Source organism: Mycolicibacterium confluentis (assembly GCF_010729895.1).
Classification (GTDB): domain Bacteria; phylum Actinomycetota; class Actinomycetes; order Mycobacteriales; family Mycobacteriaceae; genus Mycobacterium; species Mycobacterium confluentis.
On sequence record NZ_AP022612.1, the window covers coordinates 3,716,479 to 3,829,605 of the forward strand.

At 68.2% G+C, this 113,127-nt stretch carries 106 protein-coding genes, 1 pseudogene and 1 riboswitch (2 of these 108 cut by a window edge); of the genes and pseudogenes, 52 read left to right on the forward strand and 55 right to left on the reverse strand.

Translation table 11 applies throughout. From position 1 onward, the window contains the following. The 3 genes from G6N34_RS17495 to G6N34_RS17505 form a co-directional block, all read right to left on the reverse strand. A protein-coding gene (locus G6N34_RS17495) for a tyrosine-protein kinase domain-containing protein (RefSeq protein WP_085148995.1) crosses the window boundary here: on the reverse strand, window positions 1-157 show its 5' portion. 1,235 nt of this gene lie to the left of the window's left edge; 157 of the gene's 1,392 nt are visible here — the first part of the coding sequence; the start codon lies at window positions 155-157; its stop codon lies beyond the left edge, outside the window. Window positions 158-289: 132 nt separating this feature from the next. Beyond that, window positions 290-2,155, reverse strand: coding sequence for a DUF4012 domain-containing protein (locus G6N34_RS17500; RefSeq protein WP_109788296.1), 1,866 nt, complete (start codon window positions 2,153-2,155; stop codon window positions 290-292). An 88-nt stretch (window positions 2,156-2,243) separates the two neighbouring features. Continuing rightward, entirely contained in the window at window positions 2,244-2,606 is a 363-nt protein-coding gene (locus G6N34_RS17505) for a hypothetical protein (protein WP_234812732.1), read from the reverse strand. A 717-nt stretch (window positions 2,607-3,323) separates the two neighbouring features. Between G6N34_RS17505 and G6N34_RS17510 the strand changes: the two genes are divergently transcribed. From G6N34_RS17510 to G6N34_RS17520, 3 genes are read left to right on the forward strand one after another with little or no spacing between them, the layout of a single operon-like run. Further along, the gene (locus G6N34_RS17510; RefSeq protein WP_085149001.1) at window positions 3,324-4,949 is read left to right on the forward strand and encodes an acyl-CoA carboxylase subunit beta; all 1,626 of its coding nucleotides are present in this window, start codon (window positions 3,324-3,326) and stop codon (window positions 4,947-4,949) included. Window positions 4,950-4,995: 46 nt separating this feature from the next. Next, window positions 4,996-5,274, forward strand: a complete 279-nt coding sequence (locus tag G6N34_RS17515; protein WP_085149004.1) for an acyl-CoA carboxylase epsilon subunit — start codon at window positions 4,996-4,998, stop codon at window positions 5,272-5,274. Next, window positions 5,271-5,903, forward strand: coding sequence for a Maf family protein (locus tag G6N34_RS17520; protein WP_085149007.1), 633 nt, complete (start codon window positions 5,271-5,273; stop codon window positions 5,901-5,903). The genes G6N34_RS17515 and G6N34_RS17520 overlap by 4 nt, the downstream gene beginning before the upstream one ends. Before the next feature lie 5 nt (window positions 5,904-5,908). On the opposite strand, the gene G6N34_RS17525 is transcribed toward G6N34_RS17520, so the two are convergent. Next, complete coding sequence (locus G6N34_RS17525; protein ID WP_085149010.1) at window positions 5,909-6,871, reverse strand: endonuclease/exonuclease/phosphatase family protein; 963 nt, start codon at window positions 6,869-6,871, stop codon at window positions 5,909-5,911. An 83-nt stretch (window positions 6,872-6,954) separates the two neighbouring features. Between G6N34_RS17525 and G6N34_RS17530 the strand changes: the two genes are divergently transcribed. From G6N34_RS17530 to G6N34_RS17540, 3 genes are all read left to right on the forward strand, one after another. Then, window positions 6,955-7,857, forward strand: a complete 903-nt coding sequence (locus tag G6N34_RS17530; RefSeq protein WP_085149013.1) for a sulfurtransferase — start codon at window positions 6,955-6,957, stop codon at window positions 7,855-7,857. Next, complete coding sequence (locus G6N34_RS17535; RefSeq protein ID WP_085149016.1) at window positions 7,854-8,270, forward strand: SufE family protein; 417 nt, start codon at window positions 7,854-7,856, stop codon at window positions 8,268-8,270. Before G6N34_RS17530 ends, G6N34_RS17535 begins: the two co-directional genes overlap by 4 nt. A 288-nt stretch (window positions 8,271-8,558) precedes the next feature. Next, on the forward strand, window positions 8,559-10,355 hold the full coding sequence (locus G6N34_RS17540; protein WP_085149019.1) for an acetyl/propionyl/methylcrotonyl-CoA carboxylase subunit alpha: 1,797 nt from the start codon (window positions 8,559-8,561) through the stop codon (window positions 10,353-10,355). Window positions 10,356-10,410: 55 nt separating this feature from the next. Here G6N34_RS17540 and G6N34_RS17545 read toward each other — a convergent pair whose 3' ends face one another. After that, entirely contained in the window at window positions 10,411-11,136 is a 726-nt protein-coding gene (locus G6N34_RS17545; protein ID WP_085149022.1) for an SDR family oxidoreductase, read from the reverse strand. A 76-nt stretch (window positions 11,137-11,212) separates the two neighbouring features. Between G6N34_RS17545 and G6N34_RS17550 the strand changes: the two genes are divergently transcribed. Together G6N34_RS17550 and G6N34_RS17555 are read left to right on the forward strand one after the other, a co-directional pair. After that, window positions 11,213-11,533: a hypothetical protein gene (locus G6N34_RS17550; RefSeq protein ID WP_085149025.1), complete on the forward strand. Its 321-nt coding sequence runs from the start codon at window positions 11,213-11,215 to the stop codon at window positions 11,531-11,533. 5 nt (window positions 11,534-11,538) lie between these two features. Further along, on the forward strand, window positions 11,539-12,534 hold the full coding sequence (locus tag G6N34_RS17555; protein ID WP_085149028.1) for a malate dehydrogenase: 996 nt from the start codon (window positions 11,539-11,541) through the stop codon (window positions 12,532-12,534). On the opposite strand, the gene G6N34_RS17560 is transcribed toward G6N34_RS17555, so the two are convergent. The 5 genes from G6N34_RS17560 to G6N34_RS17580 all read right to left on the reverse strand — a co-directional run bounded on the left by G6N34_RS17560 (window position 12,535) and on the right by G6N34_RS17580 (window position 15,583). Next, on the reverse strand, window positions 12,535-13,068 hold the full coding sequence (locus G6N34_RS17560; protein WP_264016595.1) for a nucleotidyltransferase family protein: 534 nt from the start codon (window positions 13,066-13,068) through the stop codon (window positions 12,535-12,537). Further along, a complete protein-coding gene (locus tag G6N34_RS17565; protein ID WP_276061467.1) occupies window positions 13,065-13,790 on the reverse strand; it encodes a SigB/SigF/SigG family RNA polymerase sigma factor in 726 nt (241 codons plus the stop codon). The genes G6N34_RS17560 and G6N34_RS17565 overlap by 4 nt, the downstream gene beginning before the upstream one ends. A gap of 62 nt (window positions 13,791-13,852) precedes the next feature. After that, window positions 13,853-14,305 (reverse strand): ATP-binding protein, encoded by a 453-nt coding sequence (locus G6N34_RS17570; protein ID WP_085149034.1) that lies wholly within the window; start codon window positions 14,303-14,305, stop codon window positions 13,853-13,855. Between the two features lie 190 nt (window positions 14,306-14,495). Then, entirely contained in the window at window positions 14,496-14,885 is a 390-nt protein-coding gene (locus tag G6N34_RS17575; protein ID WP_085149037.1) for a hypothetical protein, read from the reverse strand. A 74-nt stretch (window positions 14,886-14,959) separates the two neighbouring features. Then, entirely contained in the window at window positions 14,960-15,583 is a 624-nt protein-coding gene (locus G6N34_RS17580) for a TIGR03085 family metal-binding protein (RefSeq protein WP_085149040.1), read from the reverse strand. Between the two features lie 35 nt (window positions 15,584-15,618). On the opposite strand from G6N34_RS17580, the gene G6N34_RS17585 reads away from it, so the two are divergent. Continuing rightward, complete coding sequence (locus tag G6N34_RS17585) at window positions 15,619-16,194, forward strand: restriction endonuclease (protein ID WP_085149043.1); 576 nt, start codon at window positions 15,619-15,621, stop codon at window positions 16,192-16,194. On the opposite strand, the gene lat is transcribed toward G6N34_RS17585, so the two are convergent. Further along, window positions 16,186-17,556 (reverse strand): L-lysine 6-transaminase, encoded by a 1,371-nt coding sequence (gene lat / locus G6N34_RS17590; protein WP_085149045.1) that lies wholly within the window; start codon window positions 17,554-17,556, stop codon window positions 16,186-16,188. The genes G6N34_RS17585 and lat overlap by 9 nt on opposite strands. Before the next feature lie 51 nt (window positions 17,557-17,607). Continuing rightward, complete coding sequence (locus G6N34_RS17595) at window positions 17,608-18,063, reverse strand: Lrp/AsnC family transcriptional regulator (RefSeq protein ID WP_085149048.1); 456 nt, start codon at window positions 18,061-18,063, stop codon at window positions 17,608-17,610. 30 nt (window positions 18,064-18,093) lie between these two features. Here G6N34_RS17595 and hglS point away from each other — a divergent pair, with 30 nt between their 5' ends. Beyond that, window positions 18,094-19,329, forward strand: coding sequence for a 2-oxoadipate dioxygenase/decarboxylase (hglS, locus tag G6N34_RS17600; RefSeq protein WP_085149051.1), 1,236 nt, complete (start codon window positions 18,094-18,096; stop codon window positions 19,327-19,329). Beyond that, window positions 19,326-20,873, forward strand: coding sequence for an L-piperidine-6-carboxylate dehydrogenase (amaB, locus tag G6N34_RS17605; RefSeq protein ID WP_085149054.1), 1,548 nt, complete (start codon window positions 19,326-19,328; stop codon window positions 20,871-20,873). Before hglS ends, amaB begins: the two co-directional genes overlap by 4 nt. A 90-nt stretch (window positions 20,874-20,963) precedes the next feature. Here amaB and G6N34_RS17610 read toward each other — a convergent pair whose 3' ends face one another. Further along, window positions 20,964-21,299, reverse strand: coding sequence for a heme-binding protein (locus tag G6N34_RS17610; RefSeq protein WP_085149999.1), 336 nt, complete (start codon window positions 21,297-21,299; stop codon window positions 20,964-20,966). A gap of 22 nt (window positions 21,300-21,321) precedes the next feature. Beyond that, on the reverse strand, window positions 21,322-21,672 hold the full coding sequence (locus G6N34_RS17615; RefSeq protein ID WP_085150001.1) for a hypothetical protein: 351 nt from the start codon (window positions 21,670-21,672) through the stop codon (window positions 21,322-21,324). Between the two features lie 572 nt (window positions 21,673-22,244). On the opposite strand from G6N34_RS17615, the gene G6N34_RS17620 reads away from it, so the two are divergent. The 4 genes from G6N34_RS17620 (at window position 22,245) to G6N34_RS17635 (ending at window position 26,568) form a co-directional block, all read left to right on the forward strand. Further along, window positions 22,245-22,805: a hypothetical protein gene (locus G6N34_RS17620; protein WP_085149060.1), complete on the forward strand. Its 561-nt coding sequence runs from the start codon at window positions 22,245-22,247 to the stop codon at window positions 22,803-22,805. Next, window positions 22,802-24,127 carry a Dyp-type peroxidase gene (locus G6N34_RS17625; RefSeq protein WP_085149063.1) on the forward strand — a complete coding sequence of 442 codons (1,326 nt, stop codon included), beginning with the start codon at window positions 22,802-22,804 and terminating at the stop codon, window positions 24,125-24,127. The genes G6N34_RS17620 and G6N34_RS17625 overlap by 4 nt, the downstream gene beginning before the upstream one ends. Further along, window positions 24,124-25,140 (forward strand): hypothetical protein, encoded by a 1,017-nt coding sequence (locus tag G6N34_RS17630; protein WP_085149067.1) that lies wholly within the window; start codon window positions 24,124-24,126, stop codon window positions 25,138-25,140. The genes G6N34_RS17625 and G6N34_RS17630 overlap by 4 nt, the downstream gene beginning before the upstream one ends. A gap of 120 nt (window positions 25,141-25,260) precedes the next feature. Continuing rightward, window positions 25,261-26,568 carry an HNH endonuclease signature motif containing protein gene (locus tag G6N34_RS17635; RefSeq protein WP_085149070.1) on the forward strand — a complete coding sequence of 436 codons (1,308 nt, stop codon included), beginning with the start codon at window positions 25,261-25,263 and terminating at the stop codon, window positions 26,566-26,568. 84 nt (window positions 26,569-26,652) lie between these two features. Here the strand turns inward: G6N34_RS17635 and G6N34_RS17640 are convergent, their stop codons facing one another. Then, the gene (locus G6N34_RS17640; protein WP_085149073.1) at window positions 26,653-28,752 is read right to left on the reverse strand and encodes a winged helix-turn-helix domain-containing protein; all 2,100 of its coding nucleotides are present in this window, start codon (window positions 28,750-28,752) and stop codon (window positions 26,653-26,655) included. A gap of 83 nt (window positions 28,753-28,835) precedes the next feature. On the opposite strand from G6N34_RS17640, the gene G6N34_RS17645 reads away from it, so the two are divergent. Genes G6N34_RS17645 through G6N34_RS17655 form a run of 3 tightly spaced genes read left to right on the forward strand, consistent with a single transcriptional unit; the run spans window position 28,836 to window position 34,829 of the window. Then, entirely contained in the window at window positions 28,836-33,383 is a 4,548-nt protein-coding gene (locus tag G6N34_RS17645) for an ATP-dependent helicase (protein WP_085150003.1), read from the forward strand. Next, a complete protein-coding gene (gene nei2, locus G6N34_RS17650) occupies window positions 33,383-34,135 on the forward strand; it encodes an endonuclease VIII Nei2 (protein WP_085149076.1) in 753 nt (250 codons plus the stop codon). The genes G6N34_RS17645 and nei2 overlap by 1 nt, the downstream gene beginning before the upstream one ends. Before the next feature lie 37 nt (window positions 34,136-34,172). Beyond that, window positions 34,173-34,829, forward strand: a complete 657-nt coding sequence (locus G6N34_RS17655; protein WP_165763629.1) for a zf-HC2 domain-containing protein — start codon at window positions 34,173-34,175, stop codon at window positions 34,827-34,829. A gap of 4 nt (window positions 34,830-34,833) precedes the next feature. On the opposite strand, the gene G6N34_RS17660 is transcribed toward G6N34_RS17655, so the two are convergent. Further along, on the reverse strand, window positions 34,834-35,412 hold the full coding sequence (locus G6N34_RS17660) for a DUF5134 domain-containing protein (RefSeq protein WP_085150005.1): 579 nt from the start codon (window positions 35,410-35,412) through the stop codon (window positions 34,834-34,836). Beyond that, entirely contained in the window at window positions 35,409-36,797 is a 1,389-nt protein-coding gene (locus G6N34_RS17665; protein WP_234812733.1) for a PepSY-associated TM helix domain-containing protein, read from the reverse strand. Before G6N34_RS17665 ends, G6N34_RS17660 begins: the two co-directional genes overlap by 4 nt. Window positions 36,798-36,938: 141 nt before the next feature. On the opposite strand from G6N34_RS17665, the gene G6N34_RS17670 reads away from it, so the two are divergent. Beyond that, window positions 36,939-38,867, forward strand: coding sequence for a cytochrome c oxidase assembly protein (locus G6N34_RS17670; RefSeq protein WP_085150007.1), 1,929 nt, complete (start codon window positions 36,939-36,941; stop codon window positions 38,865-38,867). A gap of 28 nt (window positions 38,868-38,895) precedes the next feature. Here G6N34_RS17670 and G6N34_RS17675 read toward each other — a convergent pair whose 3' ends face one another. Both G6N34_RS17675 and G6N34_RS17680 read right to left on the reverse strand, forming a co-directional pair. Then, window positions 38,896-39,108 (reverse strand): heavy-metal-associated domain-containing protein, encoded by a 213-nt coding sequence (locus tag G6N34_RS17675; protein WP_085149085.1) that lies wholly within the window; start codon window positions 39,106-39,108, stop codon window positions 38,896-38,898. Then, on the reverse strand, window positions 39,105-41,366 hold the full coding sequence (locus tag G6N34_RS17680) for a heavy metal translocating P-type ATPase (RefSeq protein ID WP_407663237.1): 2,262 nt from the start codon (window positions 41,364-41,366) through the stop codon (window positions 39,105-39,107). Before G6N34_RS17680 ends, G6N34_RS17675 begins: the two co-directional genes overlap by 4 nt. 97 nt (window positions 41,367-41,463) lie before the next feature. Between G6N34_RS17680 and sigC the strand changes: the two genes are divergently transcribed. Next, the gene (sigC, locus tag G6N34_RS17685) at window positions 41,464-42,015 is read left to right on the forward strand and encodes an RNA polymerase sigma factor SigC (RefSeq protein ID WP_234812734.1); all 552 of its coding nucleotides are present in this window, start codon (window positions 41,464-41,466) and stop codon (window positions 42,013-42,015) included. A 4-nt stretch (window positions 42,016-42,019) separates the two neighbouring features. Here the strand turns inward: sigC and G6N34_RS17690 are convergent, their stop codons facing one another. Beyond that, the gene (locus G6N34_RS17690; protein WP_085150011.1) at window positions 42,020-42,451 is read right to left on the reverse strand and encodes an MTB12 C-terminal domain-containing protein; all 432 of its coding nucleotides are present in this window, start codon (window positions 42,449-42,451) and stop codon (window positions 42,020-42,022) included. A gap of 124 nt (window positions 42,452-42,575) precedes the next feature. On the opposite strand from G6N34_RS17690, the gene G6N34_RS17695 reads away from it, so the two are divergent. After that, the gene (locus tag G6N34_RS17695) at window positions 42,576-43,064 is read left to right on the forward strand and encodes a DUF2834 domain-containing protein (RefSeq protein ID WP_085149091.1); all 489 of its coding nucleotides are present in this window, start codon (window positions 42,576-42,578) and stop codon (window positions 43,062-43,064) included. Between the two features lie 12 nt (window positions 43,065-43,076). On the opposite strand, the gene G6N34_RS17700 is transcribed toward G6N34_RS17695, so the two are convergent. Together G6N34_RS17700 and G6N34_RS17705 are read right to left on the reverse strand one after the other, a co-directional pair. Next, entirely contained in the window at window positions 43,077-44,174 is a 1,098-nt protein-coding gene (locus G6N34_RS17700; protein WP_085149094.1) for a fatty acid desaturase family protein, read from the reverse strand. 19 nt (window positions 44,175-44,193) lie between these two features. Continuing rightward, window positions 44,194-45,282, reverse strand: a complete 1,089-nt coding sequence (locus tag G6N34_RS17705; RefSeq protein WP_085149097.1) for a flavin reductase family protein — start codon at window positions 45,280-45,282, stop codon at window positions 44,194-44,196. 72 nt (window positions 45,283-45,354) lie between these two features. Here G6N34_RS17705 and G6N34_RS17710 point away from each other — a divergent pair, with 72 nt between their 5' ends. Next, window positions 45,355-46,047 carry a TetR family transcriptional regulator gene (locus tag G6N34_RS17710; protein WP_085149099.1) on the forward strand — a complete coding sequence of 231 codons (693 nt, stop codon included), beginning with the start codon at window positions 45,355-45,357 and terminating at the stop codon, window positions 46,045-46,047. Here the strand turns inward: G6N34_RS17710 and G6N34_RS17715 are convergent. From G6N34_RS17715 to G6N34_RS17725, 3 genes are all read right to left on the reverse strand, one after another. Then, the gene (locus G6N34_RS17715; RefSeq protein WP_234812780.1) at window positions 46,001-46,861 is read right to left on the reverse strand and encodes a pseudouridine synthase; all 861 of its coding nucleotides are present in this window, start codon (window positions 46,859-46,861) and stop codon (window positions 46,001-46,003) included. The genes G6N34_RS17710 and G6N34_RS17715 overlap by 47 nt on opposite strands. 31 nt (window positions 46,862-46,892) lie before the next feature. Further along, window positions 46,893-48,623 carry a glycerol-3-phosphate dehydrogenase/oxidase gene (locus G6N34_RS17720; protein ID WP_234812735.1) on the reverse strand — a complete coding sequence of 577 codons (1,731 nt, stop codon included), beginning with the start codon at window positions 48,621-48,623 and terminating at the stop codon, window positions 46,893-46,895. Between the two features lie 75 nt (window positions 48,624-48,698). Continuing rightward, window positions 48,699-50,114, reverse strand: coding sequence for an NAD(P)H-quinone dehydrogenase (locus G6N34_RS17725; protein WP_085149107.1), 1,416 nt, complete (start codon window positions 50,112-50,114; stop codon window positions 48,699-48,701). A 75-nt stretch (window positions 50,115-50,189) separates the two neighbouring features. Here G6N34_RS17725 and G6N34_RS17730 point away from each other — a divergent pair, with 75 nt between their 5' ends. Further along, complete coding sequence (locus tag G6N34_RS17730; protein WP_085149109.1) at window positions 50,190-50,663, forward strand: gamma-glutamylcyclotransferase family protein; 474 nt, start codon at window positions 50,190-50,192, stop codon at window positions 50,661-50,663. Window positions 50,664-51,218: 555 nt separating this feature from the next. Here G6N34_RS17730 and G6N34_RS17735 read toward each other — a convergent pair. Continuing rightward, window positions 51,219-52,388, reverse strand: a complete 1,170-nt coding sequence (locus tag G6N34_RS17735) for an amidohydrolase (RefSeq protein ID WP_085149112.1) — start codon at window positions 52,386-52,388, stop codon at window positions 51,219-51,221. After that, window positions 52,385-53,572, reverse strand: a complete 1,188-nt coding sequence (locus G6N34_RS17740; protein WP_276061368.1) for an amidohydrolase — start codon at window positions 53,570-53,572, stop codon at window positions 52,385-52,387. Before G6N34_RS17740 ends, G6N34_RS17735 begins: the two co-directional genes overlap by 4 nt. 62 nt (window positions 53,573-53,634) lie before the next feature. Here G6N34_RS17740 and G6N34_RS17745 point away from each other — a divergent pair, with 62 nt between their 5' ends. Further along, window positions 53,635-54,429 carry a purine-nucleoside phosphorylase gene (locus tag G6N34_RS17745; protein ID WP_085149115.1) on the forward strand — a complete coding sequence of 265 codons (795 nt, stop codon included), beginning with the start codon at window positions 53,635-53,637 and terminating at the stop codon, window positions 54,427-54,429. Here the strand turns inward: G6N34_RS17745 and G6N34_RS17750 are convergent. Beyond that, the gene (locus tag G6N34_RS17750; RefSeq protein WP_085150015.1) at window positions 54,375-55,502 is read right to left on the reverse strand and encodes an AbrB family protein; all 1,128 of its coding nucleotides are present in this window, start codon (window positions 55,500-55,502) and stop codon (window positions 54,375-54,377) included. The genes G6N34_RS17745 and G6N34_RS17750 overlap by 55 nt on opposite strands. A gap of 137 nt (window positions 55,503-55,639) precedes the next feature. Here G6N34_RS17750 and G6N34_RS17755 point away from each other — a divergent pair, with 137 nt between their 5' ends. Both G6N34_RS17755 and G6N34_RS17760 read left to right on the forward strand, forming a co-directional pair. Continuing rightward, entirely contained in the window at window positions 55,640-56,044 is a 405-nt protein-coding gene (locus G6N34_RS17755) for a MarR family winged helix-turn-helix transcriptional regulator (RefSeq protein ID WP_234812781.1), read from the forward strand. After that, entirely contained in the window at window positions 56,038-57,564 is a 1,527-nt protein-coding gene (locus tag G6N34_RS17760) for a phospho-sugar mutase (RefSeq protein WP_085149121.1), read from the forward strand. Before G6N34_RS17755 ends, G6N34_RS17760 begins: the two co-directional genes overlap by 7 nt. A gap of 3 nt (window positions 57,565-57,567) precedes the next feature. Here G6N34_RS17760 and upp read toward each other — a convergent pair whose 3' ends face one another. Continuing rightward, a complete protein-coding gene (gene upp / locus G6N34_RS17765; RefSeq protein WP_085149124.1) occupies window positions 57,568-58,191 on the reverse strand; it encodes a uracil phosphoribosyltransferase in 624 nt (207 codons plus the stop codon). An 11-nt stretch (window positions 58,192-58,202) separates the two neighbouring features. Next, entirely contained in the window at window positions 58,203-58,610 is a 408-nt protein-coding gene (locus tag G6N34_RS17770) for a hypothetical protein (protein ID WP_133057712.1), read from the reverse strand. 94 nt (window positions 58,611-58,704) lie between these two features. Here G6N34_RS17770 and satS point away from each other — a divergent pair, with 94 nt between their 5' ends. After that, a complete protein-coding gene (satS, locus tag G6N34_RS17775; RefSeq protein ID WP_085149130.1) occupies window positions 58,705-59,964 on the forward strand; it encodes a protein export chaperone SatS in 1,260 nt (419 codons plus the stop codon). Window position 59,965: 1 nt separating this feature from the next. Here the strand turns inward: satS and G6N34_RS17780 are convergent, their stop codons facing one another. Genes G6N34_RS17780 through G6N34_RS17790 form a run of 3 tightly spaced genes read right to left on the reverse strand, consistent with a single transcriptional unit; the run spans window position 59,966 to window position 62,771 of the window. After that, window positions 59,966-61,072 (reverse strand): adenosine deaminase, encoded by a 1,107-nt coding sequence (locus G6N34_RS17780; RefSeq protein ID WP_085149132.1) that lies wholly within the window; start codon window positions 61,070-61,072, stop codon window positions 59,966-59,968. Further along, window positions 61,069-62,370: a thymidine phosphorylase gene (locus G6N34_RS17785; protein ID WP_085149135.1), complete on the reverse strand. Its 1,302-nt coding sequence runs from the start codon at window positions 62,368-62,370 to the stop codon at window positions 61,069-61,071. Before G6N34_RS17785 ends, G6N34_RS17780 begins: the two co-directional genes overlap by 4 nt. After that, window positions 62,367-62,771 carry a cytidine deaminase gene (locus G6N34_RS17790; RefSeq protein ID WP_085149138.1) on the reverse strand — a complete coding sequence of 135 codons (405 nt, stop codon included), beginning with the start codon at window positions 62,769-62,771 and terminating at the stop codon, window positions 62,367-62,369. Before G6N34_RS17790 ends, G6N34_RS17785 begins: the two co-directional genes overlap by 4 nt. A 225-nt stretch (window positions 62,772-62,996) precedes the next feature. Here G6N34_RS17790 and sdhC point away from each other — a divergent pair, with 225 nt between their 5' ends. The 8 genes from sdhC (at window position 62,997) to G6N34_RS17830 (ending at window position 70,545) form a co-directional block, all read left to right on the forward strand. Then, on the forward strand, window positions 62,997-63,413 hold the full coding sequence (sdhC, locus tag G6N34_RS17795) for a succinate dehydrogenase, cytochrome b556 subunit (RefSeq protein WP_085149141.1): 417 nt from the start codon (window positions 62,997-62,999) through the stop codon (window positions 63,411-63,413). Beyond that, window positions 63,410-63,862 (forward strand): succinate dehydrogenase hydrophobic membrane anchor subunit, encoded by a 453-nt coding sequence (locus tag G6N34_RS17800; protein ID WP_085149144.1) that lies wholly within the window; start codon window positions 63,410-63,412, stop codon window positions 63,860-63,862. The genes sdhC and G6N34_RS17800 overlap by 4 nt, the downstream gene beginning before the upstream one ends. A gap of 22 nt (window positions 63,863-63,884) precedes the next feature. Beyond that, window positions 63,885-65,639: a succinate dehydrogenase flavoprotein subunit gene (gene sdhA / locus G6N34_RS17805; RefSeq protein ID WP_085149146.1), complete on the forward strand. Its 1,755-nt coding sequence runs from the start codon at window positions 63,885-63,887 to the stop codon at window positions 65,637-65,639. Continuing rightward, entirely contained in the window at window positions 65,639-66,415 is a 777-nt protein-coding gene (locus G6N34_RS17810; protein ID WP_085149149.1) for a succinate dehydrogenase iron-sulfur subunit, read from the forward strand. Before sdhA ends, G6N34_RS17810 begins: the two co-directional genes overlap by 1 nt. Window positions 66,416-66,633: 218 nt before the next feature. Further along, window positions 66,634-67,542: a type IV toxin-antitoxin system AbiEi family antitoxin gene (locus G6N34_RS17815; protein WP_085149152.1), complete on the forward strand. Its 909-nt coding sequence runs from the start codon at window positions 66,634-66,636 to the stop codon at window positions 67,540-67,542. 21 nt (window positions 67,543-67,563) lie between these two features. After that, window positions 67,564-68,337, forward strand: coding sequence for a PTS sugar transporter subunit IIAB (locus G6N34_RS17820; protein ID WP_085149155.1), 774 nt, complete (start codon window positions 67,564-67,566; stop codon window positions 68,335-68,337). Between the two features lie 10 nt (window positions 68,338-68,347). Next, window positions 68,348-69,901 carry a PTS ascorbate transporter subunit IIC gene (locus tag G6N34_RS17825; protein ID WP_085149158.1) on the forward strand — a complete coding sequence of 518 codons (1,554 nt, stop codon included), beginning with the start codon at window positions 68,348-68,350 and terminating at the stop codon, window positions 69,899-69,901. 38 nt (window positions 69,902-69,939) lie between these two features. Continuing rightward, a complete protein-coding gene (locus tag G6N34_RS17830; RefSeq protein ID WP_085149161.1) occupies window positions 69,940-70,545 on the forward strand; it encodes a carboxymuconolactone decarboxylase family protein in 606 nt (201 codons plus the stop codon). Here the strand turns inward: G6N34_RS17830 and G6N34_RS17835 are convergent. Continuing rightward, window positions 70,475-71,431, reverse strand: a complete 957-nt coding sequence (locus G6N34_RS17835; RefSeq protein WP_085149164.1) for a sigma-70 family RNA polymerase sigma factor — start codon at window positions 71,429-71,431, stop codon at window positions 70,475-70,477. The genes G6N34_RS17830 and G6N34_RS17835 overlap by 71 nt on opposite strands. Window positions 71,432-71,521: 90 nt before the next feature. Here G6N34_RS17835 and G6N34_RS17840 point away from each other — a divergent pair, with 90 nt between their 5' ends. Both G6N34_RS17840 and G6N34_RS17845 read left to right on the forward strand, forming a co-directional pair. Then, a complete protein-coding gene (locus tag G6N34_RS17840) occupies window positions 71,522-73,030 on the forward strand; it encodes an APC family permease (protein ID WP_085149167.1) in 1,509 nt (502 codons plus the stop codon). Between the two features lie 21 nt (window positions 73,031-73,051). Then, the gene (locus G6N34_RS17845) at window positions 73,052-73,909 is read left to right on the forward strand and encodes a universal stress protein (RefSeq protein ID WP_085149170.1); all 858 of its coding nucleotides are present in this window, start codon (window positions 73,052-73,054) and stop codon (window positions 73,907-73,909) included. Here G6N34_RS17845 and G6N34_RS17850 read toward each other — a convergent pair. Then, entirely contained in the window at window positions 73,906-75,402 is a 1,497-nt protein-coding gene (locus G6N34_RS17850; RefSeq protein ID WP_085149173.1) for a gamma-aminobutyraldehyde dehydrogenase, read from the reverse strand. The two genes, G6N34_RS17845 and G6N34_RS17850, sit on opposite strands and share 4 nt — an antisense overlap. A gap of 203 nt (window positions 75,403-75,605) precedes the next feature. On the opposite strand from G6N34_RS17850, the gene G6N34_RS17855 reads away from it, so the two are divergent. The 4 genes from G6N34_RS17855 (at window position 75,606) to G6N34_RS17870 (ending at window position 79,724) form a co-directional block, all read left to right on the forward strand. Further along, entirely contained in the window at window positions 75,606-76,052 is a 447-nt protein-coding gene (locus tag G6N34_RS17855) for an Lrp/AsnC family transcriptional regulator (RefSeq protein WP_109788335.1), read from the forward strand. After that, window positions 76,049-77,434, forward strand: a complete 1,386-nt coding sequence (locus tag G6N34_RS17860; protein ID WP_085149180.1) for an aspartate aminotransferase family protein — start codon at window positions 76,049-76,051, stop codon at window positions 77,432-77,434. The genes G6N34_RS17855 and G6N34_RS17860 overlap by 4 nt, the downstream gene beginning before the upstream one ends. Before the next feature lie 2 nt (window positions 77,435-77,436). Next, window positions 77,437-78,426: an SMP-30/gluconolactonase/LRE family protein gene (locus tag G6N34_RS17865; RefSeq protein WP_085149183.1), complete on the forward strand. Its 990-nt coding sequence runs from the start codon at window positions 77,437-77,439 to the stop codon at window positions 78,424-78,426. 77 nt (window positions 78,427-78,503) lie between these two features. Continuing rightward, window positions 78,504-79,724: a D-alanyl-D-alanine carboxypeptidase family protein gene (locus G6N34_RS17870; protein WP_085149186.1), complete on the forward strand. Its 1,221-nt coding sequence runs from the start codon at window positions 78,504-78,506 to the stop codon at window positions 79,722-79,724. Window positions 79,725-79,750: 26 nt separating this feature from the next. Here G6N34_RS17870 and G6N34_RS17875 read toward each other — a convergent pair whose 3' ends face one another. The 3 genes from G6N34_RS17875 to trpS are packed head-to-tail and all read right to left on the reverse strand — an operon-like array spanning window position 79,751 to window position 82,725. Further along, window positions 79,751-80,620: a nitronate monooxygenase gene (locus G6N34_RS17875; RefSeq protein ID WP_085149189.1), complete on the reverse strand. Its 870-nt coding sequence runs from the start codon at window positions 80,618-80,620 to the stop codon at window positions 79,751-79,753. After that, window positions 80,617-81,678, reverse strand: coding sequence for an inner membrane protein YhjD (yhjD, locus tag G6N34_RS17880; RefSeq protein WP_085149192.1), 1,062 nt, complete (start codon window positions 81,676-81,678; stop codon window positions 80,617-80,619). Before yhjD ends, G6N34_RS17875 begins: the two co-directional genes overlap by 4 nt. An 18-nt stretch (window positions 81,679-81,696) precedes the next feature. Beyond that, window positions 81,697-82,725 carry a tryptophan--tRNA ligase gene (gene trpS, locus G6N34_RS17885; RefSeq protein ID WP_085149195.1) on the reverse strand — a complete coding sequence of 343 codons (1,029 nt, stop codon included), beginning with the start codon at window positions 82,723-82,725 and terminating at the stop codon, window positions 81,697-81,699. A gap of 110 nt (window positions 82,726-82,835) precedes the next feature. On the opposite strand from trpS, the gene G6N34_RS17890 reads away from it, so the two are divergent. Continuing rightward, entirely contained in the window at window positions 82,836-83,789 is a 954-nt protein-coding gene (locus tag G6N34_RS17890) for an alpha/beta hydrolase (RefSeq protein WP_179965840.1), read from the forward strand. Here G6N34_RS17890 and G6N34_RS17895 read toward each other — a convergent pair. Then, window positions 83,782-84,582, reverse strand: a complete 801-nt coding sequence (locus tag G6N34_RS17895) for an exodeoxyribonuclease III (protein WP_234812737.1) — start codon at window positions 84,580-84,582, stop codon at window positions 83,782-83,784. The two genes, G6N34_RS17890 and G6N34_RS17895, sit on opposite strands and share 8 nt — an antisense overlap. Window positions 84,583-84,677: 95 nt before the next feature. Here G6N34_RS17895 and G6N34_RS17900 point away from each other — a divergent pair, with 95 nt between their 5' ends. From G6N34_RS17900 to G6N34_RS17915, 4 genes are all read left to right on the forward strand, one after another. After that, window positions 84,678-85,523, forward strand: a complete 846-nt coding sequence (locus tag G6N34_RS17900; RefSeq protein ID WP_085149201.1) for an epoxide hydrolase EphH — start codon at window positions 84,678-84,680, stop codon at window positions 85,521-85,523. Between the two features lie 48 nt (window positions 85,524-85,571). Then, window positions 85,572-85,690, forward strand: a riboswitch (SAM riboswitch). Between the two features lie 154 nt (window positions 85,691-85,844). Further along, window positions 85,845-87,194, forward strand: a complete 1,350-nt coding sequence (locus G6N34_RS17905) for a bifunctional o-acetylhomoserine/o-acetylserine sulfhydrylase (protein ID WP_085149204.1) — start codon at window positions 85,845-85,847, stop codon at window positions 87,192-87,194. 11 nt (window positions 87,195-87,205) lie between these two features. Continuing rightward, complete coding sequence (gene metX, locus G6N34_RS17910; protein ID WP_085149207.1) at window positions 87,206-88,336, forward strand: homoserine O-acetyltransferase MetX; 1,131 nt, start codon at window positions 87,206-87,208, stop codon at window positions 88,334-88,336. After that, window positions 88,333-89,067 (forward strand): class I SAM-dependent methyltransferase, encoded by a 735-nt coding sequence (locus G6N34_RS17915; protein WP_085149210.1) that lies wholly within the window; start codon window positions 88,333-88,335, stop codon window positions 89,065-89,067. Before metX ends, G6N34_RS17915 begins: the two co-directional genes overlap by 4 nt. On the opposite strand, the gene G6N34_RS17920 is transcribed toward G6N34_RS17915, so the two are convergent. Genes G6N34_RS17920 through G6N34_RS17930 form a run of 3 tightly spaced genes read right to left on the reverse strand, consistent with a single transcriptional unit; the run spans window position 89,064 to window position 90,528 of the window. After that, window positions 89,064-89,273: a hypothetical protein gene (locus G6N34_RS17920; protein ID WP_085149213.1), complete on the reverse strand. Its 210-nt coding sequence runs from the start codon at window positions 89,271-89,273 to the stop codon at window positions 89,064-89,066. The two genes, G6N34_RS17915 and G6N34_RS17920, sit on opposite strands and share 4 nt — an antisense overlap. 47 nt (window positions 89,274-89,320) lie before the next feature. After that, on the reverse strand, window positions 89,321-89,638 hold the full coding sequence (locus G6N34_RS17925; RefSeq protein ID WP_085150019.1) for a DUF3017 domain-containing protein: 318 nt from the start codon (window positions 89,636-89,638) through the stop codon (window positions 89,321-89,323). Window positions 89,639-89,679: 41 nt separating this feature from the next. Then, a complete protein-coding gene (locus tag G6N34_RS17930; RefSeq protein WP_085150021.1) occupies window positions 89,680-90,528 on the reverse strand; it encodes a bifunctional methylenetetrahydrofolate dehydrogenase/methenyltetrahydrofolate cyclohydrolase in 849 nt (282 codons plus the stop codon). A gap of 68 nt (window positions 90,529-90,596) precedes the next feature. Here G6N34_RS17930 and G6N34_RS17935 point away from each other — a divergent pair, with 68 nt between their 5' ends. Together G6N34_RS17935 and G6N34_RS17940 are read left to right on the forward strand one after the other, a co-directional pair. Beyond that, complete coding sequence (locus G6N34_RS17935) at window positions 90,597-91,778, forward strand: NADH:flavin oxidoreductase (RefSeq protein ID WP_085149216.1); 1,182 nt, start codon at window positions 90,597-90,599, stop codon at window positions 91,776-91,778. Between the two features lie 19 nt (window positions 91,779-91,797). Then, window positions 91,798-94,413: an ATP-binding cassette domain-containing protein gene (locus G6N34_RS17940; protein ID WP_085149219.1), complete on the forward strand. Its 2,616-nt coding sequence runs from the start codon at window positions 91,798-91,800 to the stop codon at window positions 94,411-94,413. A gap of 116 nt (window positions 94,414-94,529) precedes the next feature. On the opposite strand, the pseudogene G6N34_RS17945 reads toward G6N34_RS17940, so the two are convergent. The 6 genes and pseudogenes from G6N34_RS17945 to G6N34_RS17970 form a co-directional block, all read right to left on the reverse strand. Further along, a pseudogene (locus G6N34_RS17945) lies at window positions 94,530-95,367 on the reverse strand (endonuclease domain-containing protein). Between the two features lie 129 nt (window positions 95,368-95,496). Continuing rightward, the gene (locus tag G6N34_RS17950) at window positions 95,497-96,045 is read right to left on the reverse strand and encodes a pentapeptide repeat-containing protein (RefSeq protein WP_109788299.1); all 549 of its coding nucleotides are present in this window, start codon (window positions 96,043-96,045) and stop codon (window positions 95,497-95,499) included. After that, complete coding sequence (locus G6N34_RS17955) at window positions 96,042-96,620, reverse strand: GTP-binding protein (RefSeq protein ID WP_085149222.1); 579 nt, start codon at window positions 96,618-96,620, stop codon at window positions 96,042-96,044. Before G6N34_RS17955 ends, G6N34_RS17950 begins: the two co-directional genes overlap by 4 nt. Continuing rightward, window positions 96,601-96,969: a DUF742 domain-containing protein gene (locus G6N34_RS17960; protein ID WP_085150025.1), complete on the reverse strand. Its 369-nt coding sequence runs from the start codon at window positions 96,967-96,969 to the stop codon at window positions 96,601-96,603. Before G6N34_RS17960 ends, G6N34_RS17955 begins: the two co-directional genes overlap by 20 nt. Before the next feature lie 16 nt (window positions 96,970-96,985). Further along, window positions 96,986-97,405 carry a roadblock/LC7 domain-containing protein gene (locus G6N34_RS17965; protein ID WP_068253610.1) on the reverse strand — a complete coding sequence of 140 codons (420 nt, stop codon included), beginning with the start codon at window positions 97,403-97,405 and terminating at the stop codon, window positions 96,986-96,988. Further along, a complete protein-coding gene (locus G6N34_RS17970) occupies window positions 97,402-100,422 on the reverse strand; it encodes a sensor histidine kinase (RefSeq protein ID WP_085149225.1) in 3,021 nt (1,006 codons plus the stop codon). Before G6N34_RS17970 ends, G6N34_RS17965 begins: the two co-directional genes overlap by 4 nt. 275 nt (window positions 100,423-100,697) lie before the next feature. Between G6N34_RS17970 and G6N34_RS17975 the strand changes: the two genes are divergently transcribed. Continuing rightward, window positions 100,698-101,162 carry a tRNA (cytidine(34)-2'-O)-methyltransferase gene (locus G6N34_RS17975; RefSeq protein ID WP_085149228.1) on the forward strand — a complete coding sequence of 155 codons (465 nt, stop codon included), beginning with the start codon at window positions 100,698-100,700 and terminating at the stop codon, window positions 101,160-101,162. A 9-nt stretch (window positions 101,163-101,171) separates the two neighbouring features. Here G6N34_RS17975 and G6N34_RS17980 read toward each other — a convergent pair whose 3' ends face one another. The 5 genes from G6N34_RS17980 to G6N34_RS18000 form a co-directional block, all read right to left on the reverse strand. Further along, window positions 101,172-101,819, reverse strand: a complete 648-nt coding sequence (locus G6N34_RS17980) for a nitroreductase family protein (protein ID WP_085149230.1) — start codon at window positions 101,817-101,819, stop codon at window positions 101,172-101,174. Between the two features lie 29 nt (window positions 101,820-101,848). After that, the gene (locus G6N34_RS17985) at window positions 101,849-103,246 is read right to left on the reverse strand and encodes a neutral zinc metallopeptidase (protein ID WP_234812738.1); all 1,398 of its coding nucleotides are present in this window, start codon (window positions 103,244-103,246) and stop codon (window positions 101,849-101,851) included. A gap of 88 nt (window positions 103,247-103,334) precedes the next feature. Next, window positions 103,335-106,631 (reverse strand): error-prone DNA polymerase, encoded by a 3,297-nt coding sequence (locus tag G6N34_RS17990; protein ID WP_085149236.1) that lies wholly within the window; start codon window positions 106,629-106,631, stop codon window positions 103,335-103,337. Window positions 106,632-106,675: 44 nt separating this feature from the next. After that, on the reverse strand, window positions 106,676-107,548 hold the full coding sequence (locus G6N34_RS17995) for a universal stress protein (RefSeq protein WP_085149239.1): 873 nt from the start codon (window positions 107,546-107,548) through the stop codon (window positions 106,676-106,678). A 116-nt stretch (window positions 107,549-107,664) separates the two neighbouring features. Next, window positions 107,665-109,131, reverse strand: a complete 1,467-nt coding sequence (locus G6N34_RS18000) for a bifunctional aminoglycoside phosphotransferase/ATP-binding protein (protein WP_085149242.1) — start codon at window positions 109,129-109,131, stop codon at window positions 107,665-107,667. Between the two features lie 128 nt (window positions 109,132-109,259). Between G6N34_RS18000 and G6N34_RS18005 the strand changes: the two genes are divergently transcribed. Then, complete coding sequence (locus G6N34_RS18005) at window positions 109,260-110,240, forward strand: Acg family FMN-binding oxidoreductase (RefSeq protein ID WP_085150027.1); 981 nt, start codon at window positions 109,260-109,262, stop codon at window positions 110,238-110,240. Here G6N34_RS18005 and G6N34_RS18010 read toward each other — a convergent pair. Together G6N34_RS18010 and G6N34_RS18015 are read right to left on the reverse strand one after the other, a co-directional pair. Further along, a complete protein-coding gene (locus G6N34_RS18010; RefSeq protein WP_085149244.1) occupies window positions 110,237-111,775 on the reverse strand; it encodes an APC family permease in 1,539 nt (512 codons plus the stop codon). The two genes, G6N34_RS18005 and G6N34_RS18010, sit on opposite strands and share 4 nt — an antisense overlap. Then, the gene (locus tag G6N34_RS18015) at window positions 111,772-112,659 is read right to left on the reverse strand and encodes a universal stress protein (RefSeq protein WP_085149247.1); all 888 of its coding nucleotides are present in this window, start codon (window positions 112,657-112,659) and stop codon (window positions 111,772-111,774) included. The genes G6N34_RS18010 and G6N34_RS18015 overlap by 4 nt, the downstream gene beginning before the upstream one ends. A 132-nt stretch (window positions 112,660-112,791) precedes the next feature. Between G6N34_RS18015 and G6N34_RS18020 the strand changes: the two genes are divergently transcribed. Beyond that, window positions 112,792-113,040, forward strand: coding sequence for a hypothetical protein (locus G6N34_RS18020; protein WP_085150030.1), 249 nt, complete (start codon window positions 112,792-112,794; stop codon window positions 113,038-113,040). Between the two features lie 42 nt (window positions 113,041-113,082). After that, window positions 113,083-113,127: the start of an acyl-CoA thioesterase gene (locus G6N34_RS18025; RefSeq protein WP_085149250.1), read on the forward strand. It continues 855 nt past the right edge of the window; the window shows 45 of its 900 coding nt (coding positions 1-45); the start codon lies at window positions 113,083-113,085; its stop codon lies beyond the right edge, outside the window.

Sequence of the window (113,127 nt, forward strand, 5' to 3'; positions counted from 1 at the left end):
ATCCCGTGGACGTCGACACGAACAATCTGGTCGTTGCCTGGTAGATGGGTGTAGTCGTCAGAATGATGATGACAGCCGTCAGAACGCCGATGAGAGCCACCGAACACACTGTGATCCACCGCATTCGGACCACTTTGAGAAAATATTCAAGAGTCATCGGTCAACGACCTCTCCACTTAATCTGTTGGGCATCACTTCTCAGGCTGACCGGTGCCGCATAATTGACGGCAACGCCCGAATCGCCTGCCACCCAACACCACAACTACGTTTCCGACCGTCGGGATCCGAGTTATCGCGAACATTCTGGAACGGAAATTCTTGGGGAGACTTCATCAACCAGTGGTTGAACCGGTACTCGCGGCGATCCCGCTGCTGTCGGCTCGGACAGTCGGAACTGGAGTTCGCCTGACTGGTTCGGCGGAATCGCGACCTGGACTTCAAATCCGGGATGCCCACGCTCCGAGCTCGTGAGAACCGGCGTCCTGTCTCCGTTTGCCGTGGCGCCCACGAGTTCGGCACCCTGAGTCGCAAGCAGGCGCACAGAGGTCAGCATGGTCCCATTTGGGAGTGTGACAGGAATGTCCTGCCGAAGCCCCATGGATCCGGCGACGTACTCCGGAAGAGAGGGGTTCTCGCCCAGGGTATTCGTGAGACGCACGGTGACGGTGGACATCCTGGTGTCGCCCACACACTGATCGGCGACGTATTCGATATCGCGCGTCAGGTGGTAATCGAGCTTGTTGCCGGCCAGGTTGTTGACAATCACCTCGGCATACGGCGCGGCATCGTCCGGGACGATGTGGGCCAGCGGAGTCTTCTCCAGCAGCGTCTGATCCTCCGCGTCAGCACTCCAGACGGCGATACGACCCTCGCTGACTGCCCGCCCCAGCGCGTCAAGCAACTTCCGCGGAGACTCCACCGGCTTGGACATCTTCTTCACCACTTCGTTGGCGATGTCCTGCAGATAGCGCTTGCGTGCGGTCTGATCGTCGGGGAATCGCTGGTAGGCAGTCGATTCCGTCAGTTCCACGACATTGTCCTTGGTGATCTTCTCCCCGTCCGGCATGGTGATGGAGCCGACGGCGCCCAAGATGTAGCTCAGGGCAACGGGGTCGATCGCGACGACGCCGTCCACGGTCATACCGGTCTGCTGCTTCCACATCGACCGCCAGATCTGGGCGGCGTAGGGGAAGTGAGAACTCTGGTTGCTGTTGCGGAAGTCCGTCGTCGGGTTGGTGAACCCGTACTGCTCGTTGTATTCGGGACCGAGGTCGATGGGAGTGAACGGTTTGTCGAGTTCCGTGTTGGCGCCCAGGTCATCGACGGTGAACCTGCCGTCATTGAATCGCAGGACACCGAATCCACCGAGCAGTCCGCCTGTCCCGCGGGCCTCGGCATTGGTCTGAAATCCCATGAAGTAGGTGCGCGGCCCGTCGGCCCCCATCATCGAGGGCGCCAGTTGGGCGGCCAGAGCGGTGTTTTCGAGCATCTCAGCCACGTCTGACGTCTGGTCCTGCAGCGCCGCGCGTGCATCACCGACCGGCCCCAGGTACGCGGGCTCAGATATTGCTGCGGCGTCCATATCCAGTCGGGCCGCACTGTCGGCGATCGCACTCAGTGCGGGTTGCTTGGCGCGAAGGACTCCCACGTCCAGGCGTCCGTCTTGGAACAGGCTGTTCGGTGACATCACCGTTCCCACCTGCGCGGCGGGTTTCAGCACGTCAGCAGCCAAGTTCAGCACGACGTCAGAGATCTCCTGAGTCGTCTTGAGCGGACTGCCGAGCCATGGCACGGACGCGGCAACGTTCCACGGCAACGAGTGCGCAGCACTGCGCGCGGCCGAGGCTTGCGCATAGGTGCGCTCGGCGGCCTCCACAGCGGCGTCGGTGTCACCCTGCATCAGCGCTTCTTTCACCTGCTGTGCACCGCTGCGGGCGTGCTCGAGCGCGGATTTGGCCTCGACAGCGCGGATTCCCAGCCAGCAGACAAAACCGGTGGAGACCAGCACCGTCGCCAACGCGGCGATTCTCACCTCGCGGCGCTGCCACAATCCTGCGCCCTCGTCCGTGTCACGGACGGCGTCATCTGCTCCGTCCGCATCATGCCCGGACGGGCGTCGTGAAAAGATATGCACGAGAAGGCTTTCCAATTGCATCGGCTGCGCATGCCCCCAAGGAGCGCAGCGTTGGGCACGGTAGGGGCCCGCGTGAGCCCCTACCGTCGAGTTCCGCGAGGGATCGCCGCTAGCAGCCCCTGCCCACCGAGACTGTCACCGTCCCGTACGGGCCGACCTTCACGCCGGCGCCCAGGAAGCAGACCTGGAAGTTCCAGTTCGCGGTCCACTGCTTCCACGCGTCCTCAAGGAACCCGGGAATCAGTGCCAGCGGACGAAACTCCAGCAGCACAATGTGTTTCGGCGGAGTGGGATTCGCCTGGCCAACCCACCACCAGTTGAAATCCTGCGCGAAGCCCGCATCCAGAACCTGGGTCACGGGGGCCAGGGGGGCCGGCACCGCGACATCGGCTTGCGCGGCGACCGCTGGCGTGAACATCGCGGCTGCGGCAACCGCCGCCGCCCCTGCTCCCACCTGAAACTTCGTTGTCACAGAGGGCAGTTTTCCAGCAACTGCAGAAGACATTATTTTCACCCCTTTCTCGTTGGATGTTGTCAATCAGGTTTCCAGACACCATCCCGGCTGTCAACTCGAAACGCGCAGGTCAGAGGGCATTTTTGGTGGCGCAGAGATCGTCAGTTTCAGCAAATTCGGGGTCTCATGGGGACTTCGTCGCCAAGTTATCGAGTTTGCCGAGCTAACGATATTTGCCGTCTGCACGGCCACAGCCGGCCTCCGATGGGAGGTCAGGCGTTGCCGAAACTCCGTCGACTGAACGCACCACGGCGTAGAAACAGGCTGGAGGTGGGGAAAGTTCGCGGCGGCAGGAGATGCCGCACGTTTGCGAGATCACCACCCGAATGCACCGAATGTCCCGGAATGCCGCCTCCCCCAACGATGTCCGCGAATCCGCCCCAGGTTGTCCAGGTTCCCGCCTGTGCAGACCCAGCAAAGCGATGGGTGCCGCCCGCGCGGCCCCCTGACCGTCTGGCCATCGCTGCGCACCCTCCCAGACGTCCGACATCGGAAGACGCCGATCGACGGCCCCGCGCCCCGGCTCGGCGCCGCGCGGACACCTCGCGGGCCCCTGCGGACCCCCGGCGGGACGGCCACAGGACCCAGATGCGGCGGAGCCCGGGGCCGCATTTCTAAGGGAGCAATAAGGGCCAACCGCGACGCGCGATCACCGCCCCGATAGCATCAACGCCTATGACGAGCGTTACCGAGCCTGAAAACGACACGGTCGATATCCACACCACGGCGGGCAAGCTCGCCGAACTGCGCAAACGCGCCGAGCAGGCGCAGCACCCCGTGGGTGAAGCCGCAGTCGAGAAGGTGCACGCCAAGGGCAAGCTGACCGCGCGCGAGCGCGTGCTCGCGCTGCTCGACGAGGGCTCGTTCGTCGAACTCGACGCGCTGGCCAGGCATCGCAGCACCAACTTCGGGCTCGAGAAGAACCGCCCCGTCGGCGACGGCGTCGTGACCGGCTACGGCACGATCGACGGGCGCGACGTCTGCATCTTCAGCCAGGACGCCACGGTGTTCGGCGGCAGCCTCGGCGAGGTCTACGGCGAGAAGATCGTCAAGGTCCAGGAGCTGGCCATCAAGACGGGCCGCCCGCTGATCGGCATCAACGACGGCGCCGGCGCCCGCATCCAGGAGGGTGTGGTCTCGCTCGGCCTGTACAGCCGGATCTTCCACAACAACATCAAGGCCTCGGGCGTCATCCCGCAGATCTCGTTGATCATGGGTGCCGCGGCCGGTGGCCACGTCTACTCCCCCGCGCTCACCGACTTCGTCATCATGGTCGACCAGACCAGCCAGATGTTCATCACCGGCCCGGACGTCATCAAGACCGTGACCGGCGAGGACGTCACCATGGAGGACCTCGGTGGCGCACACACGCACATGTCCAAGTCGGGCACGGTGCACTACGTCGCCTCCGGCGAGCAGGACGCGCTGGACTACGTCCGCGACCTGCTGGGCTACCTGCCGCCCAACAACTACGCCGAGCCGCCGCGTTACCCGGCGCCTCCGCACCTCGGTGCCGTCGAGGACAACCTCACCGACGAGGACCTCGAGTTGGACACCCTGATCCCGGACTCGCCGAACCAGCCGTATGACATGCACGAGGTCATCGCTCGGATGCTCGACGACGACGAGTTCCTGGAGGTCCAGGCCGGCTACGCGCAGAACATCATCATCGGCTTCGGCCGGGTGGACGGTCGTCCGGTCGGCATCGTGGCCAATCAGCCCACGCAGTTCGCCGGCTGCCTCGACATCAACGCCTCGGAGAAGGCCGCGCGGTTCATCCGCACCTGCGACGCCTTCAACATCCCCATCCTGCTGCTGGTCGACGTTCCCGGCTTCCTGCCGGGCACCGATCAGGAGTACAACGGCATCATCCGCCGCGGCGCGAAGCTGCTCTACGCCTACGGTGAGGCCACGGTCCCGAAGATCACCGTCATCACCCGCAAGTCCTACGGCGGCGCGTACTGCGTCATGGGCTCGAAGGACATGGGCGCGGACGTCGTGGTGGCCTGGCCCACCGCGCAGATCGCGGTGATGGGCGCCTCGGGTGCCGTCGGCTTCGTGTACCGCCAGGAGTTGAAGAAGGCCGCGGCCGAGGGCGAGGACGTGGACGCACTGCGCCTTCAGCTGCAGCAGGACTACGAGGACACGCTGGTCAACCCGTATGTCGCGGCCGAGCGCGGATACGTCGACGCGGTCATCCCGCCGTCGCACACCCGCGGCTACGTCTCCACGGCGCTGCGCCTGCTGGAGCGCAAGATCGTCCAGACCCCGCCGAAGAAGCACGGCAACATCCCGCTGTGATGCGGAATGCTGCACCCTGACCGCTTGCGAGGCAAGGACTTTCACCATGGACCATGACGCCGACATCACCGAGGTCAGCGACGCCCGCGATCTGACGATCGACGATCCGACACCTCCGGTGCCCGAGCTCAGGATCCTCAAGGGCAACCCGACCGACGAGGAGGTGGCCGCACTGGCCACCGTGCTGGCGGCGGCCTCCGGCGGTCAGCACGAGCTCGGACCGCAGGAACTCAACCTCTGGGGCCACCCGGTGGACAAGCTGCGGTACGGGTTCACCAGTTGGCAGCGGCTCACGCTGATGGAACGGACGCACATGCGCCGATGACCCGGGTCGTCCTGGGTTCGGCCTCCAGCGGGCGACTGTCGGTGTTGCGCAACGCCGGCGTCGACCCGCTGGTCATCGTGTCCGGCGTCGACGAGGACGCCGTCATCGCGGCGCTCCCCGACGCCACTCCGGCCGCCGTGGTGGGCGCGCTCGCCGACGCCAAGGCCGACGAGGTGGTCACGCGACTGCCCGAGGAGGTCGCGGCGGACTGTGTCGTGATCGGCTGCGATTCGATGCTCCTGCTCGACGGCAGGCTGTGCGGCAAGCCCGGCACCGCAGAGGCCGCGCAGAGCCAGTGGCGCGCGATGGCGGGACGCTCGGGTGAACTCCTCACCGGGCACTGCCTGATCCGCATCGTCGACGGCCGCGTCCATTCGAGATACATCGAAACAGGCAGCACCACAGTGCATTTCGGCACGCCGAGCGAGGCCGACCTGGACGCCTACATCGATCACGGTGAGCCCCTGGGCGTGGCCGGCGGGTTCACCCTGGACGGCCTGGGCGGGTGGTTCGTCGATCGGATCGACGGCGACCCGGCCAACGTCATCGGGCTGAGCCTGCCTCTGCTGCGTCGCCTGCTGCACCAGACCGGACTGTCGCCGTCTGCGCTGTGGCGCGTGGGCGGATGACGCGCTCAGTTCCTCGGAACCTCCACCGTCACGGCCAGGGCCCGGTGGTCTGAGCCGGGAACCGCGACCACCTCCACTGAGGTCGCACGGCATCCACGAGTGAGAACGTGGTCGATTCCGGAGAACGCCGGAACCGGCAGGTGGGCCGGAAAGGTCAGCGCCACACCCGATCCCGCCTGCCTCGCGGCGTCTTCGTAGCCGTCGGCCAACAGCTGCCGAAAGTTCCACATGTCCACGGTGGCGTTGAAGTCCCCGGCGACGACGACACAGCGTCCGGCCGAGGTGTCGGCCAGTCTGCGCAGTTCGGTCCGAATCTGCTCCAGATCACCTTTCCACTCCCGCACCGGTTTGGTCACCGGGTTCGCGGTGTGCACGACGAACAGAAGCACCGGCGACTGTGCACCGGGCACCGTGACCTCCGAGGTCAACGCGGGCATCGTGAAGTTCGTCAGCAGCCTCGACTCGGCCAATGGCGCACGGGCCCACAGGCCGATGCCACTGGACAGCGGAGCGGGATGGGTCGTGGCTTCCGGGAACTCCGTGTCCATCCCCGCCGCCACCAGGTCGTCGCGCATCCGGCGGGTGAGTTCCTCCACCGCGACGACGTCCGCGCGGTCACGCACCGCTGCGACGAAGGCCTCGGCGTCGGCACCGCCGCGCCGCAGGTTGGCGGTCACCACCCTGACCGGCACGTTCCCGTCGTCCCCGGCCTCCCGACGGTCGGGGATGTACAGCGGGGCGTAGGACGCCACCAGGACGGCCACCAGCGCCCCGGACACCGTGGCCCACACCCACCGGCGCGCCACCAGGAACATCACCGCCGCGGGCACCGCGCAGGCCACCAGAATCGGCCAGAGAGCGCACAGAACGGCCGCTTCGACACTGCCCACCGGGACGAATCGAAACGGCGCCGCGACGGCCGCGATGAGCAGCAGGACCGCCCCAAGCACCGTCAGCAATGCACGCATACGTCCCGCCGTCTCGGAGAATCGGCCTCACCGTACCTGCGGCCCGCAACACGCGCAGACCACCCACCGGTAGGCTCATTCCCGTGCCTCTGCCTGCAGATCCCAGCCCTGACCTCAAGGGCTATGCCCATCCCGAACGCCTGGTGACCGCCGACTGGCTGTCGGCTCACCTGGGCAGCAAGGGCCTGGCCATCGTCGAGTCCGATGAAGACGTCCTGCTCTACGACGTCGGCCACATACCCGGTGCGGTCAAGATCGACTGGCACACCGACCTCAACGACCCGGCGGTGCGCGACTACATCACCGGTGAGCAGTTCGCGGCGCTGATGGACCGCAAGGGCATCAGCCGGGACGACACCGTGGTGATCTACGGCGATAAGAGCAACTGGTGGGCGGCCTACGCGCTGTGGGTGTTCACGCTCTTCGGCCACCCGGACGTGCGTCTGCTCAACGGCGGCCGTGATCTGTGGATCTCCGACGGCCGCGACACCACCCTCGACGTGCCGTCCAGGACGTCGACGGGCTACCCCGTCGTTGAGCGCAACGACGCTCCCATTCGCGCGTTCAAGGACGACGTGCTGGCCTCGCTCGGCCGCGAGATCCTCATCGACGTGCGGTCACCTCAGGAGTACACCGGCGAGCGCACGCACATGCCCGACTACCCCGAAGAGGGCGCGCTGCGCGGCGGGCACATCCCGTCCGCGATCTCGGTGCCGTGGGCCAAGGCCGCCGACGACCACGGCCGGTTCCGCTCCCGCGCCGAACTCGACGAGATCTACCGCTTCGCCACCGAGGGCGAACCCGGTCACCCCGTCACCGCGTACTGCCGCATCGGTGAGCGGTCAAGCCACACCTGGTTCGTACTGACGCACCTGCTGGGCCTGGACAACGTCCGCAACTACGACGGCTCGTGGACGGAATGGGGCAACACCGTGCGGGTGCCCATCGTGACCGGCGAGCAGCCAGGGCACGCACCGACGTCATGAGCATGCCCGCCGCCCTGGCCGAGGTGGTCTCCGACTTCGCCGAGGTCGATGGCCAGGACAAGCTGCAACTGCTGCTCGAGTTCGCCCAGGAACTGCCCGCGCTGCCCGCCGACCTCGAAGAGGCCGCCATGGAGCCGGTCCCCGAATGCCAGTCGCCCCTGTTCCTGCATGTCGACGCGAGCGATCCCGCGCACGTCAGGCTGTACTTCAGCGCGCCTCCCGAGGCGCCGACGACACGGGGCTTCGCGTCGATCCTGGCCACCGGACTCGACGGGCACTCGAAGGACGACATCCTGGCCGTGCCCGACGACTTCTACACCGATCTGGGCCTCGCGAAGTTGATCAGTCCGCTCCGGCTGCGGGGGATGTCGGCCATGCTGACCCGCATCAAACGCAGGCTGCGCGAGGCCTGAGTTCTCTCCCCGCCGACGGCGCGACACTCCGCGCCGGTGTGTTCTGCGCCACAGCTGAGTCGTCGGCGGCGTGCGTGGGAGCCCGGCGACGCCGGTGCTCAGGACCACGACGGCACGGAAATTTCGTCTTACCGGGGCCGTGCCGGGGGAACCTACTCGTCGGTAACCGGCACCGGCTCATCGGACACGATTCGCGGCGCATAAACTGCGCCAGATAGATTCTTAAAGACGTTTCTTAGACATGTGGGCGGCCAGGCCCGAATCAGTGAGTCAATGTAGGAGGCACAGGTGCCCAGTCACGCCAGTTCGACCATCACCAAGGTCCTGGTAGCCAACCGCGGCGAGATTGCCGTTCGCGTGATCCGCGCGGCCAAGGACGCCGGACTGCAGAGCGTGGCGGTGTACGCCGAACCCGACGCCGATGCCCCTCACGTCCGGTTGGCCGACGAGGCGTTCGCCCTCGGTGGCCAGACCTCGGCGGAGTCCTACCTGGTGTTCGAGAAGCTTCTCGACGCCGCCGAGAAGTCCGGCGCCAACGCGATCCACCCGGGCTACGGCTTCTTGAGCGAGAACGCCGACTTCGCCCAGGCCGTCATCGACGCCGGGCTGATCTGGATCGGCCCCAGCCCGCAGTCGATCCGCGACCTCGGCGACAAGGTGACCGCCCGCCACATCGCTGCGCGCGCGCAGGCCCCGCTGGTCCCGGGCACGCCTGACCCCGTCAAGGACGCCGACGAGGTCGTCGCGTTCGCCAAGGAGTACGGCGTGCCGGTCGCGATCAAGGCCGCGTTCGGCGGCGGCGGCCGCGGCATGAAGGTCGCCCGCACCATCGAGGAGATCCCCGAACTGTTCGAGTCGGCCACCCGCGAGGCCGTGGCGGCGTTCGGTCGCGGCGAGTGCTTCGTCGAGCGCTACCTCGACAAGCCGCGCCACGTCGAGGCCCAGGTGATCGCCGACACGCATGGCAACGTCGTCGTCGCCGGTACGCGCGACTGCTCGCTGCAGCGCCGCTTCCAGAAGCTGGTCGAGGAGGCCCCCGCGCCGTTCCTGACCGACGCGCAGCGCAAGGAGATCCACGAGTCCGCCAAGCGCATCTGCAAGGAGGCCGGCTACTACGGTGCCGGCACCGTGGAGTACCTGGTCGGCCAGGACGGCCTGATCAGCTTCCTCGAGGTCAACACCCGCCTGCAGGTGGAACACCCGGTCACCGAGGAGACCGCGGGCATTGACCTGGTGCGTCAGCAGTTCCGCATCGCCAACGGTGAGAAGCTGGACATCACCGAGGATCCCACCCCGCGCGGTCACTCGTTCGAGTTCCGCATCAACGGCGAGGACGCCGGCCGCGGCTTCCTTCCCGCCCCCGGCCCGGTCAACCGGTTCGATCCCCCGACCGGCCCCGGCGTGCGCTTGGACTCCGGCGTGGAGACCGGCTCGGTCATCGGCGGGCAGTTCGATTCGATGCTCGCCAAGCTGATCGTCACCGGCGCGACCCGCGAGGAGGCGCTGGAGCGCTCCCGGCGCGCCCTGGCGGAATTCCACATCGAAGGCCTCGCCACGGTCATCCCGTTCCACCGCGCCGTGGTCAGCGATCCGGCGTTCATCGGTGACGACAACGGCTTCACGGTCCACACCCGGTGGATCGAGACCGAGTGGGACAACACCATCGAGCCGTTCACCGGCGGCGGCGCGGTCGACGCCGAAGAGGCCGAGCCGCGGCAGAAGGTCGTCGTCGAGGTCGGCGGCCGTCGCCTCGAGGTCTCACTGCCCGGCGATCTGGCGATTGGCAACGGCGGCTCGCCCGCACACGGTGCGATCCGCAAGAAGCCCAAGGCCCGCAAGCGTGGCGCCCATGGCGGTGCTGCCGCCTCCGGCGACGCCGTGACCGCCCCGATGCAGGGCACCGTGGTCAAGGTGGCCGTCGAAGAGGGACAGACCGTGGCCGCGGGTGACCTCGTCGTGGTGCTGGAGGCCATGAAGATGGAGAACCCGGTGACCGCGCACAAGGACGGCACCATCACGGGGCTGTCGGCCGAGGCCGGCGCCGCGATCACGCAGGGCACTGTGCTCTGCGAGATCAAGGACTAGCAGCACCGCTCCAGACTGTGACTGAGCCGCCCAGGTGAATTCCTGGGCGGCTCAGTCATTGGAACGGGGTGGTGGCGAGCACGGCGCCGTCACCGGTGACCAGGCTGGTCTGCTGCAGTGTGGTGCCGAAGTACCGCGCTGTGGAGTCGACGGCGACGGGCGTCTCCGCGTGCTGTCGCGCCAGCACGACCCTGGCCAGATCCGCGAAGCTCACCTTGTCCGGTCCCCCGATGTTGACGACGCCGTTGCGGGGCGGGCCCACCGCGGCCCGGGCCACCGCGGCGGCCACCTCGGCCGCGGCGATCGGCTGGATCAGGGCATCCGGCGTCCGAACCTCACCGTTGATCGTCATCTCCGCGACGATCGCCTCGGCGAACTCCTGGAACTGCGTAGCCCGCACGATCGTGTACGGCAGGCCCGAACCGGTGATGATGCGCTCCTGTGCCACCTTGGCGCGCATGTAGCCACTGTCCGGCAGGTCCTCGGCCCCCACGATGGACAGCGCGACGTAGTGCCCGACGCCCTGCTCAGACGCCGTGGCCGTCAGGTGGTTCGAGGACGTCGTGAAGAAGTCCAGCACCGCGTCATCGGCGAAGGACGGCGAATTGGTGACGTCGACGAGCGCGTCGGCGCCGGCCAGCGCGTCGGCCAGACCCGCCCCGGTGAGCACGTCGACACCGGTGTTTCGGGCCGCGGCGACGACCTCGTGGCCGTCGTCCTTCAGGATGTCGACGACCTGGCCGCCGATGAGGCCACTGGCCCCCAGCACCGCGATCTTCATACCGCTCCCCCTCACCACTGTGAAACCCCCCGCCCAGCGACGATACGACTCGAACCTGCGTGAGACGCTGTTGCCCATGGATCCCGTCGAGATCAATGCCGGCGCTTGGTATCTGCGAGCACTGCGCGCCGACGAACGCATGGACGACCGCCCAGCCCTGGCCGAGATCGGCATCGCGGACCCGGACTACGTCGCACAATCCGATCGACGCTGGTCGGACGACTCGCGGTACACCTGGGCCGTGTGCGAGCCGACGACCGGAGAGATGCTCGCCGAGGTGGCACTCGACGTCACCACCGGCGCCATCGCCCTTCGGGCGCGCCCAGGACATGAGGACGTCGCCGACACCGCGACACAGGCCGTGGGGCGGTTCGCCGGTGCGCTCGGCATAGGCTGACCGCTATGCCGCAACGACCGCACATCGTCACTGTCACGGGGGCCGCCGGTCAGATCGGCTACGCGGCGCTGTTCCGGATCGCTGCGGGCGCCATGCTGGGCCGTGACACTCCAGTGGTGCTGCGCCTGCTCGAACTGCCGTCGGTGGTGCGGGCCGCAGAGGGGGTCGTGATGGAACTCGACGACGGCGCCTTCCCGCTGCTGGCCGGGACCGAGATCCACGACGATCCGCGTAAGGCCTTCGACGGGGTCGACGTCGCCCTGCTGATCGGCGCCAAACCACGCAGCAAGGGCATGGAACGGGCCGACCTGCTCAGCGCCAACGCACGGATCTTCGCCTCCGCGGGGGACGCGCTCAACGCCGGCGCCGGATCCGACGTGCGCGTGCTCGTGGTGGGCAACCCGGCCAACACCAACGCCCTGGTCGCGGCCGCGCACGCACCCGACATCCCGGCGCAGCGATTCACCGCGCTGACCCGCCTGGACCACAACCGGGCCGTGGCCGCCCTGGCCCGGCACACCGGCGAACCTGTCACCGAGATCTCGCGGATGATCATCTGGGGCAACCACTCCCCCACGCAGTACCCGGACCTGTTTCACGCCATCGTCGCGGGCCGCTCGGGCGCCGATTATGCGGCCGACACCCATTGGCTCACAGACGAGTTCATCCCCACGGTGGCTCGGCGCGGCACCGCGATCATCGAGGCCCGTGGGGCCAGTTCGGCGGCGTCGGCGGCCAACGGCGCGATCGACCACGTCGACGACTGGGTGCACGGTACGCCGGATGACGACTGGACATCAGTCGCACTGCCCTCACCTGGCGCCTACGGCGTCGACGAGGGTCTGGTGTGCTCGTTTCCGTGCCGGTCGGTCAACGGGCAATGGGAGATCGTGGAAGGCCTTGACATCAACGCGTTCTCGCGTGCCCGGATCGACGCGTCGGTCGCCGAACTGCGCTCCGAACGCGACGCAGTGGCCGCGCTGGGTCTGCTGCCGAGCTGACTATCGCTCGTCGATGTCCTGCCCCGAGGCCAGATCCGCGCATTCGACTTCGACGACATCGCCGCGCGCCCTGAGGAAGTCGCGGGCGCCGTGGTCACCATGCAGGCTCTCCCGGGCCGCGGGCCAGTGCCGGCACGCGATCGCCACGGGATGCCCTGGGCGCCCGTCGAATACGGCGCGCGCCACCCCGGACTCACCCTGCCCGGCCTGCAGAACCCGGGCGACGACGTCGGCGCCGACGTCGGGGGTGTCCACGACATGCAGCACCGCGACGTCGGCCCCCTCGGCAGCGAGCAGCCCGGCCCGCACCGAGGCGCTCATCCCGTCCGCCCAGTCGGCCGCGGTGACGGCGCGCGCGGGGGGCGGGACATCCACGTCGGCGGCGCCCAGCACCACGATAACGTCGTCGCAGCCACCGCGAGCCAGCGCATTCACGGCACGCTTGAGCCAATCACCTTCTTCGGCAACCACTTTCGGCATGCCATAGCGCTTACCGGCGCCCGCCGCCAGCAGCACGCCGGCGACCCGACTCACTCCAACTGCTCGCGGAGCCGAGCCAACGCACGGGCCAGCAGTCGGGAGACGTGCATCTGGGAGACGCCGACCCGCTCAGCGATCTGGGTCTGGGTCATGGACTCGAAGAAACGCAGCACCACGACCGTGCGCTCACGTTCCGGCAGGGATTCCAACAAGGGCCGCAGCGCTTCTCGGTTCTCGATCTGATCGAGCGCCAGATCGACGTCACCGAGGCTGTCCGCGATCGCCGGGGCGTCCTCATCGCCTCCGCCACCACCACTGTCGATGGAAAGGGTGTTGTAGGAACTGCCGGCGACCAGACCCTCGACCACCTCGTCGCGGTCCATCTCCAGTTCCGCGGCGAGTTCGCTGGCGGTCGGAGCGCGCCCGAGTCGCTGCGACAGTTCTGCGGTGGCGCTGCCGAGTCGCAGGTGAAGCTCCTTGAGCCGCCGCGGAACCTTCACCGACCAGCTGTTGTCCCGGAAGTGGCGCCGAACCTCGCCCATGATCGTCGGCACCGCGAACGACACGAAGTCTGATCCGGTGTCGACATCGAACCGGATCACGGCGTTCACCAGACCGACTCGGGCGACCTGCACCAGGTCGTCGCGTGGTTCGCCGCGGCCGTCGAACCGCCGGGCGATGTGATCGGCCAGAGGCAGGCAGCGTTCGACGATGCTGTCGCGCTGACGTTGAAACTGCGCGGAATCGGCCTTCAGCTTCGCCAACTCCCGGAACATGTCGGGCACATCGGCATATTCAGAAGTCGATCGTGAAGACGACCCGCGGGACGCGGCTGGGCTCACCTGCCCGGGCTCACTCTTCTCGTGGTCAACGCGATGCCGAACACCTGCTCGGCCCCATTGATCGATCTGCCGTCGGTGAAGGTGCGCACGTCGTCTGTCAGCGACGTCAGCACATGCCAGCTGAAGCTTCCCGGGGTGAGGATGTCCTCGACGTTGAGCGTCGCGGTGGACACCTCCACCACCACCTCGGTCGGCCGTGGGTCGATGACCAGCACCAGAGTCGCACCCGGCCCCGCCGACCTGATGAGTCGCGTACACGCCTCGTCGACGGCCAACCGGAGATCGGCCACGGCGTCGAGGTCGAGATCCTCAAACGTGCCCATCGCGCCGATCACGGTGCGCACGGCGGCGAGGTTCTCCAACTGCGCGGCGACCCGCACTTCGATGGCGCTCTCGCTGCGAGCGGACCCGGTGTCGATGCGCGCCTCTGCGCCTTCGGCATTCGTCATGTGTGGCCTCCCGGCGGTGTCGGGTTGAGGCTACCTGAGGCACTGGACCCGCTAGCCATGCCTGTGACCTCGGGTTTCGAATGAATCCGAGTCGGTGCTCAATGCGCTTTTCATCGTCGCATCACATACCCCGGATGCATGGGTGGCCAAACCGCCGAATTCCGCGGTCTCGCTCACATCCCGAGCGCACTCAGCTCACGAGACCGGGGCCGGCGATCGGCGGAAAACCCATCGTCAATGTCAGCAGCATGACCATCATGAGGAACCACCCCGCGCCCTGCCAGCCCCACCACGTGCCCTCGGCACGCCAGACCAGGTAGGTGCGCACGAACGCCCACACCGCCGAACCGAACAGGATGGCCGGGGCGAGCAGGCCGAGAAGGGTCCGCTGCGTGGCTCCACAGGCGACGGTGTCGACGTCGGCGGCCGGACCGTTGCACGTGCTGGCCCACAGCGCCGCGATGATCAGCAGTGCAACACCCGCAATGGACGCGACGACGGCGAACCTGATGGCGGATCGGACCTCATGGTCTTCCCTGCCCAGGTTGTCGCTGCGCCAACTCTGCTCTGTCCCGCGCATAGATCCCATTGTCCTCGCCTTTTCTCAGGTGTTGGCGGATTCCCGAGCAGGCATGCGGATAAACGTCGTCGCCGTCACAGCCCCCGCTTGGCGGTGCGCACGGACTCCACCGCACCTGCCTCGCCGTCGAACTCCACGCGGGCTTCGTCCCTGCCGAACAGCCAGATCAGCAGCTCACCCGGGGCGCCAGTGACGGTGACCTCAGGACCCGAACCCACCTTGGCCAGCGTGTCGCCGTCGCAGCAGCGCAGCGTCAGCCGAGCCGGCACCTTCGACAGGGCCAGCCGGGACAGCCTGGGCACCTGACGTCGCAGCGCCGACTCCGTCGCGGTGTCGAGTTCCCGGGGCTCCCAACCCGACTGCGCGCGCCGGACGTCTTCATGATGGACGAACATCTCGACGACGTTGACCACCGAATCCAGAAGCTTGAACGGGGAGAACAGGGGCGGCCCGGACGCCACCTGGTCCACGAGCCGGTCCCAGCCCGTCGTGGTCGCGATGCGGTCCTGAACCTTGGCGGTGTACCCCGCAAAGGGGGCCAACGCGATGCCGGGCGCGGCGTCGAGGCGGTGTTCTCGCAGCACCAGGTGCGCCGTGAGATCGCGCGCCGTCCATCCTGTGCAGAGCGTGGGCGCATCAGGTCCCACCGCCTTGAGCGTTTCGACGAGCAGGGCACGTTCGGACTGGGCCACCGTCATGACTCCATGCAACCACAGCCCGCCGAGGTGAACGGATGTCGGAGGTGACGCCTACGATCCGGTGCGTGTTGCGGGTCAAGGTGTATGCGGCGTTGGCCGTTGCCGCGGGCCTGGCCGCCCTTCTCACCGGAGCCCCACCGTGGGTCGCTCTCGTTGTGGCGGTCGCGGTCCCGTTGGTCGCGCTGGCTCTGCCCCGGTTCATCCGCGGGGCGGTGGCGGGTCTGCGGACACCGAGCCCGCGGGAACGGCCTGCGGAGTCGATGTCGGGCCTGGAGTTCGAGGACTACGTGGCGCGGGTCGCCCGGGGCTGCGGTGTGCCCGTCATCATGACGCCGCTGTCCGGCGACTGGGGTGTCGATCTGATCGTCGGCCGGCGCCCCAATCGGGTTGCGATTCAATGCAAACGACAGTCGCGGCCCGTCGGGCCGGGGGCCGTGCAGGAGGTGGTGGCCGGCGCCCCGATGCAGGACTGCATGAGCACCATGGTGGTGTCGAACCAGCCGTTCACCCCGGCCGCGCAGAAGTTGGCCGAACTGCATGGCTGCACCCTCGTGGGCGGCCCGGATCTGCCGTACCTGCACCACACGATCCGCAGGCTCACCTCAGGCTGACCGCGCGGTCGCCCCCAGCTCCTCCAGCACCGCACGCACCGCGGCGACGGCCTGATCGATCTCGGTGCGCGAGACCGTCAGCGCGGGCCGGAACCGCACGCTGTCGACGCCGCTGGCCAGCATCAGCACCCCACGGGCGGCCAATCCGCGGATGATGTCGTCGCGCAGGCCCGCACTCGGCAGGCTGAAGGCGCACATCAGTCCGCGTCCGCGGACGTCGAGCACCAGGCCCGGCATGTCGGCGGCCAACTCATCGAGGCGCCGCAGCAGGTGGCGGCCCCGCTTCGCCGCGTGCACGAAAAGGTCGTCGGCCTCAATGGTTTCGAGAATGCGACGGCTGCGCACCATGTCCACCAGGTTGCCGCCCCAGGTGGAGTTGATCCGGGAGCTCACGTGGAAGACGTTGTCGGCGACCTCGTCGACGCGGCCACCGGCCATCACACCGCACACCTGGGTCTTCTTGCCGAACGCCACCACGTCGGGTTGCACACCCAACTGCTGGTACGCCCACGCGGTGCCCGTCAGCCCGCATCCGGTCTGCACCTCGTCGAAGACCAGCAGCGCATCGAACTCGTCACACAGGGCGCGCATCGCGGCGAAGAACTGGGGCCGGAAGTGCCGATCGCCGCCCTCCCCCTGGATGGGTTCGGCGATGAAGCACGCGATGTCATGCGGGTGGGCCTCGAAGGCGGCGCGGGCCTCGAGCACCGACTGCGCCTCCAGCGAATCCATGTCGGCGCCGGGACGCAGGTACGGCGCGTCGATGCGCGGCCAGTCGAACTTCGGGAAGCGGGCGACCTTGTTCGGATCGGTGTTGGTCAGCGACAGCGTGTAACCGCTGCGGCCGTGGAAGGCGCCCCGCAGGTGTAACACCTTGGTGCCCAACGCCGAATCGATGCCGCGTGCCTCGTTGTGCCGGCTCTTCCAGTCGAAGGCGACCTTCAGCGCGTTCTCGACCGCGAGCGCCCCGCCGTCGACGAAGAACAGGTGCGGCAGTGCCGGATCGCCGAGTACGCGCGCGAACGTCTCGACGAAGCGGGCCATGGGCACGCTGTAGACGTCGGAGTTGCTGGGCTTGTTGACGGCCGCGGCGGCGAGTTCGGCGCGGAACTCGGGGTCCTCGGCGAGTGCGGGATGGTTCATGCCCAGCGCCGAGGACGCGAAGAACGTGAACATGTCCAGGTGCCTGCGCCCGGTTCGGGCGTCGACCAGCCAGGATCCGTGGGATCGCTCGAGGTCCAGGACGAGGTCCATGCCGTCGGCCAGGATGTGCCGGGCGAGCACGGTGTGCACGTCAGTGGGGCGCACGTCTTCAGAACGCAGGTCGGCGGCGATGTCGGCGGTCGCAAGCACATCGGTCATGCGGCGATGTTATCGGATATTTTTCTTCTCAGCGCTCAGTAGCAGGAGAAATTACGGTACGAATCGCCTATCGCTGTAGAAATTCTGTAGGATGATCGTGCTCCGCGTCTTGACGTTGGCCGCGGTGCGGATCCGCTGCAGGAGCCCCTCCAGCGCCCGCGCCGACTCGACATGGACGAGCAGCACGTAACTGTCCTCACCGGCCACGGAGTGGCACGACTCGATCTCATGGAGGTGTTCCAGCCGTGCCGGCGCATCATCGGGTTCAGACGGGTCCAGCGGCGTGATCGCGACGAAGGCCGACAACTGCTGCCCCACCGTCTCGGGCGCGACGCGCGCGGCGTACCCCGAGATCACGCCGCGGGCCTCCAGCCTGCGCACCCGCGACTGCACGGCTGACACCGACAGGCCCGCGGTCGACGCGAGATGCGCCAACGTCGCACGTCCATCGGTCACCAGTTCACGAAGCAGAATCCGGTCGATGTCATCGAGCTCATCGGCGACCATGGGCGGAGACTATCGCAGGAGCCCGCAGACATGAACGCCTCGCAGCACATCCCCTGCTGGCGGCTCCGAGCCATGTTCGCCGCGGCGCTGTCGCACATGTACGGCGCCGAGGTGCCCGCCTACACCACGCTGGTGCAGGTCAGCGCTGAGGTCAACGCCGACCATGTCGCCAGCCACCCGAACGACGAACGGCTGGGATCGCTGGAACGCGTCACCGCCGAGCGGCACGGCGCCATCAGGGTGGGGACGCCGCACGAGCTGGCACAGGTCGCGGGCCTGTTCTCCGCCTTCGGCATGTACCCCGTCGGCTATTACGACCTGCGCACCGCCGCCTCACCGGTGCCCGTGGTCTCGACGGCATTCCGGCCCACAGAATCAGACGAGTTGGCCCGCAACCCTTTCCGAGTGTTCACCTCGATGCTCGCGACCGCCGACGCCAGGTTCTTCGACGCCGACCTGCGCACCCGCGTGGAACGTTTTCTCGGCAGCCGGGCGCTGTTCGACCCGGAACTGATCACCGCAGCCCGAGCCATCGCAGCCGACGGGGGTTGCGCTCGTGAGGTCGCGGAGGGGTTCGTGGCCCGCGCCGTCGCGGCATTCGCGCTGTCCCGCGAACCGATCGACCGGACCTGGTACGACGAACTGTCGCAGGTCTCGGCCGTCGCCGCCGACATCGCGGGCGTGACCACGACGCACATCAACCACCTCACACCGCGGGTGTTGGACATCGATGAGTTGTACCGCCGGATGAGCGGTCGCGGAATCACCATGATCGACAGCATCCAAGGCCCGCCGCGCGTGCACGGACCTGCTGTCCTGTTGCGCCAGACGTCGTTTCGCGCGCTGGCCGAACCGCGCCTGTTCGCCGACGAACACGGCCACGTGAGCGAGGGCAGCCTGCGGGTCCGGTTCGGCGAAGTCGAGGCGCGCGGTGTGGCGCTGACGCGCAAGGGTCGCGAACTCTATGACCGAGCGGTGGCCGCACCCGACCCGGGCGTGGTGTGGCACCAGCACTTCCCCGCCACCGACGCGGAGTTCGCCGAGCAGGGACTGGCGTACTACCGCGGCGGGAATCCCACCGAACCCGTTGTCTATGAGGACTTCCTGCCGGCCTCAGCAGCCGGGATCTTCCGCTCAAACCTCGACGCCGACGCCCACGTCGGCCACGCCTCCGACAACTCCGAGTACAGCCCGGACTGGCTGTCCGGGGCCGTCGGCACTGACCTCCTTGACCCTTACGACCTCTACCAGAAAGCGGCATCATGACCACCATGGAGTCCACGTCGATCACCGTCCCCCGCGTCGAAGACCTGCGTGAGCGTGCCAAGGCCGCTCTGCGTACCGTCGGCGCCGAACTCACACTCGGAGTGCCGGGCGCGGGCGGCATCCAGGCCAGCACGCCCCTCACGGGCGAGGTGCTGTTCTCGCTGACCGAGGCCAGCGCTGAGGACACCGACGCCGCGATCGCCGAGGCGGCCGGGGCGTTCACGTCGTGGCGCACCACGCCCGCGCCCGTGCGGGGCGCGCTGGTGGCCCGCCTGGGCGAACTGCTGACCGAGCACAAGGACGATCTGGCGCAGTTGGTGACCATCGAGGCAGGCAAGATCACGTCCGAGGCGCTCGGTGAAGTGCAGGAGATGATCGACATCTGCGAGTTCGCCGTCGGCCTGTCCCGGCAGTTGTACGGCAAGACCATCGCCTCCGAACGTCCCGGTCACCGCCTCATGGAGACCTGGCATCCGCTCGGCGTGGTCGGCGTCATCACGGCCTTCAACTTCCCGGTCGCGGTGTGGGCGTGGAACACCGCTGTCGCGCTGGTCTGCGGGGACACCGTGGTGTGGAAGCCGTCCGAACTGACCCCGCTGACGGCCGTCGCGTGCCAGGCCTTGATGTCGCGGGCCGCGCGCGATGTGGGCGCCCCAGTCGAGGTGAGCCGTCTGCTCCTCGGCGGCCGCGAGGTGGGCGAGACCCTGGTGGACGACCCGCGGGTCGCGCTGCTGAGCGCGACCGGGTCGGTGCGCATGGGACGCGAGGTCGGGCCGCGGGTCGCGCAGCGCTTCGGGCGGGTGCTGCTGGAGTTGGGCGGTAACAATGCCGCGATCGTCACGCCGTCGGCCGACCTGGACCTGGCGGTCCGCGGCATCGTGTTCTCCGCGGCCGGCACCGCGGGGCAGCGCTGCACGACGCTGCGCCGGTTGATCGCGCACCGATCGGTGGTCGATGAGTTGGTCGAGCGGATCGTCGGGGCCTATCGCAGCCTGCCGGTGGGCGATCCGTCGGCCCAGGGCACGCTGGTGGGCCCGTTGATCCACGAGACGGCCTACCGCGACATGGTGGGCGCGCTCGAGCAGGCCGCCGCCGACGGCGGCGAGGTGTTCGGCGGGCACCGGCACGGCACCGAAGGGGACGCCTACTACGTCTCCCCCGCGGTGGTCCGCATGCCTTCGCAGACGGCCATCGTGCACAACGAGACGTTCGCACCCATCCTCTACGTGCTGACCTACGACACTCTCGATGAGGCCATCGCATTGAACAATGCTGTGCCGCAGGGGCTCTCGTCGGCAATCTTCACGACTGACATCCGCGAAGCGGAGCGTTTCATGGCGGCCGACGGTTCCGACTGCGGCATCGCCAATGTCAACATCGGCACCTCGGGCGCCGAGATCGGCGGCGCGTTCGGCGGCGAGAAGGAGACCGGCGGCGGCCGCGAGTCCGGATCGGACTCGTGGAAGGCCTATATGCGGCGCGCCACCAACACCGTCAACTACTCGTCGGAACTGCCGTTGGCGCAGGGCGTGCGGTTCAGCTAGCCCGTGCCCGCGAAATTGCCGTCAGGGCTGTGACCCCGCTGTGCTCACGACCCTGCCGGCAGCCACCCGGGGTCGGGGTGCTGGCGATTTTCACTCCGGCATGGGGACGTCACAGCGCGCACGGAAGTCCTTGGCGGGCTGGCGGATGCCGCGCAGCTCGTCACCGACCTGCGGGTTTGCGTCCAGGTACGCCTGGACCTGATCCCTGCGCTCCTCCTTCGGGGTGTTCTTGAGTCCCGTGAAGAACGTGTTGACGTCGGGGTGCGTGAAGAGATACTCCGACGTCGAGGCCGTCACACCCGACATGACGCCGGCGAGGTCGGCGGCCGTGCAGTTGGGCGGATCCGCCAACGCGACAGGTGCGCTCCCCAAGGCGATCGCGCCCGCGATGGCCACCGTGCCACACGCTCTACCGAAGACTGTCATCTCCACTCCTTCACCACACCGGTCATCTGCGACCGCCGCCTGGTCGGCCGCCGCCACCCGGTCTGCCGGGCAGATCATTGTTGGGCCCAGACGGACCGATCCCTCCGCCGCCTCCATTGTTGTCCCCTGGATCAAGCGCGACGCCGAACGTCCAACCGTCTTCGTCGCAGTACCAGTCGAGGTCGCACGGATAGGGCACCACCGGCCCAGAACCCGGGCCCTGCCCGGTGTCCGCCCCGCGAGCATCACCCTGTGAGCACAGCATGGTCCCCGCGGAACTCACACAGTCTGCTGAGGCCTCGGGCACGGCGGACACAACGACCGACATCCCCACCACGAACACCGGCAACGACACCATCACTGCCACTCGCATCGGCAATGCACCCCCGAACAAGCACCGAAATTTACGGCCTGAACATAAGTCAGCCCATCGCCCGCGGTCATCCCCCACAACGGGGGACGACCGGCGCCGCTAGTTGTGACCGTAGAGAACGTCACCGACCCCCGTCCCGTAGTCGGTGTCGCAGAACCAATCCACGTGGCACGGATATGGCGTGAACGAACCCCTGTCGGTGACTGGAACCGGCTGCGTTCCGGTTGGCCGACCCACCGGGGCCGAGGGATTCGCTGACCCGTCGTCGGTGCAGATGATCGTCCCGCGTGAGGCGATGCATTCCGCCGAAGCCCCTGGCGCGACGAACAGTCCTGCCGCCGCCACAGCAACACCCATCAACAGAACCGTCGCGCTTCTTCTCTTCATGGCGCAATCTCCCACCCGGCGCGACAACAGTGTCCGACGTCCAGGCCGAACATCTCTCGGCGCCTCAATTCTCCAGCGTATGCCCGCTGAGGCACCCCGCGCACCCATCCCCCGAATTGGGGGACGCCGAGGCCCGTCGGTCGGCCGTACCATCCGAGACATCGGCGACGAAACCTAGGAGACGGATGTCCGCAGACCCGCACACGTGGTCGCACCCCGCTGCGAAAGCCATTCCGCCCGAAGGCTATTTCGACCTTGAGAGAGGCCGGTACGGCCCGGTCTTCCCACGCACTCCCGCGTGCTACGGGTTCTCGATCATCGCCAAGGTGAAGGAGGGCCGCGAAGAGGTCGTGCGGGCCTACGGAAAGCAGATCGAAGAAGCAGTCGCAGCCACACCCGACGTCCTGGCACCCCTGCGACTGCACTACCTGCGCTGGGTGCTCTTCGACGTCGGATCCGGTCTGCACTTCCAGTACCAGGGAATCTTCGACACCGACTTCGACAAGTACACCGAGGACGCGGTCCAACTGTTCAGCCAGACCGGAATCACCACGGTCTTCACCAATCTCGAAGGCTTTCCGGAGGATTGGCAGACCAACCCGGAGGCGTTCATCGAGTTCGTCCGGGCTCACCAGTGCCCCAGCTTCCTGGAGTACGGCGAGTATCCCTACGTCACGGCCGACGAGATCAAGAAGGCCCTGCGCTTGAAGGCCGCGTTCTCCGACATGCTCGACCAGATGCAGTGAATCTCGAACTCGACGACATCCAGCACATCCTCTTGACCCGCACCCCGGCCATGACGGGCCGGTACGAGTTCCTGACGTTCGACACCGTGACGGGCGGCCGGCAATGGTTGTCCGAACTGCTGCCCACAGCGCAGTCAGCGGCCGAGGTCCGCGACACCATGGACGGCTCGAAACGCTGGATCACGTTGGCGTTCACCCATAACGGCCTGCGCGCGCTCGGTGTGCCCGAGCAGGATCTAGCCACCTTTCCCGACGAGTTTCGGGAGGGGATGGCCGCCCGCGCCGACATCCTCGGCGACACCGGAGCCAACGCACCCGAGCACTGGCTCGGCGGTCTGGCCGACGAGAATCTGCACGCCATCGCGATCCTGTTCGCGCGCGACGACGAGGAATACGCCAGGTGCATCGGCGAACACGACAAACTGTTGGCCCGCTGTCCCGGCGTGCGCAGCCTGTCGCACCTCGATCTCAACGCCAATCCCCCGTTCAACTACGCGCACGACCACTTCGGTTTCCGCGACCGGTTGTCCCAACCCGTCATCGCAGGCTCCGGGGAAGAGCCCACCCCGGGGTCTGGAGCGCCGCTGGCCGCCGGCGAGTTCATCCTCGGCTACCCCGACGAGGACGGCCCCGTGACCACCCTTCCCCAACCCGAGGTGCTCGCACGCAACGGCAGTTTCATGGCGTACCGCCGCTTGGAGGAGCACGTCGGCGCGTTCCGCGATCACCTGCGCGCCAACGCCGAGACCGCCCAGGAGCAGGAACTTCTGGCCGCCAAGTTCATGGGGCGATGGCGCAGTGGTGCGCCCCTGGTGCTGGCCCCCAACGCGGATGACCCGGAACTGGGCGCCGACCCCATGCGCAGCAACGACTTCAACTACGGCGAGATGGATCCATTGGGATACGCCTGCCCACTGGGGTCACATGCGCGTCGGCTCAACCCGCGCGACACCGCCCACAACATGAACCGGCGCAGAATGATTCGCCGAGGTGCGACGTACGGGCCGGCACTTCCCGACGATGCCCCCGACGACGGCGTCGACCGCGGCATCGCGGCCTTCATCATCTGCGCCAGCCTGGTTCGTCAGTTCGAGTTCGCCCAGAATGTGTGGATCAACGACAAGACGTTCCACGAACTCGGCAACGAGCACGATCCGATCTGCGGCACCCAGGACGGCACCCTGGACTTCACCATCCCGAAACGCCCGATCCGCAAGGTGCACAAGGGCATCCCCGCCTTCACCACGCTGCGCGGCGGCGCATACTTCTTCCTTCCGGGGTTGCGGGCGCTGCGCCACCTCGCCGACCCGGGGCAGCGATGACTCCCCGGCCCGCACGCACCTACAACCAGGACCACCACCTCCGCCTCCGCGACGGACACCGCCGCATCAGCATCTACTGGACCTGGAGTTATCCGTGGGAGGCACAACGGGATCCGGCGGCAATGACCAACCGGTTCTCCACCATGACCGAAGTGCGCAATGTCGTCTACCCGTCCTACGAAACGCCGGAGTTCGAGGCGGCCAACTTCCTGCAGGGCATTGCGGGCACCCTTGAACTCTTCCACCGTTCGACACTGAGCTTTCAGGACCTCGCAGGGTCCGTCACCGGTCATCCCGTGGCGGTCTTCCAGCGCGTGGACCAGGCCGGCTATCCGCAGCCGATCGACGAACGCATCCTCACCGACACCGACACCCTGATGGTGTTCGGCCTCGACCATCTGACGTCAGGACTGCAGGCCGGAACCGACGAGGTGGAGGCGCTCCAGGAGTGGCTGCGGCGCGACGGGACCTGCCTCGTTCTGGCCCCGCACCACGATGTGGGCTTCACCGACGACCTCGCGATGCGCCAGATCGAGTACGAACACCACGGTGACCGCCTGGTACCGCGTCAGCAGCGGTTCAGCAGCTTCACCAGGTCTTTGATGTCCGCGCTGAACGTGCCCGTGCACAACACCTGGGGGCTGCGGCCCGCGGTGACCGAGGGCACGAAAGACATCGCGCCACTGACAGTGTTCGGCGATCTCGACGGACTCGGGTTGCTCAACGACGTCCCGACGCTGAGTTTCCACCAGCACCTGCCGCACTACGAACTGACCGCGCCCGAAGGCGACCACCTCAGAGTTCTGGGCCGGCAACGCGTCGACCCGCACCGCCCTCATCCGTTCACCACCGCGGGCAACACCGAGTTCAACGCCGTCATCTGGCTGCCGCCGGGCGACGACCGCGCGGGTGACATCGTGCTGATCGACTCGACGCATTTCACGACGCTGTTCGGCGGCACGGACAGCCTGCGCAGCCTCTGGCGCAATCTGGCGACCTTCTCATTGGGTTGAGACCGCTGTGGCGGCGGGGATTTCGCGAGTTTCCCGCCCGCAGTGCGGTGTCAACGAGAGGCGTGCGGGTGTGCTCGCGCGCGGGCGTTTTTTGTCGGTGCCTGCTGGTTCACTGGGGTCATGTCGATCACGGCGTTTCCCGACGAGGCGGTTGAGCCGCCGTGCGGCGACCGTCTCGGGGTGTTGTTCGACGAATTGTCCGAGCTGGCGGGGCAGCGCAACGCGATCGACGGCCGCATCGTCGAGATCGCCGCGCGGATGGACGGGCTGTGGGGGGGGCACACGGGGTGTCGGTCGCTGGCAGGGTTGTTGGCGTGGCGGTTGGGCGCCTCCTTGGAGCACTCAAAGTCGATTGCCGCGATCGCCGAGCGGATCGAGGAGTTCCCCCGCTGCGTCGAGGCACTGCGCGAGGGCCAGTTGTCGCTGGATCAGGTCGGGGTGATCGCCCGCCGCGCCGGCGAGGGTTCTGACGAGCATTATCGGGCGTTCGCCACCAATGCTTCGGTGAGCCAGTTGAAGAAGGCGATCAAGCTGGAGCCGCGCCCGGACAAGGCTCCCAAGCCCGAACCCCAAGCTTCGGTGTCCAAGAGTGTGGGTGAGGACACCGTCACGTGGCGCATCACCCTGCCTGCGATCGAGTCGGCGAAGTTCGAGGCCGGACTGACCTCACACCATGAGGCCTTGATCGGTGAGTGGAAGCGTGATCACGACGCTGATGAGTCCGACACTGGGCACCATCGTGATGAGTTGCGTCGTCCACCGTTTCCGACGTTGCCCAACGCCTTCATGCGACTCGTCGAGGCCGGCTGGGATGCCGAGGCCACCGCGCGCCCGCAGGGGCATCGCACCACGGTGGTGCTGCATCTCGACGTCAAAGACAAGGTCGCCGCCCTGCACCTGGGGCCGGCGCTGTCTGCCGCTGATCGCCAGTTCCTGACCTGTGATGCCACCTGTGAGGTGTGGTTCGAACGTGACGGGCAGCCGATCGGGTCGGGGCGCACCACCCGCACGATCAGCCGGCGGTTGCGCCGCGCCCTGGAACATCGCCACCCCACCTGCGCGGTCCCCGGATGCGGGGCCACGAGGGGTCTGCATGCCCATCACATCCAGCATTGGGAGGACGGCGGTCTGACCGAGTTGGAGAACCTGGTGCTGCTGTGTCCGTATCACCACCGGATGCACCACAAGGGTGAAATCACTGTCCTGGGCCCGGCCAGCCGGTTGCGGGTGCTCGACTGCGACGGTGACGAACTCAGTCACGGCACCCTGGCGCGGCGACCGCACGGCCCCCCACCGCAGGCGCGGCCCTACCCCGGAACCTCCGGGGAACGCTGCGACTGGTGGTGGTACACCGCGTACCAACCCCCATCGCAGAACCAGATGCAGGACGCGACCGTCACCGTCCAACCCAAGGACGAATACCTGTAACTGATACGCCGCGAAACGGTTGCTGCGTAATGGTATTCGTCGGCGCTGCCCAGTAATGCAAGCCGGCGGTCGTGCGGCTGCGCACTACCCGGACAGCAGCCCGATCCGCCTCGCCTCGGCCACCGCGTCCCCGCGGGATGCGACGTCCAGCTTGCGGTAGATCGACGTCGCCTGACTCTTGACCGTCTCGCGGCCGAGGATGAGCTCATCGGCGATGCGCTGCAGCGACAGGTGCGTGGCCAGGCGCGGCAACAGGCGCAACTCCGCGGCCGTCAGGGGCCTGTGCTCGCCCTGCGAGGCCAGCGCACGCACGCGTTCGAGCCTGCGTCCCAGACCGACGGCGCCGGGTTCCCGACGCAGTGCACGCTGCCCCTCCTCAAGATGGCGCGTCGTGATCTCGCGGTCCTCGATCACCGCGCCCGTCCACGCCAGCAGACCGTGTCCAAGCAGCGCGGTGCGCGCCGCCAGGACGCCCAACCGGGCCAGCAGGCGCTCAGTGATCGCGATGGCGTCGCGGGCCGCGGGGACGTCGCCCACGCGCGCGGCGACGACGGCACTCGTGGCGTAGACCACGACCATCGGGACGGCGTCACCGAGATCGTGGGCATCGGCGATTCGTCGGGCGGCCACACTGCGTCGGACGCATCCGACGTCGTCGCCATCGGCGAGGTCGAGCAGTGCCAGGTGGGCCAGCGCGGCGGCCTGGAATCCCGGCAGGTCGGCCAGCGTGGGCAGGGCGGACTCCAACAGATCTCGGGCGACGTCACTGTGGCCCAGCATCGCCTCGGCCGCACCCTTCATCACGGTCGCCGCCCCCCACCACGGGCTCACGAGATCCTCGCAGGCGCTGCGCACGGTCTCGGCGTGCCGCAGCACAGCGTGCACACCCCCCACCCCGACGAGTGAACTCACCAGGGCCGCACCGACACTCACCGACGGCGTGCCGTCGGACATCGGCAGGCCTCGGTCGGCACGGATGGCCGACGCCAGTGAGCGCTGGATGAGTTCGGCGTCGCCGGTCAGGACTCCGAGCCACGCCGATGCGATCGCGGCGTCGGGGCATTCTGCCACGGTGCGGTCATCCAGAAGGCCGATGCGCCGCGCGAGAAGCGCTGTGTTCCCGTCGAATCCGAGTCGCACGGCATCACGACCCACGAGCGCCGCGGCGTGCACCCGGTCCTGCGCCGCCAGGGATTGACGCAACGCACCGTCGACGTCGCCCCGCTCCTCCAGGAAACGGCAGGCTCTGCTTGCGAGGTCGCGATACCGCACGGGATCGCGTGCCCGCAGGCTCGCACTGAGCAGTTCAGCCAGCAACGGATTCCAGCGGTACCAGGCGCGCTCGCGGTCCAAGGGGATCAACAGGTGGTGGCCCGAGGCCCGAACGGCCTCCAGCCGCCTGGCACTGTCGACGCGGTCGAGCACGTCATCCAACGCGGATGCGTTGAACCGCTCCAGGATTGACGAGTCGGTCATGAAGTCCACGGACTCGTCATCGAGCGGACCCAACACCTCCTCGGCCAGATAGTCCGCGATCAGCGAGTCGCATCCGGTGAGATTCACGGGATCCGCGCCAGCACGGGTCGCCAGCGCGGCCAGCGCGATTCCCGCGGGCCAGCCCTCACATCTGTCGAGGACCGTCGCGAGCATCGCCGCATCGCGCGGGCCCGCGACGCCGACAAAGGCCCCGGTCGCCTCCAGAACGGACATCGTCAGATCGTCGGCTCCGATGTCCACGATGGACCCCGCGATCCGACGCCGGGCCAGACGCAGCATGGGGGCCCCACGTCCGATCAGGACCACGGTCAATGACGGAGGGGGCGTGTCGACGAGCACCTGCAGTGCCGCGACGGCGCGGGCCGAGGTGATCCTGTGCACATCGTCGAACACCACGACCTGGGTTCCGGCCTTGGCCAGTGTCTCGACATGCCGAAGCAGAGGGACGGGGCCGTGGTCGAGGAAAGCGGCCTGGACCCACGCGAAGGGGCGGTCGTCGGCCTCATCCCACTGCGCCACCACGGTGGTCTTGCCGTAGCCCGGAGGGGCCATGACCACCGCCAGATCGCCGTCTCGGGCGGCCGACAGCTTCGCCAGCACCCCGGTCCTGCACACGCTTCCGCCGGACGTCCCCGGACGCCCGTCTGGGGCGGCCGCGATCCACGGCTGCCAACCCCCCGCCACCACAAAGGAATCGTATACACGCTGGTCGGGCGTCCGCCCGCGCAATCGAGGATCAATTTGTCGGACCGGACGGGCACCATGGTGTGGTGGCCCGCTCCCCCGACACGCTGTCCCGCTTCAGCACGCTGACGCGGGACTGGTTTGCGGGCACCTTCTCCGCACCCACCCCCGCACAGGCCCAGGCCTGGGACGCGATCGCCGACGGCCACAACACGCTGGTCATCGCCCCGACGGGGTCCGGCAAGACGCTCGCGGCGTTCCTGTGGGCCATCGACGAACTGGCCCGCCACCCCCGCGAGGGCGCACCCAAGACCAGGGTGCTCTACATCTCGCCGCTGAAGGCACTGGCGGTCGACGTCGAACGCAACCTGCGCACACCCCTGACGGGCATCGCGCGCATCGCCGAACGCAACGGCACCGAACCGCCCGCCATCAGCGTCGGGGTGCGGTCGGGCGACACTCCACCGAACCGCCGCCGGGAACTGCTCACGAAGCCGCCCGACATCCTCATCACGACGCCGGAGTCGTTGTTCCTGATGCTGACCTCCGCGGCCCGCGAGACGCTCAGTGACGTCCGCACCGTGATCATCGACGAGGTGCACGCCGTCGCCGCGACCAAACGCGGCGCGCACCTGGCGCTGTCCCTGGAACGCCTCGACGCGATGCTGGAGAAGCCCGCGCAGCGGATCGGCTTGTCGGCGACGGTCCGTCCTCCCGAAGAGGTCGCGCGGTTCCTGTCCGGCACGGCGTCGGCCACGCCGGCGATCGTCGCGCCGCCCGCGGCCAAGACGTTCGAACTCGCGGTGCAGGTGCCCGTACCGGACATGGCCAACCTCGAGGACAACAGCATCTGGCCCGCCGTGGAGGAGCGCATCGTCGACCTCATCGAGGCGCACAACTCGTCGATCGTGTTCACCAACTCCCGCCGACTGGCCGAACGGCTCACCGCGCGAATCAACGAGATCCATGCCGAACGCACGGGCGCCGAACTGGGTTCGCACAATCCGACGGTGGCCGGCGGCGCGCCCGCGCACATCATGGCCATCAGCGGGCAGACCTTCGGCGCCGCACCGGTGCTGGCACGTGCGCACCATGGTTCGGTGTCCAAGGAGGCTCGCGCCGAGGTCGAGGACGCACTCAAGAGCGGCCAACTCAAGGCCGTCGTCGCGACCTCGAGCCTCGAACTCGGGATCGACATGGGCGCAGTCGATCTGGTCATCCAGGTGGAGACGCCGCCGTCGGTGGCCAGCGGCCTGCAGCGGATCGGCCGCGCCGGCCACCAGGTCGGCGAGATCAGCCAGGGCGTCCTGTTCCCCAAACACCGCACCGACCTGATCGGGTGCGCGGTCACCGTGCAGCGCATGCTGGGCGGGCAGATCGAGACCATGCGGGTGCCCGCCAACCCTCTCGACGTGCTGGCTCAGCACACCGTCGCGGCGTGTGCGCTGGAACCGATCAGCGCCGACGCCTGGTTCGACACCGTGCGGCGCTCGGCCCCGTTCGCGGCCCTGCCGCGCAGCGCCTTCGAAGCCACCCTGGACCTGCTCAGCGGCAAGTATCCGTCAACGGACTTCGCCGAACTTCGACCGCGCATCGTCTACGACCGCGACACCGGAACCCTGACGGCCCGTCCCGGCGCCCAGCGCCTGGCGGTCACCTCGGGCGGCGCGATCCCCGACCGCGGCCTGTTCACGGTGTACCTGGCCAGCAGCGCGGACTCCGAGAAACCCTCGCGCGTCGGTGAACTCGACGAGGAGATGGTCTACGAGTCCCGTCCGGGCGATGTGATCTCGCTGGGCGCCACCAGTTGGCGCATCACCGAGATCACTCACGACCGGGTGCTCGTGATCCCGGCACCAGGGGAACCGGCGCGGTTGCCGTTCTGGCGCGGCGACGGGGTGGGCAGGCCCGTCGAACTCGGCGCCGCCATTGGGGCCTTCACCGGAGAGCTTGCGGGCCTGGATCGCGGCGCGTTCGACGAACGCTGCCACACAGTCGGTTTCGACGCGTACGCGACCGACAACCTGTGGCAGCTGCTCGACGAGCAGCGCACCGCCACGTCCGTGGTGCCGTCGGACACCACGCTGGTGGTGGAGCGGTTCCGTGACGAACTCGGTGACTGGCGCATCATCCTGCACTCGCCGTACGGCCTCCGGGTGCACGGCCCGTTGGCGCTCGCGGTCGGCAAACGGTTGTACGACCGTTACGGCATCGACGAGAAGCCGACGGCATCCGACGACGGCATCATCGTGCGGCTTCCCGACACCGATGACGTCGCGCCCGGCGCCGACATCTTCGTCTTCGACGCCGACGAGATCGAACCCGTGGTGACGGCGGAGGTCGGCGGGTCGGCGCTGTTCGCCTCCCGCTTCCGGGAGTGCGCCGCGCGGGCCCTGCTGCTGCCCCGTCGGCATCCCGGCAAGCGCTCGCCGCTGTGGCACCAACGTCAGCGCGCCGCACAGCTTCTCGACATCGCGCGTCATCATCCCGACTTCCCCATCGTGTTGGAAGCGGTCCGGGAATGCCTGCAGGACGTCTACGACGTGCCGATGCTGACCGACCTGATGAACCGCATCGCGCAGCGGCGGGTGCGGTTGGTGGAGGTCGAGACCACCACGCCCTCACCGTTCGCGGCCTCGCTGCTGTTCGGCTACGTCGGTGCGTTCATGTACGAGGGCGACAGCCCGCTCGCCGAGAGGCGGGCCGCCGCACTGGCATTGGATCCCACGCTGCTCGCCGAACTGCTGGGCCGCATCGAACTGCGGGAACTGCTCGACGCTGACGTCATCAGCTCGACCACCCGCCAACTGCAGCACCTCACGCCCGAGCGCCAAGCCCGCGACGCCGAGGCCGTCGCAGACCTGCTGCGCCTGTTGGGCCCGCTGACCGCCACCGAGATCGCCGAACGGTCGACGGCCGCAGACGTGGGCGGGTGGCTCGAAGGGCTTCGCGCGGCGCGGCGCGTCCACACCGTCTCCTATGCGGGTGAGCACTGGTGGGTTGCGGTGGAGGACGTCGCCCGTCTGCGGGACGGTGTCGGCGTGGCGGTGCCGGTCGGCGTGCCGATCGCACTCCTGGATCCCGTCGTGGACCCGCTGGGTGAACTGCTCGGGCGCTACGCCCGCACCCGGGGGCCGTTCACCACCGCAGAGGCGGCCGTCCGGTTCGGCCTCGGAGTCCGGGTCGCCGCCGACGTGCTCGGTCGCCTGGCCATCGACGGCAAGCTCATCCGCGGCGAATTCACCGATGTGCCCACCGATGTCGCCGGTGGCGAGCAGTGGTGCGACGCCGAGGTGCTGCGAATCCTGCGCCGCCGGTCTCTGGCGGCGCTGCGAGCGCAGATCGAACCGGTCAGCACCGCGGCGTACGCCAGATTCCTTCCGGCGTGGCAGATGGTGGGCACCGACAGTGTGTCGGGCACCGACGGCCTTGCCGCGGTGATCGACCAACTGGCGGGTGTGCCATTGCCCGCCTCCGCGGTGGAGCCGTTGATCTTCGGTCAGCGGGTGCGGGACTACCAACCGGCCATGCTCGACGAACTTCTGGCCTCCGGCGAGGTGCTGTGGTCGGGTGCCGGCGCACTGGCCACGTCCGACGGGTGGGTGGCATTCCACACCGCCGACACCGCCCCGCTGACGCTGACACCGCCCAGTGAACTCGACTTCACCGACACGCATCGCGCCCTGCTCGACGCACTGCACGGGGGCGGCGCCTACTTCTTCCGCCAGTTGTCGGTCGACGGGGTCAGCGCCTCAGATCTCAAAGACGCTCTGTGGCAGTTGATCTGGGCAGGTCATGTCACGGGCGACACGTTCGCTCCGGTGCGTGCGATGCTCACCGGCGAGCGAAGGCCCGGCACTCGAAGGCCCAGCGCACCCGCACACCGGCACCGGCGCGCACCGCGGCTGAGCCGCTACAGCATCGCCCACGGGCAGGCCCGCGACGTCGACCCCACGGTCGCCGGGCGGTGGTCGGCCCTGCCTGAGGCTGAACTGGACACCACGGTGCGCGCCCACTTCCAGGCCGATCTTCTGCTGGGCCGGCACGGAGTGCTGACCAAGGGGGCCGCGACCGCCGAGAATGTCCCGGGCGGCTTCGCGATGCTCTACAAAGTCCTGACCGCGGCCGAGGACGCGGGCCGATGCCAGCGCGGATATTTCGTCGAATCACTGGGTGGTGCGCAGTTTGCGACGGCCACCACGGTCGATCGCCTCCGCAGTTATGCCGACAGCATCGACGAGGAGCATCGCGTTGGCACCGCGGTCGTGCTGGCCGCCACCGATCCGGCCAACCCGTACGGCGCGGCGCTGCCCTGGCCGGCGCGGGCGTCCGACACCGACTCGGCGCATCGGCCGGGACGCAAGGCCGGCGCACTTGTCGTGCTCGTCGACGGCGCGTTGACCTGGTTCGTCGAGCGCGGCGGACGGTCACTGCTGGGCTTCACCACCGACCCCGGCGTGCATCACGCCGCAGCAGCAGCGCTGGCCGATCTGGTGCAGACCCGCCGCGTGCCGGGCCTGCTGGTGGAACGCATCGACGGCGTCAACGTCCTGGAGGACCGCGGGTCGCCGGCCGCCGCGGCCCTGGTCTCGGCGGGATTCTCGCGCACCCCTCGTGGTCTCCGGTTGCGCTGATGCCCGAAGGCGACACCGTGTTCCGCGCCGCGGCGCAACTGCGCGAGGCGCTGGTCGGCAAGACTCTGACCCGCTGCGATGTCCGGGTGCCGCGCTTCGCCGCGGCCGACCTCACCGGCGAGACGGTCGACGAGGTGCTCTGCCGCGGCAAGCATCTGTTCATCAGGGTGGGCGCAGCCAGCATCCACTCGCATCTGTTGATGGACGGCAGTTGGCAGATCGGCCCGCGCACACGTGTCGATCACCGGGCCCGCATCGTGCTGGAGACCGCCGACACCCGCGCCGTCGGCGTCGACCTGGGGGTGTTGGAGGTGCTCGACCGCACAGGAGACCTCGACGCGGTGGCCCATCTGGGTCCCGATCTGCTGGCCGACGACTGGTCCCCCGAACAGGCATGCGCCAACCTCACCGCGGACCCGGCACGCCCATTGGCGCAGGCACTGCTGGACCAGCGGGTGATGGCCGGCATCGGCAACGTCTACGCCAACGAGCTGTGCTTCCTGTTCGGTCTGCGGCCCAGCACCCCGGTGAGTGAGCTGACCAAGCCGCGCCGACTGGTGGATCAGGCCCGAAAGATGCTCATGCTCAACCGCATGCGCGTCAACCGCACCACCACGGGTGACACGCACCACGGGCGGGACCTGTGGGTGTACGGCCGAGTGACCAAACCGTGCCGGCGTTGCGGGTCGCTGATCGAGACCGACCGCGGCGGCGAGCGCGTCACCTACTGGTGTCCTTCCTGTCAACGCTGAGCCGCGAGTGCGGGACAATGAGGGCGTGGAGTGTCAGGTGGCCAGGGAGGCGCTGTCGGCCCGCATCGACGGTGAGCGCGAGCCTGTGCCTTCGCTGCGGGTGGACGAACACCTGCGCTCATGCCCTGACTGCCGCGCCTGGTTTGACCAAGCCCAGCAGATGAACAGCCTGGTCGGGTCGCTGCTCGACTCCGAACCCGCCCGTCGCCTGCAGGAGCAGGCCGCCGTGCCGACCCCGCCGTCTCGTTACCGGCGCGCGCTGCGCTGGGCGCTGGGCATCGCCGGCGCGGTGCAACTGGCGCTCGCGCTGGGGCAGGCCTTCGGACTGGACTTCGGCATGCTGTCCACCACACACCACGGCACTGCTCACGCGGCGCACCTGCTCAACGAGTCCACCGCGTGGTCGGCGGCCACGGGTGCGGTGGCCATCGCCGCGGCGGTGCGCCCGCGCCTGGCACCAGGACTGGCGTGCGTGCTCAGCGTGTACGTCGCACTGCTGACCTATTACGTGATCATCGACGACGCCATCGGCCAGGTGACGGTGGCCCGCATCGTCAGCCACCTGCCCGTCGCGCTGGCCGCGGTGTTCGCGCTGCTGGTGTGGCGCCAACCCGAGGTGCGCGACACTCCCCCGGGCGCGGCCGCCGAGGGTGGGCACCTGAAGCTGCTGCGCTCCGACGACCCCGCCGCCTGAGCCGCTACAGCATCACTCCAAACATGATCGCCATACCGGCGGCGATCATCGCCTGACACAGAATCCCGAAGTGCACAAAGGACATTCGCCCCGGCGTGCGCTGCCGGCTGGCGAAGTACCCGTACGTCCAGCCCACGGCGGCCACCGCGAACCCCAGCGTCCAGAACCAGTTGATGGCCGCGATCCACGTCGGGTAGGTGTGCGCGTGCTCGTGGTGGGCGTGCTGGGCCGCCTGCCCCGGCAGGATGCTGCCGTTCATGACGGCGTACATCCACGCCATCGCCAGCATCATCACGGCGTGATAGGCGTTGACCAGGCGCGCCCACGATCCGCCGGACCGCAGCACGACGGTGAGAAACCACGCCGCGGCGGCCGCGAAGAACACCATCGGCCCCGTGGTCGGCAGTTCCGCACCGCGCGGCCAGGCCATGACGGCCATCGCGACCGCCATCACCAGGTGCAGGCTGTGCCCCACCACCGCGGCGGGACGGCGGTGGCTGATGGCGACGGCGTACCCGCATTCGAGTGCACTGAGGCTGAACAGGATGGTCACCACCCAGCGCAGCGAAAGGTCGGCGATCACCGCCGCGCCGTTTCGGCTCGACGACCCCGCCACCATCCGAGCGCGACGTCCACGGCCACGAACGCCGCCAACGAGAGGCCGAAGAGCGGTGCGAACCAGCCCACGGCCGCGAGCACCGCGACCACGATCACGGCCTCATGCGGTCGAAGCGAACCCAACGCGCCACGGCGTGGGCCGGTGGGCGGCCCACCGCGGACGGGCCTGCGCCGCCACCACATTCGGTAGCCGAGCACGATCATCACGATCAGGGCCAGCGCCACCAGGGCCAGCACGATCTGGTTGACCAGACCGAACAGCACGCCCATATGCGCGTCGATGGCCCAGTCGGTCAGTTTGGCCAGGGTCGGCCACGACGCGAAGTCGACGCGGTCGGTGATGGCGCCGGTCGCCGGATCCACGACGACGGCGTCGGCCCGGGTGGGCCAGTCGCGCTTACGCTCGGCGACCTTCCAGCCCTCTTCGAGGGTGCTCGGCGGATACAGCCACATCGGGTCACGCAGGCCGGCATCGTGCGCCGCGCGCAGGACGGTGTCGACGCCCGCGAGTGCCTGGGTCTCGGTCAACTCGGTCCCCTCGGCCGCCGCGGGCGCGGCGCCGTGGTGGCCGGCGTGAACGGGCGCGGGCGATCCGCTCAGCGCCGTGTCCACCGCCGGCGCCCGGGTGTGCAGGGCCCCCTGGATGGCGTCGATCGACTCGCCGGCGTGCTTGGACCAGGTCATCCCGGTGATCGCCAGGCCGAGCAGTCCGACGATCACCCACGTGCCCAACGCGCCGTGCCAGGACAGCAGGCGTCGGCGTCCGGTGGTCCCGCGGTCGGGCAGCAGCGCTCGGCGGAGGCGTCCGGTGCCGGCGCGATGGCCGATCCACAACACCAGGCCGGCCAGCGCGACCACCCACAGCCAACTGGCGGCCAGTTCGGAGTAGTTGCGCCCCAGCGCCCCGAGGTGAAGGTTGCGGTGGAACTCGTCGAACCAGGCCCGCACCGGCATCCACTCGCCGTAGGTGGTCAGCGCCCCACGCACCTGGCCGGTGTAGGGGTCGACGAAGATCGTGCGGCCGTAGTCGGGCGCCACGTCGTCGACCGCGAGGGTGACTCGCGTGGTCTCCTCGGGCGTGGCCGGCGGCCGGACGCTCTCGACGGTGCCCTCGGGGTGCGCGGCGCGGGCCGCGGCGATCTGGTCGGACAGCGGCAGCGTCGTCTCCCCGACCACCTCGACGAGGCGCTGGTCGCGCGTCAGTGCCTTGTCGAGTTCCGGAACCAGGGCGTACAGCAGTCCGGTGACGGCGGCGATCAGGATGAACGGGCCGACGAACACTCCGGCGTAGAAGTGCAGTCGGACCAGAAGGGGACGAATCCGCGCCCATGCGGTGTCGGGCGCGCTCACGGTCGCGACGGCGTCTGCCGGCTCAACTGTCGGGGTTTGGCTCACGTCGATTGGTCGGGGCGCCGCGGGCAGAAGTTCCCGCCGATTCTCCTGACTACGACAGGCAGTCGTAGACTTCTGGTGGTCAGCGGGAAGGCAACGATGACAGACGACTCACACCCCCGAGCGGTGGTGCTCGCCGGCACCGCGGCGGTGGCATTGGCTGTGGCCCTGTACGGCACGGCCTCGGGCGTCGAGCGTTTCGTCGCCACCGGGACGCCGTCTCCGGGCACCGCCACCAACCTCGCCACATTCGTCGGCTTCTTCCTGATCACGTTGGCCGCGACGGTCACCCTCGGCGCGCTCGCGCACATCGTGACCACCGCGACGCCCGACGACGAAGGTCGAATCGATCCCGCGACGTTCCGCGTGCATCTGCTCATCGAACGCCTCGCGCCGGTGTGGGCGCTCGGTGCGGCGGTGATGGCGATCCTCACCGGCGCCTCCGCCGCGGGCGCGCCCGTCACCCGTCTGGTGACCAGCGCCGCGATGTTCGACGCGATCGCGGCCTCCGAGCAGGCCCGCGGCTGGTGCGCGGCAACGCTTTTCGCCGTCATCGTGGCGGTCGGTGTCCGGTTCACGGTGCGATGGCTGGGACATGCCGTACTGATGCTGCTCGCCGTACTCGGCGTTCTGGCCGTCGCGGTGACGGGCAATCCCGGACAGGGGCCCGACCATGACGTCGCCACCAGCGCGGTGATCGTCTTCGCCGTCGCGGCAGCGGTGCTCATCGGCGGGAAGACCGCGGCGCTCATCAGCCCGCCGCCGCACGATCTGCGCCGCCGCGTGCTGCTCATCCACGCCACGGCCGCCGCGGTGACGTTGGTGTTCGGCGTCGTGCTGGCGGCGGTGTTCGTGCCCGCCACGGCACTGCTCAGCACGTTGTACGGCCGGGTGACACTGGGCACCGCGGCGCTGCTGACGGCGATCCTGATCGCCGACGTGGCCCAGGTGCGGGGATGGACCCGGACGTGGCTGCCCGCGGCCAGCACGGTCGCGGCGATCGGCGTCGTCGGCGGATTCTGCGCGCTGGCCGTCGACGCGCCACCCCGCTTTCTCGGGCATGAGTTCACGGTGTGGGACGTGTTTCTCGGCTACGAACTGCCCGACGGGCCCTCGCTTGCCAACCTCGTGACGGTGTGGCGGTTCGATCCGCTGCTGGGCACGGCCGCAGTGGTACTCGCCGCCGCCTACCTCTACGGTGTGCGTCATCTGAAGCGCCGTGACGACAGTTGGCCCGTGGGCCGCACCGTGGCATGGGTTTCGGGATGCGCGGCCCTGCTGATCGCCACGAGTTCGGGCGTGCGGGCCTACGGGTCGGCGATGTTCTCGGTGCACATGGGCGAGCACATGGCGCTCAACATGTTCGTCCCGGTGCTGCTGGTGCTGGGTGCGCCCGTGACGCTGGCGCTGCGAGTGCTGCCTCCGGCGGGCGCGGGCGGCAGGCCGGGGCCGCGGGAATGGGTGGTGTGGTTCGTGCACTCCCCCGTCACACGATTCCTGTCGCACCCGATCACGGCCTTCAGCCTGTTCGTCGGCTCGCTCTACGCGGTGTACTTCACGCCGCTGTTCGACACGTTGATCCGGTACCACTGGGGCCACGAGTTCATGAGCGTGCATTTCCTGCTCACGGGCTACCTGTTCTACTGGGCCATCATCGGCGTGGATCCGGGCCCGAGTCGGCTTCCGTTCCTGGGCCGGCTGGGCCTTCTGTTCGCGGTGATGCCGTTCCATGCGTTCTTCGGCATCGCGACCATGACCATGTCGACCAACCTCGGCGACTACTTCTACCGGGGCCTCCAACTGCCCTGGTTGCCAGACCTTTCCGATGACCAGCACCTGGGCGGTGCGATCGCCTGGGGGTCAAGCGAGTTGCCGGTGATCATCGTGGTGGTGGCGCTGGTGGCACAGTGGGCCCGTCAGGACCGCCGGGACGGCGAACGCAAGGACCGGCACAGCGACAGCGGGTACGACGACGACCTCGACGCCTACAACGCGATGCTCGCCGAACTCCAGCAGAAGCGCAGCTGATCCGCTGCCCGGGATTTCGCCGGACCTGCTAGCCGACCAGGGCGTAATCACCCTCGTCGCGCAGCGCCGCGGCGACGTCGTCGACGTTGAGCGGGTTCTGCGCCTGCACGGTCACCACCGACGGTTCACCGAGTTCGACCTCGACGCCGCTGACGTCCGGCAGGGCGCCGAGCGCGTCCTTCACCGCCCCGACACAGCTCTTGCAATGCAGTCCGTCGACATGGAAAACCTGCTGGGTCATCGTTGTCCCTTCTGGTCAAAGTTGCGCAGCCGCAGGCTGTTCGACACCACGAGGAACGAGGAGAACGCCATCGCGGCGCCCGCAATCAGCGGGTTGAGCATACCGGCGGCGGCGATCGGAATGGCCGCCACGTTGTAGCCGAACGCCCACACCATGTTGGTCCGGATGGTCCGCATGGTGGCGCGGGCCAGTCCCAGAGCGGTGGGCACGGAGTCGAGGTTGTCCCGCACCAGGATGATGTCGGCCGCCCCGATCGCCACGTCGGTGCCACGACCGATCGCCAGGCCGAGATCGGCGCCCGCCAGTGCGGGTCCGTCATTGATGCCGTCGCCGACCATCGCGACCACCCGGCCCTGCTCCCGCAGGCGCGCGATCACCTCGACCTTGCCTTCGGGCAGCACCTCGGCGATCACCTCGTCGATGCCGACGGCCGTCGCGATCGCGTCGGCGGTCGCGGCGTTGTCCCCCGTCAGCAGCACTGTCCGCAGGCCTTCGCGCTGCAGTGCGGCCACGGCGTCGGCGGCCGAGTCCTTGACCGCATCGGCGATCGTGACCACGCCGCACACCGCATCGTCGACGGCGACGAAGACGACGGACTCGGCGCGGGCCTCACCCGCCCTGCGGGCCGCGGCGAGGCTCGCAGGCACCACTCGCCCGCGCGACACCCACGACGGCCGTCCGACTGTGACGACATGACCGGCCACCTCGGCGGTCACACCGCTGCCCGCCACGGCGCGGAAGTCCTGCGCCTCCCACAGATCTGCGGCCGGCACCGCGGACACGATCGCCTTGCCCAGTGGATGCTCGGAACCAGCCTCGGCGGCGGCGGCGCGACGCAGCACCTCGTCGGCCTCCCACTCGGGTGCGACGATGACGCCCGTGACCGTCGGGCGTCCCGTGGTCAGCGTTCCGGTCTTGTCGAACACCACGGTGTCCACCGCCCGAATGGCCTCCAGGGCGCGGTGGCCCTTGAGGAAGATGCCCAACTGCGCGCCCCGTCCGGAGGCCACCATCATCGCCGTCGGCGTCGCCAACCCCAGGGCGCACGGACAGGCGATCACCACAACGGCAAGCGCGGCCGCGACAGCCCGGTCGAGGTCACCGGTGATGGTCAGCCAGGCCGCGGCGGTCAGCACCGCGATCACCAGGACGGCGGGTACGAACACCGCCGCGATGCGGTCCGCGATGCGCTGGGCGTCGGCCTTCTCGGCCTGCGCCTCCTCCACCAGTCGCACCATGCCGGCGAACCGGGTGTCCTCGCCGACGGCGGCGGCCTCCACGAGCAGTCGGCCGTCGAGCACGACGGTGCCGCCCACGACGCTGGCTCCGGGACTGGCGTCGACGGGCTTGGACTCCCCGGTCATGGCACTGACGTCGACGGCGGCCTGGCCCTCGATGACCAGGCCGTCGGCCGCGATCGCCTCTCCGGGTCGGACGACGAAGCGCTGGCCCTCCTTGAGTTCGGTCGCCGGGATCACCATCTCGCCGCCGTCGGGCAGCTGCACGGTGGCGGTCTTGGCGCTCAAGGCCGCCAGGGCCCGCAGCGCTCCGCCGGCCTTCGACTTGGCGCGCGCCTCGAAGTAGCGGCCCGCGAGCACGAACACCGTCACACCCGCGGCGACTTCGAGGTAGATCGCGTCACTGTGGGTGAGCGCCTGCCAGATGCCGTCGGCCTGTCGGGTGGCGGACGCGGTGAAGAACGCGGTGTAGATCGACCATCCGGTCGCCGCTGTGACACCGATCGAGATCAGTGTCTCCATCGAGGCGGTGCCGTGACGAAGATTACGCAGGGCGACGCGGTGGAACGGCCACGCCGCCCACGTCACGATCGGTGCGGCCAGCGCTGTCAGCACCCATTCCCACCCCGTGAATCGCGTCGACGGCACCACCGCGAACATCACCGACAGGTCGGCCAGGGGGATGAACAGAATCGCGGCGACCACCAGGCGGCGCAGCAGGCTTCGGGCGGTTCGAGCGTCCGGATCAATGCCCTCGCTGGGCCGATCGACGCGGGGTTCGGCCTGGTAGCCGGCCTTTTCGACGACGGCGCACAGATCGTCCACCGCAACGTCGGCGGCGGCGTCGATGGTGGCCACGCGGGTGGCGAAGTTCACCGAGGCGCGCACACCGTCGAGCCTGTTCAGCTTGTTCTGCACGCGCGCGGCGCACGCCCCGCAGGTCATTCCGCTCACGTCGAGCTGCACCCGGCGGGTCTGCGTGGCCACGCTGTCGGACACGACTGTTGTCGTCAAAACCAATCCTCGATCACTGCTGGCGACTCGTGCCGCTCACATCAGTAGTCGGCCAGGGGCCGAGATGAGTTCCGGGTCGGCGTCGAATATTCTCGTTGCCGTGATGTCCGCCGACGATGACCAGGTTACCGCCTTGGCGTTGGCGGCCGGTCGAGGCGATCGTGACGCCCTGGACCGCTTCATCCGGCTCACCCAGCATGATGTCCTGCGCACGGTGGTCTACCTCGGTGACGACGCCGGTGTAGCCGAGGACCTCACGCAGGAGACGTTCCTGCGGGCGCTGTCCGCGCTGCCCCGATTCGCTGGCCGGTCGTCGGCGCGCACGTGGCTGCTGTCGATCGCGCGTCGCGTCGTCGTCGACCACATCCGGCACAAGCAGTGCCGCCCGCGCTCACACGGCTCCGCTGACGTCGAGAGCGTCCTCGAGGCGCGACGCCCGCTCGCGGGGTTCGAGAATCTCGTCGAGATCCAGATGCTGCTCGACGGCCTCGACGAGGACCGCAGGCATGCACTGCTGCTGACGCAGGTGCTGGGCCTGTCCTATGCCGAAGCCGCCGAGGTGTGCGGATGCCCGGTGGGCACGATCCGGTCGCGTGTGGCGCGGGCCCGCGAGGACCTCATAGCCGCCACCGCACGCCGTGACCTGACGGGCTGACCCGCTAGACCGTGCAGTCGGTGCCCGCGACCTGGGTGGCGATCACGCACGCCGACGCGTTCGACAGCTTCCACGTGCCGCCGTCGTTGACCCAGAAGATGTTGTGGGTCTTCGTGCCCATGATCGGGACCGTCACCGCGAGCTGCGCGTCGAGCTGCTCGCCGTGCAGTTCCGGGTTCTGCACGCGCCACGAGAACATCGACTTGTAGCGGTCGAGCTGGCCGGCGATGTTGTTCGCGGTCGGCACGGCGGACTGCCCGCCCTGCAGACCCGCGGCGCGCTCGGCGTCCGGGGTCGAGGTGTTCAGCACGCGCTGCAACTGCGAGGTCAACGCGTCGGCGCTGGGCACCGGTGGAGTCGGCGCGGCTACGGCCACCGCGGTCCCAGTCACTGCCCCCGCAACCAACACCGTCATCGCAACCAACGCCGCACGCATGTTCCGCCACCTTTCGCCCTGGAAAATCGTCGGCTCACCAAACCATCTGGACACCTCGCCCACAAGACCTACGTGTTATGTCAAAAGTGACAAAACAAGGCTCGGATCTGGCGATACTGGGCGCATGGTCTCGCTACTTGTTCATCTGATTCTCGGTGCGGCAGTGATCGCCTGGATTGTCCGGGCCAACCCCAAGGTCTTCTCCCGGGTGCCAGGCGGTCCCCTGTTCTCGGCGATGGAGATCACCTTCTATGTGATCGGTGTCGCCTCGATTGCGCTGGGCTACTGGTTCAACCACCAGTTCGTCGCGCAGTACGCCGTGGAGGGCGGCAACCCGATCTGGGGCGAGGGCAGTTGGCAGCAGTTCATCGCACTGGGCTACACCAATCCGGCGGCGGCCTCGGCCAGCCAGGACTACACGATCATCAACGTGATCCTGTTGCCGCTGTTCACCATTGCCGACGGATTGCGGCGCGGGATCAAGCACCCGTGGCTGTTCTTCGTCTCCAGCCTGTTCACCAGTTGCGCATTCGCCTACGCGTTCTACTTCGCGACCGTGGAACGGCAGCACCGGCAGGAGAACGCGCAGGCGCTTGCGCCAAGCGTGGGCTGAGGCGCAGAAGGCTCAGCTCGGCAACGCCAACCGGAAGATCTTGCGCACCACCGAGGCGAACTGTTTGGGCAGCGGTCCGGAGTTGTACGGAATCCCGTAGCGCTGGCAGATGTCCTGCACCGCGGGCGCGATCTCGGCGTAGCGGTGCGCGGGCAGGTCCGGGAACAGATGGTGCTCGATCTGGAAGGACAGGTTGCCGCTGAGGATGTGGAACAGCCTGCCGCCGGTCAGGTTCGCCGACCCGAGAATCTGCCGGAAGTACCACTGCCCGCGGGTTTCGGCTTTGGTCTCCTCCACGGTGAATTCCTGTGTGCCCTCGGGGAAGTGACCGCAGAAGATGATCATGTACGCCCACACGTTGCGCATCAGGTTGGCCGACATGTTGCCGGCGAACACCAGCGGCGCGAACGGCCCGGCCAACAGCGGGAAGGCCACGTAGTCCTTGAGGGTCTGCTTACTGGTCTTGGCCCAGATCTCACGCAGCACTTCGCGCTTGTCGGCCACGGAGATCTCGCCGGACCGGATCCGCTCGGTTTCGAGTTCGTGCAGTGCCACCCCGTACTGGAACAGCACCATGAGCAGGAATGCGTACACCGGGTTGCCCAGGAAGTACGGGCTCCACTTCTGGTCCTCGCTCATCCGCAGGATGCCGTAACCGATGTCTCGGTCCATGCCCACAATGTTGGTGTAGGTGTGGTGCATGTAGTTGTGCGAATGCCGCCACTGGTCGGCCGGGCAGGCGGTGTCCCACTCGAACACCTGGCCCTTGAGGGCGGGGTCGCCCATCCAGTCGTACTGACCGTGCATCACGTTGTGCCCGATCTCCATGTTGTCGATGATCTTCGACAACCCGAGCATCGCGGTGCCGAGGGGCCACAGCGGCGGCAGGAACAGCATTGCGCGGCCGCCGATCTCGAATCCGCGCTGGAACTTGACCATCCGGCGGATGTAGTCGGCGTCGCGATCGCCGAGGTCGGCGATCACCTTCTCCTTGATGGCGTCGAGTTCGCGGCCGAACGCCTCGACCTGGTCGGGGGTCAGCCGCACGGTCTTGCCGTTGACGGCCTTCTCGAGAACTCGGTCGGCGGTGGGATCGATGGCGGTGGTCATGATGAGACTCCTTGTCGCTCTACAGCGCGATGTCGACGTCACCGACGGGAACGGTGACGCAGATCTGCACGTCCTCGTCGTCGGCGGTCGAGACCGCTCCGGTGGTCAGGTTCTTCACAGCACCGCGGGTCTTGCGCCGGGTGCAGCTGTGGCAGATGCCCATTCGGCATCCACTTTCGGGGTTCAGGCCCGCGTCCTCGGCCTGCTGGAGCAGCGACCGGCCGTCGTCCTCGACGGCGACGCCGCTCTGCGCGAACGTGATCCGGCCGCCGGAGGCCTCGCCTGCGACGACGGGTGTCGGCGGGACGAAGCTCTCGAAGCGTGCGGTCGGGTGGTGCTCGCGCACGGCCTCGACGAGTGCCGGCGGGCCACAGACATAGACCGCGTCCGGATCGGGCATGGCCGTGGTGAGGTGCTCGGCACGCATGTGCCCGTCGAGGTCACCCCCGCCACTGCGGGTGTAGCCGCGCAGCACCCGCACCCGCCCGGCGGCGTCGAGTTCACGGCGGTAGCAGAGGTCCTCCGGTCCACGCGCGTAGTGCACGAACGCGACCTCTCCCGCGAAGCCGCGACCCTGCAGGGTGCGCAGCATCGACATGACGGGTGTGATGCCGCTGCCGCCGGACACCAGGAGCACACGGCGCGTGTCGTTGTCGTCGGGGGTGAAGTCGAGCGTGAAGTCGCCGGCCGGGGCGCCGAGTCCGACGACCATGCCGGGCTGGGCACTGCGGTACAGGAACTCCGAGACCGTGCCGCCGTCGTGGCGGCCGACAGTGAGTTCGATGAGTCCGGCGCCCTCGGCGTTGGCGGGTGAGTAGCACCGGGTGTGTCGACGGCCGTCGACCTCGACGGTCACGGGCACGTACTGCCCGGCACGGAATGTGGCGAACAACTGTTCGCCCAGCGGGTTGGGTTGCAGGGTCAGGGTGATGCTGCGTGGCGTCTGCCGGCGGACGGCGAGCACCGTGGCGCGGGCCTCTCGCTCTGTCCACGCAGGATCCAGCAGCTCGGTGTAGGCGTCGACGCCGTGCGGGCCCGTGAGCAGGTTCAGCAGCGGTGACCGCAGAACTCGCTGGGCCAGGCGCGGCGCAAGCGTTTCGGTGAACATGTGTACACCGTGCGCCTGTCACCCCCGAGACGTCAATGGAATGAACCCGCTTTGTGGTATGTTTCACATTCAGTGAACAGTCGTACGCCCAGATCGCATTCGTCCAGGTCGGGACGCTCGCGGGACTCTCGATCGAGCGAATCGGTCAGCCGCCTGGAGCGCAAGGAGGCCACCCGGCGGGCCATCGTGGACGCCGCTCTCAAACTGCTGGCCGAGGACAGTTTCAGCGCACTGAGCCTGCGCGAAGTCGCCCGCGAGGCAGGCATCGCGCCGACGGCGTTCTATCGACACTTCGAGTCGATGGAGGCACTCGGCCTGGTGCTGATCGACGAGTCGTTCCGGTCGATGCGCGACATGCTCCGGGGCGCGCGAGCGGGCAAGCTGGACCCCACCCGGGTGATCGACTCGTCGGTCGAGATCCTGGTCGCCGGCGTCAACGAACGCCCCGAGCACTGGCGGTTCATCTCCCGGGAGCGCAACAGCGGCGTGACCGTGCTGCGCTACGCGATCCGCACCGAGATTCGACTGCTGACGTCCGAGTTGGCCATCGACCTGGCCCGCTTCCCCGGCCTGCGGTCGTGGAGCGCCGAGGACCTCAACCTGCTGGCCAACCTGATCGTCAACGCGATGATCTCGATCGCCGAGGCCATCGACGACGCCTCCGACGCCGCGGCCGTAGAGGAGATCCGCCAGACCGCGGTCAAGCAGTTGCGCATGATCATCGTGGGAGTGGTGGGCTGGCGCAGCCAGGAGCCCGAGCGCTGACGAACCGGCGCCGCTCGCCGGTCAGGGGATCGTCGAACTCCAGGCTGTGCGAGACCAGCTGCAGGGGTGTTGAAAAATCTTCCGGAGCAACATCTTTGACCTCGGGATACAACGAGTCACCCGAGATCGGCAGTCCAATCGAGGCCATGTGCACCCGCAGCTGGTGAGTCCGTCCCGTGCGTGGAGTGAGCCGGTACAGCCCCTCCCCCAGGTGCTCGATCAGTGTCTCGGCGTTGGGCTCGCCGTCCTCCTCGTAGGCCTGTAACCTGCTGCGCTCTTTGATGATCCGACTGGACAGGGTCATCGGAAACGTCAGCGCTGGGTCGACCCCCGCACGGGCCAGGTAGACCTTGCTCACCTCGCCGCGCGCGAAGAGGGTCTGATATGCGCCCCGAATCTCCCTTCGCGCGGTGAACAACAGCACCCCGGCCGTGAGTCGGTCCAGGCGATGCGCGGGGCTCAGTTCCGGCAGGTCGAGTTCGCGACGAAGGCGCACCAGCGCGGTCTGGGCGACGTGGCCGCCGCGTGGCATCGTGGCCAGAAAGTGCGGTTTGTCGACCACCACGATGTCGTCGTCACGGTGCAGGATCGGCATCGCGAACGGCACCTCGACCTCGGCGGGAAGGTCCCGGTACAGGTACACGAACGCCCCCGGCGGAAGCACGGTTCCGGCGGTCACCACGGTGCCGTCGGCATCGACCACCTCACCCGCGAGCACCTTGGCCGCAGCGTCCTCACCGAACCGGTCGGCCAACTCGACGAGCACCGCACCGCCGCGCAGACGGACCCGCGCGGGTCCGAGGCCGTCGCGCACCGGCAGCGGCGCGGGCCTGCGTCGGCGCCCGCTAGTTGAGCGGGACTGGTTCGAGGATTTCGGCACGGGCCTCGGGTGCGGCGGCCCGCAGGGCGTCCGCGGATTCGTCATCGGGTTGGGCCTGCGAAAGCACCTCGGCCTCGACGCGGGCGGTGTACGTCGCAACTTCACGGTCGACGTCCTCGGGACTCCAACCGAGCACCGGCGCAACGACTTCGGCCACCTCGCGGGCGCAGTCCACGCCGCGGTGCGGGTATTCGATCGAGATGCGCATGCGCCGGGCCAGGATGTCCTCGAGGTGCAGCGCCCCCTCGGCGGCCGCGGCGTACGCCGCCTCCACCTTGAGGTAGACCGGCGCCTCCGCGATGGGCTCGAGGAGTTCTGGATCATCGGCGGCCAGGGCCAGCACCTCATCGATCAGCGACCCGTATCGATCGAGCAGATGCCGAATCCGGTACGGGTGCAGGCCATACCGCGCGCCGACGTGCTCGGTCTGATTCACCAGCGCGAAATACCCGTCGGCCCCGAGCAGTGGCACCTTCTCGGTGATGGACGGGGCGACCCGGGCCGGGGTGTACTGCGCGGCGGCATCGATGGCGTCGGCGGCCATCACGCGATAGGTGGTGTACTTGCCGCCCGCGATGGCCACCAGGCCCGGTGCCGGTGAAGCCACGGCATGTTCACGCGACAGCTTGGACGTCTCCTCGCTCTCCCCCGCCAGCAGGGGACGAAGCCCGGCGTACACACCGTCGATGTCGGCGTGTGTCAGGGGTGTGGCCAGGACATCGTTGACGCGGTCGAGGATGTAGTCGATGTCCGCCTTGGTGGCCGCGGGATGCGCCAGGTCGAGGTTCCAGTCGGTGTCGGTGGTGCCGATGATCCAGTGCGTGCCCCAGGGGATGACGAACAGCACCGACTTCTCGGTGCGAAGGATGATCGCGACCTCGCTGACGATGCGGTCCCGCGGCACCACCACGTGCACGCCTTTGGACGCCCGCACCCGGAATCGGCCGCGCTGCTTGGACAATGCCTGGATCTCGTCGGTCCACACGCCGGTGGCATTCACCGTCACGTGCCCGCGCACCTCGGTGACCTCGCCGTCCTCGGAGTCCCGAATGCGTACCCCGACCACGCGATCACCCTCACGCAGCAGCGACACCACCTGCGTCGAAGTCCGCACCACCGCCCCGTAATGGGCGGCCGTACGGGCCACGGTCATGGTGTGCCGGGCGTCGTCGACCACGGTGTCGTAGTAGCGGATGCCACCGATCAGTGAGCTGCGCTTGAGCCCCGGCGCCAGGCGAAGCGCGCTGGCCTTGGTCAGATGCTTCTGGGCGGGAACCGATTTCGCGCCGCCGAGCTGGTCGTACAGGAAGATTCCGGCTGCCACGTACGGGCGTTCCCACCATCGGTTGGTCAACGGGAACAGGAACGGCAGCGGTTTGACGAGGTGCGGCGCCAGCGTGGTCAGCGACAGCTCCCGCTCATGCAGGGCCTCCCGCACCAGTCCGAATTCCAGCTGCTCGAGGTAGCGCAGCCCGCCGTGGAACATCTTCGAACTGCGGCTGGACGTCCCCGAGGCGAAGTCTCGCGCCTCGACCAGGGCGACCCGCAGCCCGCGGGTCGCCGCGTCCAATGCCGCACCCGCCCCAACGATGCCACCGCCGATGACGACGACATCGAACTGCTCGGATCCCAGGCGTTCCCACGCTCGGGCCCGGTGGGCAGGGTTCAAGAAGGCTTCCGAACCCCGGTCGCTCACGCGCACTCCTCGCTCGTTGGCAGTACCGGCCCCAGCGTACGTGGACGGCGCGCCGCTCGCGGCCCGCTCGAGGGATCAGTCCAGGTCGTCGTGGGCCATCAGTCGGCGGGCCGCCTCGACGATTGACCCCGACAGCGACGGGTACACCGACAGCGTCTGCGCCAGGTCGGTGACCGAGATCCGGTTCTGCACCGCCAACGCGATCGGCAGGATCAGTTCGGAGGCGATCGGTGCCACCACGACCCCACCGATCACCACGCCGGTGGCCGGCCGGCAGAAGATCTTGACGAAGCCGTGCCGCAGCAGCGACATCTTGGCCCGCGCGTTGGTGCTCAGCGGCAGCATGAGGGTGCGGGCGGGCACGCTGCCGTCATCGATCGACTTCTGCGGGATGCCGACGGCCGCGATCTCGGGCCGGGTGAACGTCGCGGAGGCGACGGTGCGGAGCCGGATCGGTGAAACACCCTCGCCGAGTGCGTGATACATCGCGATGCGGCCCTGCATGGCGGCCACGGAGGCCAGCGGCAGCAGGCCCGTGCAGTCCCCGGCCGCATAGATGTTGGGCGCGGGCGTACGCGACACGCGGTCGACCGGAATGTAGCCGCCGGGGTTGAGTTCGACGCCGAGGCGCTCGAGCCCCAGCTCCGCGGTGTTGGGCACCGAGCCGACCGTCATCAACGCGTGGCTGCCTTCGACGACTCGGCCGTCGGCCATCGCGATCCGGACCCCGGTCTCGGTGCGCGTGACCGAGTTGGCGCGCGCGTTCTTCACCAGGGTCACACCGCGTTCGGCGAACACCTGCTCGAGCGCCGCGGCGGCGTCGCTGTCCTCGTGCGGCAGGATCTGATCCCGGCTGGCCACCACCGTGACGGTGACGCCGAGTTCGGTGTAGGCGTTGCAGAATTCTGCGCCGGTCACGCCCGACCCGACGATGACGAGGTGCTCCGGAAGCTCCTTGAGGTCATACAACTGACGCCAGGTCAGAATCCGTTCGCCGTCGGGGACGGCGTGCGGCAGCACGCGGGGGCTGGCACCCGTCGCGATGAGCACGACGTCGGCCTTGAGCACCGCGATCCGACCGTCCGACGTGGTGACCCGGATGCGGTGATGCGCCATCCCCGGCACGTCGTCGACGAGTTCGCCGCGTCCGCCGATGATCGTCACACCATGGGCCAGGAGTTGGCTGCCGATGTCGGCCGACTGCGACGCCGCCAGCGTCTTGGCGCGATTGTTGATCTGCGAGAGCGAGATCTTGGCGTCGTCGATTCCGATGTCGAAGCCCATGCCCTCGGCGCGGCGCAGTTCGGTGCGCACACCGGTCGAGGCGATGAAGGTCTTGGACGGGACGCAGTCGTACAGCACGCAGGCGCCGCCGAGGCCCTCGGAATCGACCACCGTCACCTGGGCGACGTCGCGCCCCCGACTGGCGGCGACCAACGCCGCCTCGTAGCCGGCCGGCCCACCGCCGATGATCACGATGCGAGTCACCACGGTGTTCAACCTAGTTCACCCCCTACGGGGACGATGCGAGGCGCCAGACAAGTTGGCTGCGTCTAAGCTTTCCCCGTGCCGCTCTACGCCGCCTATGGGTCCAACATGCATCCAGAGCAGATGCTGCAGCGCGCGCCGCACTCGCCGATGGCGGGCACGGGTTGGCTGCACGGTTGGCGACTCACGTTCGGCGGCGAGGACATCGGCTGGGAGGGCGCGCTGGCCACGGTCGTCGAGGACCCCGATTCGAAGGTCTTCGTCGTGCTCTACGACATGACCAAAGAGGACGAGGCGAACCTCGATCGCTGGGAGGGCGCCGAACTCGGCGTCCACAAGAAGATCCGCTGCCGCGTGCACCGCGAGTCCTCGGACACCACGACGGACCCTGTCCTGGCCTGGCTGTATGTGGTCGACGCGTGGGAGGGCGGAATTCCGTCGGCCCGCTACCTCGGCGTGATGTCCGAGGCCGCCGAGATCGCGGGTGCACCCGCCGACTACGTCCACGACCTGCGCACCCGCCCGGCAAGCAACATCGGCCCCGGCACGTAGCCACCGGCTCCACAGGCAGACACGCCGTCCAGCCCAAATCGACGCTGCCGTCAGTTCGGTCTGGCCGGTGCCGCAGAGTCTCCTGTCGCGCCAGTCCTCTCCACGAGCGCGTAACCGCGTACGGGGTTTCCGACTGAAATCTGTACGTGGTTGCGCGCTGGTATGACGCGGCGCATCTCCTCACACTCGGGTCGTGGCGTGGCCCGGTTCACCCCATACTCCCGCCAGGAAACAAAGATACTTTGCTGTTCGTGCACGGTTGTTAGTGTTACGCACGCTAAAGGTTCTTTTAGTTCCACCGATGACATTGCTAACTACAGGGTGGGGAACCTTGATCACCGCGGGAGGTCAGGGATGAGCACCGAGCGGTCGTTCGCGATCTCGAACAAGCTGCAGGACCGCCTGCATGACCTGGTGCCCGGCACGACAGGCGTTCTCGGTCTACCGGCAGGCGGTGGACGCGGGCACCACTGAGGGCCTGCTGCGCGGTGGGGCCGTCGCACCCGCGATACGGCGACGCGCTGCGCCCCGCCGCCTCTGACGTCTGACCGGCAGCTAGAACGCCGCGCACTGCTCCACGATGTTGGACATCACGCGCACCCCCACGGCCAGCGCACGCTCGTCGAGGTCGAAAGTCGGCTGATGCAGATCCAACTGGGGTCCGCGCCCACCCCACACGCCCAGTCGCGCCATCGCGCCCGGAATCTCCTCCAGATACCAGGAGAAGTCCTCGCCGCCGCCGGACTGCCGGGTGTCGGCCAGCACATCGGGGCCGACGGCCTCGATCGCATGCGTCATGATCCGAGTCGAGAGTTCCTCGTTGACCACGGGCGGGACGCCGCGCCGGTACTGCAGCGTGTGCTCGATGCCCAGCGGCGCCAGCAGTCCCGCGATCGTTTCGGAGACCAGATTCTCCATCTCGACCCAGGTTTCGCGACTCGCGGTGCGGACCGTGCCGGCCAGCGTGCCCGTCTGCGGGATCGCGTTGGCGGCGACCCCGGCGTTGACGGCACCCCAGACCATCACGGTGCTGTTGCGCGGGTCGACGCGGCGGGACAGCACGCCGGGCAGACCGGTGATGAGCGTGCCGAGGCCGTACACCAGATCACCGGTCAGGTGCGGTCGCGACGTGTGCCCGCCCGCGGAGTGCAGCGTGATCTCGAGCCAGTCGGCGGCCGAGGTGATGGGGCCGGGTTTGATGGCGACCCGGCCCACCGCGAGTCGGGGATCGCAGTGCAGCGCAAAGATTCTCGACACCCCGGTGAGCGCGCCCGCGGCGATCGCGTCGATCGCGCCGCCCGGCATCAACTCCTCGGCGGGCTGGAACAGCAGTCGCACACCCACCGGCAGTTCTGCGGCCGAGGCCAACGCAAGGCCCGTGCCCATCAGGATCGCGGTATGCGCGTCGTGTCCACACGCGTGAGCCACGTTGGGCACGGTCGAGGAGTACTCCGCACCTGTGCGTTCGGCCATCGGCAGGGCGTCCATGTCGGCGCGCAGCGCGATGCGCGGCCGATGCTCGGGGCCGATGTCGCATGTCAGCCCCGTGCCTCCGGGCAGCACCTTGGGGTTGAGTCCCGCGTCGGCCAACCGTTCGGCGACGTACTGCGTGGTGGCGTGCTCCTGCCGGCCGAGTTCGGGGTAACGATGGATGTGCCTGCGCCACTCGACGAGGTCGTCGCAGTTGGCGGCCAACCAGGATTCGGCGATGTCGGCGACGCTCATGAGGCCCGCCGTTCAGCCAGGCCCGCAACCCGGTCCCGCTCGGCCGGTGTCTCGGCGAGAGCGACGACGGTGCGCGCCAACATGATCGCGCCGTCGATGACCGCGGCGTCTCCGGCCGGGCCCGCCGCGGCTTCGGCGAAGCCGGGCTGATGGACCGAGGCGCCGTTCGCCTCGACCCCCACCACCGGGTGAATGCCGGGCAGCAGTTGCGTGACGTTGCCCATGTCGGTGCTGCCCAAGGGCAACGCGGCCTCCAGTTCAGCGGGCACCGGCGCACGACCCAGGCGCAGCATCTCGGATCGGAAGGTCTGGGACAGCCACGGGTCCGGCGTCAACTCCTGATAGATCGGCGACACCGACTCCACCCGGTGCTGACATCCGGTCGCCAGGGCTCCAGCGGCGAAACAACCCGCCATCTTCTCCTCCAGGGCATGCAATGCCGCAGTGTCGTTGGCGCGCATGGTGTATCTCATCGACGCGTGCCGGGGCACCACATTGGGTGCCTGTCCGCCGTCGGTGACGATGCCGTGCATCATCTGACCGGGAAACAGGTGCTGGCGCAGGAGTCCGACCGCGACCTGTGCGACCGTGACCGCGTCGGCGGCGTTCACCCCGAGGAACGGCGCGACGGCGGCGTGCGCCTCCTTGCCGGTGTAGCTGACGTTGACCTCCGAGAGCGCCAGCGACCGCGCGGCGGCGATGTCGACGGGCCCGGGGTGCATCATGACGGCCGCGGCGACGTCGTCGAACGCGCCCGCCTCCATCATCAGGACCTTGCCACCGCCGGCCTCCTCGGCCGGGGTGCCGAGCAGCACCACGGTCAGATTCAGTGCGTCGGCCACCTCGGCCAGCGCCAGCGCGGCACCGACGGCCGAGGCCGCGATGATGTTGTGCCCGCATGCGTGCCCGAGTTCGGGCAGGGCGTCGTACTCGGCGCACACTCCCACCACAAGGTCGCCGCTGCCGAACGAGGCCCGGAACGCGGTGTCCAGGCCGGCAACGGGCACCACCTCGAAGCCGCGCTCGGCGACCAGGGCCTGCGTCTTGGCGCGGCTGCGGTGCTCGTGGAACGCCAGTTCCGGTTCGGCGTGAATGGAGTGCGAAAGCTCGATGAGGTCGCCACGGACCCGCGCCACGGTGTGCTCGACGCCGTCGGCGAACGAGGAGTGCGACACACCGGCCATCCCTGCAGTATCTCACCGTCAGTCTCCGACGCATCCGCGGCCAACCGGTAGCCTCACCGACTGTGACAAGCCCGGCGGCGCTGGCCGCTCACGCCGCGTCCGCCATCGCCGATCGCACCGGGGTGGCGCGCCACGATGTCGCGGTCGTGCTGGGCTCGGGATGGGCGCCCGCCGCTGCGGCGCTGGGCCGGGCCGAGGCCGAGGTGCCGATGGCCGATCTGCCCGGTTTCACGCCGCCCAGCGCGCAGGGACATGGCGGAACCCTGCTGTCGGTCCAGGTGGGTGCCAGGCGTGTGTTGGTGTTCCTCGGCCGCATCCACGCCTACGAGGGCCACGACCTTCGACATGTCGTGCACCCGATCCGCACGGCGTGTGCGGCCGGGGTGGGCACCGTCGTGCTGACCAACGCCGCCGGCGGCCTCCGCAGCGAGTACGCCGTGGGCCAACCCGTGCTGATCAGCGACCACCTGAACCTGACCGCGCGGTCGCCATTGGCCGGCGCCGAGTTCGTCGATCTCGTCGACGCCTACTCGCCCGCGCTGCGGCGGGTTGCCCGCGAGATCGATCCGACGCTCGCCGAGGGCGTCTACGCCGGGTTGCCGGGACCGCACTACGAGACGCCCGCCGAGATCAGGATGCTGCGCACCCTCGGTGCCGATCTGGTCGGGATGTCGACGGTGCACGAGACGATTGCGGCGCGGGCTGCGGGCGCCGACGTGTTGGCGTTCTCACTGGTGACCAACCTTGCGGCCGGGATGACGGGTGAACCGTTGTCGCATGCCGAGGTGCTCGAGGCGGGCCGTCAGTCCGCGACCGCGATGGGATCCCTGCTGTCTGCGGTGATCTCCCGGCTCTGACGGGTGAACCGCCGCTGCAGGGCGACGATGCCGCGCGCGAGCACCGGGGCGGCGAACAGCATCACGAGAATCCGCAGCACCTGGGCCGCGACGATGAACGTGACGTTCGAACCGGTCTCGACCGCGGTGGCCAGCACGGCGTACACACCGCCCGGGCTGGTCGCCAGGTAGCCCTCCAGCGCCGACATGCCCGTGACGTGGGCCAACAGCACACCCAGGCCAGCGGTCGCGACGGTCAGCGCCACGATGAGGCCCACCGCCAGCGGCATCGCGCGGCCGATCGCCTTGAGAGACTGGCGTGTGAAGGCCAACCCCGCCTGCCACCCGATCACGGCGTAGGAGACCTGCACCAGGACGGTCGGCACCGCCAGGCCCAGCGACCACCCGGCCAGTTCGAGCACCACGGTGAGGGCCATGGGCACCAGCAGACCCGAACCCGGTATCCGGGCCACGCGGCCCAGCGCGATGCCGACGGCGGCGATGACGGCGATGAGCGCGACGCTGAGGTACCAGGGTGCGGCCTCGTCATGGACCAGCGTCGCGGGGTGCGAGCGGTCGGGGGCGAAGATCAGGGTCACGACGATCGGCATCGAGGCGGTGACGAGTCCGACGCGCAGGTACTGCACCACCGCGACCACCCGGTCGTCGCCGCCGAGGTCACGCGCGATGGCCACCAGTCCCGAGGCGCCACCCGCAACCAGGGCAAGCGCTCCGGTCAATGGGCTGATCTCGCGGTGCAGGCCCATCAGGACCCCGGCAGCGGCGCTGATCAGCAGCGTCGCGACCACGACCACCACGACGATGGGCCAGTGCGGTGCGAGCGCGCCCAAGGAGTCAGGGGCCACCATCGTGCCGATGTAGACGCCGAGGATGCCCTGCGCGGCGACGCCGGTACCGCGGGGCACGCGGGTGGGGGCCACCGCGGTGAGCGCAAGCACGATGCCGACCACCAGAGCCGCGAACAGCGCGGCGGACGGGACGTGCACGGCGGACAGGCCGACAGAGACGACGACGGTGACCAGGATGAGCAGCAACCAGCGCCCGAACTGTATGAAGCGGTCTCGCCCTCCCATGATTTCCAAGTATGCCCTTTCCTCTTTTGCCCTTCAAGCGGGATACATGCCGAAAAACACCAAGGCTTCCCTTCGCATTCCACTACCATGGCTTTGTGTTCTCCGACATTTCCGCCACTGAACTGCGCGAATCCGTGATGGCCCTGGCGCGGCAGATGCGCCGCCACCGCCCCGACACCGGACTGACGCTGTCTCAACTTGAGGTGTTGGGCGAGATCAGTCGCGCGGGCGAGATCTCCCCCGCCGAACTCGGCGCACGTCTGCATGTGCGGGCCCAGTCGCTGACCGACAGCATCAATGACCTCGAGGCGCGGGAACTCCTGTCCCGTCGCCCCGATCCCGGCGATCGCCGCCGTCAACTCCTCGAGATCACCGCCGAGGGCGTCGCACTGCTCGAAGGCGACCGGGCGCAACGCGACGAGTGGCTCAACGCGGCCATGCGCGCCAACCTCACCGAACTCGAGACCGACCTGTTGATGCTGGTCGCCCCGATCCTGCGCAAGCTGGCCGACACCGAGAAGGCACAATCAGGCCCATGCTGACCTTCGGCACCGCAGGACTGCGCGGGCCCATGCAGGCGGGCCCCGACGGGATGAACGTGGCGACCGTGACGACTGCGACCTGGGCCGTGGCGAAGGTGCTCAAAGACCGTTGCCTCGGCGGTTCGACGGTCGTGGTCGGTCGCGACGCGCGCCACCACTCCGCGGAGTTCGCCCTTGCCACCGCGGAGGTGTTCGCCGCGCAGGGATTCTCGATCGTGCTGCTCCCTGATCCGCTGCCCACTCCGGTGCTGGCATTCGCGGTGCGCCGATTGGGTGCGGCCTGCGGCGTGCAGATCACCGCGTCGCACAATCCGGCTGCCGACAACGGCTACAAGGTCTACTTCGACGGCGGCGTTCAGATCGTGTCACCGACCGACCGCGAGATCGAGGCCGCAATCGGCGTCGCACCCCCGGTCGCCGACATCCCTCGAGTCGAGGTGTCCCCCACCGACACCGAACTCGTCGAGCACTACATCGAACGGGCCGCGTCGGTGGCACAGCACCACGGCGGGCTTCGCATCGCGCTGACGGCCCTGCACGGCGTGGGCGGCGGCACCGCACTGGCGGCCCTGCACCGGGCGGGCTTCGACGACGTCCACCTCGTCGCCGAGCAGTTCAATCCGGACCCGGACTTCCCGACGGTCGCGTTCCCCAACCCCGAGGAACCCGGCGCCTGCGATGCGCTCCTGGCTCTGGCCGAGACCGTCGGCGCCGATCTGGCGATCGCACTGGATCCCGACGCCGACCGCTGCGCACTCGGGGTGCCGACCGCCGACGGGTGGCGCATGCTCTCCGGCGACGAAACCGGTTGGCTGCTGGGCGATCACATCCTGTCCGCGCTCGGCGCCGACGAGGCGCCGTCCAGCCTCGTCGCCAGCACCGTGGTCTCCTCACGCCTGCTGGCGGCCATCGCGGCCGACCACGGCGCGACCCACGTGGAGACCCTGACCGGATTCAAATGGCTGGCCCGCGCCGATGCCGGCGGCTCCGGGCAGCGTCTGGTCTACGCCTACGAGGAGGCCATCGGCCACTGCGTGGACCCCGAGGCGGTGCGAGACAAGGACGGCATCAGCGCCGCGGTGCTGGCGTGCGCCATGGTCTCCGAACTGAAGGCCCAAAACCGTTCTGTGCCGGGTGAATTGGATCGACTCGCGCGCCGCCACGGCGTGCACGTCACGTCCGCGGTGTCGCTGCGGGTCACCGACGCGCCCGGCGCGATGAGCAGACTGCGCGGCGGACCACCGGCCGAACTGGCCGGAATCACCGTCGCCTGCACGGATCTGGCGCAGCTTCGGGGCAACCGCCGCACCGACGCGCTGGTGTTCACCGGCGCGGCCGACGAGGCGACCGTGCGCATGGTGGTGCGCCCGTCAGGCACCGAACCCAAACTCAAGTTCTATTTCGAGGTCGCCTGCCCGCCCGCCGACGATGTCGCGGCGGCGCGTGCGGTCGCCGGCGCGCGGTGCGACATGTTGCTGGCCCAGGCGCGCGAACTCGGCGAGGCCCTGCTGCGGGATTGAGACTCAGCGCGGGCCGAACTGCCGGTCCCCGGCATCGCCGAGTCCCGGGACGATGTAGGCGATCTCGTTGAGGCCCTCGTCGATCGTCGCAGTGAACAGCCGGGCGTTGGGCGCGGCCTCACCGATCGCCGACACGCCCTGCGGTGCGGCGACCACGCACACCACGGTGATGTCGACCGCGCCACGGGCCTGCAGCAGGGCCAGCGTGTGCACCATCGAGCCACCGGTGGCCAGCATCGGGTCGAGCACCATGACGGGCTGCGCGCTCAGATCCTCGGGCAGCGACTCCAGATACGGCGTCGGCTGATGCGTCTCCTCGTCGCGGGCCACCCCGACGAAGCCCACACGGGCCTCCGGGATCAGTGCGTGGGCCTGATCGACCATCCCCAGCCCGGCGCGCAGCACCGGCACCAGCAGGGGCGGCGCCGCCAGGCGGGAGCCCGTGGTCTCCGTGATAGGCGTCCGCACCGTGAGCTCCTCACGGCGCGCGTCCCGGGTGGCCTCGTAGACCAGCATCAGCGTCAGGTCACGAAGCGCCGAGCGGAATCCGGCGTTGTCGGTCCGCTCGTCGCGCAGTGTGGTCAACCGCGCGGCGGCCAGGGGGTGATCGATGACCCGCACATCCATAGCCGCAAACCCTAATGTCCTGAGTCGGCGCGCGGGCGGATGAAACGCAACGCCGCCGCGCCGAGCACCAGCACGGTGAGCGGCGGGCAGACCCACAGCAGGGTCATGAACACCGGACTGCGCGGCGACCCGCTCAACGACAGCCCGAGCGTGACGACGAACAGCGCCGCGACCGACACCGAGACCACGACGGTGATGGCGACCGCGACGACCGTCGACACCACCACGCCGTACCGCAGAATCCCGGTGACCAGCAGCGCCAGCAGCGGCACCGCGACATAGGCGGCCACCGTCCACGTCAACTGCCCGTAGGTGAACGACTCCAGCGCCGGGCGCAGTACCAGCAGCCAGGACAGCGCCGCAGCCACCACGCCGAACGCGGCGAGGCGGCCTGAATACACCTTCCCGAAAGCCTCCATCGGGCCATCGTGCCGCATCGTCAAGTCCGACATCGACGCGCCGTGGGGACACTGCCCGACCAAGGCAGGGGGTGACCTCGTTATCCTGTGCCGCATGGCTGCTGAGCTTGTCCCGATCCGCCTTGGCCTCACCGCGGGCGACCTGTACACCCTGTGGGCCCCACGCTGGCGGGACGCCGGCGACGAATGGGAGGCCTTCCTGGGCTCAGGTGACGATCTGTACGCCTTCGAAAGCGTCGAGGATCTGGTCGCATTCGTGCGCAGCGGCGCCGAGAACGACCTGTCCGACCACCCGGCGTGGCAGAAGATCACCGAGGCCAACGCGCACAAGCTGACGCCGGCCGAGGACCGTCAGTTCGACCTCATCGCCGTGGCGGAACTGGTCGTGGAGAAGCCCACCGAGGACGGCGTGAACACGCTGGCCCGCACACTGGCCGTGGTGTCGTCGCTCGGATCGGTCTGCGAGCTGCCGTCGGTGACCAAGTTCTTCAACGGCAACCCGACGCTGTCGGGTGTCAACGGCGGCATCGACGAGTTCTCCGGCAAGGCTGGGTTGAAGCGGTGGAACAACATCGCCGCGATCGTCGGGCGCAACTGGGACAAGGTGATCGCCTCCATCGACGAGATCGTCACCACGCCCGAGGTCGACGAGAAGCTGGCCAAGCTGGCCGCCGCCGAACTGGCCGGACCCGCGCCTGAGGATGACGACGACGAGATCCTCGAGACCGACGCCGCCGCGCTGGACTCCGACTCCGGTGAGGACGAGGACGACGAGCGCGCCGCCGACGACGACTTCGTCCTCGCCCACGAGGAGGACTTCTGGCTCAAGGTCGGCATCGACCCGATCCGCGTCATGACCACCGGCGGCACGTTCTACACGCTGCGCTGCTACCTCGGCGAGCGTCCGGTGTTCCTCGGCCGTAACGGCCGCATCAGCGTGTTCAGTTCGGAGCGGGCCCTGGCGCGCTACCTGGCTGACGACCACGACCATGACCTGTCGGACCTGAGCACCTACGACGACATCAGGACCGCGGCCACCGACGGCTCCCTCGACATCGACATCACCGAGGAGAACATCTACGTTCTGACCGGTCTGGCCGACGACATCGCCGACGGTCCCGACGCGGTCGACCGCGACCAGCTGGAACTCGCGGTGGAGTTCCTGCGTGATGTCGGCGACTACTCCGAGGAGGACACCGTCGACAAGGCGCTGGCCGCCGACAGCGCGCTGGGCAGGTTCGCGGCCTACGTGCTCGACGAGTCCTCGGCCAAGCCCAAGGGCCCCTACACCGATGCGGCCTCGCAGTTGGAGTCGCTGGAACGGTTCGTCGAGACGCGCCTGCGCCGCGAGTGACTCACCCGATCAGGACCGCATAGCGCGGCTTGATCACCTCGTCGATGATCGCCAGGCGTTCGTCGAACGGGAGGAACGCGGACTTCATCGCGTTGATGGTGAACCGTTCGAGGTCGCTCCACCCGTACCCGAACGCCTCCACCAAGCGCAGCATCTCCTGGCTCATCGTGGTGTCGCTCATCAGGCGGTTGTCGGTGTTGACCGTGACGCGGAACCGCAGTCGCGCCAGCATGTCGAACGGGTGCTCGGCGATCGAGCGCGCGGCCCCGGTCTGCACGTTGGACGACGGGCACATCTCCAGCGGGATGCGCTTGTCCCGCACGATCGACGCCACCCGGCCCAGGTGGTGGGTGCCGTCCGGACGCTCCTCGATGTCGTCGACGAGACGGACCCCGTGCCCCAGCCTGTCGGCGCCGCAGAACGCCAGCGCCTCGTGGATGGACGGCAGCCCGAACGCCTCACCCGCGTGAATCGTGAAGCGTGCGTTGTTGTTCCGCATGTACTCGAACGCGTCGAGGTGACGGGTGGGCGGATAGCCGGCCTCGGCCCCGGCGATGTCGAAGCCCACGACGCCCTTGTCCCGGAACCGGATCGCGAGTTCGGCGATCTCCCGGGACCGCGCCGCGTGCCGCATCGCGGTGACCAGACAACGCACCACGATCGGGCGGCCGGCGGCGGCCGCGGCCTTCTCGCCGTCGGCGAATCCGGCCAGCACCGCATCGACCACGTCGTCGAGTGACAGACCGTTGTCGATGTGCAGCTCGGGCGCGAACCGGACCTCGGCGTAGACCACGGAGTCCTGTGCGAGGTCCTCGACGCACTCGTAGGCGACGCGGTGCAGCGCCTCTGGGGTCTGCATCACCGCGACGGTGTGGGCGAACGGTTCCAGGTAGCGCTCGAGTGACCCACTGTGCGCCGCGGTGCGGAACCACGCCGCCAGCGTGTCCAAGTCGGTGGCGGGCAGGTCGTCGTAGCCGATCGAACCGGCGATGTCGAGCACCGTGGCGGGCCGGAGGCCGCCGTCGAGATGGTCGTGCAGCAGTGCCTTCGGGGCCTGCTGGATCACCTGCAGGTCCTGCGGTCCGGTCGGTGTCGGCGGTGTCGTCATGAGCTCATCCGTTCAATGATCAGGGGACGAGACGGCGGTGCAGACTGGCCAATACTCCAGGCACCGGTCAGTTCGGCCATCGCTGGCGCGAATCGGTTCGGGGTGTCGGTGTAGAGCGTGAAGACGGCCTCGCCCGCGGCCACGGGCTCCCCCGGCCTGCGATGGATTCTGATGCCGGCACCAGCCTGCACGCGCTCACCCGGACGTGAGCGACCCGCTCCGAGTCGCCACACCGCCATCCCCACCGCCAACGCGTCGATGTCCCCCATTGTGCCGCTCACCGGTGCTGTCACGGTCTCGGAATGAGCTGCCACCGGCAGGGGCTGGCTCAGATCGCCGCCCTGGGCCGCGATGATGGCCCGGAAGCTGTCCATCGCGGTGCCGTCGCGCAGGGAGTCGGCGGGGTCGCGCGCGTCGAGACCGGCCAGCGTGAGCATCTCCGCGGCCAACTGCAGCGTCAGTTCGACGACGTCGGGTGGGCCGCCGCCGGCGAGCACCTCCAGCGATTCGGCGACCTCGACGGCGTTGCCGACCGTGCGACCCAGCGGCACCGCCATGTCGGTCAGCAGCGCGCGGGTGGGGACGCCGTGTGCGCGGCCGAGATCGACCATGGTCTGCGCCAGGGCGACCGATTCCGCGGGGTCCTTCAGGAATGCACCGGAGCCGACTTTGACGTCGAGCACGAGCCCGTCAGCGCCCTCCGCGAGCTTCTTGCTCATGATCGAACTCGCGATCAGCGGCAGCGATTCCGTCGTGGCGGTGACGTCGCGCAGCGCGTAGATCTTGCGGTCGGCCGGCGCGAGGTCGCCCGCCGCGAAGATCGCCGCCCCCACCTCGGTCAACTGGGCCCGCACGCGGTCCTTGCCGATCTCGGCCGAGAAGCCCGGGATCGACTCGAGCTTGTCGAGCGTGCCGCCGGTGTGGCCCAGGCCGCGACCGGCGGCCTGCGGGACCGCGGCACCGCACGCGGCGACCACGGGCACCAGCGGGATCGTGAGCTTGTCGCCGACCCCGCCGGTCGAGTGCTTGTCCACCAACCGCAGAGGCTGCCCGTCGCGTCGCAGGTCGGCGAAATCCAGTCGCTCGCCGGAGGCGATCATCGCGGCGGTCCACCGCGCGATCTCGTCGCGGTCCATCCCGCGCAGGAAGATCGCCATGAGCAGCGCGGCCATCTGCTCGTCACCGACGTCACCACGGGTGTAGGCGTCGATCACCCAGTCGATGGCCGCATCGGACAGTCGCCCGCCGTCGCGTTTGGTGCGGATGACCGTCGGTGCGTCGAAGCTGAATTCGGTCATGCCGGCCCTCGGTCGAGGTCGTGCGGACCGAATGCGTCGGGCAGCAGTTCCGACAGCGGTTTCGGCCCGGCCGGGTGGTCGATCAGCATCGTGGGCCCGCCGTGCTCGAGGAGCACCTGACGGCAGCGTCCGCAGGGCATCAGCAGGTCGCCGTCGCCAGCCACGCAGACCAGCGCGCGCAGTCTTCCCCCACCGGTCGCGAAGAGGGCGCAGACCACAGCGCACTCGGCGCAGAGACCTAGGCCATATGAGACATTCTCCACATTGCAGCCGGTCACAAATCGGTCATCGTCGACCAGCGCGGCCGCGCCCACCGGGAACCCCGAATACGGGGCGTAGGCGTGCGTCGAAGCGCTTATTGCTTTGTCCCGCAACAGTTTCCAGTCAATGTCACCGCTCATGTGATCGCCGCCTCATCAAGTCTGAATCCATTCCGAAAACCCCGCCCACACGCCCCATATCCACAAAGGTCACCCTAACTTTCGATGCGATTTCGGCTCTCACCCCTTTCCGGAAATTCGGTCGTTGCTGAGAATGGGATTAGAGTCCACCCGACGGTTTCCAGACACCGCCACGCTGGGGTAACGACTGGCCCCTGGCGTCCACCGAAGGCGTTGGAGGCGCAGATGACGACAGCGGCCCCGGTCGAACCGGCGCAGAAACACAAGCCGCGCCGTCGCACCCTGTATCGCGGAGACCCCGGCATGTGGTCGTGGGTTCTTCACCGCATCACGGGCGCGACCATCTTCTTCTTCTTGCTCGTGCACGTGCTCGACACTGCACTGGTCCGCGTCAGCCCGCAGGCCTACAACGAAGTCATCGAGACCTACAAGACCCCGATCGTCGGGCTCATGGAGGTCGGCCTGGTGGCCGCGGTGCTGTTCCACGCGTTGAACGGCATCCGCGTAATCCTCGTCGACTTCTGGTCCGAAGGCCCCCGCCATCAGCGCAAGATGCTGGTCGGCGTGGGTGTCGTCTGGTTGCTGGTGATGGTTCCCGCACTTGTGGTGCTGGGTATGCACATGGCGGAGAGGTTCCTGTGAGCAGCGCAGAGCGGCCGATAGCCCCGGTCCTGGAGAAGAGCTACGACCGCCCCGCCGGTTTGGACAACCCGCGTGCCCCGCGTCGGCGCGCTGGCATGCCCAACTTCGAGAAGTACGCATGGCTGTTCATGCGCTTCTCGGGCATCGTGCTGGTGTTCCTGGCGCTCGGCCACCTGTTCATCATGCTGATGTGGCAGAACGGCGTGTACCGGATCGACTTCAACTACGTCGCCGAGCGCTGGGCGTCGCCGTTCTGGCAGACCTGGGACCTGCTGCTGCTGTGGCTGGCCCAGCTGCACGGCGGCAACGGCATGCGCACGATCATCGGCGACTACACCCGCAAGGACTCCACCAAGTTCTGGCTTAACACGCTGTTGGCGCTGTCGATGATCTTCACGCTGGTGCTGGGCACCTACGTGCTGCTGACGTTCGACGCGAACATCGCCTGATTTTTCAAGGGAGCCCGCCAAAGTGATTCAAGAGCATCGCTACGACGTGGTCATCGTCGGCGCCGGCGGCGCCGGCATGCGTGCCGCGGTCGAAGCCGGTCCGCGAGCCCGGACCGCCGTGCTGACCAAGCTGTACCCCACCCGCAGCCACACCGGCGCGGCACAGGGCGGCATGTGCGCCGCCCTGGCCAACGTCGAGGACGACAACTGGGAGTGGCATACCTTCGACACCGTCAAGGGCGGCGACTACCTGGCCGACCAGGACGCCGTCGAGATCATGGCCAAGGAGGCCATCGACGCGGTGCTCGACCTCGAGAAGATGGGGATGCCGTTCAACCGCACCCCTGAGGGTCGGATCGACCAGCGTCGCTTCGGCGGCCACACCCGCGATCACGGCAAGGCCCCGGTTCGCCGCGCCTGCTACGCCGCCGACCGCACCGGTCACATGATCCTGCAGACGCTGTACCAAAACTGCGTCAAGCACGACGTGGAGTTCTTCAACGAGTTCTACGCCCTGGACCTGATCCTGACCGAGACGCCGTCGGGCCCCGTCGCCACCGGCATCGTGGCCTACGAACTGGCCACCGGCGACATCCACGTCTTCCACGCCAAGGCGATCGTGTTCGCCACGGGTGGTTCGGGCCGGATGTACAAGACCACCTCCAACGCCCACACCCTGACGGGTGACGGGCTGGGCATCGTGTTCCGCAAGGGACTTCCCCTGGAGGACATGGAGTTCCACCAGTTCCACCCGACAGGGCTGGCGGGTCTGGGCATCCTGATCTCGGAGGCCGTGCGTGGTGAGGGTGGCCGTCTGCTCAACGCCGACGGCGAGCGCTTCATGGAGCGCTACGCGCCCACCATCGTCGACCTGGCACCGCGCGACATCGTCGCCAGGTCCATGGTGCTCGAGGTGCTCGAGGGCCGCGGCGCCGGACCGAACAAGGACTACGTCTACATCGACGTCCGTCACCTCGGCGAGGACGTGCTGGAGGCCAAGCTTCCCGACATCACCGAGTTCGCCCGCACCTACCTGGGCGTGGACCCGGTCAAGGAACTGGTGCCGGTCTACCCGACCTGCCACTACGTCATGGGCGGCATCCCGACGACGGTGACCGGACAGGTGTTGCGCGACAACAACAACACCGTGCCGGGCCTGTACGCCGCGGGCGAGTGCGCATGCGTCTCAGTGCACGGCGCCAACCGCCTGGGCACCAACTCGCTGCTGGACATCAACGTCTTCGGGCGCCGCGCCGGCATCGCCGCCGCGGAGTACGCGGCCAACCACGACTGGGTGGACCTGCCCTCGGAGCCCGCGGGGATGGTGACCGAATGGGTCTCCGACATCCTCTCCGAGCACGGCAACGAGCGCGTCGCCGACATCCGTGGTGCGCTGCAGCAGTCGATGGACAACAACGCCGCGGTGTTCCGCACGGAGGAGACGCTGAAGCAGGCGCTCACCGACATCCACGCGCTCAAGGAGCGTTACTCGCGAATCACCGTGCACGACAAGGGCAAGCGTTTCAACAGCGACCTGCTCGAGGCCATCGAGCTGGGCTTCCTGCTGGAATTGGCGGAGGTCACCGTGGTCGGTGCGTTGAACCGCAAGGAGTCCCGCGGCGGACACGCCCGCGAGGATTACCCCAACCGCGACGACACCAACTACCTGCGCCACACCATGGCCTATAAGGAGGGCGGCGACCTGCTCTCCGACATCCGCCTGGACTACAAGCCGGTGGTCCAGACCCGTTATGAGCCGATGGAGCGGAAGTACTGATGACTGCTGTTCTCGACAAGCGCGCCGATCCCACTCTGCCGCCCGTGCCGGAGGGTGCGGTGATGGTGACGCTGAAGATCGCCCGGTTCAACCCGGAGAACCCCGACGCGGCCGGCTTCCAGAGCTTCCGGGTCCCGTGCCTGCCGTCCGATCGGCTGCTGAACCTGCTGATCTATGTGAAGAGCTACCTCGACGGCACGCTGACGTTCCGCCGCTCGTGCGCGCACGGCGTGTGCGGCTCGGACGCCATGCGGATCAACGGCGTCAACCGGTTGGCCTGCAAGGTGCTGATGCGCGACATGCTGCCGAAGAAGGCCAGCAAGCAGCTGACCATCACCATCGAGCCCATCCGCGGCCTGCCGGTCGAGAAGGACCTCGTGGTGAACATGGAGCCCTTCTTCGACGCCTACCGCGCCGTCAAGCCGTTCCTCATCACCAGCGGCAATGCGCCGACGCGCGAGCGCATCCAGAGCCAGACCGACCGGGCTCGCTACGACGACACCACCAAGTGCATCCTGTGCGCCTGCTGCACCACGAGCTGCCCGGTGTTCTGGAACGAGGGTTCGTACTTCGGGCCGGCCGCGATCGTCAACGCGCACCGGTTCATCTTCGACTCGCGTGACGAGGCCGCCGCCGAGCGCCTCGACATCCTCAACGAGGTGGACGGTGTGTGGCGCTGCCGCACGACGTTCAACTGCACCGAGGCCTGCCCGCGTGGCATCGAGGTGACCAAGGCGATCCAGGAGGTCAAGCGCGCACTGATGTTCGCGCGCTAGTTTTCTTCTTCCCGCCGAGCGCGCACTCAGGTACGGGTGCGCGCTCGCGGCGTTTGTGGGGCAAGCCGGGTCCCACCCGCCCGCCGCTTTTACGTCCAGCTCGCAGCCACGTACGCATTTCGGGCCGAAAACCGTACGCAGTTGCAAGCTCGCGGGTTGTCCGCAGGCACGAACACGGGTGAATACCGCAAAACCGACATGCACCCGAGTATTACGGCGTGTTCACCGACCTCCCATTCGAACTGCTGCAGATCTTCGCCCGTCAGGGCAGCGTCGCCACGTTCGCACAGTTGGAACAGCACCTGGGCCGCCGAACTCTCCAGCGTCACATCAGAAACGGCGTGCTGGTGAAGATCTGGCCCAACATCTACTGCTGGGGACAGCCCACCCAGGACATCAGGCTCAACGGCCTGAACCTTCGATGTGGCGAACCGGTGGCCATCTGCCTGGGCACGGCGGCCGCGGCATACGAGTTCGACACCGAGAACACCACCGACCTACACGTGCTTCACCCAATACGCGCCCACCTGCGGACCACAGAAGGACTGATGGTGCATCACCGCGGCGGCGCACCGCTGACCACACACCTGGGGCGCTATGCGACGGCCCCGGCGTGGACGGCCGTGGAGGTCGCGCGCACCCTCCTGCGCCCACGAGCGCTCGCCACCCTCGATGCTGCACTGCGCACCCAGACCTGCACCGTCGACGATCTGCTGGAGGCCGCGCAACAGCAGGCCAAGCGCAAACACATCCGCATGGCGCGTGAGCTTATCCCTCTGGCCCGCCCGGAGGCGGAGTCCCCGATGGAGAGCGAAGCACGGCTGGTGATGCATGACGCAGGACTGCCCGAACCGAAGCTACAGTACTCGGTGATCGACCACGAAAACCGCTTCTGGCGTTTGGATTTCGCGTGGCCGGACCAAATGTTCGCGGTGGAGTACGACGGGTTCGACTGGCACAGTTCCCGCGAGCATCTGAAGAAGGACCGACAGAAGCGCGCCGCACTCCAGGAGTTGAAATGGCGCGTCCTGTACGTGGTGGCCAACGACGTCCGCGTCGAACACCAGGCGATGGTCCGCCGCATCGAAACCCAGCTGAGAGCGCCCAACTTGGCCCGGGGAGCGTAACGACGCACTAGTGTCGCGAACATGGCCGGTCTGTCCGAACTGCTCACCGAACAGCGCATCGAACTCGACGTCACGGCCGCCACCTGGCAGGAGGCCATCAAGAAGGCCGGCGCCCTGCTGGAGCGCGACGGCATCGCCGATGCGCCCTACACGCAGTCGATGATCGACAACGTCGAATCCAACGGCCCCTACATCGTGGTGGCTCCCGGGTTCGCGTTCGCGCACGCGCGCCCCTCGGAGGCGGTGCACCGCACCGGCATGTCCTGGGTGCGGCTGGCCAATCCAATTGCGTTCGGGCACAAGACCAATGATCCGGTGACACTGGTGGTGGCGCTGGCCGCCACCGACGCCGGCGCGCACAACACCGCGATGGCGGACCTGGCCAAAGTGCTCGGCAACGCCGACAAGCGCGCGGCCCTGGACACCGCCCCCACCCCGGCGGCACTGCTGGCGGTCCTCACGGGCGAAAGCCAACCCGCAGCGCAGGCGACCGCACCGGCCCGCCAGGCCAAGAACCTGATCCTGACGGTGTGTGGAAACGGCCTGGGCACCAGCCTCTTCCTGAAGAACACCACCGAACAGGTGCTCGGCACCTGGGGGTGGGCGCCCTACATCAACGTCGAGGCCACCGACACCATCTCTGCCAAGGGTCGGGCCAAGGAGGCGGACCTGATCCTGACCTCCGGCGAGATCGCGCGCACCCTCGGCGACGTCGGCATCCCGGTGCGGGTGATCGAGAACTTCACCTCAACCCGTGAGGTCGACACGGCCCTGCGCGACTCCTACGACGTCTGAAGGAGCATCGATGAACTGGCTGGTCAGCACCGCCGAATTCATCGTCAACGAGATCCTGGCCGTCCCGGCCTATCTCATCGGCATCATCACCGCCGTCGGCTTGATCGCACTGCGAAAGTCGGTCGGCCAGGTGATCGGTGGCGCCCTCAAGGCCACGCTGGGCTTCCTGCTGATCGGCGCTGGCGCGGCCCTGGTGGTCGCGTCCCTCGAACCACTCGGCGTGATGATCCAGGGTGCCGCGGGAACCCAGGGTGTGGTCCCGACCAACGAGGCCATCGTCGGCATCGCGCAGAACGAGTTCGGCGCGCAGGTCGCCTGGCTGATGATCCTCGGGTTCGCGATCAGCCTGCTGCTCGCGCGGTTCACTCCCCTGCACTACGTGTTCCTGACGGGCCATCACACGCTGTTCATGGCCACGCTGCTGACCATCGTGCTGGCCACCGCGGGCCTGCCCGCGACCGTCGTGGTGACCGTGGGCGGTGTGCTGCTGGGCGTGGTGATGGTGGCGCTGCCGGCCATTTCGCAGCCCTGGACCCGACGCATCACCGGTGACGACAGCATCGCGATCGGGCATTTCGGCACGCTCGGCTACATCGCCTCCGGCATCACCGGACGCTTCGTCGGCGGGGCCAAGAGTCGTTCCACCGAAGACCTTAAACTGCCGGAATCGCTGCGCTTCCTTCGCGATTCGATGGTCGCCACCGCCCTGTCGATGGTGCTGATGTACCTCGTGGTGTCGCTGATCTATCTGGGGAGGGCGGGCGAGGAGACCGCGTTCGCCGCGTACGCCGACGACACGGGGGCCGGCGCGGCCAGCGGGGTCGGCAACTTCCTGATGATGGGTGTTACCCAGGGCTTGAGCTTCGGCGTCGCGGTCGCGGTCATCCTGTTCGGCGTCCGCACGATCCTGGGCGAACTCGTACCTGCGTTCCAGGGCATCGCCGAGCGCATGGTGCCCGGCGCGGTGCCCGCCCTCGACGCCCCGATCGTCTTCCCGTACGCCCAGAACGCGGTGCTGATCGGCTTCATCTCGAGCTTCGTCGCCGGCCTGGCCGGACTCGCGGTGCTGTCGCTGTGGCTGGGTCCGGCGTTCGGGTGGGTGCTGGTGCTGCCAGGCCTGGTGCCGCACTTCTTCACCGGCGGCGCCGCGGGGGTGTATGGCAACGCCACCGGAGGACGCCGCGGTGCGATCGCGGGCGGGTTCGTCAATGGACTGCTGATCACATTCCTGCCTGCCCTGCTGGTCCGCGTGCTCGGGTCGTTCGGCGAGGAGAACACCACCTTCGGCGACACCGACTTCGGCTGGTACGGAATCCTGCTGGGCAACGCCGCCAAGCTCGGCACGGTCTGGGGCGTCGTCGTGATGCTGATGATCGGCGCCGTGCTGCTGGTGCTGGCGGTCGCCGTGCAGCGCAGGCTCGTCGACACCGGCTGGGATCCCTCACCTGGGCGAGCCGCCCCCGTCCCGGCCGCCGACGGCGGGTCGGCGCAGCCGACCGGGCGCAGCTACCCGAAGATCGCGCCACCTGCGGGAGCGCCCGCACCACCGCCGCCTCCGACCTGAGGCTGTCACACATCGGCGGGCCGCCTCGTCTTATGAGTATGACCAGTTCCCGCATCACACCCATGGCACCCGAGAACGCTCCCCTGTTGACCAGGCTGATGTACCGCTTCGCCAAACGCCGGTTCGGCGAGGTGCCCGAACCGTTCACGATCTACGCTCACCACCGAGGCCTGCTGGTCGCCTCCGCAATGCACGAGGGACTACTGGACAAAGTCAGCACCAAGCTGCCCGCGTCCGTCCGCGAACTCGCCGTGTACTGGACCGCACGCACCGTCGGCTGCTCGTGGTGCGTCGACTTCGGCACGATGCTGATGCGCCTGGACGGCCTGGACCTGGCGCGACTACAGCACATCGACGACTGGCAGACCTCACCGCTGTTCACCGATGACGAGCGGGCCGCGATCGCCTATGCCGACGCCATGACCACCGATCCGCACACCGTGACCGACGAGCAGGTCAACGATCTGCGGCAGCGGTTCGGCAACGCGGGGGTCATCGAACTGACCGCGCAGATCGGTGTGGAGAACATGCGCGCCCGGATGAACACGGCACTGGGCATCACCGAGCAGGGGTTCAGTTCGGGGGACGCGTGCCGGGTGCCCTGGGCTGCTCAGGAACAGCACCTCCAAGAGGGGTCCCGGTGAACTTGTCGGGGTTGGCGACGTCCCAGATCGCCCAGACCGCTCCGTCGCGCACGGTCATGGCGATGACGTGGGCCGCCATGTCGGGATAGTCCGAGTCCGCGGGCAGTCCCTCGGTGTAGCTGCCGAGTTCACCGTTGACCAGCGCCAACCGCGTGGCGGTGAAGAACCGCGGACCGTAGCGGCGGGCCAGGCCGAGCATGAACCGGGCCACCTTCTCGGAGCCCACGATGGGCCGCGGCGCGGTCGGGGCGCGCCGGTTCGCGTCGCCGGTGAACGTCACGTCGGGGTGCAGCAGCTTTACCGCCTCGTCGATGTTCCCGGCGGCGATCGCGGCCATCAACCGCCCGACGACCTCGTCGTGCACCGGATCCCGCGGCGGCGCCGACCCGTCGGCCACGGCCCGGCGCGCGCGGGACGCCAACTGGCGGGCCGCGGCCGCACTGGTGCCGAGCACGTCGGCGACGTCGGCGAACCCGACCCCGAAGCCGTCGTGCAGGACGAAGGCCACGCGCTGATCGGGTGAAAGACGTTCCAGCACAACCATCGCCGCGAACCGGGCATCCTCGGAGGCGACGACGGCGGCCAGCGGATCGTCGGACCCGACGTCGACGACCACGGGTTCGGGCAGCCAGTCACCGACATAGGTCTCCCGGCGGTGAGTGGCCGAGCGCAACCAGTCCAGGCTCAACCGGCTGACGACCGTGGTCAGCCACGCCCGAAAGTCCGCGATCTCGCCGCGGTTCCCCGCAGCCCACCGCAGCCAGGCGTCCTGCACCATGTCCTCGGCATCGGAGAACGAACCGGTCAACCGGTAGGCCACGGCCAGCAGATGGGGCCGCAGCGACTCGAACTCGTCCTGCCGCTCCTGCTGACCGACGGGAGTCATCTTTCGAGGCTACTTGGCTGCGCGAAATGCCTCTCCGAGCAAATTCCGCAGTCCCCCACCAGTACCCGTTCAGAGTCGTATATTCCACCCATGGCCATCGCGGAAGAGCTGGCGCCAGCAACCTCGGGCAAGGGTCTGCAGGCCGGTGCGCTCGGCCTCGTCGGCAACGTCGTCATAGGCCTGTCGGCGGTGGCGCCGGCCTACAGCCTGGCCGCGACACTCGGTTACGTCGTGCTCGCGGTCGGCGAGAAGGCGCCGTCGATGTTCCTGCTGGCCTTCATCCCGATGCTGCTGGTGGCGTTCGCGTACAAGGAGCTGTCGCAGGACACCCCCGACTGCGGCACCACGTTCACCTGGGGCACCAAGGCATTCGGTCAGTGGATCGGCTGGATCGGCGGTTGGGGTCTGGCGGTCTCGGCGATCATCGTGCTGGCCAACGTCGCCGAGATCGCCGCGATCTATCTGTTCAAGTTCCTCGGCCAGGACGCACTGGCCGAGAACATCTGGGCCAAGGTGCTGTTGGGCTCCTTCTTCATCATCGCGATGACACTGGTGAGCGCGCGCGGAATCGTGGTGTCCGAACGGATGCAGAACGTGCTGATCGCGATTCAGTTCGGAGTGCTGATCGTCGTCAGCATCATCGCCCTGGTGCGGGTCTTCGCGGGAACCGCGGGCGCCCAGGCCATCTCGCCGTCGCCGTCCTGGCTGTGGCCCGGCGGCCTGGACTCACACTCGATCGCGGCCGCGGTGATCCTGTGCATCTTCATCTACTGGGGATGGGACGCCTGTCTCGCGGTCGGCGAGGAGACCAAGAATCCCGGTCGCACACCCGGTGTCGCCGCACTCATCACCACCGTGATCCTGGTGTGCACCTACGTTCTGGTGGCGTATGCGATCCAGTCGTTCGCCGGGTTCGGCGACGTCGGCATCGGTTTGAACAACCCGATGAACACCGATGACGTGCTGACGGTGCTCGGCGCGCCGGTCGCCGGGTCGATCGCGGCGTCGCTGCTACTGCTGACGGTCTCGATCTCGGCGCTGTCGTCGACCCAGACCACGATCCTGCCCACCGCGCGCGGCACGCTGTCGATGGCCGTCTATGAGGCCATTCCCAAACGCTTCTCGCACGTCCACCCGCGGTACATGACCCCGGCGTTCGGCACGATCGTGATGGGGGTGGCCGCGCTGTTCTTCTACCTGCTGTTGACCTTCCTGAGCGAGAACGCCCTGGCGGACTCGGTGGCCTCACTGGGTCTGGCGGTGGCGTTCTACTACGGCATCACAGCGTTCGCGTGCGTGTGGTACTTCCGCGCCACGCTGTTCACCTCTGCCCGCAACCTGTTCTTCCGCGGGGTCTTCCCACTGCTCGGCGGGCTCGCCATGGCCTGGGCGTTCGGCATCAGCGCGCGGGACATGATCGATCCCGAGTACGGCTACACCGCGTTCGGCCCCGTCGGCGGGGTGTTCGTCCTCGGGGTGGGCATGCTGGTGCTGGGCATTCCGCTGATGTTGGCGTGCTTCGCATTCGGCACCAAACGATTCTTCCGCGGGGAGACTCTGACACCCGACACGGAGGTCAAGGTCCCGGATGTGTACTGATACGAAAGAGCAGGCACCGCAATGCATCTGACTGTCGGTTACCTCGCCACCCCCACCGGGGACGATGGGGCGGCGCTGGCCGCCGCGTTCGCCCGCACCTTCGACGCCGAGGTGGATGTCGTGCTCGTCGTGCGCCACGAACTGCCCGACGGCCACCCCGGCCGGGGCCAGTACCAGGAACTGCTGATCGAACGCGGTCAGCAGTGGATCTCCAAGGCGGTGACGAGGCTGACCGGAGCGGCCAAGTCGGTGACGCCCAATGTGCTGGTGGGGGAATCGTTCCCGGAGACCCTGATGGCCTTCGCCGAGCAGAAGCGCTCCGATCTCATCGTGGTCGGCGGTGCGCGCGACGGGTTCTTCGGGGGCCACGTGATCGGACCCGTCTCGAGTGCACTGCTGCACAGCTCATCGATCCCGGTGGCGTTGGCTCCGCGCGGATACGCCGACGACCCGCCCGAGACCATCACCGCCATCACGGCCGCGGTCCCCACCCGTCCCGGTGACGACAATCCCCTGCCGTTCGCCATCGCACTCGCTCGGGCCGGGACGCTGCCGATCCGGATGCTGTCGCTGGTGTCGGCCGAGAACCTCGCCGAGGCCGAGGACCTGACGGAGCTGCGGGCCGCTCAGGTGGCCGCGGCACGCAAGAACCTCAACGTCGCGGCCCACGCCCTGCCCGACGCACCGGAGATCGAGTCGCTGGTCGCCGACGGCATGACCCTGGAATCGGCACTGAAGAAGTTGAACTGGACCGACTCTGACGTGCTTGTCGTCGGCTCCAGCAGATTCGCGGCGCCCAAGCGGATCTTCCTGGGCTTCACCGCATCTCGGATTCTGGCCGGAGTCGACGCCCCGGTGGTGGTGATCCCCCGGGACTAGCGCTTGGTGAAGATCGTACGGTGCCAGGCCTTCTCGGCGACACCGGTGATGTCACTCATCACGTGCTTGATGGTCAGGTACTCCTCGAACGAGTAATCGCTCATGTCCTTGCCGAAGCCTGACGCGCCGACACCGCCGTGCGGCATCTCGCTGATGATCGGAATGTGGTCGTTGATCCACACGCAGCCCGCGTTGATCTCGCGCGAGGCCCGCTGTGCGCGGTACACGTCACGGGTCCACGCCGAGGCCGCGAGCCCATACTCGGTGTCGTTGGCCTGCCGCAGGGCGTCGTCGTCGTCGGTGAAGGACCGCACGGTGAGCACAGGCCCGAAGATCTCGTTGCGGTAGACCTCGGAGTTCTCGTCGACGTCGGCGATCAGCGTCGGAGCGTAGAACGAGCCAGGACGAGCGATCACATGGCCGCCGGTGACGATGCGCCCGCCCTCGTCCGGGGCCCGCGACACCATGGCCGCCACCTTGTCGCGGTGCGCGGCGGAGATCAGCGGCCCCAGGTCGGTGTCGGCGTCGAAGGGATCGCCGACGACGATCTTCGACATCACCTCGGCGACACCGGCGACGAAGTCGTCATAGAGGTCGCGGGCCACGATCGCCCGGGTCGCCGCGGTGCAGTCCTGGCCGGTGTTGATCAGCGATCCGGCGACCGCACCCTGGATCGCGGCGTCGAGATCGGCGTCGGAGAACACCACAAACGGCGCCTTGCCGCCCAGTTCGAGCTGGGTGCGGTGTCCGTGCACGGCCGCGGCGGCCATCACCCTGCGGCCGACGTCGGTCGAACCGGTGAACGTCACGACGTCGACGCCGGGGTGCCCGGCCAGTGCGCTGCCGACATCGGCGCCCGCGCCGGTGAGGACATTGAGCACGCCATCGGGCAGGCCGGCTTCCTTGGCGATGCGCGCCAGGGTCAGCGTGGTCAGCGGGGTGAGCTCGGCGGGCTTGATGACGACGGAACAGCCGGCGGCCAGGGCGGGGATGACCTTCCAGATCGCCATCTGCAGGGGGTAGTTCCAGGGCGTGATGGTGGCGACCACGCCGACGGCCTCGCGTCGGATGCTCGACGTGTGGTCAGCTGAGTACTCGCCGCTTGCCTTGCCCTCGAGATGCCGCGCGGCACCGGCGAAGAACGCGACGTTGTCGATGCTGCCCGGCACGTCGAACTCGGTGGCCAGGCGGACGGGCTTGCCGGTCTGGCTGACCTCTTCGGCGATGAACAGTTCGGCGTTGGCCTCCATCAGCTCGGCGAGCTTGGCCAGTACCGCGGAGCGGTCGGCGGGCGTGGCGGTGGCCCACCCGCGGAGCGCGGCGCGCGCGCTGGCCACCGCGGCGTCGACGTCGGCGACCGTCGCCAACGCGAGTTCGGCGACGGGTGCGCCGGTGGCCGGGTTGATGACCCTGTGCGCGGGGCCGGAGGTCGAAAGGGACGCACCGCCGAGCCAGCTGCTCGCCACGGTCTTCACGGACGCAGTCGCAGTCATGGCCGCAACGGTAGCTCAGAACCGGGGCCTCGACCAGACGAGCAGCTACGCATTCCCTCGACTGAGGGTCCCCCGACTTCGGAAATTCTCCACGATCGTTGGCATCAACAACTGATTCCGTGCACAATCGTGGCATGCCCAACTCGGCAGGACCACAGACCCCGGCGCCGCTCCGCACGGCCAACAATGGGTCGATTCCCGTCATGCAACTCGATGACCTGTCCAAGGCCATCATCGAGAAGCTTCAGCAGGATGGCCGGCGATCGTATGCGGGCATCGGCAAGGCTGTCGGTCTGTCGGAAGCGGCAGTGCGCCAGCGCGTCCAGCGGATGGTCGACGCAGGCGTCATGCAGATCGTCGCGGTCACCGACCCGATGCAACTCGGTTTCGCCCGTCAGGCGATGATCGGCATCAAGTGCACCGGTGACACGCTCAAGGTCGCCGAGAAGCTCGCTGCGATCGACGCCGTCGACTACGTCGTCCTCACCGCGGGATCCTTCGACGCGATCGTCGAAGTGGTGTGTGAGAACGACGACGGCCTGCTTGAACTGCTCAACACCAGAATCCGCGAAGTCCCGGGAGTGATAGCCACCGAAACGCTCGTTTATTTGAAACTCGTTAAGCAGCAATACAACTGGGGCACAAGATGACATCAACTGATATTCAGCAGAGCACCACTTCAGACCTTTCCGCCAAGGCCGACCGCCACCTGTGGGGCCACTTCGCCCGCCACGGCGCCGGCATCACGCCGCCGATCATCACGCGCGGTGAAGGCGTGCACATCTGGGACAGCACGGGCAGGCAGTACATCGACGGCCTGTCCGGGCTGTTCGTGGTGCAGGTCGGCCACGGCCGCGCCGAACTCGCCGAGGCCGCTGCGAAGCAGGCCGAGACCCTGGCGTTCTTCCCGCTGTGGAGCTACGCGACCCCGCCGGCGATCGAACTCGCCGACCGGATCGCGGGTTACGCACCCGGCGACCTGAACCGGGTGTTCTTCACCACCGGTGGCGGCGAGGCCGTCGAGAGCGCCTGGAAGCTGGCCAAGCAGTACTTCAAGCTGACCGGCAAACCCGGTAAGCACAAGGTGATCTCGCGTGCGGTCGCCTACCACGGAACGCCGCAGGGCGCGCTCGCCATCACCGGCATCCCCGCGTTCAAGGCACCGTTCGAGCCGTTGACGCCCGGTGGTCACCGGGTGCCCAACACCAACTTCTACCGGGCGCCGGCGCCATTCGACACCGACATCAAGGCCTGGGGCGAGTACTGCGCCGACCGCATCGCCGAGGCCATCGAGTTCGAGGGGCCGGACACGGTGTGCGCAGTCTTTCTTGAACCCGTGCAGAACGCCGGCGGCTGCTTCCCGCCGCCGCCGGGGTACTTCCAGCGGGTCCGCGAGATCTGCGACGAGTACGACGTGCTGCTGGTCTCGGACGAGGTGATCTGCGCCTACGGCCGGATCGGGTCGATGTTCGCGTGCGACGACTTCGACTACGTGCCCGACATCATCACCTGCGCCAAGGGCCTGACCTCGGGTTACTCGCCGATCGGCGCGATGATCGCCAGCGACCGACTGTTCGAGCCCTTCAACGACGGCCAGACCGTGTTCGGCCACGGCTACACGTTCGGCGGACACCCGGTGTCGGCCGCGGTGGCACTGGCCAACCTGGACATCTTCGAGCGCGAGGGCATCAACGCCCACGTCAAGGAGAACGCTCCGGCCTTCCGGCGCACACTGGAGAAACTGCTGGACCTCCCGATCGTCGGTGATGTTCGCGGCGAGGGCTTCTTCTACGGCATCGAACTGGTCAAGGACAAGACCACCAAGGAGACGTTCAACGACGAGGAGAGCGAACGCCTGCTGCGCGGGTTCCTGACTCCCGCGCTGTGGGACGCCGGCCTGTACTGCCGCGCCGATGACCGTGGCGACCCAGTGGTCCAGTTGGCTCCGCCGCTGATCTCCGGCCAGGCCGAGTTCGACGCGATCTACGACATCCTGTACAACGTGCTCGGCGAGGCCAGCCGGCGGATGTAGCCATGCACCGACCGCGCGTGCGCCCGGTCCGGTGGTCACCGCCACCGGTCCGGGCTCTGCCCGAGTTCGGTCCGGCCGACCTGACGGTCGTGGACATGCCCGGTGAGGCACCCGAGGACGTCGTCGTCGACGCCGACGGCTTCCTGTGGACCGGACTGGCCGACGGGCGCGTGGTCCGCATCGATCCAGACGGTGCGACGCGGGTGGTCGCCGACACCGGGGGCCGCCCGCTCGGCATGTCGGTGGCCCGCGACGGCAGGCTGCTGATCTGCGACAGCCCGCGCGGCCTCCTGGCGATGGACCCCGACACCGGCACGCTCGACGTGCTGGTGGACACCGTCGACGGACGCAGGCTCAAGTTCTGCTCCAATGTCACCGAAAGCCCGGACGGGGCAATCTATTTCACCGAATCGACGGCAGCGTTCAGCTATGCGCACTTCAAGGCCCCCATCCTCGAGGCCCGCGGCGACGGGGCCCTGTTCCGTCGCGATCCCGACGGTTCGGTCACCACGGTGGCCCGCGGTCTGTACTTCGCGAACGGCGTGACGCCCACAGCCGACGGCGAGGCCTTGGTGTTCGCCGAGACACAGGGTCGCCGGTTGTCGAAGTACTGGCTGAGCGGCGCTCGCGCGGGGACGGTGACCGAACTGGCCGCCGCCCTTCCCGGCATGCCCGACAACCTCTCCACGGGTGCCGACGGCCGAATCTGGTGCGCGTTCGTCTCCCCGGTCAATGCGGCCGCCGACTGGCTGGCCCCCAGGTCTCCGCTGCTGCGGAAAGTGGTGTGGCGGCTTCCCGAACGCCTGCAACCGCAGATCGATCCCGTGGTGTGGGCGGTGGCCTTCGACGCCGACAGTGGCGAGGCCGTCGCGGGTCTGCGGATGACCCATCCGGAGTTCGGTCTGGTGACCGGCCTGGTGGAGCATGCGGGGCGATTGTGGATGGGCAGCATCGGCAGCGCGGCGATCGCGCACTGCGCCCTGCCGAAGTAACAGGCGCAACACAAACCACAGCAGTCACAGCGCGCCTGCCGGATCGGGGACCCGCGGTCACCTAATCTGCACACACCATGGCCAGTTCACGCATCCTCGCCCGGCGCGCGGCGACGCTGGCAGCGGCCCTGTTCCTGGCCGCCGCCCCTGGTTTGGCGTACGCCGAACCCCCCGCACCCGAGACCGACCCGTGCCCGTATCGGGTCACCACCCCGCCGGCCGTGGACGCCTCCGAGGTGCCCAGGCCCGGTGACGCCCCGCCCGCCCCACTGCCCGTGCCCGCCAAGCCCGTCGGCGGCGACGCACTCGGCGACTGCGGCGTCGTCACCGCCGCGGGCACTCCGCCCGTGCCCGGCGACGTCTCGGCCGAGGCCTGGCTGGTAGCCGACCTCGACACCGGTGACGTCATCGCCGCCAAGGATGCCCACGGACGGCACCGCCCCGCGTCGATCGTCAAGGTGCTGACCGCGATGGCCACGCTCGACGAACTGAACCTCAACAAGCGGGTGCCGGGCACCCAGGAGGACGCCAACTCCGAGGGCACCCGCGTCGGTGTCGCACCCGGCGGCGTCTACACCGTCAACGACCTGCTGCACGGACTGCTGATGCACTCGGGCAACGACGCGGCCCACGCGCTCGCGGTGCAACTCGGCGGGATGGACACGGCGCTGGGCAAGATCAACACGCTGGCCAGCAGGCTCGGCGGCCGCGACACCCGGGCCGCCACCCCGTCCGGCCTGGACGGGCCGGGCATGAGCACCTCGGTCTACGACATGGCGTTGTTCTACCGATACGCCTGGGAGAACCCGACGTTCGCGCAGATCGTCTCGACCAAGGAGTACGACTTCCCGGGCCGCGACGGCAATCCGCCGTACGAGATCTACAACGACAACAAGCTTCTGGAGAACTACCCCGGCGCCCTCGGAGGCAAGACCGGCTACACCGACGACGCGGGCCAGACCTTCGTCGGCGCCGCCGAACGCGACGGCCGCCGTCTTGTCGTGGTGCTGATGCGCGGCACCCGCGTGCCGATCGCGCCGTGGGAGCAGGCCGCGCGCCTGCTGGACTACGGGTTCGCCACCCCGCCGGGCACGCAGGTCGGCACGCTGGTCGACCCGGATCCGTCGCTCAAGAAGCCTGAGCCCGCGACCGACCCCGCGGTGGCCTCACGCGCGGCCAGTGTGCTGCCCGACGCCGACACCGCGCCCGTGCGCGTGGGGGTGGCCGTCGTGGGCACCCTCATCGTCTTCGGCCTCATCATGGTCGCCAGGTCCATGAACCGCCGCCCTCAGTACTGAGCCCAGCAGTACGAGGCCCAGCAGTACTAGGCCCAGCGCCCCAGCAGATCCGCAGCCTGCGAACACCATTCGCTGATCAGGTCTCCTGCCGCGCGCTGAGTGCGCACCGCGCCGACCCCCTGTCCGGCGTTGACCGGCGTGGGCTCCCCCACCGCATCGAGCAGAACCCGCTCGGGAAGCGTTGCGGGCCAGGGGTACTGCGCGGCGATGTCGAATTTCCGTGTGGTGGCGGTTTGATTCGACTCGGCGGCCAGCAGTTGATCCCGGGCCGCAGGCGGGGTCAACGCCTCCGTGCAGGTGGCCAATGCCGTGCCGACCCACGCACCCGCGGCCCCGGCCGCCAGGACCGCGGCCAGTGCTCGCGGCGAGGCGATGCCCCCTGCGGCGAGCACCGGCACGTCGACGCTGTCGAGCACCTCGGCCAGCAGGGGCAGCGTGCCGATGCTCGGTGCCCCGTGGCCACCGCCTTCGGCGCCCCGGGCCACCAGAACGTCGACACCGGCCTCGACCGCACGACGCGCTGCGCCGACGTCGGCCACCTGCGTCGCGACCATCAGCCCAGCCTCGTGTGCCTTTGCGACCCAAGACCATTCGTCACCGAAGCTGACGCTCAGCAACGCAGGCGCGGCGGCCACCGCCACGTCGAGAAGCACCGGATCACGCTCGGCGACCCACCCCACCAATCCGATGCCGATGGGCGCCGCCCCATGCGGAAGCCCGGCCAGTTCGGCACGCAACGCCTCGGCCGACCCCGCGCTGCCCATGCCGACCATTCCCAGGCCCCCGGCGCTCGCGACGGCGGCGGCCAATCGTGCCCCCGCGGCGCCACCCATCGGCGCGTTGACGATCGGCACCGTCAGCCCCATCGACCTCGACCACGGCGTCGACAACGTCATCGGCGTCGGCCCTCGTCCCGCCGCAGCAGGCGCGAAAGACTCAGCGCACCAAACGCTCCCACAGCGGCCGCGACAACCGCCTGCTCCGGACCAAGCCCCGGTCGGGTCACCACCCGGTTGTTGATCAGCGCGGGCGGCGGCGGTGCGACGATTTCTTCGCGCTGGTTCTCCTTCGACGTCGCCGCCCAGGCCGTGGCGAACAGCACCAGGCGCGCGGTGATGTAGGCGAACACCATCAGACCCAACACGGGACCGAATGTCGCGCCCGCGGGACCGGTCACCACCGACCGCAGATAGATCGAGGCCACCTGCTTGAAGACCTCGAAACCGACAGCGGCAAACAGGCCCGCCCGCACACTGCTGCGAAAGGTGATGGACTCACGGGGAAGCCGCGCGATCATCCAGGTGAACAGAAACCAGGACACGAAGAGCGACACCAACAGCGAGGCCGCCCGCAGCAGCGCCGACAACATCGTCGAGTCCTGCAGACCCAACCAGTTCAGCACATCCTCCATGACCGACGAACTGCCCACCACGGTCAGACCGATCGTCACCGTGATCGCCAGGAATGCCGACACCAGCGCCAACAGGTCCGACAGCTTGGTGCGCAGGAACCCGGGGGGCTCACCCCGGTACAGCCCCCACATCTGGGACAGGGCCTCGCGCAGATTCGCCATCCAGCCCAGTCCCGCCCATGCCGCGGTGGCCAATCCGATCACGCCTACCGACGTCCGGGAGTTGATCGCCGAGTCCATCAACTCGACCAACTGCGACCCGAGGTCGCCGCTGACGGCTGCGCGGACCTTGTCCTCGATCTCGTTGAGCAGGTCGGGTTGGTTGGCGAGCACGAAACCGCCGACCGAGAATCCGACCATGAGCAGTGGGAACAGCGCGAAGATCGTGAAGTAGGTGATGCCGGCGGCGTAGAAGTCACCCTTGCTGTCGGTGTAGCGCTGCTGAGCGCGCATGACATGGTCGAACCACGGCATCCTGGCCCGAAGTCGGTCCAGGATCCCGGGTTTGGCCGAGTCCTGCTCCGAGCCGGCCGAGTCGGTCATGCCTGCCTCCCGCTGCGGTCACGACAGTTGTGGTAGAAACCCTAACCGGTCGTATACCCGCTGCAGCGTTCCCGCAGACGCCTCCCTCGCGCGTCGCGCACCGGCGGCCAGCACCGCCTCGAGTTCGGCCGGGTCGGCCAACAGTTCGTCGACGCGTGCCTTGATGGGGGTGACGAACTCCACCACAGCTTCGGCGGTGTCCTTCTTGAGATCGCCGTACCCGCGTCCCTCGTATCCGGCCACCACTGTGTCGATGTCCGTGCCGGTGACGGCCGACTGGATGGTCAGCAGGTTGGAGATGCCGGCCTTGGCCTCCGGATCGAAGCGGATCTCCCGCTCGCTGTCGGTGACCGCGGAGCGGATCTTCTTGGCGGTCTTGGCGGGGTCGTCGAGCAGGCTGATCAGGCCCGCGTCGGTGGCCGCCGACTTGCTCATCTTGGACGTCGGGTCCTGCAGGTCGAAGATCTTCGCGGTGGCTTTGGGGATCATCGCCTCGGGGACGACGAAGGTGTCCGGGAATCTGACGTTGATCCGTTGTGCGACATCGCGGGCCAGTTCGAGGTGCTGACGCTGGTCCTCACCGACCGGCACCAGATTCGTGTCGTAGAGCAGGACGTCGGCCGCCATCAGCACCGGATAGGTGAACAGGCCGACAGTGGTGGCGTCGCTGCCCTGCTTCTGCGACTTGTCCTTGAACTGCGTCATCCGCGACGCCTGCCCGAACCCGGTGAAACATCCCAGCACCCAGGCCAATTCGGCGTGGGCCGGAACGTGACTCTGGACGAACACAGTCGCCCGCTGCGGGTCGATGCCCAGCGCCAGGTACTGCGCGGCGGTGACCAGCGTGCGGCGGCGCAGCACCGCCGGGTCCTGGGCGACCGTGATCGCGTGCAGGTCGACGACGCAGAAGTAGGCGTCGTAGTCGTCCTGCATCTGCACCCACTGCTTCACCGCGCCCAGCGCATTGCCGAGGTGCAGGGAGTCGGAGGTGGGCTGCGCGCCGGAGAAGACGATCTGACGTCCGGCGGTGGTGCTCTCTGTGCTCATGATGCGTCGATCTTTTCATGCCCCCGGATACGCGTGCCGCTAGTATCCCCGCCGTGCCCCGACATCCTGTGACCCGCCTCACCGCAGCGCTCTCTATCCTCATCGCCGTGATGAACCCGATCGGCGCCGCCCACGCCGCCCCCACCGGCCGAGCCGTCGTCATCGTCTCGGGCGGGAATGCCGTCAGCCCCTTCACGACTCCCACCCAGGCCTGTGGGTCGGGGCTGGCCGCAGGCAACACCGACACGGCGCTGCGCGCGCATCTGCTCGAGCGCGGGCACACCGTGTACACCTCGCCCGCGATGGCCGGCCGCGGACCCGTCGTCGACCAGGACGGCTTCGGGGCGTTCGGGGACTGCCCGGTCACGCTGCCCGACGTCATGACCGTCGACTCGACCGGGAGCATCGACCTGGCCGGCGAGCGACTGGCCCGGTTCCTGACCCACCTGCACGATGAGTACGGCGCACGCCAGATCGACGTCGTGGCGCACTCCATGGGCGGGTTGTACTCCCGCGCCGCATTCCGGGTGCTGCAGCACACCGGCTCTCCGCTGCGGATTCGCAGCCTCACCACGCTCGGCACGCCGTGGGAGGGATCGTTTCTGTCCGACTACGCCAACGGCATCACCCCGCTCTCGGACTGCGCGGGCGACGCCTTCTGCGCGCAGAACATGGCCGATATGAAGACCGAGGTGGAGCGGCTCATGACGGGGTCCGGCCGCGAGGTCAACCAGCGCTATCTGATGGGTGCGAGCGGCTGGAACGAATTCCAGGCCGGCGTGCTCGACGACATCCCGGTCACACTCATCGCGGGTGATCGGTTCACGCGCCCCGACCCGGTCAACCCCACGGTCTGGCCCAACGACGGCCTGGTCGCCCGGCACAGCGCGCTGGCCACCGACGTCAGCGACCGGGTGCTGCCGCATCGGCGCACGCACGTCTTCGACGACACCCACAGCATCTTCATCTCCGACGCCGCGGGCCTGCCGTGGGAGACCGCGCTGACGTGGGACCCGCGCGTCCTCGACGTGGTCGCCTCGGTGATCGAGCAGCCCGTCAGCTGAACTCGACGGTCACCGGCGCGTGGTCGGACCACCGCAGCGCGTACGCCCCGGGACGCTCGGTGCCGCCCGTCACGGCCCGCTGCGCCAGGCCCGAGGTGACCAGGTGGTAGTCGATGCGCCAACCGGCGTCGTTGTCGAAGGCCTTGCCGCGCCAGGACCACCAGGAGTACGGGCCGGGCACGTCGCCGTGGACGCTGCGCACGGCGTCGACCCATCCGGTGCCCAGCAGGTCGCTGACCCACTGCCGTTCCTCAGGTAGGAAGCCGGCCTTCTTGACGTTGCCCTTCCAGTTCTTGATGTCGTTCTCGGTGTGGCCGATGTTCCAGTCGCCGCAGACCAGTGCCTCGCGGTCGCCGGCCCGCAGTTGGGCCATGCGCGCGGCGACCGCATCCAGGAAGCGTTCCTTCTCCAGTTGACGCTCGGTCTGCGCCTCGCCGGTGGGGACGTACACACTGGCGACGGTGATGCCGGCGGTGTCGACCTCGATCCAGCGCCCGTGGGCCTCGAACTCCTCGGCGCCACAGCCGATTCGGACAGCGTCCAGCGGCGTGCGGGACAACACCGCGACACCGTTGCGCCCCTTGCGGTCCGAGCTGGCCGAGGCCAGGTGCCAGCCGTCGGCGATCGCGGGCTCCATGGTGGTGGCCAACTGATCGTCGTCGCAGCGGACCTCCTGCATGCAGATCACGTCCGCCCGAGTCTCCTTGAGCCAGGCCAGCATGCCCAGGTTCTCGGTGGACCGCTCCTTGCAGGCGGCCCGAATGCCGTTGACGTTAATGGTCGTGACGATCACGATGGACGACCATATAGCCCACCGGGGACAAACACCCGCTTGGGACACCAAGACGACGGTACCGCCGGTACCGCCTAGTTGGTACAGTCGAGCCCATGGCCTTTCGTCGCGACCCGATCCACGTCGGCACCGGTGAGCCTGTGCTGATGCTGCACCCATTCCTGTGCTCGCAGCAGGTGTGGTCGACAGTGGCACCCCAGGTCGCCGAAACCGGCCGCTACGAAGTATTCGCACCGACCATGCCCGGCCACCACGGGGGACCGAAGTCCGGCACCTGGCTGCTCAGCACCAAACTGCTGGCCGACGAGGTGGAACGCCAGATGGACGAGCTCGGCTGGAGCACAGCCCACCTCGTCGGTGACTCGCTGGGCGGCTGGGTGGCCTTCGAACTCGACCGCCGCGGCCGGGCCCGCACGCTGACCGCCATTGCGCCTGCCGGTGGCTGGACCCGCTGGACACCGGTCAAGTTCGAGACCATCGTGAAGTTCATCGCCGGCGGCCCAGCGCTGCTCGCCGCACGCCTGCTGGGCCCGCGGATCCTGGATCTGCCGTTCGCGCGCAGGCTGGCGACGCTGCCGGTCAGCGGGCCCGCGAGTGGTCCGCCGCAGGCCGACCTGGTGAACCTGGTCGAGGACGCCACACACTGCCACGCGTACTTCGCGCTGCTGGTCAAGACGCTGCTGCTGCCGGGCCTGCTCGAACTCTCCGAGGTCGATGTGCCCACCCAGCTGGTCGTGTGCGGTCGAGACCGGGTGTTCCCCTCCCCGCGTGGGCACCGGCACTTCATCGAGAATCTGCCGGAGACGTCGCGGATCATCCGGCTCGACGACCTGGGCCACATCCCCATGCTGGAGGCGCCCGGACGTATCACCGAACTGCTGGTCGACTTCCTCGACGAGCACACCGGGCCCGACGCGGCCCAGCGTCACCGACTCGCCTGAGCTCGGGTAGCTGGCAGACAGTCAGCGCCTTGGGATAGTCTGCATATCGGTCATGAGCGCCAGCGACAAGCCCCGGCTTGCTGGCCGGCAACCCTCCAACCGCGGTGGGGTGCCCCGGGTGATGACCAGGTTGAGTAGCCCCCACGGCTACACGGCAAGCGCGGGTCCGGTATGCGGGCCCCAAGAGTAGACAGGGAAACCTGATGCGGCCCGATATGTGTCACCACTGTTAGAGCCATGTCACCGTCGTGCCGATCGGCACGTCGGGCGATGCCCAGTGTCCACACTTCTACCCCATCCGTGACGAAAGAAAGCCACCACATGAGCACCGAAGCCTCCGCGGATCCCAGTGCCACCTGGTCGTTTGAGACCAAGCAGGTCCACGCCGGACAGACCCCGGACGCCGCGACCAACGCGCGCGCCCTGCCGATCTACGCCACCACGTCCTACACCTTCGACAGCACCGACCACGCCGCGGCGCTGTTCAGCCTGGCCGAGCCCGGCAACATCTACACCCGCATCATGAACCCGACGCAGGACACCGTCGAGCAGCGCATCGCCGCACTCGAGGGTGGCGTCGCGGCGCTGTTCCTGGCGTCGGGGCAGGCCGCTGAGACGTTGGCGATCCTCAACCTCGCGGCGGCAGGCGACCACATCGTGTCCAGCCCGCGCCTCTACGGCGGCACGTACAACCTGTTCCACTACACGCTGCCCAAGCTCGGCATCGAGGTCAGCTTCGTCGAGAACCCCGATGACCTGGACTCCTGGCGCGCCGCGATCGCACCGAACACCAAGGCGTTCTTCGGCGAGACCATCTCGAACCCGCAGATAGACATCCTCGACATCCCCGGTGTCGCCGCGGTCGCCCATGAGCACGGCATCCCGTTGATCGTGGACAACACCATCGCGACGCCGTATCTGATCCAGCCGCTCGCGCACGGCGCCGACATCGTCGTGCACTCCGCCACCAAGTATCTCGGCGGGCACGGCACCGCGATCGCCGGGGTCATCGTCGACGGCGGCACCTTCGACTGGACCCAGGGCCGCCACCCCGGTTTCACCACACCGGACCCGAGCTATCACGGCGTGGTGTTCGCCGACCTCGGTGCGCCGGCCTTCGCACTCAAGGCCCGCGTTCAGCTCCTGCGCGACTTGGGTTCGGCCGCATCGCCGTTCAACGCATTCCTGGTGGCCCAGGGGCTCGAGACGTTGAGCCTGCGGATCGAACGCCATGTCGCCAACGCCCAGCGGGTGGCGGAGTTCCTGGAAGGCCAGCCCGAGGTGACCAGCGTCAACTACGCGGGACTGCCCAGCTCGCCCTGGCACGAGCGCGCAAAGACCTTGGCGCCCAAGGGAACTGGCGCGGTGCTGGCGTTCGAGCTGGCCGGCGGAGTTCCGGCGGGCAAGGCGTTCGTCGATGCGCTGACTCTGCACAGCCACGTCGCCAACATCGGTGACGTGCGGTCGCTGGTGATCCACCCCGCATCCACCACGCACCAGCAGTTGTCGGCCGAGGAGCAGTTGGCCACCGGTGTGACCCCCGGCCTGGTGCGTCTCGCGGTCGGCATCGAGGGCATCGACGACATCCTCGAAGACATCGAGCGCGGCCTCGCCGCGGCGCGTGCCGTAGGCAACGGGGCCTCGGACCCGCAGGCCGTGGCGGCGTTTTGAGTGAGGCTGACATGACCATCACCCCGGACAGTCCCCCGGTGCACACCCCCCTGCCCGCCGACGGTGAGACCACCGTCGTCAACATCGGTTCACTGACGCTGGAGAGCGGCGTCGTTCTCGACGACGTCAGCATCGCCGTGCAGCGATGGGGCGAACTCAACGAGAACCGCGACAACGTCGTCATGGTGCTGCATGCGCTGACCGGCGACTCCCACATCACGGGTCCCGCGGGGCCGGGCCACCCGACCGCAGGGTGGTGGGACGGTGTCGCCGGACCCGGTGCGCCGATCGACACCACCAAGTGGTGCGCGGTCGCGACCAACGTCCTGGGCGGCTGCCGAGGCTCGACCGGACCGAGTTCGCTTGCGCGCGACGGCAAGCCGTACGGCTCCCGATTCCCGGTGATCTCGGTGCGCGATCAGGTCGCGGCCGACGTCGCGGCGCTGGCCGCGCTGGGCATCACCGAGGTGGCCGCCGTCGTCGGCGGGTCGATGGGTGGTGCGCGGGCGCTGGAATGGCTGGTCTCCCACCCGGATTCGGTGCGCGCGGGCCTGGTGCTGGCGGTCGGCGCGCGTGCCACCGCCGATCAGATCGGCACGCAGAGCACCCAGATCGCGGCCATCAAGGCCGATCCCAACTGGCAGGGCGGCGACTACCACGAGTCCGGCCGGGCTCCCGAGGCCGGACTGCAGATCGCCCGCCGCTTCGCGCACCTGACCTACCGCGGTGAGGTCGAACTGGACGCCCGGTTCGCCAACGACGCACAGGGCGCCGAGAATCCGCTCGAGGGTGGCCGCTACGCGGTGCAGAGCTACCTCGAACATCAGGGCTCCAAGCTGCTGGCCCGGTTCGACGCGGGCAGTTATGTGGTGCTGTCGGATGCGCTGTCGATTCACGACGTCGGACGCGGTCGTGGTGGCGTGGAGGCCGCACTGAAGTCCTGCCCCGTGCCGGTCGTGGTCGGCGGAATCACCTCCGATCGGCTGTACCCGCTGCGCCTCCAGCAGGAACTGGCGGATCTGCTGCCGGGCTGCGACGGCCTCGATGTCGTCGACTCGATGTGCGGGCACGACGGCTTCCTGGTCGAGACCGAGGCTGTCGGCGTGCTGATCCGCAGGGCGCTGGAGTTGGCCTCCCGGTGACCTCCCCCGATCCTGCACGCTCACGGTCATTCGGGTCGGAGGCCGCCGCCTACGAGCGCGGGCGGCCGTCGTATCCGCCGGAGGCGATCGACTGGCTCCTGCCGCAGGGAGCGCGCGATGTGCTCGATCTGGGCGCCGGAACCGGCAAGCTGACCGCGCGCCTCGTCGAACGCGGCCTGAACGTCGTGGCCGTCGACCCGATCGCTGAGATGCTCGAGGTGCTCACCACGTCCCTGCCGGAGACCCCGGCGCTGCTCGGCACCGCCGAGGAGATCCCGCTGCCCGACAACAGCGTCGACGCGGTACTGGTCGCGCAGGCCTGGCATTGGGTCGATCCGGCGCGGGCCGTGCCCGAGGTGGCGCGCGTGCTGCGCCCGGGCGGACGGTTGGGGCTGGTGTGGAACGTTCGCGACGAGCGCCTGGGCTGGGTCAAGGATCTGGGCCGGATCATCGGCCACGAGGACGATCCGTTCAGTCGGACCGTGGCGCTGCCCGCACCGTTCACCGACATCGAACGGCAACAGGTGGAGTGGACCAACTACGTGACGCCGCAGGCCGTCGTCGACCTGGTGGCCTCGCGCAGCTACTGCATCACCTCACCCGCGGCGGTGCGCACCCGCACGCTGGATCAGGTGCGTGACCTGCTGGCCACCCACCCGGCGCTGGCCAACTCGACCGGTCTGTCGCTGCCGTACGTCACGGTGTGCATCCGGGCCACGCTGGCCGGCTAGTTGTGATGCGGATGCGCCGCGTCGAACTCGTTGAGCAGCAGCCCGAAGCCGTTGGCGCGCAGGCTGATCCGCAGTGACTTGTTCGGATCGTGGTCATCCAGCCAGTGCCTGAGCACGTCCTGTTGGCGCAACGCCGACTGACGTTCGACGTGCAGTGCCCGAAACAGGCTCGACAGTGTCGCGGGACCCTCCAGTAAATCCCCCATGGAGGGATTTTACTGACGCGGTCGCCGATTTCGTCGCGGAATCGTCGTCAACTCGTGCCCAACGGATCGATGGTCCAGGCCGTGTACATCACGATCGCCGCGACTGAGGCGGTGGTCACGAAGTCGATGCTCCGGGTGCGCACCGCGAGCAGGCCGACACGGTCTTCGGGCAGCAGCAGTCGCAGCGTCGCCGCGACCCCCGCCCCGATACCGATCAGCAGGGCACCGCGACGCCAGAAACCGGCGGCCACCAGGATGAAGGCGGCGAGGAAGACGAGTCCGACGACGACGAGGGGCCACTGTGCACGGAGTGCACGGACGGGCCACTGTGCACGGAGTGCACGAACGGGCCACTGTGCACGCAGCACGCGAACGGGCCACCGTGCACGCAGCGCGTCGCGCAGGTTCACAACCGCGACTCGGCCCGCTCGACCACGTTGGTCAACAGGAACGCCCGCGTCAGCGGACCGACGCCGCCGGGGTTGGGCGACACGTGCCCGGCGACGTCCCACACGTCCGGGTGCACGTCGCCGGTCAGCTTGCCGTCGACCCGGCTGACACCGACGTCGACGATGGCCGCGCCGGGACGCACCATGTCGGCGGTCACCATGTGCGGCACACCCACCGCGGCGATGATGATGTCGGCCTGCCGCGTCAGGGCCGGAAGATCACGAGTTCCGGTGTGACACAACGTCACCGTGGCGTTCTCGGAACGCCGGGTCAGCAGCAGGCCCAGCGGCCTGCCGACCGTGACACCGCGACCGATCACCACGACGTGCGCCCCGGCGATCTCGACGTCGAACCGGCGCAGCAGGTGCACGATGCCGCGCGGCGTGCACGGCAGCGGGGCCTCCTTGCCGAGCACGAGCCGGCCCAGGTTGGTCGGGTGCAGGCCGTCGGCGTCCTTGTCGGGGTCGATGCGCTCCAGCGCCGCGTTCTCGTCCAGGTGCTTGGGCAGCGGCAGCTGCACGATGTACCCCGTGCAGTCCGGGTTGGCGTTGAGCTCGTCGATGGTGTCGTCGAGTTGCGCCTGGGTGATGTCGGCGGGCAGGTCGCGACGGATCGAGGTGATCCCGACCTTGGCGCAGTCGGAGTGCTTGCCGCGCACATAGGCCTGCGACCCCGGGTCGTCACCCACCAGGATGGTGCCCAGTCCGGGGGTGATCCCGGCTTGGGTCAACTTCGTCACCCGCTCCTTGAGGTCGACGAAGATCTCGTCGCGCGTGGCCTTACCGTCCAGAACTGTCGCACCCACGGCTGCCATTGTTGCACCGGCCCGCGTTCCCTTTGACACAGCGGGACAATGCGGTGTTGAGTGCGAGTGTGAACACCAGCCCAGATGTGTTCAGTCCGGCCAAGCTCGGCCCACTGACCTTGCGCAATCGCATCATCAAGGCAGCCACCTTCGAGGCCGCCTCCCCCGACGCGTTGGTCACCGATGACCTGATCAACTACCACCAGCGACCGGCGGCGGGTGGGGTCGGTATGACCACGGTGGCCTACTGCGCGGTTGCTCCCGGCGGACGCACCGACGGCTGGCAGATCTGGATGCGTCCCGAGGCGGTTCCGGGCCTGCGTCGCCTGACCGACGCCGTGCACGCCGAGGGGGCGGCGATCAGCGCCCAGATCGGCCACGCCGGCCCGGTGGCGAACTCCCGGACCAACAAGGCCCGCGCGCTGGCCCCGATCCGGTTCTTCAACCCGCTGTCCATGCGGTTCGCCAAGAAGGCGACCCGCGAGGACATCAAGGACGTGATGGAGGCGCATGCGAACGCCGCGCGCCTGGCGATCGACTCCGGGTTCGACGCCGTCGAGATCCACCTCGGGCACAACTACCTGGCCAGTTCCTTCCTGTCCCCGTTGCTCAACCGGCGCACCGACGAGTTCGGCGGTTCGCTGGAGAACCGCGCCAAGGTCGCCCGCGGCACCGTGCAGTCGGTGGTGCGCGCGGTCAACGGGCAGATCGCGGTGACGGCCAAGCTGAACATGTCCGACGGCGTGCGCGGCGGCATCTCGCACGAGGAGTCTCTGCAGACCGCCAAGTGGCTCGAGGAGGACGGCGGCCTCGACGCGCTGCAGTTGACCGCGGGCAGTTCTCTGGTGAACCCCATGTACCTGTTCCGCGGTGATGCCCCCGTCAAGGAGTTCGCCGGCGTGTTCAAGCCGCCGATCAGCTGGGGCATGCGGATGACGGGCAAAAAGTTCCTGCGTGAGTACCCGTACCACGACGCCTACCTGCTGCGCGACGCACGACAGTTCCGCGCCGAGTTGAAGATGCCGCTGATTCTGCTGGGCGGCATCACCAACCGCGAGACCATGGACAAAGCCATGGCCGAGGGCTTCGATTTCGTCGCGATGGGCCGCGCGCTGCTGGCCGAACCCGATCTGCTGAACCGGATCCAGCAGGACCGCACGGTGAAATCGCTGTGCACACACTGCAATCAGTGCATGCCCACTATTTACCGCCATACGCACTGCGTGGTGACCGGCGCGCCCGATCGGTAGCCCGTTAGAGTTGGACCCGATGAGTCGACCATCCGCCCCCGCCCTGACGGTTCGGTACGAGGGGTCAGCACGCACCTTCGCTGCGGGCAACGATGTCGTGATCGGCCGCGATCTGCGGGCCGATCTGCGAATCGCCCATCCGCTGATCTCTCGCGCACACCTGGTGCTGCGCTTCGATCAGGGGCGCTGGCAGGCGATCGACAACGGCTCGCTCAACGGCATGTTCGTGCACGGACGCCGAGTGCCCGCCGCCGACATCGGCGACGGCCTGTCTCTGAACATCGGTAATCCGGACGGTCCGCAGCTGTCGTTCGAAGTGGGTCGGCACACCGGGTCCGTCGGCATGCCGCCGCGGACCTCGTCTATTCCGGTGGCTCGCCCGAACACGGGCGGTTACCCGAGTGCGACCTACCCGACGACGGCACCGCCCGCCTCGGGCGGCTACCCGAGTGGGCCGGCGCGCCAGCCCTACCCGACGGCGTCGCGCCCGCAGCCCGGCTACCCGCAGCCGCCGTCGCAGCCGGTCTACCCGACCAGCGGCGGCTACCAGACCGGTTATCCGTCGAGCACGTCGCAGCCTGTGCCGCAGCAGACCCAACCGCACAACATGCCCACGCAGATGGGCCCGACGGCGGCGCCCCCGAAGGCCGCCGAGGGCAACCTCGCGACCAGCATGCTCAAGATCCTGCGGCCCGGACGCGCCCCCGAGGTGCCGGCCCACGGGATCAAGATCGGTCGAGCGACCGACAACGACATCGTCATCCCCGACGTGCTCGCCTCGCGCCACCACGCGACGCTGGTCCCGGGCCCCGGCGGCACACAGATCGTCGACAACCGCAGCATCAACGGCACGTTCGTCAACGGTCAACGTGTCGAGGAGGCGCTGCTGGCCGAGGGTGACGTGGTCACCATCGGCAACGTCGACCTCGTGTTCGCCAGGGGCACGCTGGCCCGTCGCTCCGAGACCGAGGCGGCCACCCGCACCGGCGGCCTCGAGGTCCGCGGCCTCACCTGGACCATCGAGGGCAACAAGACGCTGCTCGACAACATCTCGGTCGCGGCCCGGCCCGGCACCCTCACCGCGGTCATCGGGCCGTCGGGTGCGGGCAAGTCGACGTTCGCCAAGCAGGTCGCGGGTCTGACTCATCCGACCAGCGGCACCGTGACGTTCGAGGGCCACGACATCCACGCCGAGTACGCCTCGCTGCGTTCCCGGATCGGGATGGTGCCGCAGGACGATGTCGTGCATGGCCAGCTGACCGTGAACCAGGCGCTGATGTACGCCGCCGAGCTGCGTCTGCCTCCCGACACCACCAAGGAGGACCGCGCGCAGGTCGTCGCCCAGGTGCTCGAAGAACTGGAGATGACCAAGCACGCGGAGACCCGCGTCGACAAGCTCTCGGGCGGTCAGCGCAAGCGCGCGTCGGTCGCCATGGAACTTCTGACCGGTCCGTCGCTGCTGATCCTCGACGAGCCGACCTCGGGCCTCGATCCCGCGCTGGACCGTCAGGTCATGACGATGTTGCGCCAACTCGCCGACGCCGGTCGCGTGGTGCTGGTCGTGACGCACTCGCTGACCTACCTCGACGTGTGCGATCAGGTGCTGCTGCTGGCGCCGGGCGGCAAGACCGCGTTCTACGGGCCGCCGAGTGCGATCGGCTCGTCGATGGGGACCACCAACTGGGCCGACATCTTCAGTTCCGTGGCCGCCGATCCCGACGAGGCCAACCGCCGCTACAAGGAGCGCACCGGGCCGACTCCGCAGCAGCCTCCATCGGATGCACCCGCGGATCTCGGCGCGCCCGCGAAAACCAGTCTGGTGCGGCAGTTCTCCACCATCGCCCGGCGCCAGATCAGGCTGATCATCTCCGACCGCGGCTACTTCCTCTTCCTGGCACTGTTGCCGTTCATCATGGGTGTGCTGTCGCTGTCGGTGCCCGGCACCGTCGGCTTCGGGGTTCCCAACCCGATGGGCGACGCCCCCAACGAACCCGGCCAGATCCTGGTGCTGCTCAACGTCGGTGCGATCTTCATGGGCACCGCGTTGACCATCCGCGACCTGATCGGTGAACGCCCGATCTTCCGGCGCGAGCAGGCCGTGGGCCTGTCCACGACCGCCTACCTGCTGGCCAAGGTGTGCGTGTACGCGACGTTCGCGGTGGTGCAGTCGACGATCGCGACCGCGATCACCGTGTGGGGCAAGGGTTCTCCGACCCAGGGTTCGGTGGGATTGGGCAATCCGACGCTCGACCTGTTCGTCGTGATGGCCCTGACGACGGTGACCTCGGCGATGGTGGGTCTGGCGCTGTCAGCGCTGGCCCGCACCAGCGAGCAGATCATGCCGCTGCTGGTGGTCGCCGTGATGAGTCAGCTGGTGTTCTCCGGCGGCATGATCCCGGTGACCGACCGCCTGGTGCTCGACCAATTGTCCTGGTTCACCCCAGCCCGGTGGGGTTTCGCGGCGTCGGCCTCGACGGTCGACCTGATCAATCTGGTGCCCGGCCCGCTGACACCCAAGGATTCGCATTGGGAGCACACCGGCGGTGCCTGGTGGTTCGACATGGGCATGCTGGCGGTGCTCTGCACCGGCTACCTGACGTTCGTGCGCTGGAAGATCAGGCTCCCCCGCGCCTGAGCTGGCCCGCCCGCTTTCTGCCCTGCCTGCCCGGACCTTGCCCTTCTCCCCGTCGAGGGCCGCAAAGTTGACACATCGCGCGGGTAACCCCGTACACAACCCGGCCCTCGGCGGTCTCAACCCCGCCAACCCCTGACCCGGAGGGCTTCCGCGGCCCGCTTGACGATGCCGTCAGGGTCCTTGCGCAGGTGCCACGCCGAGACTCGGACGATGGTCCAGCCCAGCCCCGCAAGGTATTCCAGCCGGCCGATATCCCCGGCGTGCTCTCGCGGATTGGTCCAGTGCTGCTCACCGTCGTATTCGACGCCCACCTGGTATTCGCGCCAGCCCATGTCCACGCGGCGCTTACCGAGCCGGATCTGCGTCTCGGGCCGTGGCAGGCCGGCCTTCACCAGTAGCAGCCGAACCCTGGTCTCCTGTGGGGATTCGGCGCCGCCATCGACCAGTTGGAGCACCCCGCGCAACTGCCGGATGTTGCGGGCACCCTGGTGTCTCTGGGCCAATGCGGAGATCTCGTGCACGGGCACGCCGGTCGCATTCAGCAGCGCATCGATGCGGATCACCGGCTCCTCACCATCCAGCCGACGCCCAAGGTCGAAGGCCGTGCGCTGCACCGTGGTGCAGTCGATGCCGGCAATCCACTCAACTTCGTCATCGGCCAGGGTGTCCTTCCTGATGACGATCCCCCGCGGTGACTTGTCGAGTCGAGCTCGGACCAACTCTGCAGGCGCATCCACCGGGACCCACCTGCTGCCGTGCATGGCCGAAGCCGACAGTCCCGCCAGAGTGGCTGTTCGGTTCGACCACAGCCAGGCCGCGGCCGCTCGCTGCCTGGCGGTCGGCCCCACGCGGCAGGTACACATTGCGGTACACCATTGTGTAATCGCGACGCAGTTCGCGGCGGGTCAGCCTGCCAGATTCAAGGGCTTCGGTGCCGACGATGAGGTTGCGCACGTCGCGATCGTGACGCAGATTGCCGGCGAACGGTATTCACCCGCGAGGGCCGCAAAGTTGACGCGTTGCGGGGGTCCCTGCGTACACAAGTCGGCCCTCGACGACGGAGGCGCCCCGCGAGACTCCGAGCTAACCCCCGTGCACATCGAGGCCATGCGCGGCCGCGAACGCCAAGGCCTGGTGGATGTCGATCTTCGCGCCGCGCAGAGCCGCTGTGGTCCACAGGGTGGGGTCGATGCGGGCGCCCCGCAGATCAGCCTCCTCGAACCGCGCGTTGACCACCCGAACGCCAGACAGGTCCGCACCACGCAGCACGGCCTTGCGCAGGTCCGCGTCCACCAGTGAAGCCTCGCGCAGCCGACAGCCGCTCAGGTCGACGCCCCGCAGGTCCGCCCCGCCGAGCACCGCCAGCGAGAAGTCGACCTCGTCGAATGTCGCGGGCCGCAGCCGACATTCGGCGAACGTCGAGCCCATCATGCTGCAGTTGCGGAACGTGCTGTGCCACAGGGTTGCTCGCCGGAACCGGCAGTTGCGGAAAGCAGTCCCTGAATGCACCGACTCAGACAGGTTGACCCCGCTGAAATCGCAGTCGTCGAACACCACCCGTTCGGTGGTCAGGCCGACGAGGTCCTCATCCCGGAAGTCGTGCCCGCTGAACTCCTGATCTGACCAGTTCACCCAGCAGCCGAAAGGGATTCGAGCGCGTACTCGCTCACCGCGATCAACGCCTCCTTGGCGGAGTTGCGATCTCGGGCGTCGACGGAGATCACCGGCACGCCGTCGGACAGCGCGAGGGCCTGGCGCACCTCCTCGGCCGGGAACCGCTGCGCGTCGTCGAACTCGTTGACCGCGATGATGAACGGGATCTTGCGATTCTCGAAGAAGTCGACGGCCGCGAAGCTGTCCTGCAGGCGACGGGTGTCGACCAGCACGATCGCTCCGATCGCGCCGTGCACGAGGTCGTCCCACATGAACCAGAACCTGCGCTGACCGGGGGTGCCGAACAGGTAAAGCACCAGATCCTCACCGAGAGTGATGCGACCGAAGTCCATGGCGACCGTCGTCGTCGACTTCGCCGGCGTCTCCTCGAGTCCGTCCACGCCCTCCGAGGCGTTCGTCACCATCGCCTCAGTGCGCAGGGGCATGATCTCCGACACCGAGCCCACGAAGGTCGTCTTGCCGACGCCGAATCCCCCCGCGATGACGATCTTGGTCGATGCAGCGTCACGCCTCTCAGAGTGCGCGTAGGCCACGGAGGGTCCTTCCTATGAGTTCGCGTCGTTCGTCTGTGGTGGAGCGGTCGGTGATGGTCGTGTGCACCTGAAGGTAACCCGACGTGACCAGATCGCCGACCAGGACACGGGCCACCCCCAGGGGAACGTCGAGCAGCGCTGAGATCTCGGCGACCGAGGGACTCTTGGTGCACAACTGGATGATCCGGCCGCGCATGTCATTGGGTGGCCAGCGGTGGAACATCGCCGACTCCACGGTCTGCAGCGGCGCCTCCATCGGCAGGTGAATGGAGGTGTCGGTGCGACCGGCCGTCAGCATGTAGGGGCGAACAAGGTTCGCCTCCCGTGGTGGCACAGCCCGATCGAACATGCTCATCCGTGCCCCGTCACATGTGTTGGGCCGCGCGGCGGCGGGTCGACTGCACCGTGCTCGCAACCCGTTCCACGAGAATGGCCATCTCGTAGCCGACCTGGCCGATGTCACATGACTTCGACGCCAGGGTGGCCAGCTGACTTCCGTCCCCCACCTGCATGATCAACACGTAGCCGTGATCCATCTCCACGACCGACTGCAGCACTCGGCCGCCGTCGAAAAGCTGTGCGGCACCGGCTGACAGGCTCGCCAGGCCGGACGTGACCGCCGCGAGTTGATCCGCCCGTTCCGGCGGCAGGTGCTCACTGGCTGCGATCAACAACCCATCGACCGAAACCAGCACCGCATGTGCAACTCCCGGAACATCTCTGGCGAACTTGGAGACCAGCCAGTCCAACGGATTCTCCCGCTGCGAACCTTGCGCGTAGCTCATTCGTCATCGAATCCTTGGGTTGTGTTACGGGAGTGCAGCCGAGCCGCGCGCACTCCACCGAAATGATTGCTCATCGAGGCCCGGATCGCATCAGGATCCCGCTCGGGGGAGCCGCCGTTCGAACCTACCTCGTCCTCGTAGGCCTCGGAACGCTGGTCGACGGCGTCCTCGGCGGTCGGCTGCGCCTCGAACAGTGAAGCGCCACCAGGGATCAGCCGGGCACCTGGGGCCCGCACGGGAAGACCGTGGTCGGTGCGCTCGTCGATCGGCACTTTGTCCGCATCGGCCGCTGCCGCCCATCCGTTGTCCCACACCGACTTCCAGTCCTGAGGCACGGCGAGCTGCTGAACCTCCTGCGGATCCAGCCATTCCGAGACCATGTTCTGGTAGATCAGGTCGATGCCGGAGTGGGTCTGCTGCGGTGACAGTCGCTGCGCGAGGCGGTCCATGTCCGACAGGTCGATGTCGGCGGTGTCGGCGGTGTCGTCAGGATGCTCCTCGAACGGGGGCTCGGGCTCGGGCGCCTCGAGAATCGGCTCCTCGACGGCCGGTTCCTCGACCACAGGCTCTTCGAGAACGGGTTCTTCGACTGCCGACTCCTCCAGACCGGTGGATTCCTCGACCGGCGCCGGTGCCCCGGCTTCACGGCGGACCCGCCTGCGCGACGAGAAGAACCCCGCGGTGTTAGACGGCGCCTCGGTGACCGACTCCCCCGTCGCGCGCGCGTCGGACTCGGCCGGCGACCACCAGGTGCCGGGCTCCGGGCTCAGTGCCGGCTCCTCGGCCGACGGCACGGCGATGCCGCTGGACCCCGGGCTTCGGCGCGGCAGCACGGAGACCGATGCCTCGGTCACCTCGGGTTCGCTGTCGGGCTCATACCGGATGTCGAAGTCGTCAACGGGCACGGCCTGCACGGCCTCACCCGCGCCGGCGGCGTCAGCCGCCTCGGCGAGTTCAGCGGCCTCCAAAACCTGAGCCGCCTCGTCTGCCTCGGCAGCTTCGTCGGCGACCTCGGGTTCTGCCTCGAAGGCGGACCCGAAAGCGGACTCGACGACGGGTTCGGGCTCGACGTCCGACGCCCACGTGAACGGTGCGGCGGGCTCGAAACCGTGGAGCACGTTCGGCGGCAGGTAGACCTGCGCGACGGTGCCGCTGCCACTGGCCCCCGGCAGCAGCTGCACGGTGATGCCGTGCTGGCGTGCCAGCCGGCCCACCACGAACAGGCCCATATGCCGGGTGTTGTCGGGACTGACCTCACCGCCGGCGTTCAGTCGCATGTTGGCGATGCGCAGATCCGAGTCCGTCATACCCAGGCCGGTGTCGTTGATGTCGATCAGCACACCGTTGTCACTGGTGTGGACGGCGGTCACGCGCACCGGAGAGAACGGGGGCGAGTACCGCAGCGCGTTGTCGATGAGTTCGGCCAGCAGATGCACCGAGTCTCCGGCGGCCGACGAACTCAGCGAGCAGTCGGGCACCATGCCGGTCTCGACCCGCTGATAGTCCTCCACCTCGGACGCGGCCGCGTTGATCAGCGAGGCCAACGGCACGGGCGGGCCCTGCTCACGGGTCACCTGCGCACCGGCCAGCACCAGCAGGTTGGCGCCATTGCGCCGCATACGGGTGGCCAGGTGGTCGAGGCGGAACAGGCTGTCGAGGCGGTCCGGGTCCTCCTCGTTGCGCTCCAGCCTGTCGATCAGCGAGAGCTGTTGATCGACAAGCGTCTTGTTCCGCCGAGACAACGTCTCGAACATGTCGTTGACCATGACCCTCAGTCGTGCCTCGTCACCGGCGAGCAGCAGCGCCTGAGTGTGCAGCTGGTCGACCGCGTGCGCGACCTGTCCGATCTCCTCGGTGGTGTAGATCGGCAGCGGCTCGGGTTCGCGCTCGTCGCCGGCCTTGGCCCGCTCGACGCCCTCGGCCAACTCCTCGTGGGCGATCGTCAGGGCCCCGTCGCGCAGCCTGCGCAGCGGCCTGGTCAGGGAGCGGGCGACCCACCACACGACCGCCAGCGCGACCAGGAACGCCACGACCACCAGGGCCGCGTCGCGAATCGCGTCGTTGCGCGCGTCGTTGGCCTCGTCGTTGACCGTCCCCACGACGTTGGACGTGGTCTTGGAGATCAGTCCCGTCGCGATCTCGTCGGTGGTCTGGATGGACTTCAGCAGCTGCTGGTTGTCCACCAGCGATGTGCTCGGATCCGCGAGCAGGCGAAGTCGCTGCACCATCTGCGACCGCAGGGTGGTCGCCTCCTCCGAGGCTCCGCCGAGCAGTTGCCCCATGCCGATGATGGTCTGAGGCTCGGTGCCTGCCAACGTCGTCATCGCGTTGCGCAGGAAGGGCTCGGGCAGGCCACCGCCCGCCTCGACCAGCAGCCTCTGCAATGTCATCTGACCGTGCGCGCCGACCGCACGGGCGAGCCCGACAGCCTGGTTGCGCAGCACCTCGTCATTGACGCGCACCGAACCGGCAACCGCGTTCTCGGCGGTGAGGAGCAGATCACCGAAGCCCGTCACCTGGCGGTCGAGCGGCACCGATCCGGCGAGCACACCCGACTGGAGTTGGCTGCCCATGACCGCGAGGTTCTCGACGGCGCTGCGGACGTCGGATTGCACGTCGTTGCGGTCGCGCGTGCTCAGCATCGCGGCGCGGGCGTCATTCACCGAGGTGACGGCCTGTTCGACCTCCCCGTCGGTGGCCTTGGCCAGCAGGACGTCACCGAGGGCGTCCATGTAGTCACTGATGACCGGTACCAGCGTGGCCCGGTCGGCGGCGAGCCGCAGGTCACGGGCCTCAACGGCACTGCCGTAGACGCGAAGGCCGCCGAACAGGGCCGCGAGCGCCAGGGGCACGACCGCGATGGCGAGCACCTTCCAGCGCACCGGCCAGTTGGTCAGCGACCACCGTTTCGGACGCTTGACCACCGCGGGCGCAACAGGTGCCTCAGGCGTATCAACGAGGTCCGCGTCGGGGCGCAACCCCGCGGACTGGTCCAGTCCGGAGGGCTTGTCGAACATGGTCAACTGACGGCTCCCCCTGCCGGCCCCGGGTTCACCGCTTCTGCGATCGCACCGCTTCTAATCAGTGTCTCCGCCTTCATACAACTTCCTGCTCATTTCGACCCGACTGCACGTCAGAGCGGGCGCAAATCGCATGGCAATTGATGAAGTATGACAGTACGAACGTGGCCGTTCCACAATTCTCGATGAACGACCAGCGCCGACCAAGCCCCTGAACAGGCAGAATTGATGCGGTTCAGCAAATCCCACCCTGCACCTGGAAAGATCGACCGATGTTTCGGCTGCTGTTCTTCTCCCCACGGATCGCTCCCAACACCGGCAACGCCATCCGCATGGTCGCGGCCACCGGCGCAGAACTCCACCTCGTGGAGCCGTTGGGCTTTGACCTGTCCGAACCCAAGTTGCGTCGCGCCGGACTGGATTACCACGACTTGGCTTCGGTTACCGTGCACAGCAGCCTGAACGCGGCCTGGGAGGCGTTGATGCCCGCGCGGGTTTACGCATTCACCGCGCACTCGACGACGTCATTCGCCGACGTTGGCTACCAATCCGGAGATGTGTTGATGTTCGGTCCCGAACCCACCGGATTGGACGAACAGACATTGGCCGACCCCCACATCACCGAGCGGGTGCGGATTCCGATGCTCGCCGGGCGCCGTTCCCTGAACCTGTCGAACGCGGCCGCGGTCGCGGTGTACGAGGCATGGCGGCAGCACGGCTTCGACGGCGCGGTGTGAGTCGCGGCGCTACCAGGTGTTCCAGTGCGCCAACTGCTCGGCGGGCAGACGCTTGGCCCGCTTGAATTCGGTGCCCTTGGTATAGGCGATCGGGAACAGACCGGCCTGCGAGTACTGGTCGAAGGGGATGCCGAGGATCTCGGCGGCCTCCTTCTCTCCGTCGCCGATCAGGTGCAGAGTGGTCCAGGCGGACCCAAGCCCGCGGGACCGCAGCGCCAGCATGAAGCTCCAGACCGCGGGAAGCAGCGAGCCCCAGAAGGAGGCGCTCATCCCGCCGGGCGCGCCGTCGCAACGCCCTTCGATGCACGGCACGAGCAGCACCGGCGCCTCGTGGAAGTGGTCGGCCAGGTACTGCGCGGAGTCGACGACGGCGTCGGCGCGCTCGGCCCGCACGTCACCGTCGGCGTATGTGGGTCGGTCCATGGTCCGGTACCAGGAGAAGTTCTTGGCATAGATGTCGGCCAGCGCCTTCTTCTGACCGGCGTCCTCGACGAACATCCACTGCCAGCCCTGCGCATTGGATCCGGTCGGCGCCTGCAGCGCGAGGTCCAGGCATTCCAGGATGACGTCGCGCGAGACGGGCTTGTCGAAATCCAACCGCTTGCGCACCGAGCGCGTGGTCGTCAGCACTTCGTCGGCAGACAGGTTCAGGGTCATGACCGGAGACTACCCATGCGGTCCACGAATCAGGCGAAACGCTGGTAACACAGGTCGGCGTCGCCCTCGAGACCCGACCGGTAGGCGACGATGCGGGTGAACCCGGCGGGGACCGTCGCGCCGTCGACGTTGCTGGCGACGATGCCGTTGACGAGCAGTCCTGACACCGCCTCGTCGATGTCGCCGGCGGTCAACTTCAGCTTGCGGTCGGCCGACGGATCGATCATCGCCCTCTGCGCGACACCGGTCAGGCACGCGGTGCGCAGCGCCGACGTCGGGGTGTCGATGGCGAGGCCGTTCTGCTTCTGCACCGCGAGGGCATACCGCGACGTCAACGCCGAGATGCCGGTGTTGTCGCCCTGCAGCAACATCAGATCGCGGCGTTCGTCGGCCGGGGCCGAGAACTTCTGCAGCGCGGGCAGGTCCACCGCGATGGTGTTGCTGTCCGCGCAGTACGCGACGGGCGATCCCGGTTGCGGGTTCTCGCACTCACCCGGATCGAAGGAGAGAGTGGGGGCCTGCGACGGCGAGTAGATGGTGCCGAGATCGTCCATGAGCATGCCGAGCACGTCCTCGTCGAGCGCGACCTCACCGGTCTGGACCTGACCGCCGTCGTCGGTGTCCAACATGATCGGCAGGTCGCCGCGACGCTTCTGGACCTCGGCCTCGTCCAGCGCTTTGCAGGCCGATGTTCCGGAGATGAAGCCCATCTGGAAGGCCCCGACGCGGTCCAGCGCCGTGCCGTGCTCCTGCTGTGCCAGCAGGGACTCGAGGTCGTCGGTCAGCAGCGGATCGCGGATCGTGATCACGCCGGCCAGCACGTGGTTGAGGCCGTCGCCGGTGTCCAGGGTGAACCGCGGCGAACTGCCGTCGGCCACCCAGCGGAGGTAGTCACCCGCCAGGCAGTCCGCCTGGAGTTCGACCACCACCGAGGGCGTTCTCCGGTCCATCATGTCGGCCATCCTCTGCACCGCGTGCCCGTACTCATGGGCCATCAGCGCGGCGATCGACATGTCGCCGAAGAACTTCTGTCCGACGGGCACCATCACTCCCCTGTCCCAGGCCATCAGATGCATGGGCGGGCAGTAGAAGGCGTTGACCATCTCGTAGGTCCGGCCGCCGCAGATCCGCGGGCTGGAACTGTCGGTCGAGTCGTAGGACACCAGACGCTTGACCGGGATGAACTCGCCTGGCAGGGCGGGCGAGTAGTTCTGGCTCCAGTACTCGGCGATGTCGTTGACCGCGAGCAGGGCAAGGTGGTCGACGGGTCCGTCATCGGTGTTGAGCACGGTGCCCGTGGTGGGGGGCGCGTTGTCGCGGATACCGCTGGGTCCGGTCACGGCGGGCATGCCACCGACCTTGAACGGGTCGTACAGCGGTGAAACCACCTGTCCCGCAACGGTACTGCCGCATCCAGTGATGGCCATGAGAAGAATTGTCGCCAACGACAGCACCACGTGAGGCTTCATCTGCCCCCCTTTCGGAATTCAGCCTAAGGGCAGTCGGACCCCACATTCAGCGGAAATCGCGCGATCGCGACCCGACCTTCATGTCGATGGGGCTCATTCGGTCCGCCACCACGGTGACCGCGCCGGTGGCGTTCTGCACGATGCCGCGAATCACCAGGGCCGGTGCCGTCTGCGCCAATTTCCGATACCGCGACCACAATCCGGGCGCACACAGAATGTTGACCATCCCGGTCTCGTCTTCGAGGTTCATAAAGGTCACGCCCTGCGCCGTGCCGGGACGCTGACGATGGGTCACCGCCCCCGCCACCAGGACTCGCGTCCCGTCGGGAACCGACAACAGGTCCTGTGCGGGCACCACACCGAGCGCGTCGAGATCCGCGCGCAGGAACTGCGTCGGGAAACTGTCCGGCGAGATTCCGGTGGCCCAGACGTCGGCGGCGGCCAACTCGACATCGCTCATCCCCGGCAGGGTCGGCACATGCGACGACGTCCCCACGCCGGGCAGGCGGTCGGGCCGTTCGTTGGCGGCGGCCCCGGCCGCCCACAGTGCCGTGCGCCGGGTGATCTCGAAACAGCTCAGCGCACCGGCGGTCGCCAGCGCCTCTGTCTGGGGCACCGTCAACTGCACCCGTCCAGTGAGATCGACCAAAGAGGCGAAGGGACCGTTGACCTTTCGTTCGTCGACGATGCGGTTGGCCAGATCATCGCCGATGGTGCGCACCGAACCCAGTCCGAGACGCACCACCAGACCGCGATTCTCCAGCGTGGCGTGCGGCAGGCTGGCGTTGACGCAGGGGCCGAGCACCTCCACACCATGACGGCGGGCGTCGGCGACCAGCGACTGCGGCGAATAGAACCCCATCGGCTGGGCACGCAGCAGCGCCGCGCAGAACGCGGCGGGGTGGTGCAGCTTGAGCCACGACGAATAGAACACCAGCGACGCGAAACTCAACGCGTGACTCTCCGGAAAGCCGAAGTTGGCGAAGGCCTCCAGCTTCTCGTAGATGCGGTCGGCCAGCGCTCCGGTGATGCCGTGCCGTTGTTGCATGCCCTCGTAAAAACGGCCGCGCAACCGGCGCATCTTCTCGGTCGACCGCTTGGACCCCATGGCCCTGCGCAGCTGATCCGCCTCGGCCGCGGAGAACCCCGCGCAGTCCACGGCCAACTGCATGAGCTGCTCCTGGAACAGTGGCACGCCCAGGGTCTTTCGCAGTGCCGGCTCCATCGAGGGGTGGTCGTAGACCACCGGATCCAGCCCGTTGCGGCGCCGGATATAGGGGTGCACCGAACCGCCCTGGATGGGACCCGGGCGGATCAGGGCCACCTCGACCACAAGGTCGTAGAACACCCGGGGCTTCAACCGGGGCAGGGTGGCCATCTGGGCGCGCGACTCCACCTGGAAGACCCCGACCGAATCCGCGCGCTGCAGCATCTCGTAGACCGCCGCCTCGGAGAGGTCCAGCTTGGCGAAGTCCAGGTCGATGCCCTTGTGCTCGGCGAGCAGATCCCGGGCGTAGTGCAGTGCCGAGAGCATGCCAAGGCCCAGCAGATCGAACTTCACCAGACCTATTGCCGCACAGTCATCTTTGTCCCACTGCAGGACGCTGCGATTCTCCATGCGCGCCCATTCGACGGGGCACACGTCGGCGATGGGCCGGTCGCAGATCACCATGCCGCCGGAGTGGATGCCCATGTGCCGCGGCAGGTTCTTGATCTCGGAGGCCAGATCGAGGACCTGGGTGGGGATCTCGGCGACCTCCGGCGAGTCCGCCGATCCGTTCCAGCGACTGATCTGCCTGCTCCACGCGTCCTGCTGACCCTGCGAGAAGCCCAACGCGCGAGCCATGTCGCGGACCGCGCTGCGACCGCGGTAGGTGATGACGTTGGCCACCTGGGCGGCGTAGTCCCGGCCGTACCGTTCGTAGACGTACTGGATCACGTTCTCGCGCAGGTCGGACTCGATGTCGATGTCAATGTCGGGTGGACCGTCCCGGGCCGGGGACAGGAAACGCTCGAAGAGCAGTTCATTGGCGATCGGGTCGACGGCTGTGACCCCCAGGGCGAAGCAGACCGCGGAGTTGGCCGCCGATCCCCTTCCCTGGCAGAGGATTCCGCTCTCTCGGCAGAACCTGGTGATGTCATGGACCACGAGGAAATAGCCCGGGAACTTCAACTCGGCGATGACGGCCAACTCGTGTTCGATCTGGGTGTAGGCGCGCCGCGCCGACTCGGGCCGCCCGTAACGGTCGGCGGCGCCGCGCATCACCAGGTGGCGCAGCCAACTGTCCTCGGTGTGACCGTCCGGCACGTCGAACGGCGGCAACTGAGGGGCGATCAGCGACAGTCCGAACGAACACTGCTCCCCCAGTTCCGCTGCCGCCGTGACAGATTCGGGAAGGTGTGCAAACAACTCCGCCATCTCATCCCCGGACCGCAGGTGCGCGCCCCCCAGCGGCGCCAACCACCCCTCGGCCTCGTCGAGGGACTTGCGGGCTCGGATCGCACCCATCGCCATCGCGAGCCGACCGCGGGCTGGGGCGGCGAAATGCGCACCCGTCGTCGCCACCACGGTCAGGCCGAACCGCTTGGCCAGCAGCACCAGATCGGTGTTGCGCTGGTCTTCGTCGGGATGGCCGTGCCGGGTGAGCTCGACGCTGACCCGCTCGCGGCCGAACCGGTCCACCAGGTCTGCCAGCGCGAGGGCGGCAGCCTCGGGGCCACCCTGGGAGAGCGCTTGGCGCACATGGCCTTTCCGACATCCGGTGAGGATCTGCCAGTGCCCACCCGCGGCCTCGGTGAGGGCGTCGAAGTCGTACCGCGGCCTGCCCTTCTCCCCACCTGCAAGATGTGCCCGCGACAGCTGCCGGGACAGTCTGCGATACCCCTCGGGCCCGCGCGCCAGCACCAGCAGATGCGGCCCCGGCGGGTCGGGAGAATCGGTCCGCGCGGAGTTGCCCAACGACAGTTCGGCTCCGAACACCGTACGCACGTCGAGTTCGACGGCAGCCTCGGCGAAGCGCACGACTCCGTAGAGGCCGTCGTGATCGGTCAGCGCGATCGCCCGCAGATCGAGCCGGGCCGCCTCCTCGACCAGTTCCTCCGGGGTGCTCGCCCCGTCGAGAAAGCTGTAGGCCGAATGCGCATGCAGTTCGGCGTACGGAACCCTGGACCGCGCCGGGCGCGCGTCGTCGGGACGCCGATACTCGTCGCGCTTGGCCGACCACGCGGGACTGTCACCGCCGTCGAGCACGGGTTCGCCCAACGGCATGCCCGCCCGGCGCGGCTTGCTGTTCAGGACGCGCTGCATCTCCGTCCAGCTCGGCGGTCCGTTGTGCCATCCCACCGAGCCAGTCTATCGAACATCTGTTCGAGAGAAAAAGGCTCCGCTCAGGGTTTGCGGGCGACGATGACCGGCATCCGCGCGGCTTGGGCCACCGAGGACGCCACCGAACCCAGCAGCATGCCGGCGAAGCCACCGCGACCATGACTGCCGACCACCAGGACCTGCGCCTTCTCACCCTCCCTGACCAGCATGTTGGCCGGCCGGGCCCATTCCACCACCCGGCGCACCCGCACGTCCGGGTAACGCTCGCCCCACCCGGCCAACCGCTCGCCGAGAATCTCGTTCGCCTTCTGCTCCAGGGTCGCGTAGTCGACGCGCGGACTCTCGATCAGATCGGAGTCGCTGATGGCGTGCACCGCGACGAGCTCGACACCGCGTCGCGACGCGAGGTCGAACGCAATGGCCGTCGCCACCTCCGACGCCGGCGAGCCGTCGATGCCGACCACAATGGGAGCGTCGGCAGGTCGGTCCATCAACGGATCCTCGTCATGGATGATCGCCACCGGACAGTGCGCATGCCGGACCAGGCCCGAACTCACCGACCCCAGCAGTCCGCGGGCCAGGGCGCCCCGACCGCGGGAACCGACCACGACCAGGTCGGCGTCCCCGGTGAGTTCGATCAGGGTGGCCAGGGTGGGTCCGGTCGGCATCTCGCTGCGAACCTGCAGTCCCGCGGCGGCCTCCTCAGCGACCTGGGCCGCGGCGTGCAGGATCTCCTGCCCCTGCTCCTCCTGCCACCGCGTGTAGTCCGGCGGCATCGCGACCTCAGGCCACATCATCATCATGGCCGGCGTCAACACGTGGACCAGGGTCAACGGCACGTTGCGGGACGCCGCCTCACGCGCGGCCCAGTCGATGGCGACTTTTGAGGGGGCTGATCCGTCGGCCCCCACCAGAATTCCCCGAGCCCCGGCCATGTCGCACCTTCTTCATCCCGGGCCGGACCTCGTCGTCCGACACTGCCCTCGAGGTTATTGCAGGGCGGGGGTCGGCGAAAGGGCACCTGGTCACCTGACCGGGAGGCCGTCGGTCCTCAGATCGCGACGCAGCACAGGTCGGCCGCGCGCGCCACGGCATCGGAGAGGGGCTTCGCGGTGTCGATGACATGCGCGCCCTGCCACACCGCCTCGGTGCGGCCATCGAAGGCCGCGGCGACCTCGGGTGTGGCGTCGGAGGTCGAACCGGTCCGACCCTGGATGCGCGCCTGCGCCTCGGCCAACGGCACCGTGCAGGCGAACTCGAACATCGCCGCATGCGCGTCGGTCGCCAGTGCGCGGGCCCGTTCGCGCTCCTGAGCATCGAGCCAGGTGCCGTCCAGGATCACCGATCCGCCGGCCGCGAGCACGCTGTGTGCGTGACGCAGCACCACCCGGTACACCGCCGCCGTGTTCTCCGGTGTGTACAACCCGGAGTCGATCGCACCGGCAGCACCGTCGATGACACCGTCGCGCACCAGTTCTTTGCGGACGTCATCGGTGGAGATCACCTGCGCCCCAATCTGTTCGGCCAATGACCGGGCCAAGGTGGTCTTACCGGTGCCGGGACCACCGCCCACCAGGATCAGTTGTGGGATCGCGGCGCGCAGGTGCGACAGGCTCATCTCGAGGTGCCGCACGGCGTCACCGCGGGCGTCGGCCACACCCTGGCCGAAGCGGATGCAGTCGACCTTGGCCCGCACGAGCGCCCGGTAGGCGATGTAGAAGTGACGCAGCGACTGCGGGGCCGAGTCGCCGGCACGCAGGCAGTATTCGTCGAGGAACTCGGCGGCCAGGTCGGGGCGGCCCAGGAACTCGAGATCCATCGCCAGGAACGCCGCGTCGTCGAGTCCGTCGACGTGCCGAAGTGCGTCGTCGAAGTCGAGGCAGTCCAACAGCACCGGGCCGTCGTCGACGCAGAAGATGTCGTCGGCCAGCAGGTCGGCGTGGCCGTCGACGATGCGCCGCAGGGTGATCCGGTCCGCGAACAGGACGGCCCGTCCGGCGATGAACTGTGTCGAGAGTTCCCGCACGCGCTGCAGCGTCGACGCGTCGACCACCTCGTCGGCGAACACCGCCATTTCGTCCAGGTTGTCGCTCCAACGTGCGGCCACCGCTGGCACTTTGGCGGCCGCGTCGATCTCACCACCACGACGGGCATGCGCGTGGAACTGCGCCACAACGCCCGCCACAGCACGCAGGTCGGCGTCCAGACCGGGCGCATCCGAACACACTCGCGCGCTGAGCCGGGCGGTTTCGGGATAGCGCCGCATCACCAGGATGGGCTCGCGCTCGCCGTCGCCCGGACCCTCGAGATGGGCGATGCCCAGATAGGCCTGCGGAGCCAGCCTCCTGTTGAGCTCCCACTCGCGCGCCAACGCCTGTTCCCGCAGTGCGACGGTGCTGAAGTCCAGGAAGTCGGTCACGATGGGGCGTTTGGACTTGTAGGCCCGGTCACCGACCAACACCACCATGCCGGAATGGGTCTCGCGGACGGCGGCGGCGGTGTCGGGCACGACGTTCATAATCCGATCATGGCCCCTCGCACGGCCACGCCCAACTGTCCTCAGGCACTGGCGGCAGGGACCAACGACTCTGGTCTTCGACGCCTGTCGGCGGCAACCATGGCAGTGCGAGGAAAGCGATGATGATCATGAACCGTGATTCGGTGGACACCGAACTGATCAAGCAGGCCGTCACGGTCGCCTCCAGGGCGCCGTCGCTGCACAACAGCCAGCCCTGGCTGTGGATCGCCGACGGACCCGAACTGCAGTTGCATCTCGACCGCAGCCGCGTCATCCGGCACACCGACCGCGGCGCACGGGAGGCGCTGATCAGCTGTGGCGCGGTCCTCGACCACCTGCGGATCGCGATGGCCGCGGCCGGCTGGCAGTCCTTCGTCGACCGGTTTCCCAACCCCAATCAGCCGACGCACCTGGCGTCCTTGGACTTCCGTCGCACCGACTCGGTGGCGCCGGCCACACGCGACCGGGCCAGTGCGATTCTGCGGCGGCGCACGGATCGGCTGCCGTTGCTGGCACCCACCGACTGGGCCCTTCTCGAGCCCGTGCTGCGTGAGCTCGTCGACGGTGACGCGGTACGCCTCGACGTGATCGACGACGAGCTGCGGCCCGAACTGGCCGCCGCGTCCCGGTTGAGTGAGGCGATCCGGCGCAACGACGCCGAGTATTCCGCCGAACTCGATTGGTGGACCGGACCTTTCGAGCTCGATGAAGGCATACCGCGCCGGGTGCTGGTGTCGTCGGCGGAGGCCGACCATGTGGAGGTGAACCGGGCCTTCCCGGTCAGCGGTCACGGCGACCGGCGCTCGGCGGTGCCACGCGATCACGCCACGATCCTGATGCTGTCGACTCCCGGCGACACTCGCTCAGATGCGCTCGCGGCGGGCGAAGCACTCTCGACGGTGCTGCTGGAGTGCACGGTGGCGGGACTGGCGACCTGTACGGTCACCCACCTGACCGAACTGGACTCCGGCCGCGCGCTGCTGTCCTCCCTGGCGGGTACAAGTGATCCGCAGGTGCTGATCCGGGTCGGCGCAGCGCCCGCACTGCACGGTGCGGGGGCCGCGACGCCGCGACGTCAGCTGACCGACATCCTGCGGTTCCGGCGTTAGACGGCGGTCTCGCGAACTGCCGGGGTGTCGCGTCGCAGCGTCTCCCCCTGGAAGAAGCCCGGACTGCGTACCCGCATGACGAACATCAACACCACACCGAGGGCGAGAATGCCGAAGCCCATGAAGAACACCAGGCCGATACCACCGATCGCAGCACCACTGCCGTTCTCGGGATTCATGCTCTCGTAGACCGAGATCACGAACACCGCCGCCAGAATCAGCCCGCCCAACAACGGGAACAGGAATTTGAACACCGCATTGTGTGCGCTGGCGAACAACTCCCTGCGGAAGTACCAGATGCAGGCGAATGCGGTGATGCCGTAGTACCAGCAGATCATGATTCCCAGCGCCGCAATGGTGTCCAGCAGCGTCGACTCCGACAGCAGACTCACGATCGTGTAGAACACGCCGGTCACCACGCCCGCAGTCACCGTGGCGAACACGGGGACCAGATAGCGCGGGTGGACCTGGGCGAACCTCTTCGGGAACGCGCCGTAGGCACCCATCGCGAGCATGGCACGCGCCACAGGAAGGAACGTCGTCTGCAGGCTCGCGATCGAGGACATGAACACCGCCAGGAACAGCAGCAGTCCGCCCCAGTTGCCGAGGACCGGTTCGGCCAGGGCCCCGAAGACGTTGTCGGAGTTCTCCTCGTTGCCCAGTCCCAGGCCCGTCCCTCCCACTCCGGCGTACATCATCACCGCGACCGCGACCAGCAGGTAGGTCAGCAGAATCGAGATCACGCAGAGCAGTCCGGCCCGCCCCGGGGTCTTGGTGGGGTCCTTGGACTCCTCACCGAGCGTCAGGCACGTGTCCCAACCCCAGAACGCGAAGATCGAGCCGGTGACACCGATCACGAAGGCACCCAACGCAAGTCCGGAGAACGGGTTGAACCAGTCGAGGTCGAAGCTCAGCCCCGCGGGGGCGTCGCCGCCAGCCACGTGGGCGATCGCGACGACCGCGAAGGCGACCAAGACCACCATCTGGAAGCCCACGAGCACGAACTGCACCCGCTCACTCGTCGTGATGCCACGGCACGCGATCCAGGTCGCCAGGGCCAGGAACGCCAACGTGGTGAGGATGTTGACGGCGGTGTTCCCGGCCAGGTCGGCGATCCCCGGATTGTTGGCCACCTGCGCGATGAACAGGTACAGGAACTCAACGGCGATCGCCGCCAGGTTCGACAGCACGATGATCGAGGCGATCACCATGCCCCACCCGCACATCCAGCCGACGTAGGGTCCGAACGCCTTGGTGGACCACGTGAACGAGGCGCCGCAGTCGGGTGCCCGCGAGTTCAGTTCGCGATACGCGTACGCGGTCAGGAACATCGGAATGAAGCCCGCGATGAAGATGGCGGGCATCTTCAGTCCCACGGCCGCGACGATCAGCCCGATGCTGGCGGTCAGGGTGTAACCGGGTGCCACACAGGAGATTCCGAGGATGGCCCCGGAGAAGGTGCCGACCTTGCCCTCGGCCAGTCCTTTGGCCTGGAGCCCGCTGCGCTCCTCGATGGCATGCAGTGATTCGTTCACAGCAGATCCTCTTCACTGAGCTGGTCTCGGGGGACGACAATCATCGGCACGTCCAGCACGCGCAACATCTTGGCTGCTGTGGAACCGAGGAACAACCGGTGGGGTGCACTGAGCCGGCTGGACCCGACCATGATCAGGTCACCGTCATGCCATTCCAGCCTTCCGACCGCCTCCTCAACCGAGGACGCGTCCGCCACCGTGGCGGTGATCGGGAAGCCTTCGGGCAGTTCGTTCTTCGCTGACTCCAGGGTCAGGCGGGCATGGTTGAGCGCGTGTTCCCGGATGGCTTCGCCGTCACCGCGCAGCGACCCGAACACTGGGTCCAGCGCCACCAGCGACGCCAACCGAAGCGGAGTCCCGGCCGCGGCACAGAAGCGCACCGCAGTCTGCAGCAGCAGGTCCGCGCCGGCCCGTTCGCCGACAGCGCAGGTGACCTCCCGGACGGTGGCGACCTTGGACTCCCGGATACCGCGCGGTGCGACCGCCACAGGCACGGGTGCGCTGTAGAGGAGTTCGTTGACCACCGAACCCAGCGAGAAGCTGCCGACCAGTCCGCCGCCGGCCCCGCCGACCACGAGCGCGTCGGCCTGAAGTCGAACGACCTCGTCGATGAGCCCCTGCGCGAACGAATCCGAGAACAGCCGGTGCCCTCGGGCCACCACGCCGGGCGGCACCTGCGCGACGGCGTCGGCCAACCATTGATCGGCCTGTTCGGCGACCAGTTGGTCATAGCTGGCCGGCGCCCCGCCGAGGGCAGGCAGCTTGCCGGGGGGAAGGATCAGGCAGATCTCCAGTTGCGCACCGAGACTGCGCGCCAACCGGATGCCCAGAGCCAGGGCGTCAGCGCCGCCTGGCGTCGCCAGATAACCGACCACCAACTTCATAGATCCGCCACCACCGATCCCGCACCGAGGTGTTCGGCGCTCGCGGATGTAATCCTGACAACCCGGACACCGGGGTGTCGCCGGTTCGTTGAAATTGCAGTGCCCGCAGCCACCGTGTGCGATGCTCGCGACATGCTCACGGTGTTGCGCCGCGTGCTCAACCATCGAATCAGCGTCGAACAGCTGATTGAACTCGCGCTGTGGCTGGCGATCCCCTATCTGGTGATCGGCATCGGTTTCACGTTCCTCAATGCCGACCGGGTCGATCTGTTCGCGAGCCGACTGCAGTATCAGTTGCCCGCCGGGGCCGACCTGATCGCGTTCGGCCACACGACGGCACTGTGGCCCCTGCTCTGGCTGGCTCCGGACGTCTGTCGCTGACCCGGTTGCGCGCCGCGGCGATCGGCATGGCTCTATAGAGGTGTGCCGGAGAGACTGAAAGACATCCTGGACCTGTTCGCCCTCGAC

What these genes read in the sequence shown, in the direction of transcription:
- G6N34_RS17760 (WP_085149121.1), top strand. Translation starts at nt 56,038, where the DNA reads ATGCTGACCTTCGGCACCGCAGGACTGCGCGGGCCCATGCAGGCGGGC.
- G6N34_RS17525 (WP_085149010.1), bottom strand. Translation starts at nt 6,871, where the DNA reads ATGCGTGCATTGCTGACGGTGCTTGGGGCGGTCCTGCTGCTCATCGCG.
- G6N34_RS17825 (WP_085149158.1), top strand. Translation starts at nt 68,348, where the DNA reads ATGAACTGGCTGGTCAGCACCGCCGAATTCATCGTCAACGAGATCCTG.
- G6N34_RS17995 (WP_085149239.1), bottom strand. Translation starts at nt 107,548, where the DNA reads ATGGCCGGGGCTCGGGGAATTCTGGTGGGGGCCGACGGATCAGCCCCC.
- G6N34_RS17595 (WP_085149048.1), bottom strand. Translation starts at nt 18,063, where the DNA reads ATGGTCGCCGATGAGCTCGATGACATCGACCGGATTCTGCTTCGTGAA.
- G6N34_RS17780 (WP_085149132.1), bottom strand. Translation starts at nt 61,072, where the DNA reads ATGACGACACCGCCGACACCGACCGGACCGCAGGACCTGCAGGTGATC.
- G6N34_RS17705 (WP_085149097.1), bottom strand. Translation starts at nt 45,282, where the DNA reads ATGTTCACCGAAACGCTTGCGCCGCGCCTGGCCCAGCGAGTTCTGCGG.
- G6N34_RS17500 (WP_109788296.1), bottom strand. Translation starts at nt 2,155, where the DNA reads ATGCAATTGGAAAGCCTTCTCGTGCATATCTTTTCACGACGCCCGTCC.
- G6N34_RS17900 (WP_085149201.1), top strand. Translation starts at nt 84,678, where the DNA reads ATGGCCTTTCGTCGCGACCCGATCCACGTCGGCACCGGTGAGCCTGTG.
- hglS (WP_085149051.1), top strand. Translation starts at nt 18,094, where the DNA reads ATGAACGCCTCGCAGCACATCCCCTGCTGGCGGCTCCGAGCCATGTTC.
- G6N34_RS17565 (WP_276061467.1), bottom strand. Translation starts at nt 13,790, where the DNA reads ATGTTCCGGGAGTTGGCGAAGCTGAAGGCCGATTCCGCGCAGTTTCAA.
- satS (WP_085149130.1), top strand. Translation starts at nt 58,705, where the DNA reads ATGGCTGCTGAGCTTGTCCCGATCCGCCTTGGCCTCACCGCGGGCGAC.
- lat (WP_085149045.1), bottom strand. Translation starts at nt 17,556, where the DNA reads ATGACCGATGTGCTTGCGACCGCCGACATCGCCGCCGACCTGCGTTCT.
- G6N34_RS17850 (WP_085149173.1), bottom strand. Translation starts at nt 75,402, where the DNA reads ATGACTGCGACTGCGTCCGTGAAGACCGTGGCGAGCAGCTGGCTCGGC.
- G6N34_RS17580 (WP_085149040.1), bottom strand. Translation starts at nt 15,583, where the DNA reads ATGACGGTGGCCCAGTCCGAACGTGCCCTGCTCGTCGAAACGCTCAAG.
- sdhC (WP_085149141.1), top strand. Translation starts at nt 62,997, where the DNA reads ATGACGACAGCGGCCCCGGTCGAACCGGCGCAGAAACACAAGCCGCGC.
- upp (WP_085149124.1), bottom strand. Translation starts at nt 58,191, where the DNA reads ATGGATGTGCGGGTCATCGATCACCCCCTGGCCGCCGCGCGGTTGACC.
- G6N34_RS17690 (WP_085150011.1), bottom strand. Translation starts at nt 42,451, where the DNA reads ATGCGTGCGGCGTTGGTTGCGATGACGGTGTTGGTTGCGGGGGCAGTG.
- metX (WP_085149207.1), top strand. Translation starts at nt 87,206, where the DNA reads ATGACCATCACCCCGGACAGTCCCCCGGTGCACACCCCCCTGCCCGCC.
- G6N34_RS17985 (WP_234812738.1), bottom strand. Translation starts at nt 103,246, where the DNA reads ATGGCCATCACTGGATGCGGCAGTACCGTTGCGGGACAGGTGGTTTCA.
- G6N34_RS17585 (WP_085149043.1), top strand. Translation starts at nt 15,619, where the DNA reads ATGTCGGAGGTGACGCCTACGATCCGGTGCGTGTTGCGGGTCAAGGTG.
- G6N34_RS17790 (WP_085149138.1), bottom strand. Translation starts at nt 62,771, where the DNA reads ATGAGCGGTGACATTGACTGGAAACTGTTGCGGGACAAAGCAATAAGC.
- G6N34_RS17620 (WP_085149060.1), top strand. Translation starts at nt 22,245, where the DNA reads ATGTCCGCAGACCCGCACACGTGGTCGCACCCCGCTGCGAAAGCCATT.
- G6N34_RS17635 (WP_085149070.1), top strand. Translation starts at nt 25,261, where the DNA reads ATGTCGATCACGGCGTTTCCCGACGAGGCGGTTGAGCCGCCGTGCGGC.
- G6N34_RS17735 (WP_085149112.1), bottom strand. Translation starts at nt 52,388, where the DNA reads ATGAGCGTCGCCGACATCGCCGAATCCTGGTTGGCCGCCAACTGCGAC.
- G6N34_RS17670 (WP_085150007.1), top strand. Translation starts at nt 36,939, where the DNA reads ATGACAGACGACTCACACCCCCGAGCGGTGGTGCTCGCCGGCACCGCG.
- G6N34_RS17960 (WP_085150025.1), bottom strand. Translation starts at nt 96,969, where the DNA reads ATGTTCGATCGGGCTGTGCCACCACGGGAGGCGAACCTTGTTCGCCCC.
- G6N34_RS17740 (WP_276061368.1), bottom strand. Translation starts at nt 53,572, where the DNA reads ATGGCCGGTGTGTCGCACTCCTCGTTCGCCGACGGCGTCGAGCACACC.
- G6N34_RS17550 (WP_085149025.1), top strand. Translation starts at nt 11,213, where the DNA reads ATGGATCCCGTCGAGATCAATGCCGGCGCTTGGTATCTGCGAGCACTG.
- G6N34_RS17830 (WP_085149161.1), top strand. Translation starts at nt 69,940, where the DNA reads ATGACCAGTTCCCGCATCACACCCATGGCACCCGAGAACGCTCCCCTG.
- G6N34_RS17515 (WP_085149004.1), top strand. Translation starts at nt 4,996, where the DNA reads ATGGACCATGACGCCGACATCACCGAGGTCAGCGACGCCCGCGATCTG.
- G6N34_RS17535 (WP_085149016.1), top strand. Translation starts at nt 7,854, where the DNA reads ATGAGCATGCCCGCCGCCCTGGCCGAGGTGGTCTCCGACTTCGCCGAG.
- G6N34_RS17755 (WP_234812781.1), top strand. Translation starts at nt 55,640, where the DNA reads ATGGCCCTGGCGCGGCAGATGCGCCGCCACCGCCCCGACACCGGACTG.
- G6N34_RS17610 (WP_085149999.1), bottom strand. Translation starts at nt 21,299, where the DNA reads ATGACAGTCTTCGGTAGAGCGTGTGGCACGGTGGCCATCGCGGGCGCG.
- G6N34_RS17875 (WP_085149189.1), bottom strand. Translation starts at nt 80,620, where the DNA reads ATGACGTTGTCGACGCCGTGGTCGAGGTCGATGGGGCTGACGGTGCCG.
- G6N34_RS17975 (WP_085149228.1), top strand. Translation starts at nt 100,698, where the DNA reads ATGTTTCGGCTGCTGTTCTTCTCCCCACGGATCGCTCCCAACACCGGC.
- G6N34_RS17630 (WP_085149067.1), top strand. Translation starts at nt 24,124, where the DNA reads ATGACTCCCCGGCCCGCACGCACCTACAACCAGGACCACCACCTCCGC.
- G6N34_RS17890 (WP_179965840.1), top strand. Translation starts at nt 82,836, where the DNA reads ATGAACCCGATCGGCGCCGCCCACGCCGCCCCCACCGGCCGAGCCGTC.
- G6N34_RS18000 (WP_085149242.1), bottom strand. Translation starts at nt 109,131, where the DNA reads ATGAACGTCGTGCCCGACACCGCCGCCGCCGTCCGCGAGACCCATTCC.
- G6N34_RS17545 (WP_085149022.1), bottom strand. Translation starts at nt 11,136, where the DNA reads ATGAAGATCGCGGTGCTGGGGGCCAGTGGCCTCATCGGCGGCCAGGTC.
- G6N34_RS17870 (WP_085149186.1), top strand. Translation starts at nt 78,504, where the DNA reads ATGGCCAGTTCACGCATCCTCGCCCGGCGCGCGGCGACGCTGGCAGCG.
- trpS (WP_085149195.1), bottom strand. Translation starts at nt 82,725, where the DNA reads ATGAGCACAGAGAGCACCACCGCCGGACGTCAGATCGTCTTCTCCGGC.
- G6N34_RS17750 (WP_085150015.1), bottom strand. Translation starts at nt 55,502, where the DNA reads ATGGGAGGGCGAGACCGCTTCATACAGTTCGGGCGCTGGTTGCTGCTC.
- G6N34_RS18020 (WP_085150030.1), top strand. Translation starts at nt 112,792, where the DNA reads ATGCTCACGGTGTTGCGCCGCGTGCTCAACCATCGAATCAGCGTCGAA.
- G6N34_RS17810 (WP_085149149.1), top strand. Translation starts at nt 65,639, where the DNA reads ATGACTGCTGTTCTCGACAAGCGCGCCGATCCCACTCTGCCGCCCGTG.
- G6N34_RS17965 (WP_068253610.1), bottom strand. Translation starts at nt 97,405, where the DNA reads ATGAGCTACGCGCAAGGTTCGCAGCGGGAGAATCCGTTGGACTGGCTG.
- G6N34_RS17700 (WP_085149094.1), bottom strand. Translation starts at nt 44,174, where the DNA reads ATGACCACCGCCATCGATCCCACCGCCGACCGAGTTCTCGAGAAGGCC.
- sigC (WP_234812734.1), top strand. Translation starts at nt 41,464, where the DNA reads ATGTCCGCCGACGATGACCAGGTTACCGCCTTGGCGTTGGCGGCCGGT.
- G6N34_RS17855 (WP_109788335.1), top strand. Translation starts at nt 75,606, where the DNA reads ATGCAACTCGATGACCTGTCCAAGGCCATCATCGAGAAGCTTCAGCAG.
- G6N34_RS17770 (WP_133057712.1), bottom strand. Translation starts at nt 58,610, where the DNA reads ATGGAGGCTTTCGGGAAGGTGTATTCAGGCCGCCTCGCCGCGTTCGGC.
- G6N34_RS17510 (WP_085149001.1), top strand. Translation starts at nt 3,324, where the DNA reads ATGACGAGCGTTACCGAGCCTGAAAACGACACGGTCGATATCCACACC.
- G6N34_RS17865 (WP_085149183.1), top strand. Translation starts at nt 77,437, where the DNA reads ATGCACCGACCGCGCGTGCGCCCGGTCCGGTGGTCACCGCCACCGGTC.
- G6N34_RS17970 (WP_085149225.1), bottom strand. Translation starts at nt 100,422, where the DNA reads ATGTTCGACAAGCCCTCCGGACTGGACCAGTCCGCGGGGTTGCGCCCC.
- G6N34_RS17920 (WP_085149213.1), bottom strand. Translation starts at nt 89,273, where the DNA reads ATGGGGGATTTACTGGAGGGTCCCGCGACACTGTCGAGCCTGTTTCGG.
- G6N34_RS17570 (WP_085149034.1), bottom strand. Translation starts at nt 14,305, where the DNA reads ATGACGAATGCCGAAGGCGCAGAGGCGCGCATCGACACCGGGTCCGCT.
- G6N34_RS18015 (WP_085149247.1), bottom strand. Translation starts at nt 112,659, where the DNA reads ATGAAGTTGGTGGTCGGTTATCTGGCGACGCCAGGCGGCGCTGACGCC.
- G6N34_RS17820 (WP_085149155.1), top strand. Translation starts at nt 67,564, where the DNA reads ATGGCCGGTCTGTCCGAACTGCTCACCGAACAGCGCATCGAACTCGAC.
- G6N34_RS17980 (WP_085149230.1), bottom strand. Translation starts at nt 101,819, where the DNA reads ATGACCCTGAACCTGTCTGCCGACGAAGTGCTGACGACCACGCGCTCG.
- G6N34_RS18005 (WP_085150027.1), top strand. Translation starts at nt 109,260, where the DNA reads ATGAACCGTGATTCGGTGGACACCGAACTGATCAAGCAGGCCGTCACG.
- G6N34_RS17785 (WP_085149135.1), bottom strand. Translation starts at nt 62,370, where the DNA reads ATGACCGAATTCAGCTTCGACGCACCGACGGTCATCCGCACCAAACGC.
- G6N34_RS17845 (WP_085149170.1), top strand. Translation starts at nt 73,052, where the DNA reads ATGCATCTGACTGTCGGTTACCTCGCCACCCCCACCGGGGACGATGGG.
- G6N34_RS17835 (WP_085149164.1), bottom strand. Translation starts at nt 71,431, where the DNA reads ATGACTCCCGTCGGTCAGCAGGAGCGGCAGGACGAGTTCGAGTCGCTG.
- amaB (WP_085149054.1), top strand. Translation starts at nt 19,326, where the DNA reads ATGACCACCATGGAGTCCACGTCGATCACCGTCCCCCGCGTCGAAGAC.
- G6N34_RS17520 (WP_085149007.1), top strand. Translation starts at nt 5,271, where the DNA reads ATGACCCGGGTCGTCCTGGGTTCGGCCTCCAGCGGGCGACTGTCGGTG.
- G6N34_RS17615 (WP_085150001.1), bottom strand. Translation starts at nt 21,672, where the DNA reads ATGCGAGTGGCAGTGATGGTGTCGTTGCCGGTGTTCGTGGTGGGGATG.
- G6N34_RS17860 (WP_085149180.1), top strand. Translation starts at nt 76,049, where the DNA reads ATGACATCAACTGATATTCAGCAGAGCACCACTTCAGACCTTTCCGCC.
- G6N34_RS17675 (WP_085149085.1), bottom strand. Translation starts at nt 39,108, where the DNA reads ATGACCCAGCAGGTTTTCCATGTCGACGGACTGCATTGCAAGAGCTGT.
- G6N34_RS17840 (WP_085149167.1), top strand. Translation starts at nt 71,522, where the DNA reads ATGGCCATCGCGGAAGAGCTGGCGCCAGCAACCTCGGGCAAGGGTCTG.
- G6N34_RS17905 (WP_085149204.1), top strand. Translation starts at nt 85,845, where the DNA reads ATGAGCACCGAAGCCTCCGCGGATCCCAGTGCCACCTGGTCGTTTGAG.
- G6N34_RS17940 (WP_085149219.1), top strand. Translation starts at nt 91,798, where the DNA reads ATGAGTCGACCATCCGCCCCCGCCCTGACGGTTCGGTACGAGGGGTCA.
- nei2 (WP_085149076.1), top strand. Translation starts at nt 33,383, where the DNA reads ATGCCCGAAGGCGACACCGTGTTCCGCGCCGCGGCGCAACTGCGCGAG.
- yhjD (WP_085149192.1), bottom strand. Translation starts at nt 81,678, where the DNA reads ATGACCGACTCGGCCGGCTCGGAGCAGGACTCGGCCAAACCCGGGATC.
- G6N34_RS17695 (WP_085149091.1), top strand. Translation starts at nt 42,576, where the DNA reads ATGGTCTCGCTACTTGTTCATCTGATTCTCGGTGCGGCAGTGATCGCC.
- G6N34_RS17555 (WP_085149028.1), top strand. Translation starts at nt 11,539, where the DNA reads ATGCCGCAACGACCGCACATCGTCACTGTCACGGGGGCCGCCGGTCAG.
- G6N34_RS17575 (WP_085149037.1), bottom strand. Translation starts at nt 14,885, where the DNA reads ATGCGCGGGACAGAGCAGAGTTGGCGCAGCGACAACCTGGGCAGGGAA.